Here is a 115,343-nt window from a genome sequence, read left to right as displayed (position 1 = left end):
TGGCAGTGCGGCATTTGCTAAGAGTCGTGCAGAGAAGCTTGGTCACGTGTCGTTATAAATGTATGGTAAATCAAAACGAAAAATAAGCAGAAGGAGGTAGATCAGATGACAGTACGGGATGTCCAAGATTTCTTCTCTGGTACGGATATCACTGAGGGGATGCTTCAAGAGCGTATTATCGCGATTTTTCGTGGGTTTACGGCCGAACAGGCCAATATGGCCGCAGAGGCACTTGTGGAAGGCGGCATTCGCTTTATGGAAGTAACGATGAATACAGCAGATGCTGCGGAAATCATTTCCCATTGGCGCGAACGATTTGCAGGGCGGGCTTATATCGGTGCAGGCACTGTTATTGATATTGCCTCTGCTCGTGAAGCCCTGACGTGCGGGGCACAGTTTCTGATCTCTCCGAACTTAGACGAGGAAGTAATCGCATATGCGGCGGAACGAGGCGTCGATGTATGGCCCGGGGTATTGACACCAACGGAGATCGTGCGCGCATGGAAGGCAGGTGCGAAGGCAGTCAAGCTGTTCCCGCTAGGATCACTTGGTCCAGAATATGTTCGGGAGGTTCGCGGTCCTCTTGGGCACATTCCGATTATTGCAACAGGCGGAATTGATATGCATACGTTAGCTTCATATGGTGCCGCTGGTGCTTCTGCATTCGGATTGGGCTCCAAGCTTCTTCCGAAGGATGATATCTTGTCGGGCAATTACGAAGCGCTGGCTGTAAATGCAAGTCAATTTGTTGATATGGTGCGCAAGCTCCCCTGCTCTCATTTACCGTCAACCAGAGAGCGATAGAGAATGATCGGGTGTGAGATTATAGGAATACGTTAATGATATACATACAGTTTACATCCAGCCGGTTCTGTGGGTATGGTGTGTAAAGAGAGGTGAATCATGTATGACAATGCTGTGGACATATGGAGTAGGTTCACTTGTTCTTGCTGGAAGTGCGGCAAGCGGTGCCTGGATGCTCGCTGTGAAGAGCCAGTCCCCGCGCCCGATTCCCATTCAGAAGGAACCGGATCGTCCCTTTGATCGAGTAGTGTTCCAAGGGACTGCGACACTGCAAGGCTGGTTCATCTGGGGCAAAGGGAATACACCTGCGAAGCGAGCTCCGGTTATCGTCATTTCTCACGGGTGGGGATCGAATCGAGCGCGTGTCATGAGGTACGCTGACCCGCTGGCAGATGCGGGTTTCAATGTATTGGTATATGATGTGACCAGCCATGGAGAGAGTGGAACTGTAAAGGCTCCTTCGGCGCTGTTGTTTCGTGATGATTTGCTGGCTGCGGTTCGATACGTGCGCCAACGGCCAGATGCAGACCCAGAGCGAATTGCAGTTCTCGGGCACTCTTTAGGGGGATTCGGTGCTGTTTTGGCGCTGGAGGAAGGACTGAATGTACAGGCGATTGTAACGGATTCCATGCCATCCCGTCCATTATCTTTAGTGGAGGCTGAGCTTCGTCGGCGCAAGCTGCCAGCATTCCCGCTTGCAGTGGTCATTCCGCGTATTTGGCTGTATCGTTCTCGCATTCCGGTTTCCGTTTATGACAGATTGGATGTCGCACAACTATTAGCGGCACACTATGAGCGCACGCAAGGGGATACTCCTGTCTACATGATTCATTCACGGCAGGATGGATTCATCCCTCCAACGGAATTGGAGCAGCTCATTGAGCGCTTGCCCTATAAGCAGCCGCATCTGATTGTCGATACGAACGGACATAGCTGCTCGGAGACGGATCCGCGTTTTTGGACGGAAGTAATCCCGTTCTTCAAGCGCCAATTGAAAATAAACGAAAGTTAGCAAGCTCATAAGCCCATCTTTGTCATCCAAGTTGCTTCTTGGCGCAGAGTGGGCTTCTTCGTTTTTCACTTTTAACAGATTCTATGTAACTTTTTTAATTTTTTTATAGGCAAATGCTCCATCTGTTCGCTACCTCTCGTCATATTCCTCATGTCTTCATCGCTATGATTTTCCGCAATACGATGCAATTCCCGGCTCTTGCTGCCGCAGCTTGTCGAGCACAACAGAAAGGCAGCGAATTCTCACTCGCTTCTAGAGTGCTATAACTAGACAGTATTTGCGATAGCACTATGTTACGCTACCTAGCACACAAAGGCGGATCTGTTCCGCTGATGCGAAGGTGGTGAAGGCATGTACATTGATTCAGAGGTTCCATCCCGCTTGGAGCGGCAAAGGCGGGGCCAAGTGAGGAAATGGATTCGATTCCCAAAGTTCTCTATCTTCCGGCTGCTTATGCTCGGAAGTGTTTTGCTAGGAATAGTGGTCGGCTTTGCCTTATGGCCCACGGTTGAGGCTCGCTCCTCGATGATTGCCTTACATAGTCAAGCAGAAATGAGCCGATGGCTAAGCGAGCAATTTACACGAAGAGAAACGGTAATCTCGTTCCGATATGAAGGTGACACGAAGTCGTTAACCGAAATGGCCGGTCAATCTTTATCGGCTGCCCTATATTCGGATCCGTTCATTCGGTACAATGTCAGCAGATACTCTTATCAATGGAAGGGCAGCACAGATTCCGCTGTAGTCAATGTGTATGTAGACTATCGCGAAACGTACGAGCAGTCACAATATGTAAGGCAGCAAGCGAAAGAAATTGTGAGCCGAATTACGAATGCGGGACAATCCCCACATGTAAAAGTAAAAGTGATTCATGATTATATTGTCAGTCACGTTGCCTATGATGAAAGTATGACGAAATTCACCGCCTATGAGGCGTTAACCGAGGGTTCAACTGTATGTCAAGGATATGCACTGCTTATGCAGGCTATGCTTGAAGAGGCTAATATTCCTTCCAAGATCGTCGAAGGCAAGGCAGGCGGGCTGCTGCATGCATGGAACCTGATTGAACTGGATGGGCAGTGGTATCATGTGGATGCAACATGGGATGACCCACTCCCGGATCGCGGGAAGCTGGTGCGCTACACGTACTATATGCGTACAGATGCGGAAATGAGAACCGATCACGATTGGAACGAAAGTGCGGAGCTTCCGAAGGCTGATGTCCCATATGAGCGAGCGCTTGAGCAAATGCACCAAGGGACAGATCAAGGCATGCGTTCCTTTGTTAAAGAGCTGGAACGCGGCTGGAGTCCGGACGTGCTGCTTCCAGAACGGGAGGTCAAGAATGTAAGTGACCTTGTGGAACGCTATCAGTCTGCACAGAAGGTGAGGCGGGAACAGTTCCAGGTTCGTTATACAGGCAGCGAGCTTCAGCTTCGCGCTGATCTGCATGATATGATGGACAAGCTAGGGTTATCTACACCGTTCGAATATAGAGTATCTGTGTTGAATAACAGTGACGACCTTCTTGTTGATATTGAGCTCCAGAAATAAGAAGGGTGGAGTCGCAGCCGAGGTAAAGATTGTTTGATGTAGAATAATAAAAGGCCCTGTTCACACGTGACTAACGCGTGAAGCAGGGCCTTATTCTATGCAATGTAAATTATTTGTGATCAAACTTGCAGTCTTGAAGCGGGATCACCTTTGTACGATTCTTCCACTTATAGCCGAACCATACGATCAAGAAGAGCGGCAGACCAATGTAGGTCATTATCAGCCCTTTCCAATCGATTGCTTCCCCGAGGAAGGCTTGGTAGTTCTGACCCAGTACGACGAACATACATAGTAAGAAGGCAAAGATCGGTCCGAACGGGAAGAAGCGGGCACGATAAGGCAGTTCCTTCAAATCATGGCCTTGCTTGTTGAAGGCCCGACGGAATCGATAATGACTGACCGCAATACCGAGCCAAGCGATGAATCCACACATGCCAGATGCATTTAACAGCCATGTGTAGACAATTCCATCTCCGAAGAAACTGGCTAGAAACGCCATCATACCGATAATACTCGTCATAATCAAGGCATTGACAGGTACACCGCGCTTATTCAGCTTGCCCAGGAACTTAGGCGCTTTGCCTTCCTTCGCAAGTACCCAGAGCACGCGCGTTGATGCATACATGCCAGAGTTGCCCGCAGACAGCACAGAGGACAAGATAACTGCATTCATAACCGAAGCGGCGAATGCGAAACCGGCCTTCTCGAATACGAGCGTAAATGGGCTCGCATTGATGTTGTTTACTTCACTGGACAGCAAGCTTGGATGAGTATATGGAATAATCATTGCGATAATAAAGATCGCCAGGATATAGAATAGCAAAATGCGCCAGAATACTTGCCGAATGGCACGGGGCACACTCTCGCTTGGGTTCTCACTTTCGCCTGCGGCAACACCGACAAGCTCGGTTCCTTGGAAGGAGTATCCGGCAGCCATAAATACGCCAAGAATCGTAAAGAATCCGCCATGGAACGGTGCGTCGCCGATATGGAAGTTCTCGAATCCGATGCGTTCTCCGCCAATGATGCCGAATATCATCAATACGCCTGTAATTAGGAAGATAACAACTGTCGTTATTTTAATAATGGCGAACCAATATTCAGACTCTCCGTATCCTTTAACAGAGATATAATTTAACAGAAAGATGATGCTTAAGAACAGGAAGCTCCATAGGAAGGAGTTGCTGTTCGGGAACCAGTATTTAATGATCAATGTAGCTGCGACTAATTCAGAGGCGATTGTAATCGCCCAGTTGAACCAGAAGTTCCAGCCGAGCGCGAAGCCGAAGGCTGGGTCGACGAATCGTGAGGCGTATGTGCTGAATGAGCCGGAATCCGGCATGTATGTTGCAAGTTCGCCAAGGCTCGTCATTAAGAAATATACCATGATGCCGACTGCTGCATATGCGAGCAGCGCACCTCCGGGACCTGCTTGCGCTATAGCTCCGCCGCTGGCAAGAAATAAACCAGTACCGATTGAGCCGCCGAGCGCAATCATGGTGAGGTGGCGTGTTTTCAGGCTTCTGCGAAGCCCTTGCTCTTTCTGTTGCTGACTCAAGTCACTCACTCCTGTTCTAAATCTTAGTATTGCCGGAAAGGAGCGGAGAACATAAAAAAACCGCTGAAGCGTATACGTTCAAACGGTCTGACCGTCCCCATCATACCCTTCCTTAAAGATAGCGCATCATACGTAGACGGGTAATCTTCATATGACAGTGCCGTGCCTATTAGACAGCGACCCCAGCACGCGTACCGGAAGCGGATAACGCGAACTTCGGCGGTAGTTCCTTTTCATTCGAATCATCGGCTCTTCCTGCCTCCGCGAATGTACTCTTAACAACCGCAACCTCTACCTCATCGTGGAATAGGATGAGGATTTGTTGCACTATGAAGATGGCATAGCCATCATTGTTGCCTATATTCGCTAAGTATAAAGAAACTAGGTTGTAAGTTCAATGTTAAAAAGTAGAAATAGGCAGAAAGTATAAGTGCAAGTAGAGAGAGAGTTGTGTATGAAATCAAACATTTGAGCTGAAATATCCAAAAATATATTTAAAAAAGGAATTTTACTCCTTGCAAGCGGTTTCGCACATGGTATAAGATGGATGCAAAGAGAAAGCGAGTTGGGAAACTTCCGTATTAACCATCGACAGACACTGTAGGGAGGCATAGGAAATGAAGAAGGTTACTGTAGCATTGCTAGGGGCAGGTCAACGTGGTGAAATCTATACCGATTACGCAATTGGCCGCTCAACTGAAATGGTAGTTGTCGCTGTGGCGGATCCGAGTCCAGCTCGTCGTCAGCGCATTGCAGATAAGCACGGTATTCCGGCAGAACGCCAATTTTCTTCGTGGGAAGAGCTGTTCTCGCAGCCAAAGCTTGCTGACGCTGTATTTATTTGCACACAGGATAAGATGCATTATGAGCCTACTATGGCAGCATTGGGCGCAGGCTATCATGTTATGCTGGAAAAGCCAATGTCTCCTGAGCCAATAGAATGTATTAAGATGGGACAAGAAGCGAAGAAGAGAGGCCTCGTTTTCTCTATCTGTCACGTACTGCGTTATACGAACTTCTTCTCCACGCTAAAGCAGCTGCTGGAGGAAGGAAGAATCGGCCGCCTTATGTCCATTCAGCATAATGAAAATGTGGCGTACTGGCATCAGGCGCACAGTTTCGTCCGCGGGAATTGGAGCAATTCCGCAGAGTCCTCACCGATGATCCTGCAGAAGTCTTGTCATGATATGGACATCCTGCTGTGGCTGGCTGGTGCTGAATGTACCCATGTATCCTCCTTCGGTGCCTTGTCTCACTTTCGTTCGGAAGAGGCTCCAGAAGGCGCAACGAAACGCTGTCTGGATGGATGTGCTGTGGCTGATGAGTGCCCGTATTATGCGCCAAAGTGGTATTTGACAGATGATATCGGCTGGCCAACATCAGTAATTGCAGATGATATGAGTTATGAATCCCGCCTGCAGGCCTTAAAGGAAGGCCCGTACGGCCGCTGCGTCTACCATTGCAACAATGATGTGGTAGACCATCAAGTGGTGAATATGGAATTCGCGAATGAGGTAACCGCGGTATTCACGATGACGGCCTTCACGTATGACTCTGGCCGCACGTTGAAGTTGATGGGAACGACTGGTGAAATTCGCGCTCATATGGAAAAGAACGAAATTGAAATTATCCATTTTAAAAATGGTTTCAGAGAACTGCTCAGTCTGCAAGCGCCAGGCGGACATGTAGGCCACGGCGGCGGCGACCAAGGCCTTGTGAAGGACTTCCTAAAGCTGGTACAAGCAGGAGGTGCAATTCAGGGGCGCACATCGGCAGACATTTCGGTACAAAGCCATATGATGTCCTTCGCTGCGGAAAAGGCGCGCCTGGAGAAGCGTACCATTTCGATTGAAGAGTTCGTCCGCGAGCAATTGGCTGGCGAGGCGGAGCCTGCAATAAACTAATTCCATATACGAAAGTCAGAAGCTCTCCGTATTAATCGCGGAGAGCTTTTTCTATTTCAGGATTGTCTCGTATTTCGACCTTGACTAACCGATCGATTGCTTCATGAAGCGAGGGTAACGCGCCCAAGCGAGTGCGAGTGCGATAATTCCGATACCGAGCAGGATGATAGCATTCAGCCATACGTCCGGTACATGAGCACCATGCGAGATAATGCGCTTCAGTGCATCCTGCGCCCAATATTGAGGGAGCATGTGGCCGATCGTTTGCATGAACTTCGGCATCATCTCATGCGGGAACCAGAGTCCGCCGATCATGGCTCCGCCAAGCGCGATTAATTGTGTCATAGCAAGGCCTTGATTCTCTCCCTTTGCGATAAGGGAAATCAGAAGGCCGAGGCCAGTTACACAGATACCAAGCGCCGCAATGATAAGCCCAACTGCCAGCACATCACCAAGCCGCATGCCGTATACAAAATGCCCGAACGACAGCAGCACCGCGCTTTGGAAGAGTACGACGATAATATAAGGGACCCACATGCCGACTAAATAAGTCAAAGGTTTCATGGGTGTACTGCACAAACGCGCCGTCATTCCGCTTTCTTTATCGCGTATGAAGCGGCGCACCATTGAGATAATAATGAAGAATACGAACATAACGGTATAACCAGGAACCACTTGACTAATCATATCTACGGGAACAACATTCTCCATTTGCTCCTTAACGGTCATTGGGGGAGTAAAGATTTGCTTCATTTCCTCGCCCGTAATTCCTTTGCCTGCAAGCTGCTCCGCAGCGCTCGCCTGACGCTGCTCATCGACGATTCGCCCAAGCAGAGCCTTAATAGGAGCTGTTGATGTGTTGTCATTCTCATCGCGATAAAGCGTCAATTCAGCTAGAGTCTTGCCCGATTTCATGCTTGCTTCGAAGCCTTGCGGAATTAGAAGCAGTGAAGATTGCCTACCGTCACGGATGCTCGCGATTTGCTGATCAATCGTGCGTTCTGTATCTTCCTTCAGTTGAAAACCTTGCACCTTGGCTAACGATGCTACAATCGCTTTCGAAGCGGGGGACTGATCCTGATCGACATAATTTAACGTGATGCTGGAATTCCCCATATTCCCGAAAACAGAAGCAAACACAACAATAAAGATAATCGGCATCAGAATCAGCCAGAAAAATGTCCCCTTTTCCTTAAACAGCAATTGAATCTCCTTGCGAGTAAAGCTGGTAATCATTCGGTTTCTCCTCCTTGAAAGTTACACTCCTATACATGTTTCTCGGTCTGAGCTTCTATTAAGCATCCCGAAGGGACGTTCCCGTCAAATTCAAGAACACGGTCTCCAATGAAGGTTGAACGATTTCGAGACGAGTAACCTTTACATGATTCTCAAGACAATGTGCAGACACGCTGTTCATCGTCTTGAGTGTATCGTCGGTATCAATAATCCAGCCCTTTTCTTGGGCAGTCACTGTACCGGGAATCGAGTCGAAGGAAATCGCAGCTTGTTTATCCATTTCGACATATACGGAATTAGTTCCATACTGCGCAAGCAACTCATGCAGACCGCCTTGGGCGATAACAGAACCGTGATCGATGATGGCGAGTTCCTCGCAGAGTGCTTCGACTTCTTCCATATAGTGAGTCGAGTATATGATGGATACCCCTTCTTGCTTCAGCTTGCGGATCATTTCGAATATATGATTGCGCGATTGTGGGTCAATGCCGACAGTAGGTTCATCAAGAACAAGCAGCTTCGGACGGTGGAGGAGTGCAGCAGCGATATTCACGCGGCGCATCATACCACCAGAGAAGGTGCCAACGGCGTCCTTGGCGCGATCCAGAAGCCCGACCTGTGTCAAAACGGTTGAGATGCGTTCCTTCAACGGGCTTCCTTTTAAGCCATACATTTCTCCAAAAAACTTCAAATTATCGTACGCGCTGAGCTTCTCATACAAGGTGATGCCTTGGGGGACATAACCGATTATGTTCCGTACCTTTGCGGCTTCTTTGACTGCATCTATCCCAAATACATGCAAAGCGCCACTATTCGGCTGGAGAATGCCAGAGATGATCTTCATCGTTGTCGATTTGCCGGCGCCGTTGGGGCCGAGTAGGCCGAAGCAAATTCCCGGACGGACTTGAAATGAAATATTGTTCAATGCAGTGTGGCTGCCATACTTTTTGTGCAAGTTCGATACTTCAATTGCCAATGACATACAGGTTCCTCCTTAATTCAAGCGAGTTCCAAATTCCGATAGTTGAAAATCCCAGATTATTGGGAAATGAGTTCTTTTTTCATTAATGCAGAAGAGGCACTAATAAACAGAATAGTCATTATTAAGAATGCTGCTGCGATTATACCGATTTGATCTGCTGATAACACGGATAGTATGTTGAAAGTGACATTATCCCCAGAAACTTGGGCACGATCCAGCCGAGTTAACCAGAAGATGGAGTTACCCGTCAATCCGTAAACGATCCATAGAATAGGCGTTAATGGCTTCAAGCTGGAACGGGATACGATACTCGTTAGAATGCCGAACGCGCTCATAACGGGAATGGTCAGCATGATGATGCCGTACCAAATCATAGATTCCTTCAGAAATACGCCATACATGGCTAAGCTCAAAGTCCCTTTTACGAGCAGTGCGTAGATAACGAACAACTGCATAGCGAGCCAAGCCATTACATAGAACGTGAAAGACATGAATGAACTGACAAACCACTTGGATAGGATCAGTGTGCTTCTCGAATAAGGAAGCGTCAGCCACCAGCCGATGGTTCCGTTTTTCCATTCCCGCTTTACAAGCCCGTATCCCAGCACGAATGTCATATAAGGGAACCCGATGGTGATGATCAGAATGCTATTCGGTTCAAAATGCTTGGCGTTCATAGTGATAAACACGAATAAAAGGATGATTCCAATCGCCCAGTATACAAGCGCCCATTTATTATTGTTGGATTTTGCTTTATGACTGCGGCGCTTAAGCTCATCTTTGGCCAAGAAAAACATTGCACGTAAATCCATTTCTATTCTCCTTCCTTGTGACGATACAAATTGCGGTACAGCGATTCCATCGAGCCATGTTCGCTGCGCAGTGTTTCAACGTCGCCCTGAAGCAGTACTTGGCCGTTATCTATGAATACGACATAATCGAATATCCCTTCTGTCTCGTGAATCTCATGGGTACTAATAAGAACGGTCTGATCGCGTACGGTCAAATTGTCGATAATCGATGCAATGATCCGCTCGCGGGACAGTAGATCGATGCCGGAGAACGGTTCATCCAAGATGAGCAACGGAACATGGCGTGCCATGCAAATGGTTAGCATTAACCTTGCCTCTTGCCCGCGTGACATGCCCTGCGTTGGCATATCCTGATCCAGCTTCATGAAGGCGACAAGCGCATCGGCCCGCTCCCGTTCAAAATTCGGAAGAAGGTTCTCGGCCCAATCCAAAGCGCGCTTCACGGTATGCCCCTCGAACCAGCGGGCACGATCGGGCAAATAGGAGATATCACGGTTCGTCTGCCACCCAGGCGTACGTCCAAGAACTTCCAGTTTGCCTTGATCCGGCTGTATGAGTCCGGTAATCATGCGGAATAGAGTGGACTTGCCCGCTCCATTCGCTCCCAAAATACCGATAACCTTGCCTGCCGGTATTTCAAGCGAGAAATTGTGCAGGGCCAGCTTCCTTCCGTAGCGCTTCGTAATATGTTCGGTCCGTATTGCAATGGACTGACTCATCCTTCTTGTCCTCCCTTATGCGTTAATAGGTGCTGAATATCGTCCAATGTAAATCCAATGCTGTACATTTTCGATAAAAACTCTTGTATCGCTTCTTCAGCTAAAGAAGTGCGTATGCTTGCAACTGCCTCAGCATTCGACGTAATAAATGTACCTTGTCCCCGGCGCGTCTCCGTCAATTGATCCCGTTCGAGTTCTTGGTAGGCGCGCATGACGGTGTTCGGTGTAATCTTCAGAGCTTGTGCAAGCTCTCGGACAGAAGGAATTTTCTCACCCAATGCGATTTCCCCTTTCGCGATGGAGCTTCGGATTTGATTAAGTACTTGTTCGTATAGTGGTTTGCTTAAGTCCAACGTGAATCGCATTCCGCCAACAATCACGTCATTCAATGAGCTCCCTCCTTCGGTGTATCACTTGTATGTAGTGTATTATATCACTTGATACACTTAATACAATAGGCAAATGAAAAAAGTGTTAAAAAAATCACGTGAGCCTGGAAATTGGGGCATTTAAACAGTATGGTGATCAGGAATGTGCCGATAGAATTGAATAAATAAAAAAAAGAGCAGCTTTCCAGTGCTTGCACACGGATTGCTGCCCTATGGCCTTATCAATTTATTTAGACGACTGATTGTCTTGTCCGCGCAGACGAGCCATCTGCTGCCATACGGTGCCGACTGCCTCTTCGCCGGAGCGAATGCGCTCGATTGCCATGCGTGCTTGCAGGGCAACCTCGAACTCGTTATCCTGTGCGGCCTGCTCAAGTGCTGCCAGCGCACGCTCATCGCCGGCTTCATAGAGGAAGCGGGCTGCGCGCCAGCGGACGAGTTTATTTTTATCCTGCAATGCTATAATCATCGGCTCGATTGCGATTGGATCGCCGATATCAGATAGCGTATCTCCAGCTGTGCGTCGAACGCTTACAGATGTATCCTGAAGCGCTTCGATAAGGAGCGGCATGCATTCGTCGGTTTTGATTTCTCCTAAGTATACTACAGCGAGACGACGGATCTGGCTTTGCTCGTCATGAAGAGCCTTCGCAATAGGTTCTAGTCTCTCCGGTGTCGGTTCCATCCGATCCAAGGCCGCATACCGCATGCGCCAATCCGGATTGTTCAGATGCTGCTTCAATTCTTCATCCGACCATTCTCGGCGTTCCTCAATGAATGGCTCATCCGTACGACCCTTCGCAATGGCTTGCTTTACAAGGGAGGCCACTCGTTCTTCGGTATAGGCGGCCTCAAGCTCCTGTTCAACTTCACGAGCGATATCGGCAAGCTCTCCGTAACGGATGCCGTAGTCGCTAAGCTTGCGTTCTTTAATAAGGGTAGCGCTCGCAACTTCGGTTACTGCTCGTACGAAGCGATCGGACAGACCTACGCGTTCTTCTTGTCCATTGGCTTGAACCCGAATTTGCATCGGAATGCTGCGGAAGTATTGAACGTACACTTGTGCTTCCCCGAAGGATGTCCAGGAAGCCAGATCGTTCTCTTGCGTGCTATCCGCTTGGGATTGTCCGAACAGGCCGCGCACCTCTTCAAGGATGCGAGCCCAGTCGGCATTCGGAAAACGGTCAAGTGCGATAAAATCGGCAGTATGGAATACGCTCTTTACGCCCTCGATATCAAGCAAGCTGGCGATAATCGGAGGAGCGGAGCGTCGGTTATCTTCTGAATAGGTACGTCGAATGCCGGCAGGCAGTGTTTCGTCCAAGTGCAGCTTCATAGAATTCGGACTTGGAGTCGGTTCAATTGTGATTAAGTTCATTGACATGCACCTCCGTTGGCGTGTGGTTTGCTTCTATTGTATCGTATCGGAGTGTGAGGAACAATGAAGAGGGATAAGCTTGTTAGTGTCAACATGCCAGTACTGGTGCAGAGAAAGCAAAATGGCATTTTTCAATAAATAGTGGTTGGAGCTAATCATTTAGGGCAATACATAGTCTTCATCACTCGACCAACAGATAATAACGTGCATAGGATGGAAGGATGTCGTCAGGAAGTGAGCAGCTTAACATATCGGCATGAGAAGAAGGGCTTCTGCTGTAAATTTGGTGCTGCAGAAAGGTTCTGGTATGCTAAAGGGAGGATGCGGTTTGATCGACATTTGCTCCAATTGCAAGGGAACAGAATAGCCCTTGTCATTCGATCCGAACTATTCGCAAATGAGGTGGTGCTTATGAAGCGCTATTACGTCAACATGGACGATGTGACAACGGTTAAAGCATGGAATCAATTTCGGCGTTGGCAAGCTGAGCGCAAGGATAGATTAAAGACGAAGGACTATTCCTATGTCGTACCGAATGTAGAGCCGGACATAGCATTTTTGAACGCCAATCAAACAGAGACAACGATTACGTGGATCGGTCATTCGACCTTCCTGCTGCAAATAGGCGGCTTGAATATTGTAACGGATCCAATCTGGGCCACAAGAATGGCGACGCAAGCCAGACTTGCTCCGCCGGGCATTCCGATTGAAAAAATGCCTCCTGTGGACGTCGTTATTATTTCACACTCTCACTACGATCATCTGCATATAAAGTCATTACGGAAATTGACAGGGCCTCAAACTAAGGTGATTGTACCGGATGGTCTGCTTGGGAAGATGAATCGCAAAGGCTTTTCCAATGTACATGAGCTGGCATGGTGGGAGCATCTTACAATCGCAGAACGGGTGAAAATTACGTTCGTGCCGGCACAGCACTGGACACGGCGGACATTGACGGATATGAATCGCTCTCATTGGGGCGGGTACGTTTTGGAGCATGTATCGAGGGATGCAAAGGCGACGAAACGAAGTACAACTAAAGGTGCTTCAGAACCTTCAGTTTCTTCATGCAGGAAATCGAGTGACGCCCTTCCGTATAAAGAGGAACAGGGTGCCGCATATGAAACAATATATTTTGCGGGCGATAGTGGATATTTTCGCGGGTTTGAGCTAATTGGCGAGCGTTTCCGCATTGATGTCGCCTTGTTGCCTATCGGAGCCTATGAACCGGAATGGTTCATGTCACAGCAGCATGTCTCGCCAGAAGAAGCGCTGCAAGCTTTCGAGGATGTAAAGGCGGCAAAGATGATCCCGATGCATTATGGGGCCTTTAAGTTAGCTGACGATACGCCGAAGGAGGCGCTGGATCGGCTGGAAGCAGAACGGGTGAAACGGGGGATTGCTCAAGAGCGTGTATGCGTATTAGCGCATGGCGAGATATGGAACTTCGCAGAAGCGTTCGGACAATCCGTATCTGCACCATCCTCGTCTTCACGCGTGCGAATGGAATCGCAGTAAGACCACGCTTCGCGGCAGTATGCCTCCTGCGTTAATTGGTACGAATTCGTTATAACTGCGCGCAGTATTTTAAACAGACCAATACAAGCAGTTATATAAATGAATAAACTAGAAAAGGGAATCCTCTTTTGCAGAGGCTTCCCTTTTGTATTAGCGCTGACGCTTTTTATACTTGCAGTGATACCATTCTCATGTTCGATACTTGCTATCAACGGCGCTTGCTTACACGGCTGCTCAATTTTGACAGCTTTTTATTGTTCTGCACATATTGACGGGCAAGCTGGGCATTTTCTGAGCGGTGCATGTATGCGATTTCCCGCTGGAGCTTATGATAGCCGCGCAGCCTGCTTGCATCAAGCTCGCCGGTATCGATAGCTCCTCGTACGGCACAGCCGGGCTCGCGCTCATGCTTGCAATCGCTGAATTTGCATTGTGCAGCAAGGCTTTCGATATCCTCAAAGGTGTGCGACAAGCCCTCACTATCGATAGCCGTCATAGCTACTTCTCTCATGCCCGGCGTGTCAATGAGCCATGCGCCGTTGTGCAAACGCAGAAGCTCACGATGCGTTGTGGTGTGGCGGCCGCGGTCATCGTCTGCACGCGCTGCTTGCGTCAACATTTGCTCGGTGCCCGTCAACGCGTTGGCAAGTGTGGATTTGCCGACACCGGAAGAGCCAACCAACACGACAGTCATGCCTGGGGCAATGCGTGCGCGAAGATCATCCATGCCCTCGCCAGTCATAGCAGAGACGCAGAACACATCGACGCCGGGAACGGCCTGCATCGCTTGTGCCTCGAAGAGCTCAGGGTCGTCCGCCTCGTCGGCTTTCGTCAGCACGACAGCAGGCATGGCGCCACTGTCCCATGCTAGAGTGGCATAACGCTCCAAGCGCCGCGGCTCGAAGTCGCGAGACATGGAGGTAACGAGCAGGGCGAGGTCTGCGTTCGCCGCAACGATCTGCGTATCGCGTCTGCCCCCGGCTACCTTGCGTCCGAACATGCTGCGGCGAGGCAGTACGCCTACAATCGTTGCGCGTCCTTCTGCATGCCGAGGCGCCACTGCGACCCAATCGCCGACGGTCGGCCAATCGCTAAGTGTTTCCATTCCGGCACGTACCTGTCCAGACAGCTCTGCAAGCCATTCTCCATCGGTGCCAATAACGCGATAGAGATGCTTATGCGCCAGCGCAACGCGTGCGGGCACGAGCTGTCCTGCAAAACGGCGTGCAGCAGACTCTGAAAGCTCATTCAGCCAAGACTCCCACGTGTTGTTCCAAGCTTCATCGAAACCAAGATCACGCAGATCCTTGATTGTGCCATGAAATCCATCTTCGATATCGAGTGTGCTGCTCTCTAGCAGAGGCTCTTGCTGTGAGCAAGTATCTACTATGAGTTGTGTATCCAGTGTGTTGTCATTAGGTTTTATTGTTTCCAATCTGAATTCTCCCTTGTATGCGGCATTTAGCCGCTTCATAGTGAACTTGGTTGTACCTGCGAATGAACGACATTGCGGCATGGTCAAGTTCGGGAGAGACAGACGTTTCAAGCGACTCTAGCGTCGTCATGTATTGGGCTCAATCCATTGCATCATGCGCTAGGCGCTGAAATGTTCCTCCCGAACGTTATATACAATGCTTTTTACCATCTAACATCCCTCGCTTTCTTTTTTTAGAGGTAGTTCAAAAAGCCCGCTTTTAATCACGAAGCTGTACAGGAAGGAGATCTCTACGTCGAATCTTGCATTCACTCTCGAAGTCCAGTGCTCATGTAGTCTTGCCTACACTCCGCGCTTCCTTCTTCGAGTTCAAGCAACCTTCTTGGTGCTGAAAACCGATCTTTTTGAACATTCATTTGAAGAGGTAGTTCAAAAAGCCCGCTTCTAACCACGAAGCCCTTGTGAACCTCTGTAGGAATGGGGCATCCCCGACATCCGTTTGGAAATAGGGACACCTTCATTTTGATAAAGATGGAAATAGTATATACATAAAATACAAAAATGGCTATGTCTAACTCTACAAAGATCATGGTAAAAATGTTCAATCGTCGCATTATATTAATCCTTGTGCTATAATATCAGTTTGAAACCATTAATAGGCAAAGGACGGGAATGCCATGATTAGTACAACCGGCGTTACGCTCCGCTACGGGAAACGAGCGCTGTTCGAGGACGTGAACATTAAGTTTACGCCAGGGAACTGCTACGGCTTGATCGGCGCGAACGGTGCGGGCAAATCGACATTTCTTAAAATATTGTCTGGTGAAGTTGAACAGACAAATGGTCAAGTCAACATTACTCCTGGAGACCGTCTATCGGTCTTGAAGCAGGATCATTATGCATATGACGAGTTCAAGGTGCTCGATACGGTCATTATGGGCCATGAGCGTCTGTACTCGATTATGAAAGAGAAGGATGCCCTCTATGCGAAGGCAGACTTCACGGAAGAAGACGGCATGCGCGCAGGCGAACTGGAAGGCGAATTCGCTGAGCTCGACGGCTGGGAAGCGGAAGCGAACGCAGGCGAAATGCTTATCGGTCTCGGAATCCCTAGAGATTTCCATGATAAGCAGATGTCTGAGCTTGACGGCAACCAGAAGGTACGCGTATTGCTCGCACAAGCATTGTTCGGCAACCCGAACATCTTGCTGCTCGATGAGCCTACCAACCACTTGGATCTCGAATCGATCAACTGGCTCGAGAATTTCTTGATGGATTATGAAGGCACTGTTATCGTCGTATCTCACGATCGTCACTTCCTGAACAAGGTATGTACGCACATTGCAGATATCGACTTCGGTAAAATTCAGTTGTACTCTGGTAACTATGACTTCTGGTACCAGTCCAGCCAATTAGCGCAAACGATGATGCGTGATCAGAACAAGAAGAAGGAAGAGAAGATCAAGGAACTTCAGGCCTTCATTCAGCGCTTCAGCGCGAACGCATCCAAGTCGAAGCAGGCGACTGCACGTAAGAAGATGCTCGATAAAATTACGCTTGACGACATTCGTCCGTCGAACCGTAAATATCCATTCATCAACTTCAAGCCTGAGCGCGAAGCCGGCAAGCAATTGCTGACAATCGAAGGCTTGACGAAGACAGTGGAAGGCGAAAAAGTATTCGACAATCTTCACCTTGTTGTAAATAAAGGCGACAAGATCGCACTCGTAGGTCCAAACGGATTGGCGAAGACAACTTTGTTCCAGGTTCTCATGGGTGAGATTGAACCGGATGCAGGGACATTCAGCTGGGGCGTTACGACGACACAAGCTTACTTCCCGAAAGACAACTCCGCTTACTTCGATGGCGTTGAGGATTCCTTGGTTGACTGGCTCCGCCAATACTCCAAGGATCAAGACGAGACGTTCCTTCGCGGCTTCTTGGGCCGCATGCTCTTCTCTGGGGAAGAAGCATTGAAGAAAGCAAGCGTATTGTCCGGGGGCGAGAAGGTTCGCTGCATGCTCTCTAAGATGATGATGAGCGGCGCGAACGTGCTGCTGCTCGATGAACCGACGAACCACTTGGATCTCGAGTCCATTACAGCGCTCAACAACGGCTTAACTGACTTCGACGGCACAATGCTGTTCACGTCCCATGACCATCAGTTCATCGAGACGATTGCGAACCGCATTATCGAGATTACGCCGAACGGCATCATCGACCGTGTATGCACGTACGACGAATATCTTGAAAATGAAGAAGTGAAAGAACTGCGCAAGAAGCTGTATCCAGTAGAAAGCAAATAAGCGCAAAATAGATGAGAGGAAGTTCAAATAGCCGGGAGGCTGTTTGAACTTCTTTTTTTAGCAGTTCATGAACAACATACGAAAACCCGTGAGATCTACCGCATATAGTACGGCAATCTCACGGGCTTTTTCAATATAGTGCTACTTTGCTACCTGAATATCAAGAGTTTTTACGCCAAGAATGTCATCAAGCTGAGTCTCCATTTGCTTCTTCATAATCGTACTGCTCTTGATTGATCAAAACGGGCTTACATCTTTTGCTGGGCAGCAGCATCATCAAACTTAACTACCTTCATCACTTTATTTCCGTCTTTCGTCATGCCGTTAACCATGCCGGACTTCACTTCTATATTGATGCCAAGCTCTTGAAGCTGAGCTTTTACTTGTTCTTCGGTAAGCGTCCCCGCTTTCATTTGGTCAAGAATGGATTTCACTTTTCCCTTGGTTGCTTCATCAAGGGTATCCATCTTCGATTTATCCATCTTTACTTGGAAGTAATGACCCTTGCTGAAATCCACATCCATGTCGATGCCAAGCTCTTGCAGTTGGGATTTTACTTGTTCATTCGTAAGGGCTCCTGTTCTCATTTGCTCAAGAATTGCCTTCACCTTTTCTTTCGCAGCTTCGTCAAGGTTATCGAGTTTTGCTGCGCTTACCATTACGCCATGAGTTGCTTTGCTGAAATCCACATCCATGTCGATGCCGAGCTCTTGCAGTTGAGCTTTCACTTGTTCTTTCGTAAGGGAACCGGCTTGAGCTTGCTCAAGAATCGCTTTTACCTTTTCTTTGGTGGCGTCATCGAGATTAACAGAATTCACTTTGCCTAATTTAAACTTGATGCCGTCATGATCTCCTTTGATACCAAACTCCACATCGACGCCAAGCTCTTGCAGATGAGCTTTCGCTTGCTCTTTCGTAAGCGTTCCCTTCTGCATTTGCTCGAAAATCGCTTTTACTTTTTCTTTAGAAGTTTCATCAAGATTACTTGTTGCCTTTACCTTAATAGCAGTTGCTGCCAGTTGCCCTTGTCCGATAGATTGTGCTGGAACCTCAGCCGCGAATGCAGATCCCAAAGAGGCGAAGGTAAGTACAGCACCTAAAGCAGTTGTAGTTAATGTTTTTTTCATTGTCGTCAATCTCCTTTGCAGTCGTATTTTTGTTGACAGCCTCATTGTATGGCTTGTATCTGGAGTTATGATGAAGCTCGTGTAGAGTTTCAGTGGGGATTTCATGCGCGTCTTCATATAAACTTCAGATTCCGCAGCTATACTGGTTTACGAGGTGAGATGGCAATGAATGATCGAATTCTAGTAATCGAGGATGATCAAGAGATTCGGGAACTCATCAAACAATTTTTGATGACTCAACAATATGGTGTTGAAGTTGCATGTGATGGAATAGAGGGCATGAAGCAATTTAATAAGCAAGCCTTCGATTTAATTTTATTGGATGTCATGATGCCCAATTTAAACGGATTTGAGGTAGCCACGATGATTCGAAGCGAGTCCAATGTTCCGATCATCTTGCTGACGGCATTAGAGGAAGAACAGGATCAATTGAAGGGGTTCGATCTCGGGATCGACGATTATATTACGAAGCCTTTTTCTTTTCACGTATTGATACGGAGAGTTGAGGCCGTGCTGAGAAGAAGCAAGGATCAAGGAACGAATAATGGCTTGGTATTCAAGGAGGTTCGAGTAGATTGCGACGCCTATAAAGTGTTTGTGAATGAGGTAGATATCCCTTTAACGACCAAAGAATTTGAAATCGTGCAGCTGCTGGTTCAAAACGAGAAAAAAGTACTCACCCGAGAAAGCATTGTCGAGAAGGTATGGGGCTTTGATTATTACGGAGAGACGCGCGTTATCGATACGCATATTAAAAATATTAGAAAGAAATTAGACATACCCTACATTAAAACGGTAAAGGGGATCGGCTATAAAATTGATGAGTAAATGGTTGGACATGCTGAAGATGAAGCGCATCACTCATAAGCTTTTTGTGATTACCTCGCTCATTTTGTTATCCTTTGCCGTCCTGATTTATGTATCGTTGTACTTTTTTCTGCCAACCTTTTACGAGCAGTACAAGACGGATCAGCTAAAGACTGGGATCGAAGAAATCATAACGAAATCGAAGGAGCATGATTTGCAGTATGGCGTGCTGCTTCTTGATACTTTTTCCAAAAAAAATAATGCAAACGTCTATCTTCAAAATAAAGAGGGAGCCATCATATACTCGCCATATTTTCCTTCGATTCATAAAGCTTATCCGCTATCGGCGCTATCGGCGGAAATAAGAGCTGGAACGGCCAAGACGTCTATAAGTACAAATTCCTATAATGTCAACGTTCCTATTCAATATCGGGATATGTCTGCCACGCTTGTCGTATCAGCTACCTTTCAGCCGATTGATGAGGCTTCGCAGGTGCTGGCTCTTTTCCTCCCTTATATGAGTATTATCGTGATCGTGATTGGCATAGGGAGCGCTTATTTGTACTCCAGGTTTATTACCAAGCCGCTGCTTTACATTAATCAGGGCGCGCGGAAGATGGCGAAATTGGATTTTAGCGAACAAATCGAGGTTCGTTCCTCGGATGAATTGGGGGAGCTGTCCAATAGCTTAAATGAAATGTCCGTTAATTTGCAGCAATCGATGCTGGATTTGCAAACTGCGAATCGGCAGCTAAAAAGCGATATAGAAAAAGAAAGGGAGGCAGAAACGAAACGAAGAGAGTTTTTCGCGATTGCAGCACACGAGTTGAAGACACCGCTAACCGTGATGAAGGGGTATTTGGAAGGGATGATTTATCATATCGGCCCTTATCAGGATCGCGATCAATATTTGCGTAAAAATCACCAAATTATTGAGGAAATGGAGAAGCTGGTGCGCGAGATTTTAAGTATGTCGAGGCTGGAGCGACATACGTTCAAGCTGCAGCCGGAAGAAGTAAATCTTTCGCAGCTTATGGATACCGTTACTGAAAACCTTGAATTTTTTGCCGGTCAACGGGATATTCAGCTTCTGAAGCAGATCGATTCAAATATCATGATCCATACTGATCGCATTCTGTTGGAAAAGGCGTGCAAAAATATTATTCATAACGCGATTATGTACTCGCCGCAGGGAGAAAAAGTATTCATTCGACTAACTCGGAATTTACAGCGGAGCTGCCTCCAATTTCAAGTCGTTAATACGGGAGTGAGCATAAAAGAGGAGGATCTGCAGCATATTTTCGAACCTTTCTTTCGCATCGAAAAATCACGAAACCGCAATACAGGAGGAAGCGGTCTAGGGTTATATATTGTAAAGCAGATTTTTGATGCTCTTGGCATCTCATTCTCTATGCACAATATCGGACAAGGGGTTCTATTTGAAGCTGTGATTCCGTTATCGGAACAAGGGATCACTAGTTAGAGACGGGAACGCAACCGTAGCTAAATGAATGCCATTTCATGACGAGCGTTGGGTCGATTGATGGTCAGACATGCCCATGATCGGCCTTTTTCTTATTATAAGGTCACAAAGTTTTCACGGCGCTAACGTTATAGCGGATGAATTGTCTGCAAAAGTAAGGTAATCTAGTAGAACAGCAATCATATGTAAGTTAGCTCTTATTCTGTACTCGACTGAATCTACTTCTACATCGATGGGAGCTGGAAAGATGGAATTCAGAGTAAAGGACTTATTTCAAATCGAAACATTAAAGCAAGCATTCGTGGTTAGCGGCAAGCAAGGAATGCACAACCCGATTCGGGGCGTTACCATCATTGAGGCGCCGGATATTGCGGAATGGATTAGCGGAGGAGAATTGCTGTTAAGCAGCCTGTACCCGCTGCAATCATATGATGACTGCGAACAGCAAGCTTTCATGGCTCAATTGTCTGAAAAGAATGTAAGCGCTTTAGTGATTAAAACCGGTCGGTTCGTGCATGATATCCCGTCAGGCATCATCGAAGCGTCGGATAGATACCATATTCCCGTCATTCAAATTCCGAAGCAGGTTCCTTACCGCGAAATTATGTATCCGGTCATGGAATCACTGTTCAACAGTCAAGTGGTCAAGCTCAAATATTTCAAGGAGGTTCATGATCGCTTCATTGCGCTGACGCTGGCGAATAAAGGCTCGGACAATATGATTGCCTCCTTAACGAAGCTCATCGGGAATCCGGTTACGTTGTATGACCGGAACTTCGGGACGATAGCGGCGACCGATCCGCGGTTGGCGGCGTTTGTAGTGCTGGAACAGGAGGAGAACGACGATAACGTTCGAATCGATACCGAATTTTCTTGTTTCAGGCAGCGCGTGAATTATCCGGACTGGAATGGAAGCACCGCCCATCAACTCGTGATCCCGGTTGAGACAGTCAATCATATTAAAGTGCATCTGGTTATCCATGAGACATGCAAACAGGTGGAGGCGCTAGACTTCATCGCGATAGAGAATGCGGCCACCTCCTTGTCGCTTGAGCTTATTAAGCAATATGCGGTCGCCGAGGTGGAAATGAAATTCAAGGACGACTTAATCGACGATTTGCTGCACGCGAAGTTTGAATCGCTGCAGAGTGTATATCAACGGGCTAATGTAATCGGCTGGAATCTAAGCAAGGCGCACATTGTCGTACTGTTTCGCCTGCAGAGTCCGGATCATGGCCGTATAAATGATGCGGAACGATACGGTCTTCATAATCCGAATCAACGCATGCTGTACGAGCTCATTCAGCAGCGGCTGCCGGAAGGAATCATACGGAGCCGAAGCGATCAGCTAGTCGTACTGTGGAGCGCGGATAGTGAGCAGGGGGATAAAACAGCTTGTATCCGTTCGATAAAGGAAGCGGTTCGCGATATTCAACAGATCTTCTGTAAGCGCGTTCAGCAAATAGAGGTGCAGGTCGGAATCGGAAGCGCGGCGGCGGATCTTTTGGAGCTGCCGCGGAGCTACAAGGAGGCACAGGATGCATTGCACCTCGGCACGATGATGAACGGCAGATCCGCCATTGCGGCTTTTTCGGATTTGGGAATTTATCGCTTGCTTTGTCAAATCGAAGATGCCGGAGAACTGGCGAAGTTCATTCCGCCATCGCTGCATAAATTGCTTGCTTACAAGCAGCCGAACCGCAACGATTTAATTAAAACGCTGCAAACGTTTTTGCAGCACCATCAAAACGCGGCCAAGACGGCCGAGGAATTGTTCTGTCATTATAAGACGGTGACGTATCGCATGGAGCGCATCAAGGAAATTACCGGCATGGACATGGACGATCCGGATGAGATGCTGTCCGTGCAGGTCGGGTTGAAGATTCTTGTGCTGTTGGAGGACAAACCGCTGGCGCCCCATATCGCAATCGGATAATCGGATAACAATCGAATTATGTTTTGAGCTCTCAGACTTAGTCTCATGAATGCAAAGTACGTTCATGAGACTAAGTCTGTTTTTTTATAGGCTCCTCTTGTTCCTCGCTTATCCAAAATGGATAAAAAGACACCCCGTTTTTTATCGAGTTGCCTCGATGTTATTCATTTTTAAAGCGTTTACAATCAAGGTGAAAGCACAAACGGCCTTGGCAGCAAGTACATAAGGCCGCTGAAAGAACGCTCTTTATTGCACCGCGGATAGGCGGACGCGTGCGCCGTTTATCTCGCTTGGGTCATGCACACACATCTTGCAGAAAGGACAGATACGACTATGGATCATATCCAAACGGAAACCGTTCGTCTTGTCGAGTGGCTGAGCCAATTCGGCAACGACCCGAATGGAGGCGTTTCCCGCCTGCTGTATTCCAAGGAGTGGACGGCTGCGCAAAAAGCATTGGAGCAATGCATGAAAGAGGAAGGATTCATTACGTATTATGACGAGATCGGCAACTTGTACGGGCGGCTGGAAGGCAGCCTGTATCCGGAAGAAACGATAATGAGCGGATCTCATGTAGATACGGTGCGCAACGGTGGGAAATACGACGGGCAATATGGCATCATAGGGGCTTTGCTGGCTATGAAGACATTAAAGCAGAAGCACGGGCAACCGCTTCGCAACTTGGAAGTGGTCTCATTTGCGGAAGAGGAAGGCAGCCGTTTCCCCTTTACGTTCTGGGGAAGCAAAAATCTTGCGGGCACAGCAAACAAGGAGGATGTTCAGAATATAGCCGACTTCCAAGGCGTTCGCTTTGTTGAAGCGATGGAGCAAGCGGGTTTTCAATTCCCCGATAGCAAGACGGAAAAGCGCAGCGATATTCAGGCCTTCGTGGAGCTGCATATTGAACAAGGCAGCGTGCTGGAGCATGAAGGCTTGCCGGTCGGCGTCGTTCACAGCATCGTCGGCCAGCGGCGCTTCACGATTGAGCTCTCAGGGGAAGCCAATCATGCGGGAACTACGCCGATGGGATATCGCAAAGATGCCGTGCATGCGGCGGGACGCATGATTCAACAAATTCTGGATCTTGCCCAAGCCCACGGCGATCCGTTAGTGACGACGGTTGGCAAGATCGAAGTAAAGCCGAACGTGGTCAATGTCGTACCGGGCAGCGCGCTGTTCACTTTGGATATCCGTCATACGGACAAGTCAGCATTGGTTCGATTCAGCGATGAGGTTACTGAATTGATGGAGCGCACCGCCAGAGCAATCGGAGTCGAGCTTAAGATCGAGATGTGGATGGATGAGGATCCCGTTCCGATGGATCCCCGAATTCTCGATGTACTGGAGCGGCAATGCGAGAAGCATGGCATCCCGTTCAAGCTGATGCACAGCGGGGCTGGACACGATTCCCAAATTATGGCGAAATTTGTACCGACAGCGATGCTGTTCGTCCCGAGCCGCAAAGGGATCAGTCACAATCCGGCCGAGTATACCAGCCCTGAGCATCTGGCAGCCGGCGTTCAAGCCTTGACCCATGCGCTGTATGAGCTGGCATACGAGGCATAAGAACATCGTGAGCCGGACAAGCAGGCAGACATACAACTAGGTACGCTGAGGAGAGTGAAATTGTGAGGGACACGGGCCAACAGGAAAAGTGGGAGTATTGGAAAAAGGTCATCGTGATGCTTTGTCTCGGATGGACGGTCATTTGGATATACCGCACCATCTTGAATCCAATTCTTCCCGAAATACAACGAGATTTGAATGTGACGTCAGATGCAAGCATGGGTCTCATCTTCAGTGTGTTTTTCTTCGCATATACAATGATGCAAATTCCGTCGGGTTTGCTGGCGGATAAGTTCGGACGAAAGACGATAATTATTCCGGGGTTCATTCTATTCACGTTAGGCGCAATTCTCGTCGGGTTCTCCAGTTCACTCATGTTCATCTTAGTGGCGAGCTTTATTACGGGATTGGGGCAAGGAACCTACTACGGGCCAGCCTATTCGATATCTTCGGAGACGATCCCGAAGGAGAAGCGGGGTGTCTCCACCGCGATTATTAACAGCGGTTCTGCCATCGGCATGGCGATTGGCCTGATCGGCTCCAGCTTTCTCGTAAAGGATGCCGGATGGAATTGGCGGGTGCTTCTCTTCATTACGGCAGGATTGGCATTTCTATTAATGCTGGTATTTGCCAAGAACATTAAAAAAAGCACTGCACCATCCAATGCAGCAGCCAACGCGCAGGGCGATACGCAAGATAAGGCGACATTGAAACGTTTGCTTGCCAATCCGAAGATGATTGCTTCTTATGTGCTATATTTTGCAACCTGCTACGGCTATTACATGATCGTGACCTGGCTTCCCTCTTATTTGCAGGAGGAGCGGGGCTTCCACGGAACCGCGATCGGCTTTGCGGCTGCCTTGGTCGCATTCAGCGCCGTGCCTGGCGCGCTGCTCTTCAGTCGGCTGTCCGACAAATTCATGCATAAGAAGATTACGTTCATTATTCTATTGGAGCTGCTGGCTGCGGTCATGCTGTACTTGACGGTTTCCGTTAGCACGAATACGCTGCTGATCGTTTGCCTCATTTTGTACGGTTTCTTCGGGAAGCTGGCGGTCGAGCCGCTCTTAATCTCGTATGTGGCGGATATTGCGCCGAAGCAGGGAGTCGGGGCAACATTCGGTTTCTTCAACTTCTTCGGTATGATGTCTTCGGTTGTGGCTCCGTTCGTCACGGGACTCATATCGGACGCAACGGGCAGTAAAGTATTGGGCTTCTATCTGGCCACGGTCGTCATTGTCATCGGCTCGACGGTTATGGTGCTGGCGAATTTGAAGAAGGAGCCGCAAGCAACCAAGGGCGAGGAACATAAGCAGTCTGCATGATGTTAGGATACGTATTTATTGCTTTTCCCTCTGCAAGCGAATTCAATTTCTAAAGGAGCGTGTATACCATGGGTTACCCACAAGATTTGTTAGCGAGTCGTTCGATTATTAAACGAGGCAATTTTGCACTGATCCCGCCGGAAGGCTTGGTCAAAAATGTCGTGCCGGGCTTTGAACAGTGTGATCTTACGATACTGGCTTCACCACGATTGGGCGCCAAATTCGTCGATTATGTGGTGACGATGCATGAAGGCGGCAAAAACGTGCAGGGTTTCGGCGAAGCCGGCGTCGAAACGTTCGTGTACTGCATGGAAGGACGCGTAAAAGCTTCGGCGGATAAGCTGTCCTTCTCACTGCAAGAAGGCGGCTACCTGTACTGTCCTCCGGGAGTGAAGCTGTATTTGGAAAATGAACAGGTGCAAGATACGAAATTGTTCTTGTACAAGCAAAAATATGTCCCGCTCGATGGAAGCGAGCATGCTCCGTGGGTCGTATCCGGAAATGTGCATGAACTTGAAGCGATGGATTACGACAATATGACAAACGTCAAGCTGAAGGATTTGCTGCCGACAGATCTGGCATTTGACATGAACTTTCATATTTTATCGTTCGAACCGGGCGGCTGCCATCCGTTCGTCGAGACGCATTACCAGGAACACGGAGCCATTATGCTGTCCGGCGAAGGCATCTACAATCTGGACAATGAATGGATTCCGATCAAAAAGGGCGATTACCTGTACATGGGGCCTTACGTCCCCCAAGCGACTTACGCAGTAGGCAGAGAGCCTTTCGCTTATTTGTATTCGAAAGACTGCAACCGTGACGCTTCCTTGTAAGTGGTCAGGCGCTTTTTGAACCATAAATGGTATGCAAGAGATAGAACAGAAATAGAACATACGGTTGAACGGCAATACGGATTAAGATAATGAACCGTCTTCCGCTGCTGGTGCAGCAATGCGTAAGCTGATTGATGGCAGCGGGAGGAAGGCGGAATAATTGCAGAGAGGTGCTGACATGAAAGTAACCAAGCAGAACCTGCATCAGCTTATATGTACGAAGTTGACCCGTGCCGGCCTGTCCGCAAGCCATGCGGACGTGGTGGCGGACGTGCTTGTTCATGCCGATGTTCGCGGCGTCCATTCCCATGGCGCGATGCGGGTCGAATACTATGCGGAACGCATTTCCAAAGGCGGTACGAATGTAAGTCCGAACTTTACGTTTGAAAAGACAGGCCCATGTTCTGCCGTATTAGACGGGGATAACGGGGCCGGGCATGTTGCAGCGAGGCAAGCAATGGAGCATGCGGTGAACATGGCCAAGGAGAACGGAGTCGCCGTGGTCGGCGTGAGACGAATTGGACATAGCGGCGCCTTGTCCTACTATGTGCAGCAAGCGGCTCGCGAGGGGCTTATCGGCATCTCAGTGTGCCAATCCGATCCGATGGTTGTTCCTTATGGCGGAGCTGAGGCTTATTACGGCACGAATCCGATTGCTTTTGCTGCTCCGGGCGAAGGAAATACGCTCATTACCTTTGATATGGCGACGACCGTACAGGCTTGGGGGAAAATTTTGCACGCTCGTTCGAAGCACGAGGCGATTCCCGATACATGGGCGGTCGATAATCAAGGCGTGAAGACGAACGATCCATTTCAAGTGCATGCGCTCCTGCCGATCGCAGGGCCAAAGGGATACGGCCTTATGATGATGGTAGATGTGCTGTCAGGCATTCTGCTCGGCCTGCCGTTCGGCAATCGCGTCAGCTCGATGTATCACGATTTGACCGAAGGCAGAAATCTGGGCCAACTCCATATCGTGCTTGATCCGTCCTTCTTTACCAATTTGGAGGAATTTCGCCGCAACATCACGCAGACGATGCGCGACCTGAACAGCATTCAGCCTGCACCGGGCTTCGAAAAGGTACTGTATCCGGGGCAAAATTACGATTTGATCGAGCAGGAGAACGAGGCGAACGGAATCGAGATTGTAGACGAAGTCTACGAGTATCTCGTATCGGACGTTATTCATTACAACAAGTATGATCATAAAGATCCGTTTGCCACGTAAACCAATCCGTTATTCAATGACGATTCTGATGAACATTCGAACTCGCTGAACTCGCATTAGTAACTGTAGCAACTGTACTTGCAATCGTGCCAACATTACGGACAACCAGAGGTGAATCAAGATGCTGCATACGATCATTAAGCCGAATTCATATCAAGATTCCGTCAATTTGATGCTCTTGACGAATCATATATCAGCATTAGAGGGCGTAGTCCAAGCCTCGATCATGATGGGGACGCCAGCCAACAAGGATATCATGGGCAATTCCGGACTCTATACGGATGAACTGGAGAAGGCGGGAGCCAACGATATGTGCATTGTCATTGATGCAGAGGCGAACGGGAATGTGGACGATATGCTCGCCGCCGTTGACCGCTTTTTAAGCGATCAATCTGTGAGCGGCAGCCAGTCTTCCACGTTGAGCGTTCGCTCATGGGAACGCGCTTTGAAGGAGAATCCGGGCGCCAATCTGGCGATGATCTCGGTACCGGGACAGTACGCGGCCGAAGAGGCGGACAAAGCGCTTGAACTTGGTCTGCATGCATTCATTTTCAGCGACAATGTGCCGATCGAAGCAGAATTGAATTTGAAGCGCAAGGCGCATGAAAAAGGCTTGCTCGTCATGGGGCCGGATTGCGGTACCGGGATTATATCCGGCGTTCCGCTCGCATTCGCGAATTGCGTAAAGGGAGGCAATATCGGCATCGTCGGCGCATCGGGCACCGGCATTCAAGAAGTATCGACATTGATCGATCGCATGGGCGGCGGCATCAGCCACGCGATCGGCACAGGCGGGCGCGATCTCTCGGAGGGGATTGGCGCGATTACGATGCTGGATGGCATTCACGGATTGGAGCATAGCGACCAAACCGACGTCATTGTCGTCATCTCCAAGCCGCCGGCGAAGGAGGTGCGCGATCGGGTCGTTCACCAGCTGCAGGGGATCTCAAAGCCGGTAGTTGCCCTATTCCTGGGAGAAAAGCCTTCCGCGCATGAAGGTAATATGTATCAAGCATACACGTTGGAGGAAGCGGCGAGGATCGCGATTGATTTGGGGAAAGGCAACCCGGTGCTGCCTCTGTACAGTGTGCCGCTTGAAGTGCCGGAGACGGAATTGCAATCGGATCAAACCTCGATTCAAGGCTTATATGCCGGAGGCACTTTGGCTGCGGAGGCGGCCATGCTCATTGCGGATGCGCTTCAGTTGCAGGATGGACTTATCCACGAAGCGGGTTATGTGCTTCGCTCGAACGGCCATGCCATTGTCGATCTGGGGGATGACATGTACACCCAAGGCAAGCCGCATCCGATGATCGACCCGGCCACGCGAATTCAACATATCGAGAAGGCTGCGGCCGATCCCGCTACAGCCGTCATTTTATTCGATGTCGTGCTCGGCTACGGCGGACATGACGACATGGCAGGAGTGCTGGCGCCTGCAATCGAGAAAGCTTCGTCCAAGGCGAAGGCGGAAGGGCGCAACATTTATTTTGTAGCTGCATTATGTGGGACTTCGCAGGATCCGCAGTCATATGCGGAACAGAAGCGCAGATTCGAGCAGGCGGGCGTGCTCGTGAAAGAGAGCAACAATCAAGCAGTGCGCACGGTGCTAGCGATGATGAATCTTAGCCTTGAAGATGTACCGAAATCATATCGTCCGGCAGCTACGGTCTCTGCCGACAACTGTGAATCTTCCTCATTCGTTCAGCAACTGCTTAACGGAAAGCCATCCATTATTAACGTAGGACTGTCCAAGTTCGCGGAAGCCATTGCGGCGAGCGGCAGCGGCGCCACGGTGGTGCAGTACGACTGGCGTCCGGTTGCGGGCGGCAGCGCCAAGATGCAGCATATCTTGAAGCAATTGAATCAATACCGATTTAACGGGCGAATAAGATTGGTTCATGCATAAGCGATGACCAGTGAAATGCGCGAACTAGTGAATGGGAACTAACAAGCGGTCTGTATTGCAATTGCCAAGACTTTATGGATCCTGCAGAACAAACAACTGGGAGGAAATTCGCATGAATTATAACACCATTGATGAAGCCAATCAGGCGGTTATTGATAAAATCTCCGGCGGTACGCCGTTCCTCGTCGATGTCGTGGCGGCCCATACCGTTATTCCAGAGCTGAAAGGCAAGACGCTGCTCCATGCGGGACCGCCGATCGTTTATGCGGACATGACAGGCCCCATGCAGGGCTCTTGCGTAGGCGCCGTGCTATTCGAAGGCTGGGCGAAGGAGGAAGCGGAGGCCCGTACGATGCTGGAGCAGGGCGAGATCCGCTTCATTCCGTGTCACCATGTGAAAGCCGTAGGGCCGATGGGCGGCATCACGTCAGGCAATATGCCGGTATTCGTCGTGCAGAACCGCACCGAAGGCAATGAGGCCTACTGTATTATGAATGAGGGAATCGGCAAGGTGCTTCGCTTCGGCGCTTATTCGGAGGAAGTGATTGCTCGCTTGACTTGGATGAAGGATGTGCTGGGTCCGACGCTGTCGCGTGCGCTTAAAGCAACCAAGGGCGGGCTGAATCTGAATGTCATGATCGCGAAGGCCATAACGATGGGTGACGAGTTCCACCAGCGCAATATCGCGGCTTCGCTTGTCTTCTTGAAGGAGATAAGCCCTTATATCGTCAATCTCGACATGGAAAAACGGGAGATACAGAGCGTCATCAAGTTTTTGGCGGACACCGACCAATTCTTCTTGAACATCATGATGGCAGCGGCCAAGGCAGTCATGGACGGCGCCCGCACAATTGAAGCAGGCACGGTCGTTACAGCGATGTGCCGGAACGGCAAAGAATTCGGCATTCGCATAAGCGGCATGGGCGATGAATGGTTTACTGCGCCCGTCAATACGCCGCAAGGGCTGTTCTTCACGGGATACTCGCAGGATGATGCCAACCCGGATATCGGCGACAGTGCAATTACGGAAACATTCGGCGTAGGCGGGATGGCGATGATTGCTGCACCGGGCGTTACGCGGTTCGTCGGCGCTGGTGGATTCCAGGATGCCTTGGCGACAAGCAATGAGATGATCGAGATCTCCATCGATCAGAACCCGAATTTTACCGTTCCGACATGGAACTTCCGCGGCATCTGTCTCGGCATTGACGCCCGAAAAGTCGTCGAAACCGGAATTACGCCAGTTATTAATACCGGCATCGCCCATAAGGAGCCGGGAGTCGGGCAGATCGGAGCAGGCACGGTTCGTCCGCCAGTCGAGTGCTTCGAGAAGGCGCTTGAAGCGTATGCGGCCAGACTTGGACTTCTATAGCGCGCCGTTGTATACGTCTTGCCTTAGGGGAGAGGAGATTCATGCGGAACTGCCGGCGCTCCTTTCCCAGAGGCGGCTTGGCTTTGTTCACAGCGTTTTCGAAAACGGCATCAATTTGGCGATAGGAGAGGGTGAGGAACTCGTCTTTATCGGGACGACGAAGAACGGCAGATTACCGTTCGGCATCCATATGGGAGTGGAACGCGTAAGAAGGCTGCGCTGCTCTGTTCGCTGTGGCGATCCCGTGATTGCCTCAACGCCGGATATGCTGCTATTCCGGCATCCATCTCGTCCACTCGTTCTAGACTTGTCTCAGGCAGAACCCTTTCAATATCATATCGAACAAGAACATTACCGCAGTTATCGTAATTTGATTCATATCGACACGATGCTGCATGCATGCCGGGCATGGGGCGTATCAACCGGGCTTGGCGTGGAGTGGGACCGATTTCTTGCGGAGGATTATTACCCAGATGAGCCGCAATCGATCACGTTACGGCATATGGAACAATTGATGATCAGCTTGGTATGCGGCGAAGTTCAGGCGATTGCAGAACATTTGCGCTTTTTCCTTGGCCGCGGACAAGGACTGACGCCAGCGGGAGACGATTGTCTGGTCGGCATACTGGCCGTTCAGGCATTGACGCAAGCTTTTCACCCTGCGTTATTGAGCATTTTGCATCATATTATAGAAAGAGAAGAGATTACGACGGATGTGAGTAAGGCTTATTTGCGACATGCGCTGCGCGGGCGCTTTAGTGACAAGGTGGTTAAGGTGCTGAACGCGATGATGATGGAGGATGCCCTTTATTTTCAAGCCAAGCTTGTACAATTGCTGCATTCCGGACATAGCTCCGGGATCGATACAGCATTCGGAATCGCTAATGCCATTATGGCACTAAGGAGGTATGAGCATGTCAGAACGAGTTGTGATCGCATTGGGAGGCAACGCCATTTTGCGGCCTCATCAAGAAGCGACCTATGAGAATCAACTTGAAAATGTGCGCAGAAGCAGCGAGATCATCGCCGATATCGTGCAGCAAGGCTACGAGGTGATCGTTACGCATGGCAACGGTCCGCAGGTCGGTTTGATTTTGCAACAGAATGAGGAGGCAAAGGATGTCGTTTCTCCCTTCCCATTGGACGTATGCAATGCAAAGTCTCAAGGGATGATCGGATACATGCTTGATCAATGCTTAAAAAATGAACTTCGCAAGCGCGGCTTAACGCAGCATGTTGTTAGCGTGCTGACGCAAACGCAAGTGTCTCCAGAAGATGAAGCGTTCCGGCATCCGACGAAGCCGATCGGCACCTTCTATAGTGAGGAGGATGCCAAGCGCATGATGCGGGAGAAGGGCTGGAACATGATGGAGGATGCAGGTCGAGGGTGGCGGCGCGTCGTTCCCTCGCCGCAGCCGCAATCCATTATGGAAGCGGAGACGATCATGAAGCTGGCCGCAGACGGCAACATTGTCATTGCATCCGGCGGTGGCGGCATTCCGGTTGTGCAGGCAGCGGATGGAACGATTTCCGGCGTCGAGGCGGTCGTGGACAAGGATCGCAGCGGCCTCAAGCTTGCTCATGAAGCGAGTGCCGATATTTTCATGATGGTAACCGATGTGAATCATGTTTTTATCCATTACGGCATGCCGGAGCAGCGGGCACTAAATCATATCAGCACGGCGGAAGCGAAGCAATATGTCCGGGAGGGCCATTTTTCCGCAGGCAGCATGGGACCAAAGATGGAGGCAGCCGTCGCATTCGCCGACCAAGGGAAGCATGCTATCATTTGTTCCCTTCAGGAAGCGGCCTTGGCTCTCCAGGGAACGTCGGGAACGCATATTTCCTAATCCTAAGTTGGCGCTAAAGAGAGGATTGCATCAGACGGTTATCAATTCTGTTGCAGTTGCATTGAAGAAATAGCACCAGCATTTCTCTCGTTAGAGGGACGCTGGTGCTATTGTATGTAGGTATGTCATTCATATTATTCAACGAGCTCTTTACCTTTCGTTTCCGTACCGAGCCAAAGTACGGCAATCGCACCAATCAGAATGGTGACGAAGAACAACCAGAAGATCGCGCTGACGGCGACTTGGCGTGCAACCATCATGCCGACGAGGTAAGGGGCGACGATGCCTCCGACTCTGCCGAAGGATGCAGCAAGACCAACGCCGGTTGAACGCACCTTAGTTGGATACAGTTCAGGTGTATACGCGTACATGCCTCCCCATGCGCCGAGGTTGAAGAACGACAGGCAAATTCCGGCTGCGATCAACATTCCTTCCGTTGTCGCGCTGCCGAACCAGGCGGCGCTTGCCGCAGTTAATACTAAATAGACGACAAGGACGAACTTGCGCCCGAACTTCTCGATGAAGTAAGCCGCGGTAAAATATCCGGGCAACTGGGCAAGCGTCATGATGAGAACGTATTCGAAGCTTTTGACCAAGCTGAAGCCCTTCAGCACCATGACAGAGGGGAGCCACAGAAACATGCCGTAATAGGAAAAAACTACGGTAAACCATAATACCCATAGCATGATCGTGGAGCGGCGGTGCGAACCGGACCATACCGATACGAAGCGGTCGCGGAAGGACAGCTTTTGCTGCTTACTGCGATTGGCCTGTTCGGTGAAGCGCGGTGGATCTTGGATGGCTTTCCGCAAGTACAGTGCGTATAGTGCTGGGGCTGCGCAGATGAGAAATGCAGCTTGCCAGCCATAGGTAGGGATGACGAAATAAGCAATCAATGCAGAAGCGATCCAGCCAGCCGCCCAGAAGCTTTCCAGCAGAACGACGGCACGACCGCGCTCCTTCGCGGGAACGGATTCAGAGACGAGTGTGGAAGCGACAGGTAATTCACCGCCGAGGCCCGCTCCGGCGATGAAGCGTAATATGCACAGCATCGTGAAGCTCGTTGCAGCCGCGGATAGCCCGCTGGCAATTGAAAAGATGACCAGCGTCCAGAGCAGTACAGATTTTCGGCCATACTTGTCTGCCAATGACCCGGCCAGCAAGGCTCCTACTGCCATGCCGACCGAGTTCATGCTTGTAAATAGTCCCGTCTGCTGCGGGGTTAAGCTCCATTCGGCTGCCAGTGCAGCCGCGATAAAGGAAATGATGCCGATATCCATCGCGTCGAACATCCAGCTCAGTCCGGCACTCATCAGCAGCTTGCGCTGCTTCGGCTTATCCAACGTTTTCACCGTATTCATTTCATTATCTGCCTCCACTTGATATGAGTTTGGATATGAGTTTGTTCAAAAGATCACAAGCGAACTCTAGAACATCCTTTAATGAGGTGCCACTTTCTCTCTCGTGTGACACCATTCACAGTATGGACTTTATCATAACAAATAAAGCTAATTTTGGTCATAAAATTTATCGAAAACTAGGTAAGTTAGTCTGATAGCGAGCTTCAGCCTAATCAAAAAAGCGACGACCCCAATTTAATCGAAGGCCATCGCTTGTCATTTACTATTTAACTTGCTGATTAGTCGAAGTTTGGCGCGGCGTACCCGTAAGCCCGACAACTTCGTCGTACGCATCAAATATAGCTCGCGCGATTGGCGCTGCGCTATAAGCCCCGTAATTGCCCTCCGGAACAACGACTGCGACAGCTAAGGTCGGATTTTGCGCGGGAGCGTACGCAATGAACACTCCATTTTCTACTCTGATGCCTTTTGCGACTTCCTGTTCGGATGTTCCCGTTTTCCGATAATAGTCATAATTGAACCCTTCAAATCCCTGTACCTTCACTCGGCTCATGCCAAGCTCAATCAAGTCCCAATAGGCTTTATCGAACTTTGCTTCGTTCAGCATCTCCGGCTTAAACTCTTTTACTACCTTTCCGTCCGGATCCGTAATTTTGCTGACGAACTGCGGCTTCATTCGCTTGCCATGCGAAGCCAGCGTAGCCGCATACTGGGCGAGCTGAAGCGTTGTATACTTGCCCTGCTGGCCGAACGAAGCGTATGCAAGAGCGGATTGCGCGCTGGCGCGCTCGGCTTCGCTCATGTAGTCCTTTAGGCCGGCTATCTCTCCAGGCAGTCCGCTGCCGGTCTTTACACCAAGTCCGAACATTTCCATATATTTGTCCCATGTCTTCAGTCCGTTCACATCCGTTCGGGAATATAAACGTTTGCCGATCATATCGATCATAAAGGCATTGGAGGAGAATTCCAGCGCTTTTGCGGCATCGATGCGACCATGCGACTTGTTGTTCGCATTCCGGATTTTCCTTTTTTCGAGTCCGATTTCGGCATAGCCGATGTCAGGATAATCATCGTACACGCTGAACAGCTTTTCCTTCAAACCGATAAGGACGGACAACGGCTTGATTGTAGAGCCAAGATACACGATGGAGTTCGGGTGCTTGTTCATTTCTTTTTCCTCGTATGGGCCGTAGGCTGCTTTAATCGTGCCGTTGTTCATAAAGGATTTATTTTTTTCGTAATCCTCAACGCTGATGGAGCCGTTCTTCCAGACATTGCTGTCATAATCCGGCATGCTGGCCATAGCGACGATATTGCCCGTCTTTACTTCCATGGCGACGGCATAGCCCGTACGTGCGTTAGGGGCTCGCTCCACGGAATTGGAGGAGTTGCGTATTTTCTGCAGCGTATTCATAATCGCGTCTTCGGTCTTCATCTGAATGCTTTTGTGAATGGTTAGGTGAAGATTGTTGCCGCGCTCGGGCTTTGTCAATTCCATTGGGCCCATAATTCGTCCTGTTACGTTAACCGGGAACTTTTTGAGTCCGTTTTTGCCGCGGAGCTCTTCCTGGAACATGAACTCAAGCCCGTCGACGCCGACATCCTCATAATCAAGGTATTTGAGTTCCTCGAGCAGGGAATTTCTATTTTCGTATATCTCCTTATAATAATCGTAAGACTCTCGGACACCTCTGAACTTTTTCAGATAGCCGATCGTTTGCACCGCGACTGTATCCTGATCATAGTTTCTGACGCTGTCTTCCCTAATCTCAAGATCCTTATATTCGGACTTATGCTCCAAAAAGTAAGCAATATCCTTCGGAGATAGATCCGTTTTGATCAAGCGGGGGACATGTACGGGATTTACATTGGCATTCAAATCCATACGCTTTACGATATCCTCGACAGATTGTTTTTCCTCTCCCGTTTTGGTATTACTTTTAAATCTTTCGACGAGCTTTTCAGCGAGCTCCTTGGCTTCCGCTATATTTTCTTTCTTCTTGTAATTTTTGTTCACGTTAAAGTAAAGAGATTGTCTCGATGTGGAATAAGCGATCTTATGATTGCCAGCATCATAGATGGTGCCGCGAATCGGTGCGATAGCTGTAGTCCGGTAGCCCAATGAAGTTTCTTTTTGCTTGAGGGCGGGACCATCTACGAATTGCAGTAACGCCAAGCGTATAATAAGTATGGCAAATAAGGCGAATGTAAGAAAGAAAAATCCAGTCAACCGGACAGAAAACTTGCGTTCATTTTCTGATTTCTGTTTGTTTGCGTGCGTTTCATTCGATAGATTCAAAACACTAATTTCCTTTCTGCATCTGCGTATCTTGTTCCGTTTACCTAGTTCGTCATTTATTTTGTCCAAGTGAACCTAATCCTTTGTTTGTTAATGATCATATATTCATATATACAACAAGAATATAATTATTGTCCAAATTAATATTCAATATGAGAAAAAGCAGACTTATACGTCTATTAGATGCAGCAGCGATTGCGATGGTTTCTTGTAATAATTTACAAATTGATGTAACTGTTCAGCGGCTTCGCTTAGTGTTCGACTTTTCATTTTGAATCGACTGGAGTAAGATAATCCTAACATCATCATGATACGGACAAGTTCCAATACGTTGCAGGAATGCGAAGGAGGAGCCATGCTTCAGAAATTCGGTTTTTCACAATATGAAAGCAAGGTATATGAGGCGCTGGTGGCAGGAGATGGCCCAATGGATGCTACAAGTGTAGTGAAATATTCGGGTGTGCCAAAGGCGAAAATATATGAGGTGCTGTCGCGCCTTATCGATAAAGGCTTAATTTCGGATTCCATATCAGAAAAGAAAAAGACATATTTAGCGCTGCCGCTTCAGGTTGTCATCGACAAGCTGTCCAAGGAATTTGAGCAGAGCATTGAGCAACTGAAGCTGATGAATGAACGCAAAATCGTCACGGACAATCAAGTGTGGAGCTTGAAGTCCGAAGCCTCGATTGCGGCGTACTGCCAGCATATCCTCGAAGAGGCGGCAGACACGATTATCGTCTCGATGTGGAGCGATGAATTCAGAAAATATGTGCCTCTGCTCGAACAGCGGGAGCGGGATGGTGTACGCGTAGAGGCTTTTGTAATGGGGAAGAACGTGCCGCAGGCACAAGTATCGAAGCTGCATACGTTATCGCCCACGGAAGAGCATCATACGCTGGAACGATACATGCTGGTCGCAGCCGACTCTTCGCAAATTATGTTCGCGGGGATGGAGCAGGGGGAATGGCAGGCCATGCGCACCGGGGCGCAGCCGTTCGTTAAATTCTTCATTGAGTTCTTTTACCATGATGTTGCATTGGCGAAAATTTCGCAAAAATATAATGCAGAGCTACTAGCGGACGAAGAAATGAAATCCTTGCTTATGCGGCTGCGCTATTAAAGAGGATTAAACTGTTGCATGAAGAGCATCAAGTGAAAGGAAGTAAGAAGCAGGCCTCCGAAGAGGTCTGCTTTTTATTCATCCTATGGAACTGATGATTACTTATTGAGATTAAATTGTGCCTAAGAGTTTCATCATGCGATAGAGAATAGAAGCCACTTGCGCGCGAGTGGAGCTTTGATCGGGAGCGAAAGTGTTGTTAGACATGCCATTGATCAATCCTTTATTTACCGCATACGCTACCGCGGCTTGAGCATCCGCCGAAATCCGATCTTTATCCTTGAAGTTTAATTGCACTTTCTCGCCTTGCAGATCGACTTTCATGGCATTGACCATCAATACGACCATTTCTTCGCGGCCCAGGATATCATTTGCCCCTGCCATCGCGACGTAATGACTCCATTCCTTCTCTTGGCCAAGAATACGATCCAAGTGCGCCACGAATTCTGCGCGCGTTATCGTATCGTTCGGAACGAATTTGGATTCGCTTTTTCCGTTGGTTACGTGTTGAGCCGCGATAACTTCGATTTCATGTTTTGCCCAATGGGTTTGAATATCGTCGAACGAAATTTGAACCTCCATCAATTCGAAGGAACCGAGTGTTGACGTCGTAAGTTGAATGTTCCCCGGCTGATGCGCGGCATTGTATCCTACATATCCCCATTTCCCGCTTCCGTCTTGCTGGTATACGCCTACTTTTTGCAAATCGATTACTTTGTTGGACGGCTTAAGGCCGATTTCAATCGGATGGCTCAATTTTCCTTTATCGTTGCCGATCGTTACGATCTTCGATACGATGGTTGTTTGATTTACCGACAGGATCTTCACTTCACCATTGTCAGGATCTTTTACCGATAAGATTAATTTAAAACCTTTTTCACCAATAAAATCAGCCAATGCATCCGCAGGTACTCTGATAGTGAATCCATTGCCGGTAAGGGTTAACCCTTTGCCGGATGCCAGTAGTTTGTCGGCCGTTGCTTTGTCGAAGATTGCATCTACACTGTTGTAGTCGTTGAAGCCAATATCGGTAAGGTCCAGCGTGACGTCGGCCGCTTTTGAATCTTTCAACTGGGCGATCAAGGCCTCAGTCGATACGCTTATCGTTGCGAAAGTCATACCCTTATCGTTTTTCTTCATATAGAGCGTGCCCGCTTTTGCTTTCTTACCCGATGGTGCAGGAGTCGATGGTGAGCTTGGTGTGGAAGTCGATGGCGAGCTTGGAGAAGTCGGTGTTCCTGGATTCGTTGTGCTAGAATCCTTGGTTACGGTGACTGACACCTCGTAAGATTTGCCTTTATAAGATACAGTGATTGTCGTTTTCCCTGCTCCAACGGCTGTCACCTTGCCGGTATTGCTTACTGTAACAATGTTCGTACCAGGTACGCTATACTTTGCATCCTTTGTAACGTCTTTCTTACTTTTATCGCTATATGCCGCGGAGACTGTAAGTTGAGCATCCTTCCCAACTTTAAGAGCCACGCTGTCCGGCGATACCGAAATCGACGTTAATTTGACTGGGGTTGTCGTTTCTTCTGTGACAGTAACAGGTGCCTCGTAGGTTTTGCCTTCGTAAGATACGGTTACTGTCGTTTCACCTTTTCCTATGGCTGCCACCTTTCCGGTGTCGCTTACCGTAGCAATGGCTGAATGAGCTACACTATAATCAGCATCGTTTGTAACGTCTTTCTTGCTTCCGTCGCTATACACCGCGTTAACCGTAAGCTGAGCATCCTTCCCAACTTTTAGAGCCACGCTGTTCGGCGATACCGAAATGGACGTTAATACAGGATCGACTGGAGTTGTAGTGACGGTAACGGGTACCGAAGCCGATTTCCCTCCATAAGATACCGTTATCGATGTGCTGCCTTCACCTACCGCCGTTACTTTACCATAGACAACGTCTATGACACTCAGATCGTAATCGGTATAGATGGCCCCATACGTAACGTCACTAACGCTTACCGGGAATGGCTTGCCGTCCGCATCAATATATTGAGCCGTTACTATAAGATCCGCAGTGGAACCGACGCCTAAGGTTAAAGCCTCTGGCTGTACTTTAATTCCGCTTAACACGGGATCTGCGCTAGTAATCGTAACGACTTTCTCCGCATGATTAGCCGCCGCATCATCTACGATCAATTTCAGCTTATTTATTCCGGTTGTTAAACCGTTTAACGTGATTCCGAAGTTTCCATTTTGATCAAGCGTTACCGGTTGCGAAGAAATCAAGTTGTCGTTACTGTCCGATAGTTCGTATTTCATGTGCAAGTTGTCGTTAATGTTGTAATCCAAGTTCAATTCTTTTTCAACGACGGGTCCGAATTTCACGTAAGAATCGTCGATCGAACCGGAGAACTGCAAATTCGAACCCGTGACATTCAGACTGTCGGACGAAACGATTTTAGGCGTGCTCGTCTTGATATATACCGGAAGAAATCCCCTTGCTACGACCGCCGTTTGGGTGGAGTTTAGCGTTGTAATCTGCATGGCATAGACGCTTTCCGGAGCCAACGCGCTCAGGGTTGATCCCGATTGTCCCCACGGATGATATTTACCGGTAAAGTTTAACGTTTTTGCTCCCGTTGTCGTGCTGCCGGTGTTCAAAATCCATCCGATAGAACCGTCTCCGTAAGGTCCGCCAGTTAGATCGTTTAGATCATAAAGTTCAATGTACGTAGCTGCTTGCCTATCGTAGAATTCATATCTCACAGTCGTGCTGTCCAGCTTGCCATCCCCGTTTGGAGAGATATGGTTGCTGTCGATCGTATAGGTCTTCAATCCCGTAGGTGGGGTGAAATTCGCCGCGAAGGGAAGAATTAGATTTGTCGTTCCGTTTGTAATCTTCACGTAACCCAGCATTTCGTTACCGGTTGTTCCAGTCCCTTTCGGAACGTTTAGCGTCACGGTTAAATTTTGTTCATCTGTTAACGTAAAGCTGGACTTGTCGACCGTTACGTTCGAACTCGCTAACGTGCCTGTTGCCGCTTTTGTCGTTTGGACGGATACCGTATAGTCGCTTGGGCTTCCCGTTACGTTTTTGACTAGAATAGACCGCGTTACCGTTGTTGGATTATTCGCATTCGGAAACACGTTGCCGAAGGTGATCGTGCCTTTGATATTGTCATAGGTCTTATTTGAAAAGGTGGTCGGTTCCGATTCATACGCGAGCGCTTCGGTCGTCGCTGCTTTAAGCGGCTGAATACGTCCCGGACCTTGAGCGAATACGTCGTTTTTGGTTACGTCCAGTTGCTTAGCCGTATTCGAAATCGCGACTTTGATATCGAACGGAGTCCAATCCGGATGCTGCGATTTAAGCAAAGCTGCAACCGCTGCTACGTGTGGAGCCGCCATACTCGTTCCTGTAAAACGGTCGTAGGATTCGGTATAGTCAGGCTGAGGCTGTCCTTGATCGGCATAATCTTTGCCATAGGCAGGAATCGATGACATGATGTTGGTTCCTGGAGCGGAGACGTCCGGTTTAATATCAAAGACCGGATTGGCAGGCCCGCGCGAACTGGAATTATTGATATCGTCGCCTAAAGTCGAACCGGTAGTGAATTCTCCGAAGGTAACGGTTCCTGTGTCGTTCGCAAGAGCCTTTCGCAGCGCGTTTCCGTCTGTGTAGGACATATCAAACGTTGGGATGGACGCGAAGGAATCTCCTACAAGGACCCCCGCTGGCCCTGGAGTATTCGTTCCGCTCGAAGAGTTGTGAACAATAACCGCTACGGCACCTGCGCTTTTTGCTGCTGCGATTTTATCCACGAAGGCAATATCTCCGCGGGCAACGAGAGCGACTTTGCCGTTCACATTCAGACCTGTGTAATCCGTCGTTTGGCCTACGCCAGGGATTGCAACAACATCATACGTTCCCGTCAAAATATTTTTCGGTTCTGTGCCGAATCTCCATGCCATCAAATTCATGATATATGGTGTGCTGGTTCCCGCTTTTTCTAGAGTTACGGAAGCCTTTCCAGCCATCGTTTTTTCCGGAACAGTAGAGTTGCCTACCGATATCGCAAAAGCTGCCGTGCCTGGACTGCCGATGGTCCCTCTATTTGGACCTGAGTTACCCGTAGAAACAACTGCTACCGTGCCCGCTAGAACCGCATTGTTGATGGCGATTGCGTCAGAAGCAACTTGGCTATTGTTAGGTCCGCCCAAAGATAGATTAATAATGTCCATTTGCTCGGCTACGGCTTTATCGATACCCGCAATAACTCCTGAATTCGAGCCGCTCCCGTACGCGCCCAGCACGCGATAGGCATACAATTCAATCGAAGGGGCAAGCCCCTTTATACCAAAAGGGTTCTTGCCTTGAGCAGCAATAGTCCCGGCAACATGGGTTCCATGTTGGGTATTAAAAGGTTCTCCAGTAGTAGGGTGCACCCACGGTCTATTATCAGGGTGATCCAGCGGTGTTGTTTCATACGGATCGTCATCCGCTCTAGCGCGAGCGTATCCCGTCTCAGAACCATCTACTACTTGCGTAATAAAGTTATGTCCGCCTTTATAAACGTCTTTTAATTCCGGATGATAATAATCGATTCCGGTGTCAATAACGCCTACTTTAACTCCTTGGCCTGTATAGCCTAAGGCCCATACGGCTGGAACTTCAAGGAATGGATTACTTGTGTTCATCATTGGATGAACTTCACTATCCGGCAGCTTTGAGGACTCTATCCCTAGAGCGTGGACTTCCACGTCAGGCTCTACCATTTGTACACCGTTCAGCTTAAGCAACTGTTCCACTTGACTTGCTTTTGCCTTAAGAGAGACTCCATTAAATGCATAATTGTATGTAAAGCCTACGCTAGCTTTGATTTTGTTGCTGCTTAATTGGCTAACAAAGCTTTGTTGCTGTTTAGCGATTTTTTGTTTCGTGTTCTGTTCTGAGGCTGCAGTAAATGATTTGCCCTCAAGCATACTCATACCCTTCGCTAGAGCTACCGGGGCTTCGGATAATTGGACGATAACTGAAATTTCCTTGTCGTCGGTAAGGTTTTGTAAATCGGGATGCAGTACTGGCTCTTGACCTTCTGTAAATGTATTCTGATCAACAATCTGCTGCATTTTTGCGCGCACTTCAGGACTCAGTGCCTGTCCCGTCAATTCTGTGTGTGAATCAAATGCGTATGCGGAAATCGGAAACAGTAGGGAAAATAGCGTCAATACGGCTACTAGCAAATGGCTTACAAATAAACGTAGATTCTTCAACCGGCTTTACACTCCTCTTCTATAAATTATAGATAGCACTTACTAGGTTTTTTACACCTCCTTACATATTCTGAAAATGATGGCGGTACAACTAAGAATATATGATACATATTGTATCGTGTCAACGCTTTCATGTTAACGAAATGTAACTAAATTTAAATTTCGTAAAATTAAAAGTAAAAAACGACACTCTATACCAATTTTCGGAGTAGAGTGTCGTTTTTTGGGCTTATTGCCTGCATTGAATATAAATTCGCTTCCAATTAACCAGGTGGTTAACCAAATATAAACGCGTGGAATTTGCATCATATCGGCTGCCTTCGGCTTGCTTCATTTATTCAGCTGCAGCAGCTGTAGTTGCCTTAACTTGGGAAGAACGAGTCAGAGAGAACATGGCACTACCCAGCGCCAGCAGGACGAACAGGCAGCCAACCCATGCATTATTGGCTACTGAGCTCTGTTCAATGACAAGACCGCCCACGACAGAACCGCTTGCAATACCAAGATGAAGTACTGATGAGTTCAGGCTAAGCTGAATGTCAGCCGTATCGGGAGCAGACTGCATGAGATAGCTTTGCTGCGCCGGGGATAATGCCCAACTGAGCGCACTCCAGATCACCATAGCGATCAAGAAGACGTAGAACGATACTTGTGCCGTTAGCGGCAGGACAAACATAATCACCGCGAAGCTCGATACAATAAGCAGAATGGAACGTTTTGTTCCCCACTTATCCGCCAGCAAGCCGCCAAGTCCTCCGCCAGATACGGCTGCCAAGCCGAACAAGAAGTACACGATGCTGGTCATGCCTGGGCTAAGCTGGAACGTCTTCTGTAAATAAGGAGTCAAGTATGCATAGAGAGTCAAATGCCCTGTCAGCATCAAGTACGAAATGAGATGGCCGCTAACTAGCTTCGCACTTTTCAGAGATGCAAGCTGGGTGCGCAAAGTCGTAACCCCGGAAGGAGGTACCTTCGATAAGAAGGCGTAAATCCCGATGATCGCAATTGCCGTTAATCCCACAACAAGCAGGAACGGTGCTCGCCATCCGTACGCATTCCCGATAACCATGCCAATAGGAACCCCTAAGACAAGTGAACCGCTGATGCCCATGTAGATTACGCCAATGGCGCGTCCTTTATATTCCGGTTGGACGAGCTTCGAGGCAATTGTGATCGACAACACGACAAGCAGCGAGCCGCTGGATGCAGACAAGGCTCTGGCCGCGAGCAATGTTGCATAATTCGAGCTGAACGCTACGATAAGATTCGAGATCAGGAAAATGAACAAAAAGACAATATACAATTTTTTGCGCTCAAATTTGGCCGTGAGATTCATTAATATAGGCGCCGATACAGCAAAAGCAATCGAGAAGATTGTAATCAGCTGCCCGGCTGCACTGACGGAAATGTTCAAATCCGAGGCAATCTGATCGAGGATTCCTCCAATAATGAGTTCTACCGTACCGACCACGAATGCCGCTACTGCTAAAATATATACACGAAAATTCAAAAGAGACATTCCTTTCTGTTTTGAATAAAAAGTTACTACTATTATAGTAACCTTATTGATTGTATGCAACAGAAAAGTATTCCTGCGTGTCCAATCTGTTGTGCTCTATAAGACGCGAACAAGCCGGTCCAAGATGAAGCATCCTGGCCGGCTTGCTTATTTGCAGCATCGATTGCATTCATTACGATGTCCTGGTTGAACGAAAGGCGTACTGGAAGGCATTCAGCAGCTTGGCGAATGCGCGCTTGCGGATTTGTCCGTAGGTTACGGCGCTGATTGGGGGATCGAATCGGAAATTGTATACCTTCGTATCCGTCATGCGGGCTTCCTTCATATATCGCTCGCGGATAAGCAGTTGCTCGTCCGGCTCCAATTCGTGCACGATGGATTCAATCAATTCGCAAAACGCCAGACATTCGCTTGCTTTATCTGTATTATAGACCGCTACAGCGGCAGTTGGGTCGCCGACCCGGTTGGTCGCGCCATTTTCTCTCGCTTCATAATTCGTTGTAATGCGCGCTTCGCGAACTGTGAACCTCATCACTTTACACATTCTGTATTTGGCAAATACCTCATCAATTCGTGCTTTTGCTTGCTTCACATCCATCGCTTCATGCTCTGGCATGTCCAAGAACCCCATCATCATTAGGCAAGGCCTCCTTCGTTTCCATTCATACTCGAGGTTGTGTACTTCCTATTTATCTATTGGGTCCAGCATCGAAATGGAACACCGTGGGCAGGTATTCCCATTATACCACAAAAACAGGAACATGTGTTCTTATAAATAATTAAAAACAAATCAAAAAGAAACTATAAAACGAGTTTAAAGCAAACGCATGTTCGCCGTTTTATACTATTAACGTGGACATCGTGAACAGAAAGGATGCTGCATTAATTGTTTTCAAGCAAGCAGTATGACGCTCAACTCAGATGTCCGACTAGCAAATTAGCAATAAAAACTTTAGCAATTTTCCCAGTAGATGAAGGGAGGTGATGTGAATTGATTGTATATCGCGACATCGTAGAACGATGGCTCTTGCCCATGGGGAAGGCATTGAACATGCCGATTGTTCCCTTGGACGGCCTAAGGGCGGATCAGACGGAACCGCTTATCGCGTATGACGTGGCTGAGCCCTACATTGATTGCTCGCCGCATCATGCGGAGTCAGAGGGGATGATCGAGAAGGTCATCGAAATGGAGTGGCTTCTTCTCATTTGCTCCAAAGAACGCATGGATATGGCGGAACGCTGCCGAGATTTGCTCGGCTGGCAGTGGACGGAAGGGTTGGAGTGCTTGACGACAATCCCAGCCGTGCAGGTGCATATTGGGCCCGCGCAGTGGAAGACGGAGCCGACTGCCGGACTAGGTCTCCACATTAGGCTCCGAATGAAGGATCGCTTTGAGCGAACCATTACGTTCATTGAAAAAGTGGAATTACAACGAAACGAAAAGAAGGAGTGATTGTTCATGTCTATTCAAGATGTGCAAGTAACGATTGATTTACAAAAGCCTACAGGTCGGTTGTCCTTCGGAATGCCGCTTATTATCGGGAAAAAGACCGGAGGTTCTGCCTATAAAGAATATGGGGATCTAAAGGCAGTCAAGGATGATTTCGCGGATACGACGGTGGAATACAAAATGGCGGAGGCGCTCTTTGGACAAGGTGACCGCTCACCGGCTCGCATTGCGATTACAGCTTGTGATGAGAATGAAGAACCGGTAGTTCGCCTTCGTTCTGTATTCGATAACGGCTGGTACTATCTGCTCTCCTCCGATAACAGTGAAGCTGTAGTTGAGGCATTGGCCGCAGAAATAGAGAAGGAAGATTACCGTCTGTTCTTTACCCGTGCTGCTGATAAGACAAAGCTTCAAGCGCTGAAGTCCAAGGCCTATACGCGAACGGTCGTGTTCTATCACACGGATGCCGCGGTATACCCAGAAGCTGCGCTCGTAGGTTCGGTTGGTTCCGCTGAAGTTGGCTCTGTGACGTGGAAGTTCAAGAAGTGCACAGGAATCGAGGCGATGAAGGTAACGGCTGGCGAGTTGATGGAAATCCACGACAGCGGCGCGATTACGTACGTGAACAAGCAGGGTGAGGCCCGCACTTCGGAAGGCAAGACGCTGTCCGGTGAGTATATCGACGTCATTATGGCGCGTGATTATGTGCGTGCCCGCATGGAAATGCAAATTCAGAATTTGCTTAATCAATCGAGCAAAATTCCGTACACGGATGCAGGAATTGTCCAAATCGAGAGTGCGGTCATTAATGTGCTGTTGGAATCTTCCCGTATGGGCATCATCGCGACAGACGACAGCGGCGAGCCGTTGTTCGGTACGTCCTTCTTGCAGCGCAATGAGGTGAATCCAACCGATCGCGCGAATCGCGAATACCGCGGCGGCTCGTTCTGGTTCGAGATCGCGGGCGCGGTGCATCAGGTGAAGGTGAACGGTGTTATCCGCTTTTAGTGGATCACTTTCCATCACGAAGCATGACGCTTCGATTTCTTGCAACCTTCTTGGTGCTAAAAGTGATTTGTTTATCACAAAACATTTTCTATTAAAGGATGGTGCTTATCTATGAGTATCGGTATTTATGATGCAAAGCAAGTTTCTGTAACAATCAACAACGGTTACCTTACGGGATTCGGCGAAAATACATTCGTTTCCTGTGAAAAGGACGAGGAGCAGACGGTTGCGCATGTTGGTGCGCGCGGCGAGGTAGCGATTGCCCATAAGAACAATCCGCTCGGAACAATTAAGTTGACATTGATGTCGACGTCGCCTCAGCTTCCGCTCCTGTATCGTCTTGCACGCGAGAAGAAGTTGTTCCAAATTTGGGTGAAGTCCAACAATCAACCAAATGAAACGATCGGCGGTACGCAGGCTGTTGTGAAAAAGGTTCCGGCGGCTACGTACGGCTCGGAGCTTGAGGATCGTGAATTTGAAATCCAAGTGCTCGACTATACGCATCGAACAGAATAGTGAATTTTAATTTTCAATAAAAAAGGATTCGGAAAGGGTGGCTACTTGTGAGCAAGCAAAAGACAGTAACGATCGAAACTGAGGAATATGTGCTGCAGCATCCGGGCGCGCGGGCGCTCATGCGATTGTATGATGCAGCATTGAAGGCAGACGGGGGGTGGAAGCTGGAAGCGTCGATGGACTTTTTCCTCCAACATGTCATCGTGTCTCCGCGCCTAAGCTGGGAAGGTCTTGAAGAGAAGACCGATCTGATGACGCCGCTCTGGCTCGAGTGTGCGCGCTTCTTGGGCATGGTCGATACACCCTTGGAATCCGAATCATCCGACGTATAAGCAATCCATCTCCCGCAATCCGCTCCGGCAATTGTTCTGGCGTGTCGTCCTGAACAGCCGGGGCGGCATTACGTATGCAGAAGCGAGCGGCATGAGCATTGAGGAATTGTGCGAAGCCGCCGCCGCTGTGGAATGGATGTACGGGAAAGGAGGGAGTTAACCCAATGGATGATCGGATCTCCAAAAATATTCACCGCGAACTGCGCACAATGAACGGGAAGCTCGATGAGATGGGCGTTGTCTCCCGCATATTGACGGACAGCATTAAGGAACAAACTGCGGAGATGAAGCGAAAAGCAAGACAGAAGACGCCGAAGATAGGGGGGCTCGCTGTAGCTTCGGCCTCTTCCTCTGCTTCCGCTTCTGCAGAAAGCAATTTTTCTGCCAAAATGAGCACGATGATCACTGCCTTGCAAAGACAAGTGATGTCTTTAAGTGTAACGAATTCACCTACCGTTTCGGTAACGACGAATGTGGATGCATCACTTTCCGGCGAGGTTAAGATTGAGAACACGAATGAGCTTGCTGTGTCCATCGCTCAGCAGTTGTCCTCTTCGCTGTCGCAGCAGATGTCGGCAACCCTTGCTTCCGTGCAGTCCCAGAGCATATCTGCCTTGGTGCAGGTCAGCACCACGGTAAATGGCAAGTCGGGGAAGAAAGAAGAGAACAAATCGAAGTCCTTGCTGGATTGGCTGCAGTCTGGTTTCAATTTTGTGTACCAATTGAATGATGAGGTCACGAAGATTAGGGATGCGAAAGAGAATACGAAGCTTGTAAAAGAATTCCTCCAGAAAGAAAAAAATGAGAAGAGTGGAGATTCTTCGAAGTGCTGCTGTACTGGAGATTCTGGCGGTACCGGCAGTGGGGAAGGAAGCGACGTTTCAACTGCGGACGAAACTTCCGAGAAGAAGAAGGATAAACGGAAAAAGAAAAGAGGAACAAACAGAAGATTAAGTCAAGCGAAGTATGGCAAAAGACGTGCGAATAAAACGATAAGCAGATCAAAAAGTAAGAACTTTGAAAGACCGACATATAAGAAGAAAAATGATTTCAGAGAACTGGGGAGGGCATCTCAAGGCCAGAATAGAGCCGTTGGAAATTCCCCGCATAAGAATCTTGGACAAGCCGCGAATGCAGGAAATGGAGGAAAAGGATCTCCCGCTGCGGGATCATCTGCAGGACAGCAGCTGTCAGCGTCCCCGGCACTTAACCCTCAACAGGATCTTAGCAAGGCTGTCTCAGGAACAGGTACGCAAGGGCAAGGTACTCCACAGAACAATCCGCAAACAAGCGGCAGTAAATCCGGATCAGCACCTGGGAAGAACGCTGGCGGCGGATTGTTGGGTAAAGCAAAAAAGTATCGTAAATGGGGGATACTTGGGGCGGCAGTCGGGAGCGTATCGATGAGATTGTTCGGAGGGGGAGAGAAAGCGGAGGAAGAGGGGAACTCAGATTCCACTACTGTCCAGACATCGGCTGTTATTCAATCGACGGCTGAAACCGTTCAAACCGTTCAATCTATGTCCGAAGCAGCTAAGGCAGCCTCGACTGCTTCCAACGCGAGTAAGGTAGCCTCTGCAACGAAAAAGGTTGGCTGGCTAGGAAAGTTGTTAAAAGGCGCTCGTACAGTAAGCAAGGCAACAAGATTTTTGAGATGGAATCCTGTTGGATTTCTGGGCGGACTAGCAGTAGATGCTGGCCTATGGGCAGCAGAGAAGTTTTTACTCCCCAAGGACGAAGAGAACCAAGACAACGAGAACATTGAGGATGACAAGAAGAAAACTTCTGTCATGGTGAGATCCAACATATTTGCAAAGAACCGTGTGCTAGCTGCTTCTACATCTTCAACTTCACATCCGTTTTCTGGATCACGTGGAAGTTTCGGGCCGGCACCAGATTCAGACCCATCCGGAACAATGACATTGACTTCCTCTGCATCAAATGACCAAACGCTAAATATGCCTGGGACTAGCCCAGCAGCAAGCGGCAGTATGGAAGTCAGCGCGAACAGCAATGTCACGATGAACTTGAATGTGAACGGCTACATTGATAACCGCATGATAGAAGAGATTAAACGGATCGCGCGCGAGCAATACGATGCTTCTTTCCGAGCGTTCCAGCGGAGCATTGAAGACAAGCTGCCGAAACCGAAGCCATTCCCGAGGCCGCAGGTGGCGGAAGGAGGAATGATGTCCTATTAATACGCGAAAAAGCAAATTAGGCGGAGTAGAACTGTTCGTCATCTCGGAGGAACCGGAATATTCGGTGCAGGTGAGCAGTCACAATGTGGAGAAGGGCGGCACCATTACGGATCACATCCAGAGGGATACAGCAAGTCTGCATCTGGAAGGGTTGCTGATCGGGCCGCAGGCAGCCAATTTCAAGCAGCGTTTGGTGAAGGCAATGAATGAGGGCAAGCTGCTGCAATATACAGGCCGCAATATGATGCTGAACTGTGTTATCACCAGCTTGCGCACCTCCCATGACAGCTCGATTGCCAATGGCATGTCCTTCACGATGTCATTGAAGCAGGTCAACATCGTCAAACCAGCGTATAGCAAGCTGCCACCAAAGAAAAAGGCGGCCGTGAAGCCGAAGAGTCGTTCCGGCAAGCGGAATACATCCTATCGTCCGAAGCCGGAATCGCATACAGTACGCAACGGGCAATCCGTAAAAGATATTGCAACTTATTATAGTGTTAGTGAAACGATCATTCGGGCAGTCAACCAGCTTGTCATTCCAGGGGTGCCATTGATGCCAGGGATGTCTATTATGCTTAGTGCTGCCCAGAAGACGAAGAAAAAGACCTTTGTATCAGGCGGTGGCGGCAGGCAATATATACAGGATCGGTAAGGCTAGGAAGCTTCAGAAAGGAGGAGAAGGATGGCGATCATCGGGATCGACAAAGATCTTGTTCCTTACTCATTTGATATGGATTTGGGCGATCGAACCTATACGTTCGAAGTGCGCTACAACTCCACCCATGATTATTTTACGGTGGATTTATCGGAAGGGGATACTCCGTTGGCGCTTGGCGTAAAGCTGGTCTGGGGAGTGCCGCTGTTCGTCAGTATGGAGACGCGGGAGTTCCCGCTCGAGCTCATCGTCCCTTATGGGGATAATCCGGAAGAACAGATTACGTGGGATACGCTTGGAAGGTCTGTTCATCTGCACTTGGGGGATGACGATGGAATACTTATTTAATCGCGTTTGTGAAATTTTAATTGGCGGCTATCGATTCAACTACGGTGATCTGACGATGAACGTTCACGTGGATTTTGATGATAACCATGAACCAAATGAATCCACCGTGGAGCTGTATAACTTGTCCAAGCATACGCTGGCGAACATTCGCACGGGGATGCGAGTCATTGTAAATGCGGGGTACGGCAAGGATCTAGGCACTGTCCTTCAGGGCAACATTGTTGAGGTGCGAACGAAACGGGAACAGATGGATCGGGTAACGACGATTCAAGTGAAGGATGATTTGACGGTGTCCGTATACGAGATGGCACATACGTATCGGCCGGGCACGAAGGCTAGTGAGATTATTCATGATTTGCTAAGTCGGGTGCAAATTCCGCATGGAGCTGTGCAGCTCGGTTCTAATCATTCTTATATGAAGGGATTCGTTGTGAAAGGCGATCCAGTTGCGTCGATACGCCGGGCAGCTCGTGACTGCAACACAGAGGTATTTACACGGCAAGGCAAGCTGTATTTCAAACCGCTTGCAGGTGCCGGATTAGAGGTAACTGGTATTGTTCGCTTATCCGCAGACAGCGGGTTAATTGACAGCCCGCAATCATATGAAGAGGACAAGGTTAAAGGTGTTCGCGTGACGTCACTCTTGAATTATCGGTTGTATGCAGATGCGCAGCTTCGATTAGTTAGTGAGGATTTTGACGGCGTGTATCGAGTGAAGCGGGGCAAGCATATCATTTCGATGGATCAATTCGTGACGGAAGTGGATTTAGTCAAAATTTAGTTTCGAGGTTCCAGTTGATATAGGACTAGCGAATAAAAAGCGACGAGGAGGTGACGCTATGGGCGCGAATCGAGCAGTTAGTGCGCTGGAAGCCTGGATGGATCATAAAATGTCGGGAACGGCAGGGGCACAGCTAGGCACGATTGTAAGCATGGGAACGGGGACGGCTGATGTGGAGCTGGAAGGCGAGACCGGCCTTATTCGTTATCAATTGCCGATTATAGAGCAGGCAGCAGACATCGTAATCGAAAGCGGGAGCCGCGTACTGGTTGTATTTACAGAGGCTAATAAGGGGGGCGGCGTCATTGTCGGAAAGGTGGCTGGAGGATGAGGACTTGGGCGCTTCATGATGGAGATCTTCAACTATCAGATGGACAAATTGCTTGGATCGATGGGCGTGAGGAACTGGCGCAAGCGGTTCGCATCCGATTAGGTACTCGCTTGGGCGAGTATTTTTTTGCGCCGGATATGGGGCTGGATCAGGAGCGAATGGTAGGCAAGCAGGCAGATGAGGATACCATTCGCGAGGCAATTATGCGCAGCCTTATGGATGAATCACGCATTCAATCGGTCGAGGATATTGAAGTGACGTTAGACAAGCATTCGCGTACGGCTCAAGTACGCCTAGTCATGACGAGCTCTGAAGGAGAGGAGGTTGAGCTTATCTATGCTGACGGCAGCGGGATTGAAGCGTAAAACCTATCACGAAATTTATGAGGAAATGGTGGAGGATCTGGGCAAGCAGCTCGGACAGGACATCAATACATCGGAAACATCGCCGCTTGGCATGATGATGCAGCTCTTTGCATGGCATTTGTCTGTGCTGTGGGAGGATGTCGAGCAGGTATACCACGAGTCGTACATTCAATATGCAACAGGAGTTCAGTTGGATGCCCTGGCCGTATTTTATGGGCTGCGCCGCAAGCTGGAACAGGCGGCCTACGGGGAAATCAAGCTGACAGGCATTCCGAAGTATACCGTTCCAGCAGGACTACAGGTTGGTACCAAATCAGGCGTGTGGTTCATGACGGCGGATGATTGCGTACTGGACGATTCAGGCAATGGAGAAGTTGCTGTTGTAGCAATTGTGCCGGGCATTATCGGCAATGTGCCTGCTGGCTCCATTACGGAAATGCTCACTTCTGTGAAGGAGATTACGAGTATTACAAATCCGGCCAGTATGGCAGAGGGACGTGAGCGGGAAAATGACGTCGAATTCCGCGACCGATTGCGCGCCGCGCGTGATGGCAGCCATGCCGCAACCGTGGATGCAATTGTATCCGCTCTGCTGCAAATTCCAGACGTGAAATCAGCGGCTGTACGCGTGAATGATACGATGCAGACGAACGACGAAGGCATTCCAGCAAAGTCGATTCGTACGTATGTGTATGGGGGTCAGGATGAGCGGATCGCGCAGACGATTTTTGAGAAAAAAGCAGCGGGTATTGGAACAGACGGAACGAAAACCGTAAAGGTGCGCGATGTCAGCGGCGGTGAGCATGATGTGCGCTTCAGCCGCATGAAGCTGCTCGATGCTCATATTGAGGCCGAAGTAAAGGCAACATCGAGTTTTTCTTCTCGTGGGAAGGAGGAAATCGTCACGGCGATTGCACAGTATATTGGCGGCGTTGGCGCGGATCAGCAGGATTATACGGGGCTTCCGCAAGGCTCACGCATCGTGTACAGTCGTTTGCTGGCAGCCATTCAGAATGTGGCTGGCGTCGAGGAAGTTATTGAGCTGAAGGTGAAGCTCGGCGATGGCGAATTCGTCAGCGGAAACGTGAGCATTCCGCTGTATGAAGTGGCAAGAGTGGCGCCTGAACGGATAAAGGTGGCGGTGAGCTATGTTTAAGCTGCCAGAGGTAATGGAGCTGCTGCCGGATGTCATTGTGAAGGAAGGCAGCCGCTTCGCTCAGCTTGTAAACGTATGGTTGAAGCAAATGAATGAGCTAAGCAGTACGATCCAGCGAATATCGGAATGGAGAAGCATCGAACAGGCAGAAGGTGCCGCGCTGGATGAAATCGGCGGCAATTTGGGACAAGCGCGCGGTCAAGCGACCGACGAGGTGTATCGTTTGCTCCTGCGCTCTAAGCTCGCTCGCATGAATTCAAGCGGCAGCTTGGATTCTGTCATCGAGGTGCTCGCCCTAGCTCTTCAAGCAGCACCGGACGAGTTCCGCATCGCGGAGCAGTACGATGACCCGATTCAACCGGAGCCCGCAGCGATTCAGGTTACGGAAGTGCCTTATGAGAAGTTGAATGGGGTCGGACTAAGTCCATCGCAATTCGTTTCACTCGTTGAGAGTCTCGTCGCGGCTGGCGTCCGCGTGACGCAGGTCGGCCTGACCGGTTCGTTCGAGCTGGCCTCTGCCTATGATGCGCTTGAACAATCCGAGCATGGCCTTGCCGATGAGGCGATGACCGAAGGCGGTACGCTGGGTGATTTTTATGTGCCGGGGAATGACTATACGTTGCCCGTGTAGAGTGATAGTTCGATAGAGTAGATGGATGATTGCATTTTGTTCTTCTTTATTCTAAATATACTTTCCCCAATTATTCGTATGGGACAGAACGAACGAATATGTATATATGCCTGGTTCTACTCTATCTGTTGAATTTTAAAGATAAGGCTGAGCATGTTAATGTTCGTAACTTAGTAGGGATCACAATGATTGATAAATGAGGTGACGATACATGGCGTTTGAAAAAGAGCTTCCAGAATGGAAGGAAAAAGGGGTCAAGCCCCCGCAAAGTAAGCTGGACGAAGGCTGGAAGGTACAGGACAAGCCTCCCGCGGCGTGGCTAAACTGGCAGATGAATAGCACATATGAGGCGTTAAGTGAAATACAGGAGAAAGCAGCAGAGAAAACAGACGTAGCAAATGCATTGAATGATGCAAGAGAATATACCGATAAGAAAGTCAAAGACATCGATCTATCAAAAATAACGCCGGAATCAATCGGAGCTGCGAAACAGACGGATCTTAATGCACATGTCCAGGACACAACGAAGCACGTTACAATACCAGAACGAAATACATGGAATGCCAAGGAAACGCCTGAGGGGGCACAAGCGAAGGCTAATGCTGCTGAGACGAATGCAAAGAATGCCAGCCTCCCGCGTACTGGCGGTACAATTTCGGGCAATCTCGCCGTGACTAATGCACTCACGGTGGCAGGCCGAAATGTCATGTCGGAACTTGATTCGGTAAAGCAATCTGGAAATAGTGCCAAGCAAGGTGCGGTGGACGCCATTATTTCCAAGAACGTATCTGCGTCCATCAACGATGAATGGCCAACATTGCATAGCAAAATAAGGCAAATAAAATCAGGGATTCTTGATGCAAGTGCAACAATGTATGCAAATACGGCACAAAGTCAAACCACGTCATACACCGTACACACAGTTGAAGCAGCTTCAAAGGCGTTTGTTTCTTCAACAACAAGGTGGAGCGGTTCCATTGGGTATGGTGGAAATGGTCGTGTTTATTTAGTATTAAAGGATGCATACGGTAATGAGGCAACCATAGTTGGGGTGGGACACGATAGAAGTGGAACCCCGATGCCCTTTACACAGGCTGGACTTGTATTAAATAAAAAAACAAGAACCTTAATATGGACTTGTTACACTGGTGGTACATCCAGTGATCCAACATTAGTAACATCAGAAAGAACTATACCGGATAATATCAATCTTGACACAAGGATATTTATAATTCACGAGGCTGTAGGCGGGCAATATTGGGGTACCGTTTACTCATTCGACCATACAGATATACAAATCGAAGGATAGATATAAGTAAGGTTCAAGATTTTATCCTATTTACAAATTAAGGACGGGGAATGATTTCCTCTGCTTACTTTCAGCGCCATGCCGTATAGATGGCGCTTTTATTATGCCCTCGGGATTCCGGGGGCTATTTAATCTAAGGAGGAATTAGTGTGGAAAGATGGGATGTTATTTTTAAATCCGGTATAGCCGCAAGCGGCGGGTTAGCTTCATATCTATTCGGTGGTTGGCCTTTATTGCTGCAGGTGTTATTAATCATGACTATTGCCGACTTCGTTACTGGCGTTATGGCGGCGGGTACGGAAGGTAAGCTGCGCAGCGGTCGTGGACTTGTAGGTATTTCTAGAAAGGTATTCATTTTTGTAATTATATCGATCGCGCATCAGGTGGATGTTGTGCTTGGAGGGCAGCATCTACTAAGGGATGCGACGGTCTTTTTTTATATGGCGAACGAATTGCTGTCGATCATTGAAAATGGCGGACGCCTAGGCGTGCCGCTGCCGCCGGTTATTAAGCAGGCGGTGGAAGTGTTGAAGGGAAAAGGGGGAATTCATGATGAGCATCGACATTAAGCAGCGCTTACTTCCAGATGGAAGAGGGAATAAGCCGAACCTTGCCATGAAGCCGATGTATCTTACCGTGCACAACACGGACAATACGGATGCCGGAGCGACAGCGGAAGCGCATTCGAGGTATTTGCTGAATGGCAGCGGAGGTGCGAAGAAGAGCTGGCATTACACGGTGGACGATAAGGGTGTTTATCAACATTTGCGAGATAATGAGCAGGGATGGCATGCAGGGGATGGGACAGGCCCTGGGAATGCCTTGTCCATTGGAGTAGAGGTGTGCATGTACGCAGGAATCGACGAGCAGGTTGCATGGCGCAATGCAGCTGAACTGCTGGCCACGCTGTCAATCCGGCACAGCATTGCGCCTGAGCGCATCGTGCCGCACCGCCATTGGAGCGGGAAGGCTTGTCCATCCCGACTGCTGCCGCATTGGCAGCAATTTATAGAGATGGTGGCGCAGGCAAAAGAAGCAATGTCAGGTGCCCCCAGTGAAACGAAGCCGCCAACGAATTCGGCTTCAGATCCGAATTCTGAACAGCAACTGCGTGCTGAGCGGGTAAAGGTCATTTGGGAAGGCGCAATGGGAGAGAACTCGCAAGGCTTCTTGATTGACAACAAGGTCTACGTCCCGGTACGCGAGGTTGCGGAACACAGCGGACTGCGCGTGCAATGGGAAGCGGCGAAGAGGCAGGTTGTCGTTCATGCAAACGCAAGCAGCAAATAGAATGAGGCGACTGGCATGAGCTTAGCCTCTAATGTCGGATCAGCCCAGATTAGAGAAGATCTTGCCTCGTGCTCCTGTTTTGTATCCGGTCCATCCAACATATTTTCGGTTAAAGCTATTGCTATAAAAGCCTGTCCATGCTCTAGCCTGCCAGAAAAGAATACTTTTCCATCTAACTGCACATTCTAACATAATGTGACATTGTTGCTCGTGAACAACTTTCCTTAATAGGTACAACTTTTCTTGCCGGTTCCAACAGGTTGTTGCCGGTTCAATTGTTGTAAAAAGAGGCAACACTGTTTCTATAGACCCACACGGGATCGTTGAGGTAAGATAGGATTCCGGGTTGGAACGGCATATTCCAAAATATGCCTCGGAATAAGGAGTCAGGGAGGGGTCAGCGTGAGCGCGGACATATATGCAGATATGAAACAAGGGGAAAAAGGTGCATGGATTAGCATTGCTGCCTATATCGCCTTATCCGCATTCAAGCTAGCTATTGGCTTATTCTACCAATCGAAGGCAATGCAAGCAGATGGATGGAACAACTTAACGGATATCGTCGCCTCGCTTGCCGTTCTTATCGGACTGCGCATTTCGCAGAAGCCGCCGGATCGCGACCATCCCTATGGTCACCTGCGGGCGGAGACAATCGCTGCCTTAATTGCATCTTTTATTATGGCGACTGTCGGAATTCAAGTGATCCTATCCACAGTACAATCCTTGTTCAATGGCGAATCCACAACGCCGAACCCACTCACGGGATGGGTGGCGCTAAGCTGCGCGATCGTCATGTACGTAGTGTATTTATATAACAAGCGGCTGGCCGAGCGTATTCGCAATCAAGCGCTTATGGCGGCAGCACAGGACAACCGTTCCGATGCGTTTGTAAGTATTGGCGCAGCCGTTGGTATTTTTGGCGCTCAGCTAGGTCTTAGCTGGCTCGATCCGCTTGCCGCATTAACGGTTGGCTTCATTATATGCAAAACAGCATGGGACATCTTCCGGGATGCAACCCATACATTGACGGATGGGTTTGATGAGGCGCAGCTTGAACGTCTGCGCAAGACGGTGGAAAGCACGGAAGGCGTACGCATGATTAAGGAAGTGAAGGCCCGCCTTCATGGAAGCTTAGTGCTCGTTGATGTTGTTGTGCAGGTTGATCCGAAGCTAAGTCTGATTGAGGGGCACCATATTTGCGATGACATAGAGCATCGAATGAAGCGAAAGCACAATATTACCCATGTACATGTGCATGTGGAGCCTATGGATGCTGAATCGAGTAGCTCAGCACAGCAGCAATTGGTGTAAAACAAATGATAGAAAACAAAAAAACGTGTTCAAGAGTGGCGATATGGTCGTCCTCAAGGGCACGTTTTTTTGTGTTTTCTTTTATAAAAAAAGAGAGAAGGGCAGCGGGTTTCAAGCATTGGTGATGCAGCACTAGTATAAGTATTATCTAAATATTGTAAAAAGTTTTGCTATTACTGGAAATAGTTAGGTAAATAGTCCTATTAAAAGGTTACAATTTTGTCTTTTTTAAGAGAATAGACCGATAGTAAGCGGCAAAGAAGACTCTATATAATTATGGCGTAGGGGAAATGGGATGTCATTACAAATATAGAATTTAAAATTAAAAATAGAAACAATTGACATCTTGTTCATATGAACATCGACTCAACATTCGGTTCGCGATTACAGTAATGACCAACAACTTAGAGGAGGATTTTCCTATGAAGAAGAAATTACTGTTAGGCGTAATGATGTTCACAATGGCAGGTCAAATGATAGTGCCGTCACTGCAAGCTGCGCCTGCAAGCAATGCGGTGCAGGCCGCATCTACAGCAAGCTCTAATCAGAATAAAGGAGAGATTGTGCAATCTGTTAATTTGAGAACGAAGCCGAGCACTTCATCCTCAATCATACGATTGGTGAAGACAGGCGAATCCGTTACGATTTTGGACAAGCCCAACAGCAGTTGGTACAAGGTGAAGGATGCTAAAGGCAACACGGGGTATGTAAGCTCTCAGAGCAAATATATACGAGTAGGAAATGCTTCATCCGGCTCGAATAGCCCGGGAAATTCGAATAGCAGCAATGATTCCTCATCGACCTCCCCCAGCAAGTCTGGAGAGATTGTGCAATCTGTTAATTTGAGAACGAAGCCGAGCACTTCATCCTCAATCATACGATTGGTGAAGACGGGCGAATCCGTTACGATTTTGGACAAGCCCAACAGCAGTTGGTACAAGGTGAAGGATACCAAAGGCAACACGGGGTATGTAAGCTCTCAGAGCAAATATATACGAGTTGGGAATGCTTCATCCGGCCCGAATAGCCCGGGAAATTCAAACAGCAGCAATGATTCTTCATCGTCCTCCTCCAGCAAGTCTGAGAAGATGGACAAAGTGGAGAACGTAGCGAAGAAATACATGGGCACTCCTTATGAATTCGGTTCCGATCGGAACTCTACCAAAACATTCGATTGCTCCGATTTTGTACGTCATGTTTATAAGGAAGCGCTAGGCATCGTACTGCCTGCAGATTCTCGCAAGCAGGGCGCTTATATTCAGGATCAAGGCGGCGTGAAAAAGAGCATAAGCCAGTTGGAACGCGGGGATTTGCTGTTCTTTATGACTTATAAGGGATCGAGCGCGTCCAGTTATAAAAATGTAGATAAATCAAAAGAGCGAATTACGCATGTTGGCATGTACTTGGGCAATGGCAAAATCATTCATACGTACTCGAAAGATTCCGGTGGCGTTCGAGTTGACGATATTCGCAATACGAGCTGGGAATATCGATTCCTGTTTGGTGGAAGTGTAGTGAAATAGAAAGCACTCATCGCTGAAAATAGTGCTGAACGCATCGAAAAGGGCTATCCATCATGCAGCGAGGCTGCATGATGGATAGCCCTTTCTTTTGCCTAGGAATAAGCATCTAATCAACATACTCACGCATGTACACTGTACTCATCCATATGTTGTGGAACATGTAAGTTCCTCATTATTGATATTTGGGAGGCCCTTGCTGCTCATCGATCTTCGGCCTTGTACGATACTTCTTTGTCTTCGCCATGGCAACTGCGATCCATGAGCTAAGCAAACTTAATGGAAGCAGCAGGGCGGTTGTGGTGTAGCGTATGGTATTATCCTGATACAGCACGTAAGCAATGACAAGCACCATAAGCGGCGCATAATCTACATATCGAACCATTCGATGTCTGATGCCTAGGCGATTCTCAACGATACCGAAGCAGAAAAACCCGGCAACAATAATGGCAGCGAACAGGAATGTGCCGCTAATCCAGCCGAGAGCTCTCATGAGAAGAGCAAGCGTAATTAGGGCGTATCCGATGAAGCCTACTCCAGTAAACAACATGTTGCATCAACTCCTTGGCTAAGATCCTAATCGTAGATGATTACGTCAGCAATTGCAACACGGTACGGGCACAGGCCTTTGGATCCGTCATTGCAAGAGCGCCAAGCTGCCGCTTCTCGCGCAGCCTGTCATAGTGATGCTGCAATTCGTTGAACCAACGTGTAATGGTCTCGGGCGATTCAATTTTTTCACCCATGCCATGCTCTGTGAAATATTCGCAGTTCTCTTCTTCTTGTCCAGGTATCGGATCATAGAAGAGCATCGGGATGCCCTTCATCATTCCTTCTGTACAAGTCATTCCCCCAGGTTTCGTTACCAATAAATCGGAAGCATCCATTAGACGCGATACTTCTTGCGTATAGCCGAATATATGTATGTTCGGATGCTGGAACAGTGGATCCTGCTCCATACGTGCGATCGCCTTCTGATTGCTCCCCATGCAGAACAGAAGTTGAATGTGATCGCGCCAGGTCGTCATGTATTGGAGCAGCTCCTCATTCAGTGACAATCCCCAGCCGCCGCCCATTACCATCACAGTTGGGAGTGGACGCAATCCGAGCTCATGCTGCGCTTCCGATTGCGGACAGCGCTCCCAAAACTTCGGGTGAACGGGAATGCCAGTGACGACGATGCGGCTATCATCAATTCCGCGTTCCAGCAGCTTGCCACGTACTTCTGGAGCGGAAACGAGGTATTTCGTAACTTCTGGGTTAATCCATGTGCCGTGCGCATCGTAATCCGTAATCAATGTATATAAAGGAAGATGAAGTCCGGAACGCTTCAAGCGCGATACGATGATATTCGGAAACGGATGGGTACACACAATCGCATCAGGGCGCAATTGTTCGAGCACGTGAGAAGCTTGTGTGTAGAAAATGCGATGCAGTGCGAGCTGCGTGACACGGTTCAGCGATTTTTTATACTTTTTTCGATACAAGAGTCCAACTAGCTTTGGCTGCGTGCTTACCGTCTTGCGATAAGCAGCGAAGATCAGCGGGCCGACCGTCGGATTCAGGAATTTGCCCAGCTCAAGGACGCGGGTTTGCACATCGGGCTCCAATTGCCGCATTCCATCCGACAAGGCATAGGCCGCTTGCGTATGGCCTGTACCGAATCCTTCCGAGAGAAGGATAATTCTCTTTTTTCGCATGTTCTCACCCACAATCATTATAACCGGAATCGTGAAAGGAAGCATCAGCCAAATACGACGAAACTAGGCGGTCATTTTCCTTCAGTTTAGTTGAATTTCAAGGGCAGGTATGATATGGTTCAAATAACGGCATATGACTATAATCTTTAATTGGTCATTCAGTCAAATGTGTTCCAGGAGAAAGGAGGCGGGGGATATGACCATTGACCGCCGAAAACAAATCGTAGAAGCGGCAGCGCAATCCTTTGCTTTGTTCGGGTACAAAGCGACAACGATGGATCAAGTAGCGAAGATTGCCAAGGTAGGCAAGGGGACGATTTACACGTTCTTTACGAATAAAGAAGAGCTGTTCGATGAGATTTTACAGCAGCTCATTCACGAGATGAAGGAGATCGCGGATCGGGAAATTGCCGAGGACAGACCGTTTATTGATAAACTGTACCGCGTACTGGATCGCGTACTTGATTATCGAAGCCGCCACGAGCTGGCAATGAAGCTGTCTCAAGAACTGCGCGACTTCGGTACCCCAATGGCGAAGGAAGCGCTCGCCAAGATGGAGCAAGAATTGCTTGAATACATAGAGCGTGAAGTTCGCGTCGCTATGGAGCGTGGTGAGGTGAAGCAAGGCGACCCGAAGGTAGTCAGCTTTGTCATGCTGCAATTGTATAAGGCGCTTACGACCGAATGGAACAAGCTGAATGAGCCGCTCGATAAGGAAGCCATCAAATCTTATTTTCGCCTTCACTTTATGGAAGGCTTAACGATACGGGAGACTTAGTAAGCGAGGACGATACAGATAGAGCAACACCCTTCTAGCAGATTGAAATGAAGCAGACTGCGGAAGGGTGTTTTTTCATATTTGTGATTTATTTTTTAATTACGACCATCTGAGCCTTTTCTAGGATTTCAGATAAAGCCGCTATGTTATGCTTCGGATCCTTGCTGAAATGAGCAACCGTCAAGCCAAGCTTGTCTGCATTCAGCTTCTCCCACGCTGCATCATCCAACAGTACAATCGTTTTGGCAAATCCTCGCGATTCTCCAATCACAATATCACCGCCGTATTGGCCAGCTAACTTCACGCTCTTCAGCTCTGCCACTGTTTTACTCGTCTTCGCAAAAATAACTGCTTGATCACCTGTCACTTCAGGCAATTTGGAAATGATTTCGGTTGTATCTTTATCCTTCACTTGCTGAAGCAGTCCATCATTGAACAAGCCCTGCGCGGTTGACTTGCTGATGGCAATGACGCGGTCATCCGCCTGTTTTGCATCATACTTCAACACAAAATCCTCAGTCTTTGTGACATCATTCTTCGTGTTTTCAAGCGCTTTCTTGATTTGCTCCTCCGAGCCATACATAATCAGTCCGTTTGCCTTCGTTCCAAATAGACTGCATCCTGTTGCCATAACAAGTACAAGCATCATCGTTGCCAATATTCCAAGTTTCTTTTTCATTCGATGCACCTCAATTGCCAGTAGTAATGATTACATCGTTAACGATACAGGAGGGCAGATATCGTTGCCATTGGTTTAGATGACAGCACTCTTTCAATCTCGTAAGAAATAGGACTATAGTATCAAAATGGCTTCCTCTGACAAGAAGTTATCCGCATAAGATAATAATTTTTCTCCATTTTACCGTTATAGTAGATATGTACTTTTTTGTTCCTATGGGACTACTCATACGAGCAGAACGGGAAGGGAGAAGATAAGGTGTACCCATCAAGAAAAAAATCGACATGGCTCAGCCTAACGCTTGTATTGGCGCTGCTCATTGGCATGCTGCCGCTGCAAGGCATCGCAAATGCGGAAGATACGATTACAGGTATTGCTTTTGAATCAAATGTATCCCCTGTATACGTCACGGTAGAGGGATCCTCCGTGCAGCTGAAGGTGCTGGGCACAGTCAGCGGCAAGACTGACAAGAAGGATGTTACAAGCTTGGCTACATGGACCACATCGAATCCAAGTGCGGTTAAGGTGGATGCAGGTTGGGTGAGTGGTGTAGGCAAGGGCACTTCAGAAATTACAGTTAAGTACCAAGGATATACGTTGAAGAAAACGGTTGTATCTGAATATTTATTTGATCAATTGGTTGTTAAAGTAGGAGACACTTCTCAAGAAGTTGGGAATGAAGTGTCAGCTAAGCTTGGAGATAAGCTCACTTGGAAAGTATTCGCCCTCGACAAGTCGACGAGTACGAATAATGATGTCACGTCGGAGGCTTCCTGGACTTCCTCCAGTACGGATGTTGCTGACGTGAATAAAGGTGTAATCACACTGAAGTCTAAAGGGAAGACGGACATTACCATCAAGCATAAAGGCTTGAGCAAAAAAATCGAGCTGAAGGTCGAACAGCCTTATGACAAGCTGGAACTGTCGCCGGAGAAGCTGATTGAATTTGAATATGGCGCGGCGTCCCAAACGGTAACAGCTAAGGCGAAGACAACAGATGGAAAGCTTGAAGATGTAACTGATAAGGCGGATTGGACAACGAGCGATGCGAATATCGCTGAAGTGAAAAACGGGGTCGTCAAGCCAATTAATGTGGGAACGGCAACCGTAACCGCTAGCTACTTGGGCTCCTCGCAGTCCATTACAGTAGTCGTGCGCGCTTCTTACCAAGCAATGCGCATTACACCGGATCAGAAGCAGCATGTTATGCTTGGGGATGGAACGCTTCAAGTGCAAACCTTCGTGCTTAACTCTGCGGACAATCAGCAGGAAGTGACAGACCTTGCGGAATGGACTTCCAGCAACCTGATGGCTGCAACTGTAGATCACGGCAAGGTGTATGCGAAGAGTGAGGGCACAGCAACGATAACTGCTTCTTACAAAGGCTTGACTAAATCCGTTGAAATTACGGTATATCCAACGATTGAGAAGCTAAAGTGGACAGAAGAAGATAAGGATGCGAAGCCAGGCGATAATCGCAAGCAGAACTTGATCTTGGAAGATGTGAAGCCTATGCCTAAAATCAGCGGTGTTGCTCTGAGCGGCAATACGCTGGATGTATCGGAATTGGTGCACTGGACGTCCTCGAATGAAAGTGTTGTCTCCATTAAGGACGGCAAAATGAAGGCAGTAGCAGCGGGAACGGCTACTCTGACTGCGAATGTTCGCAATCAATCACTTCTATTAGAAGTAACCGTTCAGCGCAAGGCGCTCCTATTGCAGGCAAACAACACGGATGTTAGCGTCGTGACCGGCCGCGAGCAGCCATTGCCTGAAGTGAATGTCATTTATGCAGATGGAACAGAAGAGAATGTAACGACTCAAGTAAAATGGGAGTCAAGTTCTCCAAATCTGCTCGTTCGCGACGGGAAGATGAAGGGGCTTATTGCTGGGCGTGTAACGCTGACAGGTACGTTCTCGAATGTGAAACTGTCAATTAAGGTGACAGTTGAAGAGGAAATCGTGAAGTACGCTATCGTACCTTCCGAGGTTCGCACGAACGTGAATAAGTCCCAATCTGTTAAGGTGACAGGGACATATAGAAATGGCAAGACAATTGCTCTTGGTTCACGCATTAAGTGGACGGTTGAGAATGAAAAGGTAGCGACCGTGCGCGGCGCTACAGTGAAGGGTGTAGCGATCGGCAGCACGAAGCTGGTCGGAGAGTATCAAGGCAGAAAGCTCGAAGTGGTCGTACATGTTAAGCCTCGCTTGCTGAAGCTTGAGTCGAATCCGACGAGTGTAAAGCTGGGCATCGGTCAGTCTGCTTCGTGGAAGGTGCAAGCGATTTATGATACGGGTGAAGTTGTGGATGTGACTTCTTCCGTGACATTCGTTCCTTCCAACTTGAAGATCAAAGCAGCAAGAGGTACGGTACAGGCCGCTGCCAAGGGCAGTGCAACCCTGAAGTTTACCTTCGATGGAAAGAGTACTTCGATGCGTGTAAGTGCGAAATAATCAACTTTCGTGGAATATGGTGAACGATAGCCTGTAAAAAGGGACTGCTGGGGCAGTCCCTTTTTTGATATAAATGTTCAGATGATCCGCAATAGGGTTACACGCTAAGCACTTGCACCTTCTGGGGCAGCTGCACTGAATAGCTTCATCTTGATTGTAATCATGGCAAATGCGAGCAGAGAGAATCCGATTCCGCACCAGATAAGCTGATGCATGCCGAGCTGGGAAATCATGAAGCCTGCAACTGCGGTACCAATTGTAATCCCCAAGTTAGAGAAGGATACGAATAGACTATTGCCGAATTCAGGTGCTTCCTTGGCTTCTGACGTCAACCAGGTTTGGCTGACAATCAGCCCTCCAGAATGCACGGTTCCCCAAATGAATATCATCCCAATCATAAGAGACAGATAGGTTCCTGCATAATAGACAAGCAAATACACGAACGAATACAGAAGAGGGAACAGCAAAATCGTTTTTGTTGTATTCTTTTGCAGTAAGGTTCCGAACAGAAAATTTCCGATTATCATGACAAGTCCGAATACCATAAGCATAACACTGATGAGTGAGCCGTTCATCCGAGTAATCTGGCTCGTATACTCGGCAAAATAACTATACACGGAGAACATAGCTGCGAAGATAAAGATAACGGCTGCAATGTTAAGCCAAAGTCCTGGCTTGCGCAAAATGCCAAGCTGCTTGCCGTAAGACATTTTCTCCTTGACTGGCATCGATGGCAGCCAAATGAGCAAACCAATCAATGCGATAGCATTCACCACTGCTCCAAATAAGAAAGAGGCCGATAACGAAATGCGCTCCGCTAAATAGGATGTAATTGGCACTCCGAATGCAAATCCTACAGTGATCCCAGCAAATACGCGTACGACTGCCTTGCCGCTTTGTTCCGGGGGAACCAGGCTTGCAGCAGCTACGAGCGCAATGGAGAAGAATACAGGATGGAACAAAGCAGGCAATATCCGAAAGAGCAGCATAATCTCAAAATGCGAGGTGAAAGCATAGACGATATTAGACAGCACGAACATGGAAATTGCCGTGAGCAGAACGCTCTTACGATTAAATCGGGAAGCAATCAAGGTTAGGAACGGGCCGCTGATGGCTACAATCAGTGCAAATAAACTTACGAGCCATCCAGCTTCAGAAGCGGTGATCTGAAATTTCTGTGAAATTTGAGGCAGCACGCCTACAATACCCATTTCCGTCGTAATAATGCCAAATACTCCAAGTGACAGGATAAGAAGCAGTAAAGGGTTTGTTTTACTCATTTTCAAGGTGACTCCATTTCATCTCATAATGATTCAAGCATGTTCAATCTAATCCTAATAAATAAATATCTATATATGTAGATTTGAAGATACAAAAAAAGAAGAACTTCCTCCTTTCCTATAAATGATGGGTAACATACTCGGCGTATTCTCGTATTGTTTGTTCATTACGGCGATAGTACGTCCATTTGCCGACTCGTTCAGACTCCAATAATCCAGCCTGCTGCATGGAGAGCAGATAGCTTGAGATGACCGATTGCGCAAGCCCTGTTTTTTTCTGAATATCGCCAACGCATACGCCTGTAGCAAAAGAAATTCCATACTGAATATATTTCTCTTCGTCGAAATGCTCCTCTGGGTGCTTTAACCACTGTAAAATATTGAGGCGTGTATCATTGGATAATGCTTTGCAAATGAGTAAAGGATCCATACGCTTTATTATATCTATATTTATAGATTTGTAAATATGACAAATGACTGTGCGGTACTGTCCATATGAATGTTCCATAAATTATATGAATATGCGATACAATGAATATAAATACATATAAACTCGTTCAACCTATACTTTTTTTAAGAAGAAATTGGATTATGTGTGTCGAAAAATGCAAAAAAAGAACAAGAATTTATAAACATTTATAATGATTTATGCACGGGGTGGGAATAGGTTCTATTGGCTCTATACAAAGAAATTACCGACTATTATATCTTATCAAGGGCATAAAAATATTGAATTGCCATCAAGTTGGCACGATGTTAAAATAATGAATCAATACAAATGAATAATTATGAATTCATCATGTGGACGTGTGAAATGTTGTCGAATCTATGTAGCGTATGTCGATCACTTTATTATAGAAAGGTTGCTTCGTATGAAACTGAACGGATTACCTCCCAAGCAAGGATTATATGATCCAAGGTATGAAAAAGATGCGTGCGGTATGGGCTTTATCGCTCATATTAAAGGGGAAAAGTCTCACGATATTGTACGTCAGGCGCTGCAGATGCTGGTAAATATGGAGCATCGCGGCGGTCAGGGAAGCGAGCCGAATACAGGGGATGGAGCAGGGATCATGCTGCAAATCCCGCATCGTTTCTTTGTCAGAGAGATGGAACAGCAAGGAATTGCACTTCCTGATGCAGGTCTATATGGCGTAGGCATGCTGTTCCTGACACAAAATGAGCGCGTGCGTGAAGCGCATGAAGCTCGTCTTCGCCGCATTGTTGAGGAGGAGGGGCAGACCTTGCTCGGGTTCCGCACCGTTCCGACGAATGGAGAGGGCCTTGGTCAATCAGCGAAAGCCGTCCAGCCTTATGTACGCCAGATGTTCATTGCACGGAGCGAATATATCGAGAATGAGCTTGCCTTTGAGCGTAAACTGTATATGATTCGCAAGCGGGCAGAGCAGGAAATTCGGTATACTAGCGAAGAAGAAGCGGGTACGTTCTATATTTCGAGTATGTCGTGCCGGAAAGTCGTATACAAAGGAATGCTGACGACCGAGCAAGTCGGTCAATTTTATCTCGATTTGCAGCATGACTCGCTCGAATCAGCAATAGCACTTATTCATTCGCGCTTCAGCACAAATACATTTCCGAGCTGGGAGCGTGCACATCCGTATCGTTATATGATCCACAACGGTGAGATTAACACGCTGCGCGGCAACGTGAACTGGATGCATGCCCGCCAGACACTGTTCGCATCTGATGTTTTCGGCGCTGATTTGGAGAAGGTGAAACCGGTCATCAATGATGATGGCTCGGATACAGGCATGTTCGACAACACCTTTGAATTTCTGTATTTAGCGGGCCGCCCGTTGTCGCATGTTGCAATGATGATGGTGCCGGAGCCATGGAACAACCATGACAGCATGGATCCTGCGAAGAGAGCTTTTTATGAATACCACAGCTGTCTCATGGAGCCTTGGGATGGTCCTGCCGCCATGGCGTTCACGGACGGCGTGCAAATTGTCGCCACCTTGGATCGGAACGGATTGCGCCCATCCCGTTATTATGTGACGAAGGACAATATGATCGTGCTCAGTTCAGAAGCGGGCGTGCTAGATATTCCACCTGAGCAGATCGCATATAAGGATCGGCTGCGCCCGGGACGGATGCTTGTCGTTGATACGGAGAAGGGCTGCATCATTTCGGATGAGGAAGTGAAGGCGCAGATTGCGGAAGAGAACCCGTATCAGTCCTGGCTCGATGAGCATTTAGTAGGGCTTGAAGATTTGCCGGATGCACCGGAAGTACCGGAGCCGAAGCATGAAAATGTGCAGCAACGCCAGCAGGCGTTCGGCTATACGTACGAGGAGCTGCGCAAAATTATCGAGCCTATGGCGGCTACAGGTGTAGAGCCGCTGGGATCAATGGGGTACGATGCGCCGCTGGCTGTTCTATCCGAACGCCCGCAGCGGCTGTACAACTATTTCAAGCAATTATTCGCCCAAGTTACGAATCCGCCTATCGACGCCATTCGGGAAGAAATCGTGACCGCGACGAGCACGACGATTGGACCTGAACGCAATCTTCTACTTCCCGAGCCGGAGAGCTGCCGACAAATTAAGTTGGATTCGCCGGTGCTTTCAAATGAGGATTTCGCTAAGCTGCGCCACATTCGACGGCCGGGATTCAAATCGATTACGATACCGATTCTATTCACGGCATCTGAGGGAGCGGCAGGTCTTGAAGCTGCCTTGAAGACGATGTGCGAGGCTGCTGATCGGGTCATCGGCAAGGGACATAACTTGATTATCTTATCTGACCGCGGCGTAGAGGAAGAACAGGCTGCAATCCCGGCGCTGCTCGCGGTATCATGCCTTCACCATCATCTAATTCGTCAAGGCACGCGTACGAAGGTAAGTCTGCTGCTGGAATCGGGCGAGCCGCGCGAGGTTCATCATTATGCGCTGCTGCTCGGCTATGGCGTCAGTGTGGTGAACCCGTACGTTGTATTCGAAACGCTCGATGATATGATTCGCCAAGGCATATTGCATGGCATTACCCATGAGAAGGCTGTTAAGAACTATATGAAGGCGGCGACCAAGGGCGTCGTGAAAATACTATCAAAAATGGGTATATCCACAGTACAGTCGTACCGTGGCGCTCAAATATTTGAAGCCATCGGATTGAAGCAGGACTTTGTCGATCAATACTTTACATGGACGCCGTCTCGAATTGGCGGCATTGGATTGGAGGAAGTCGCGCAGGAGGCGTTGTCTCATCATTATCGTGGCTTTTCCGCACAGCCGGGAAGAGACGCAGAGCTTGATTCCGGGGGCGAATATCAATGGCGCAATGACGGGGAAGAACATCTGTTCAATCCGCAAACGATTCATACGCTCCAGCATGCGGTGCGCACGAACGATTATCGACTGTTCAAGAAGTATTCCAAGCTCGTGCAGGGCGAATACAATAGCAGCCGCACGCTTCGCTCCTTATTCGTCTTAAAACCCATAGGGCCAGCGGTTCCGCTTGAAGAAGTAGAATCCGTGGACTCGATTGTAAAGCGATTCAAGACGGGAGCGATGTCGTTCGGCTCGATTTCGAAAGAAGCGCATGAGAGCTTGGCAATAGCGATGAACCGCATCGGCGGCAAGTCGAATTCCGGTGAAGGCGGAGAGAACCCGGCTCGCTATGTGAAGGATGCGAACGGCGATTCTAGACGGAGCGCAATTAAGCAGGTTGCTTCCGGTCGCTTCGGTGTAACATCAGACTATCTTATCAATGCGGATGAGATCCAAATTAAGATGGCGCAGGGAGCGAAGCCGGGAGAAGGCGGACAGTTGCCTGGGCGCAAGGTATATCCGTGGGTCGCTGAAGTACGCGGCTCAACACCTGGGGTGGGACTGATTTCGCCGCCACCGCACCATGATATTTACTCAATCGAGGATTTGGCAGAACTGATCTATGATTTGAAGAATGCGAATCCACGTGCGCGCATCAACGTGAAGCTCGTCTCGGAAGTCGGTGTCGGAACCATTGCCGCCGGTGTTGCCAAGGGACGTGCAGATGTAATCCTCGTCAGTGGTTATGATGGAGGCACGGGGGCTTCTCCGCAAGGCTCGATCCGCCATGCAGGTCTGCCGTGGGAGCTTGGATTGGCGGAGACGCATCAGACGCTGATCCTGAACAATTTGCGTGACCGCATTGTCTTAGAGACGGACGGGAAGATGATGACAGGACGCGATCTAGCCATCGCCGCCCTGCTCGGTGCAGAGGAATATGGTTTCTCCACAGCGCCGCTTGTAGCCGTCGGCTGTATCATGATGCGGGTGTGCCAGCTTGATACATGTCCTGTCGGTGTGGCAACACAGAATCCAGAACTGCGCAAAAACTTCACAGGCGATCCACAGCATGTTGTAAATTTAATGCGGTTCATTGCGGAAGAGCTTCGCGAATGGATGGCGGAGCTTGGGTTCCGCACGCTGAATGACATGATCGGACGTACAGAATGCTTGGATATGAAGAATGCGATTGACCACTGGAAGGCGAAGCATCTCGATCTGTCTTCGTTGCTGCATCAGCCGGAGATGCCGGAAGGCTCCTCGCGTATTCAAGTTCGCGAACAGAATCATGGCCTAGAAGAGACGCTGGACATGAAGACTCTCGTTCCTGCAGCTCGAGCAGCGCTGGAAGCGGGAACGCCTGTTGAGGGAACCTACCCGATAAGCAACGTAAACCGTGCAACGGGGACGATTTTGGGCGGTGAAGTAACGAGACGATATGGAGCGGCAGGATTGCCGGAGGATACGATTCGCTATACGTTTATTGGGTCAGCTGGACAGAGCTTCGGCGCATTTGTTCCACGCGGCATCACGTTAACGGTTGAAGGCGACAGCAATGATTATGTTGGGAAAGGGCTCTCAGGCGGTAAAATTATCGTGAAGCCGTCTGCAATTGCAACCTTCGCGGCAGAAGAAAATGTCATTATCGGCAACACGGCATTCTATGGAGCTACTGGCGGTGAGGCTTACATCCGGGGCATAGCAGGCGAACGCTTCGCCGTCCGCAATTCAGGCGTACATGTGGTCGTTGAAGGCGTAGGCGATCACGGCTGTGAATACATGACCGGAGGCCGTGTAGTCGTACTCGGCAAGACAGGCCGCAACTTCGCAGCAGGGATGTCGGGAGGCATTGCTTACGTATGGGATGAGGATCAGACATTCGTGAACCGCTGCAACTTGGAAATGGTGCTGTTGGAACCGCTCGAAGGAGCAGAGGCGCATCAGGTTCATGAGATGATTGAACGTCATGTGCAAGCGACAGGCAGCGCAATTGGCGGCCGCATCTTGCAGCAATGGGATAATGGAACGCGCGGGCGCTTCGTCCGTGTTATTCCGAAGGACTATAAACGAATGATGCAGCAAATTGCAAAGGTCGAGGCACAAGGCATGACCGGAGAAGCGGCGCTGCTTGCGGCATTTGAAGCGAACATGCGTGATTTGTCACGTGCTAGCGGAAACTAAATTATGGTATGATAGCTATGGTCTGCAGCTTGGAATATCCGGGCTCAGGCCATGGCTTTTTTTGCTTTGTACAACTTCTACTGAAATTGTTGGTGATACAATGAAGCTTTCGCCTAAAGGAGCGTTCCGGAATTATACGCGGGAGATGAATGTTTTTATTTGGGCTAGCATGATTAACTCAACAGGCGGCGCATTGATGTGGCCGCTCACGACGCTATTTGTTCACACGCAGTTAAATCGTTCCTTGGCTGATGCAGGGTTCGTCATTCTCATGCAAATGCTTGGTGGAGTATTTGGACAGTTCCTTGGCGGCGGATTGTACTATCGGGTTGGGGTTCGGCGCTTGCTTGTATGGGCGCTTGCGATTACCTCTGTTTTGCAGTGCTCGCTTGTATTCACGGCATATGCGAGCTGGTGGGGCTATGTTATTACAATGGGAGTCATTGGGCTTACGAATTCCGTATCGATGCCTGCGATCCAATCGTTCATTGGCTTCCGCTGGTCTGACCGGCGGGATGAATTGTTCAATGTCATCTATGTCGCGAACAACATCGGAGTTGCACTGGGGACTGCACTCAGCGGTGTACTGGCTGATATCTCATTTAATTTGACCTTCCTGCTGAACGGGGTCACGTCAGCTGGCTTTGCGTTCTTCTTCTACCGTTTCTTGCAGGGAATGAAGGAAGAAAGGGATGTAACTGCGGACGAGAAGACAAGCGGTGTGCCGGATCAGTTGGATATAATTTCAGCGGCAGATGCAAGCAGCAGACCACAGCCGGCAGCAGGGGTTCTTCCGGAGCAGACGATATGGAATAAACTCGCTGCTTACCGCATATATTTGTTCATGTCCTTGGGGGCTATGTTCATTTGGCTTGCGAACTCATTGTGGGGAAGCGGCATTGCACCGCATATAGCTGATCAAGGTATGGGATTCTCCATGTACAGCTTGCTGTGGACGCTGAATGGCGTACTCATTTTTGCGGCACAGCCGATTACAACATGGATGAAGCGCACAGTGGCGAAGCGGATTACGGATCAGCTGACTTGGAGCGGCATCTTCTATGGCGCAGCTTACATTATCATCTGGATTATACCGAATTATGCCGGCTTCGTGCTCGGCATGGCGCTCGCAACCCTCGGAGAAATGCTTGTATCTCCTGCTGTTCCAGCATTCCTGTCAGCCAGGGCTGGGCGTGAAGCGCCATTTTATATGGGGGTTGCAGGCGGAATCAGCTCTATTGGAAGAATGATAGGGCCATACTTGCTAGGCGTTACCTACGATCAGAGCGGACTTATTGGCGTAGCCATCATTTCCATGGTCATTGCTATTTTATCGGTCATTAGTTTCATCATCCATGCATGGCTTCAGAAGCAGGATACCAAGCAAACAGGGAGCGAAATGTACTCGTCGACAGAGTCAATATCGTAAACCCTTATATCGACAAAAATAGAACCAGCATATTTAAACTAACGCTCCAATATCCGACAGCATCCCTTAGCAATCTGGACTATAATGATCCATAATATGCGAAGACATGCCAGCTTGCATCATAATAGAAGTGAGGGACCGTGAATGATGGAGAAGGTGGAGAAAGAGAAGCTGGACTGTATAAAGAGATGTGAGGATGCTCCAGCCACGGCAGTTGATAAGATGGTGCTTGATGTGATGGACGTGTTGAAGCAACTGGGTATTAACGAGACTGTCTGGTTTCAAGAGGTGAGGAGGCTGCAGTCTTGATCTCTTCATATAGAATCGAACAAGCAATGCAAAATGCAAACATGGAAGAATAGAAATATAGAAATGAAAAACATCCTCCTGGAACCCTGAGCGTTCTAGGGGGATGTTTTGGGTTGTATGACAGCTAGCCTGCGCTAGGAATGTTCGATTGTAATAGGATGGTCTGAACTCGCTATCTCATCGCCCTCTCGGCGCGGACAAAGGCAATGAACCGACGCGCTTCATCATCTGTAAGTTCTCTTCCATCGATCGTAAGCCGGAATTTTTGGAGCAGCGCATCATCCGATAATTCCAAGGAATCTGCAAACTCCCGTACACGAGGTGTCAGTGTCAGGTCAGGAACAGCTATGCGACCAACCAAAAAATCTATAGACACTTCGAACAAATCAGCTAATGTAGTCAAGGTTTCAAAATCAGGCTTTCTGCGATTTTTTTCATAATGAGAGAGCGCGGCCCGAGTAATCCCCAGCTTTTCTGCTAATTCCTCCTGCGTCCATCCCTTCTGCTCGCGTAAATCCGATATTCGATTTCCCGTATTCATGCTAATGGAGCCCCCTTCTAATTCCGCGATGCTAACTTGGATGAAACAAAATGTCACATAGACACAAAAATAATCCGAATTATGAGTTGACATGATACGAAATGTATCGTAAGTTTAGAATGGAGTTTTGATACAAAATGTATCTTTTTCCGTAGGGAGTTATGACAAAGTGTATCAATCATGCAATTTGTAGTCAATTCCTTATATTTCAACTTACATACTGATTAGAACAAAAAATCTGAAAATGGAAGCATTGTTTCCTCGAAACAAAACGAAGCGATCAGACTTTAAAAATAATCACCAAATCGTCACAATGACATCCGTTCTCATATTTTACTATATCTCGGAGTATTGCGCACTTATGAAATTAGTCCTAGATCCGAATCGGAGGAATAATTTTTTGATTGATATATACTGCCATTTGCTGCCCCGAGTAGACGATGGATCAAGACATGATGCAGAGGCACTCGACTTGACCACAATGTAGCAGGCATCGGATGCGCACATGTACATCGCAGAGGCTTTGAATGGAAGCAGGATTATGAGCTGCTATAGAAATCGTATGGTTCATCATTTGTTCAAGAGATGCAAGAAAATGCGGTGCGCCTCATTCATGATGAACCGATAACCCCAGTGCCAACGGTGTAGCCCTGTAAAGCGATGAACAGCAGACTACGAGGAGGATGGAACAATGGAGCTGGATATGAAGCATATACTTCGTACATTGTGGAAGAGAAAGATATTCATTATGGCGGTTGCGCTTATTGCGGTTCTTGCATCAGCCTATTACAGCTATGCCATTCTCGTTCCGCAGTACGAAGCGTCGACCAAATTGATCGTGAACAAGACACGCATCGTTGAAGGGGAGAGCAACCTCAACATTAACGATCTGAATGCGAATATACAGCTCATCCAAACCTATAAAGAATTGATACGTACAGACTGGATTACACAGGATGTGCTGAAACTTCACCCAGAATTTAAGCTAACCCCTCATGAACTGCTTGCCAAAATCAAGGTTTCCTCCATGAACAACACGCAAGTGATGACGATTTCCGTAACCGATCCTTCCTACAGTCAGGCAGCTGATTTGGTGAATGCCATCACGAACATATTTGTTAAGAAAATCCCGAACTTATATCAAATTGATAATGTAACCCTGCTTACGGCAGCAGATCGCAATTTGCATCCCGCACCCGTTGAGCCGAATCGGCTCTTGAACTTGATCATTGCCGGAGTGGCAGCCTTAGTAGTGAGCATCGGAGGGGCATTTGTTCTCCAGCATTTTGATGACAGGATTCTAGAAGAAGAAGATGTCGAAATTGCCGTTGGTGCACATGTGCTCGCAATCATCCCGTACATTCGCAGACAAGACGTAAGACGGCGTTCCTCTAAAGCATCATCGAAAAATGAAGTTTCACCTTCGAAGGGAGGAGAAGTATATGCGGCGACTCAGCGATAGCTATGCAATGATCACAGCCCGCAACGCTTTATCTCCGGTTACCGAATCCTTCCGGGCATTATGCACCAACTTGCAATTTATACAGGGCGACAGTGGTGTATGGACGCCTCATGTCATTGCAGTCACCTCAGCTTATCCAGGGGAAGGAAAGACAATAACGGCAGTAAATCTGGCAGTCGCTTATGCTCAGGAAGGGAAGCGTGTGCTGTTGATCGAGGGCGATATACGCAAGCAGAGCTTTAAGGGCATATTCGGTCATGAAGGCGGAAGCGGTCTCGTGCAGGCTATTCATGCTGATGAAGCTCCCGTCGATGCAGCCTATGCATCTGCCATTGAAAATCTTTTTGTCATCCCTGCAGGTTATATGCCAGGAATCCCGAGTGCGGATTTGTTTGCCTCCAAGCGGTTTGAAGGTTTTGTTCAACTGGCAAGAGAGCAATATGACATCGTCATTATGGATACACCGCCTGTGCTGGTTGTGAATGATGCGAAGCAGATTGCACTGCGATGCGATGGGGTGCTGCTTGTAGCCCAGTCTGGACGAACAAGGCGGAAATGGCTGCAGCAGGCACAATTTCAACTGGAGCGAGTCAATGCGAACTTATTAGGTACAGTGCTGAATCGCTATAAAGGCAGACAAGAAGCGGGCTTGCAGGCTTATTCCGGTATGAAGCGCTAATCGTGTTTATGCTTGTTGCTTATGTAAGCCTTAAGTTAGGCGCATGAGCACAGATAATGATTTGATAGGTGATGTCTCCTATACCTCTATCATCGGAGATACTCGGCCATGCTGTGGGCTAGGCAGCCTTAGACGTTCATCGTCAAGGGTGTGGCGTGAGGAAGGGTTAGATGCCCTATCTAGTTATGTATTTAAAAGTATTAGAGTTATACCGTGCCATGGTGCCGTCTACTTGCGAATGAAGCGAATGTTGGGCACGGTATAGCTGTTACTTTTAAGAGTGTAGGAAAGGAAGAAGGCCAATTGGACAATAACATCAGAAAAATGTCAGCATTGATGAGCATGGATATTTTGCTGACGGGTGTGAGTGTACTGTGGGGGTTTGCGTTACATTGCGGATTTGTATGGACGAACGAGTTGGTCAGGCAATGCCTGAGTTTTGCCCTGCTCGCAATGGCTGTATCGATTATAAGTTTGCATTCTTTTAAGCTTTACCGAAGGGTATGGGTATATGCGAGCATCCAGGAACTGGTCAGCATATTAAAAGCAGTAAGCTGCACGACCATCGTTTCTGTTCTGCTCTGGAACTTGGTATGGGCTCCTGTCCTGCCGCTTTCCTTTGTTATTACTATATTTGAGACGATGCTGCTGACAGTAGGAGGGACAAGATTTGCCCTGCGTATGCTGCGCAAATACCCTTTTGCGGTTGGGCGACGCAGTTCAGTTGCAGTTACGCAGCGTGCGCTTATTGTTGGTGCGGGAAGCTGCGGAAGTGTAATCGCTAGCGAAATGCTGAACCGCCCCGATGAGCACATCGTGCCTGTGGCTTTTGTAGATGACGACGCAGCCAAGCACCGTTATAAAGTGCACGGTGTATCGATAATGGGGAATCGTCACGCCATTCCTGAGCTGGTACGTTCCCTCAGCGTGGACAGCATTATCATTGCAGCTCCCTCTGCGCCAAGACGAGATATTAAGGACATTATCGATATTTGCAAGCAGACTAAGGCGAGATTGCGAACGGTTCCAAGCATCCATGATCTGATACAGGGCAAGGTTACATTGAATGAAATTCGAGATGTGGGGGTAGAGGATTTACTTGGCAGAGAGCCTGTCCGGAAAAATTTAGATGAAATTGCATCCTATCTGCATAATCGAACGGTGCTGATTACAGGTGCAGGAGGGTCGATTGGTGCGGAACTGTGCCGCCAGGCTGCATCGCTCGCACCGAATCGCCTTATTCTGCTCGGTCATGGAGAGAACAGCATCTATCAAATTGAAATGGAGCTGCGCCATAATTATCCGACACTTCTTATTGAGACGATTATTGCGGATATCCAAGACAGAGACAAGATTGAATCGGTATTTGCGTATTACCGTCCTAATGTTGTTTTTCATGCGGCTGCCCACAAGCATGTTCCGCTAATGGAGCGGAATCCTGCCGAGGCAGTAAAAAACAATGTATTTGGCACCAAAAATGTTGCCGAATGCGCAGATTGCTATGATGTTGACTATTTCATGCTGATCTCGACTGACAAGGCTGTCAATCCGACAAGCGTGATGGGAGCGACGAAGCGGGTTGCAGAAATGATTGTGCAGAGCATGAGCGTAACGAGCAAAACGGTATTTACTTCAGTTCGGTTAGGAAATGTGCTTGGCAGCAGGGGGAGTGTCATCCCTCGTTTTAAACAGCAAATTATGGCGGGAGGGCCGGTAACGGTCACGCATCCGGAAATGATCCGATATTTCATGACGATACCCGAAGCCGTTCAATTGGTGATCCAAGCGGGTTCCTTAGCAAAAGGCGGGGAAGTGTTCATTCTGGACATGGGGAAGCCGACGAAAATCGCGGAGCTGGCTAAGGATTTGATTCGTCTTTCCGGGCTCGAGCCGGATGTGGATATTTCAATCGAATACACCGGAATCCGTCCCGGTGAGAAGCTGTATGAAGAGCTTCTTACGGCTGAAGAAGGACTGACCTCTACGAAGCATGATCGCATCTTTATTGGCCGTCCAGCCATCCATTCAAGAGTGATGCTGGAAGCGAACCTGTCAAGGCTGTCTCTTGTACTGACAGATGAAGCAGACCATATCCGCTCTGTGCTGAAGCAGCTTGTTCCCTCTTATGTGCAGTGCATTCCCATCGAGTCTGCGGCTCATCCATCCAATCCATCAGATGAGGAAAAATACGAAGAGATTCCATGGTCGGAAGGGCAGCTTACGCTTGTTTAGCGATGAGCTTGCCGCATGCTGCCGGCTGTAAGCAGGATTAGAAGCAAAACTAAGGAGCTTAAAATCATGGCAGACGGTCATTCTGTGGCTTGGCCACGCAGCAAGGAACAGCAGCATACAGGGCAACGACCAGAGCACTGCATAGAGCAGCAAATCGATCAACCAACAAAGTGGCGCACTGATCACTGCACAGAACAACGAGCAGATCAAGCGGATTACCGTACGGATCACTGCATAGTGCAGCAAACAGAGTCACGTGCCGGTGCATCTCTGGCCCGCTTATTTTCTTGGACGCTAATCGGCAATGTCGTGTATGCAGCATGTCAATGGGCGATGCTTGTTGTGCTGGCGAAGTTCGGGAGTCCAGAGGATGTCGGCATATTTTCGCTTGCTTTAGCTTTGACTGCACCTGTATATTTACTGACAAATTTCCAGCTTCGCGGTATTCTAGCGACTCGAACCAAACCCAATAAGCGTGAGACGGATCCCGGGTCAAGAAGGAAGCTGGAGGAACTAGGTACGGGAACATACGTAGGTTTCCGAATCGTATCCTCTTGTACTGCATTATTGATATCTTTGCTTCTTGCAGTCTGCGGCGGGTACAGCGGGCAAGTATGTAAGGCAATCGTACTCGTTACCTGCGCGAAAACAATCGAAGCCATATGCGATATCGTCTATGGCTGGTGGCAGCAGCACGAGAAGATGCGATGGAGCGCAACATCCTTGCTTTTGCGCGGCGTTTTCTCATTCGTGGTATTTGGCGCGATATACGTATGGATAGGACAGTTAATCCCAGCACTTGTTGGTTACGCCGTTGTCTGGCTGCTCGTTCTGCTGCTGCACGATCTGCCAAGAGCGAAACGCATTGAAGGATTCGGTATCAGCTGGAAAACAGCGGAATGGGGCAGTCTGCTGCGCTATTGTTGGCCAATGGGGGCTGTTATGATGATCGTATCGTTGCAGTCGAACGTACCTCGTTACTTCATTTCACATGTATACGGCAATGAAGAATTGGGCTATTTCTCGGCATTAATGTACGTGATGGTAGCGGGAACGACGATAATTAGCGCCATTGGACAGAGCGCCAGCCCCCGTATAGCTCAGTTGTATGCTTCTGGAGACAAGAAGGGGCTCATTTACCTGCTTCAGCGCATGATTTGGCTGATAGGGGGTGGATCATTCCTGCTGCTGCTGGCCGTTATCCTTGCAGGCAAACCTCTTTTGACGCTCCTGTATAACGCTTCATATGCAGCCTATCAAGACATGTTCGTGTGGATTACCGTTGCTTCAAGCATCGGCTATGCAGCTTCCTTATACGGCTTTGCCTTAACGGCTGCGCGCAAGTTCTGGAGCCAGTTCATGGTAAGCCTAGTTGTGTTGGGCGTACTGCTTGCCTATACGTGGCTCTCGATAATCTTTGAAGGCGGGACAATCCATGCTGCGTACGCACTGGTATGTGCCAACATTGTACAGTTTATAGGAAGTGCATGGCTGCTGCGCAAATCGATTCGCGAGTGCGAATTCATGAAGCAGCTAGGGGTATGATGGTTATGAGTGTGCGAAAAATGTTTGTTGCTGTCCTTATCGGATGCTGTTTAGCGGCCTTGGCTGCTGGAGCACTCCTGATCGTGGGCTTTAAGCAGGAGCCTGTGCTTTGTCACATTGTCTTCATGGTCGCATTGAATCTTCTATTTGGCATCATGTACGTACATAAGGCCCGTATACGTTCGCCCTTCACGGATATTGTCATTGTCATGCTGCTGTTTTTCACACTATATGCGGTCGCGTATCCGCTCGATGATTTGCTCGGTTCGATACAGGATATCTCGGAAGAACAATTGCTGGATAACCTGCAAATCTTCTCTTTAGCAAACTTATGCCTCGTTGCGGGGATGTTTATTGCCGGATGCTTTATGAACTCACCGCGTCGCAATAATGAAACAATCCAACCAGAGAACGCTTTATCTCTTGAGGCAGGTCTAACTTATCCATTTTTGTTTTGGCCGGCGCTGATTGTGTTGTTCATCGGAGCTTGTATCATGATATTTGATTTCAGCCGTTTAGGGGGATGGAGCGTAATCGGCATCTCGAATCGGATGAATAACTTTCAAGCGCAGCGTCAGTTGGAAGGCTTGTCACTTCCTTGGAAATCAATCATGTCAAGCGCGATGCTTATGCTTGCTCTTAGTATTCGGGGAAAATGGCAGTTCCGCTTTTTTCTAATCCTGATGTTTTCGTTTTCGCTGTTTTATTTTATGGGATTGGGTAGCCGAAGCATCATCTTGTCGACCTTCCTGCCAAGTTTAGGTGTGCTGATCGCGAAGGGTTTTATCCCGTTAAACCGCCGCTTGAACCTGCTGTTTTTTATTACGCTGCTTCTCTTGCTCTCTCCTCTTTTCTCTGCCGTTCGTTTAAGTCTGATGGAGGATATCCCGCTAAGTGCATTGCCCGCTAAATATTGGTCTTTTTCCGCAGGGGAAACGGGCTCCTCCTTTCAAGTAACGATGGATATTACGGCAACGAACACATATCCAGAAGCCGATGCAACCTATACGACCGCCGTCGCCTATGTGCTTCCAGCTGCGGTCTATAAGGCTGCATTTGGGCATGCCAAGCCTAAAAATTTGGGCGACTGGTATGTTTGGTATTTCTATCCTTACATCTATGGCGAAGGGGGAGGACGGGGATTTTCCCCAGTTGCGCAAGCATGGATGAATGGACAGTATTCAGGAGTGATGATTGTATTTTTTATCATTGGATTTTTGACGATGAGAATGACGAGGGGCCGCTTGCTGCAATACGTTTGCTTGCCGCTCGTTATTTTGTTTCAGCGCAGTTCATTCCATGCGGTCATGTCTGAGCTGTTATTCAACTTAGCCTTCATCGGCTGCATTATGCTGCTGGCCGCCATCATGCGGAGTCAGCACATTCGCAGGCAGCCAGCACACAGTCGGATGCCGAAAATCATGGTTTAGCTATGACATAGCTTCTTCAGTGTCTGCAGTTCTGTCGTCTAATTCCAAATATGAAAAGCAGTGTCAAATGCTCGAACAAGGGGAATTCATTTATGAATCCATCATCGAATCAACAAGCACGCAAACGGGACTCTGCTTGTAAGCCTCGAGTGATGTATTTCATTACTTCGATGGCAGGAGGCGGTGCTGAGAAGGCCGTCGCTTCCTTATTGCAATGCCATAATTCTGAACAATTCGAGCTTCATTTGCTTGTCAACCGCTTCGAAGGTCCGTACAGTGAACGAATTCCAGCGCATGTGAAGGTGACAGAGCTGGGGGTGCGGAGACTCAAGCATGCTCTTCCTGCTCTCATTCGCTGCCTGTGCGAAATTCGTCCTGATGTTGTTGTATCTCACATGTGGGAGAACAATGTACTGACGATGGCGGCGAATCGCTTCTTGCGCAATTCGTTTGCCGCGATATTGTGTGAGCATAGCGCGATTAGCCGCAAGCGGCGAATCGGGGCGAATCTGCTACGCCGCTGGGCGTACAGCAGGGCTGATGCGGTAATTGGCTGTTCGCAGCATATGGGCGATGAGATTGTTACACTGCTGCAGGTGCCTGTCCATCGGGTGCATGTCATTCCGAATGCAGTGATTGATGAATCTTTTTATAAAAGATTACAGGAACCGAATCCCCACTTATGGATGCACACGCGGGAAGAGGGAGAGCGAGTTCCCGTTGTAGTAGGGGCTGGGAGATTGGTGCCGGAAAAGCGGTTCGATCTGCTTCTGCATGCTATCGCTCGAATAAATGAACGGCAAGCAATTCGCGCGGTCATTATTGGGGAAGGCCATCTGCGCAATGAATTGGAATCTCTTCGTTCTGCGCTTGGACTCGATCATGCGGTCGACTTCCCTGGCTTTACAAAAAATCCTCTGCCGTATATGGCACATGCGGATGTATTCGTACAGACTTCAGATGTGGAGGGGCTTCCGACTGCATTAATCGAGGCGGTGGCTTGCGGCACGCCGGTTGTCGCTACGAATACAGTTGCAGGAACAGCAGAGGTGCTGGATGGAATCGAAGCGGCAGCCCTCATCCCTTGCGGCGATGTAGAGGCGATTATGCAGGCTATTGTTATGCAGCTTCAAGCTCAAGCAATCGATAATCACACAAAGGGGAAGAGACGGCATGCGGCGGCGGAGTGTCCGGTTGCAATGAAGCGATATGTATCGGATCAAGTCACGGAGCAATATTCGAAGCTAATAATGGATATATTGGCGCAGCGGGGCAGGCTGGATTGCATTCAATCTCGCTTTCAATCTCGCACAGCGCCAGATGGAAGGGAGAACAAGCGTGAAATTAGTGTTCGCATATGATGTTGTGGTTGAGCAGGATATTCATGCCAATCGAGTGTATCATAATTATTTTGATTATACGGTCTGGAAGCGTTACTTGAATGTATTCGATGAAGTGACGGTCGCGACACGCGTGAAGCAGCTTGGAGATAAGGAGAAGCCAGCGAATACGAAGCTGTCCAGCGGGGAGCGAGTGATGTTCCAAGCCGTTCCTAACTTAAGTAATCCCATCGCTCAGTTTCAAAATCGAGCACTTGCCAGACACGCCCTCGAGGAGTGTCTGCTGGCGTCAGATGCGCTGATTGCCCGATTGCCTAGTGAGACGGGAGCCGTAGCGATTCAACTGGCAAAGCGTCTGGGCAAGCCGTGGGCAGTCGAAGTGGTGGGCCATGCATGGGATGCATTATGGAACTATGGAACATGGCAGGGCAAAGTGTATGCACCAATTATGACGTGGCGAACGAAGCAACTGGTGAAGCGTGCTCCGTTCGCCCTTTATGTTACGGAACATTTTCTGCAATCCCATTATCCATGCAGGGGGCGCACTACCCATTGCTCGAATGTGGAGATTCCGATTCCGGCTGTCGAGCAGGTTGCGAAGCAATTCACGGCAGGCTCTAAGGATGTCGTTCGTATTGGGCTGGTAGGCTCCATGGCGACGAGGTACAAAGGAATTCATATGGCGCTCCATGCGCTAGCCTCGCTTAAGGATGAGCTGCGCTTTGAATTCCGCATCTTGGGAGAGGGCGACCCAGTGCCTTGGAAGGCGTTGTGTGAACAGTTGGGCATCATCGACCGCGTTCACTTTTATTCGCCGCTGCCTAGCGGAACGGCCGTATTTGAATGGTTGGATGCGCTTGATATGTATATGCAGCCAAGCTTGCAGGAAGGGCTGCCTAGAGCCTTAATCGAGGCAATGAGCCGTGGGCTTCCCGCCATCGGATCGACCGCGGGTGGGATTCCGGAGCTGCTGCCGGAAAAGTGGATCTTTCCAGCGGGGGATGTGAGCGCACTCGCTAGTCGTTTGCGTCGAATGATACGCGAGACTGGAGAGCGTTCTGAAGCAGCAAGAGTAAATTATGAGACTGCGCAGCGATATGCGAAGGAAGCATTGGATCAGAGACGCAGCGACTTTTGGCAGGAGTTTCGAGATTATGCCTTGTCTGGGGTCGATCATTCCGTTATAAGGTTGGTGTAAAGATGACGGTAATTATAACGGGAGCAGCTGGATTTATTGGTTCGCATGTTGCTCGCCGCTGTATGGAGCAAGGGATTCGAGTCGTCGGTGTCGATCAAGTGAATGATTACTATGATCCCGCACTGAAGGAAGCAAGAATCGCCTTATGCGAGCAGGCTGGCGGCGAATTTGAACTGCATCGATTCGGAATCGAGGAGGAAGGCAGGCTTCGCGCGTTGATGGAAGAGGTTCGTCCTGGTGTCGTCGTCCACCTGGCTGCCCAAGCGGGTGTACGGTATAGTCTGCTCAATCCTCGCGCCTATGTTGATTCGAATCTCGTAGGATTCGTAAATGTATTGGAAGCTTGCAGGCATGTATCTGTGCAGCATTTGCTGTATGCATCCTCCAGTTCGGTATACGGTGCAAATAAGAAAATTCCGTTTGATGTGGCCGACCAGACTGATGAGCCGGTCAGCTTGTATGCCGCTACCAAGAAATCGAATGAGCTCATGGCCTATGCGTATAGCCATCTATTCAACATTCCAAGCACGGGGCTGCGATTTTTTACCGTATACGGTCCTTGGGGCAGGCCGGATATGGCATACTACTCCTTTGCGGAACGCATCTCGCAGGGATTGCCGATTCAAGTGTTCAACTATGGCGAGATGCAGCGGGACTTTACGTACATTGACGACATCGTTGGAGGAATCATGAAGCTGTTGAATCGTGCGCCAGCTCGAGAAGGTGAGACGCCTCCGCATCGGGTATACAACATTGGCAATAATCAGCCGGTCTCGCTCATGCGCTTCATCGAGGTGCTGGAACAGTATTTAGGAAAGAAGGCGGTCATTGAGATGCTCCCGATGCAGCCGGGTGATGTTCCTGCCACATACGCGGATATTTCGGCATTGGAGCGAGAGATTGGATATCGCCCTCATACACCGATTGAGGTCGGCTTGAAGCACTTTGTGGATTGGTATGTATCCTATCATCGGAAGGAAGACGCCATATGCTGAAAACAGCCAAGTCCGATGTAAGGGGACGCCAATCCAACACAAGAAAGCCAAGAATTTTACTATCGGTTACGATTGCAGCGAGTGTCAGCTTTTTCGAGGGGCATATTCATGCGTTGATTCATCAAGGCTATGATGTTGCAGTTATATGTGATGATCGGCCTAGTGACGCCCTGCTTGAAGGAGCGGAATATATTCGCGTGCCAATGAAGCGGGAAATCTCGTTACTGTCCGATCTTGCCAGCCTGTTCCATGCAGTCCGGGCAATTCGGCGCTGGAAGCCTGACCTCATCAATACCGGCACGCCGAAGGCCGGACTGATTATGGGGCTGGCTGCTTGGATATGCAGAGTGCCCCATCGCATCTATACATGCCATGGCTTGCGGCTGGAGACGCTTCAAGGTTGGAAGAGAATTATGCTGACCTGGTCGGAGCGGATTTCTGGAAGAGCAGCGCATCAAGTGATTTCGGTTAGCGGCAGCTTGCGCCAGCGATTAATTGCGCTTGGCCTTGCTTCTGCCGATAAGGTGAAGGTGCTGCATCACGGCAGCTGCAAGGGGGTAGACGCTTCAAAGTTCGAGCCTTCGGAAGAGCTGCAAGCTGAAGCAGCGGTTATCCGTCAGCAGTTGAACATCCCTGTGGAGGCCGAGATTATCGGATTTGTGGGCAGACAAACCAGGGATAAAGGCTTGGATCTGTTAGTCGAGGCGTTCTTGCGTGTTCAAGCGCAGTTTCCTCATTTGTATTTATTAATTCTTGGAAATGAAGAAGAAGGCGATCCAATTATGGATCATACAAAGCGTGCAATCGCTCGAGAACCTCGCATTATTTCAGGAGGGTATCAGGAGCGGCTTGCACCTTTTTTTTCGCTGATGACGATGCTCGTTCTCCCTTCTTATCGTGAGGGCTTTGGGAACGTTGTGCTGGAGGCAGGTGCAGCAGGGATTCCGGTCATTGCTTCTGATGTTACGGGTTTGAAAGACGCTGTTGTAAATGGGGTAACCGGCAGTCTCGTACCGGCTGGCGATGTAGAACGAATTGCGGATCAGATACGAGAATTTATACTTTTTCCGCTGATAAGACAGTACATGGGTTCTGTGGCAAGGAAGCGTGTGAAGGAGCATTACAATCCTGCAGATATTATTGCGGCACACGAGGCGTTCTATAGAAGCATGCTTCAATCTACTGCACGGGGAATCAGGCAGAGGGAACTTCCTGCGGAGAGGAAAGGGGAGACGTTGGGATGAAGACGCTGGTAACAGGCGGTGCGGGATTTATCGGGTCACATGTTGTGGAGCGTCTGCTTCAAGCTGGCCATCAGGTCGTCGTTGTTGATAACGGAACGAGCGGGTACTTCGAGAGTATTTCTAGTCATGTACGCTGCTATGAGCTGAATATTGCTTCTGATGAGATGCGAATTTTGTTTGAACGGGAGCGCCCGGAGGCGGTATTCCATTTGGCTGCCCAGAGTGATGTTCAATGCTCGATTCATCAGCCAATTGCAGATGCCAATACGAACATTATCGGCTCAATCAGGCTGATGGAGATGTGCGGCCAATATGGTGTGCGAAAATTCATTTATTCCTCCTCAGCAGCGATATATGGAGAGCCGCAGCATTTGCCCATTCAGGAGCAGCATCCGATTATGCCGCTGTCGCCATACGGATTATCAAAGTATGTCCCGGAACAGTATTTGCGGGTATTGGCAGAACAGTACGGCTATCAATATGTGATTCTGCGTTATGCGAATGTATACGGCGCAAGGCAAATGTCCAAGGGCGAGGGCGGTGTCATATCGATTTTTACCGATCGAGCTGCACGGAATCAAGCGGTCACAATCTATGGAGATGGCAGTCAAACTCGTGATTTTATTCATGTGGACGACGTTGCTGGCGCCAACATTGCTGCACTGGAGACGGATGACAATCTGATCCTCAATATTAGCACCTCACAGCCGACCTCTATTCATGAGCTGTATCGATTGATTCAGCGGATGTGCAACGGTCAAGAGCCGAGGTTCGCTCCTAAAAGAAGCGGGGATATCGATCATAGCTACTTATGTAATACAGAAGCTATGCAGCGGTTGAATTGGCGGCCGCAAGTAAGCTTGTTAGCTGGATTGGAGCGTACGCTTCAATATACGCAAGAAAAACTGGGCGTGGGCAGTTTGCAAAGCGGATCAGATATACCTATGGGCGGGATATTCCCAACTGCATCAGCCATTACTGTATAGCAACGGAGGAGTAAGCAATGCGAATTCGAAAGGCGATAATTCCCGCAGCAGGTCTTGGAACACGGTTCTTGCCCGCCACCAAGGCGCAGCCTAAAGAGATGATGCCTATTGTAGATAAGCCGACGATTCAATATATCGTTGAAGAGGCTACGGCGGCTGGAATCGAAGACATCTTAATTATTAGCGGACGCGGCAAACGCGCCATCGAGGATCACTTCGATAAGACATACGAGCTTGAAGATAATTTAGCTTCCAAGGGAAAGCTGCGAGCACTGGAACAGATCCAAGCGATATCGGAATTAGCTCATATCCACTATATTCGCCAAAAAGAACCACGGGGGCTTGGACATGCGATCTATTGCGCCCGATCCTTCATTGGCAATGAACCATTTGCGGTATTGCTGGGCGATGATATTGTGCAGTCGAGCATTCCGTGTACGAAGCAGTTAATCGAGGTGTATGACCAATTCCAATCGCCTGTTGTTGGCGTTCAATGGGTCGCGGATGCGGATGTCCATAAGTACGGAATTGTTGAGCCGTCGGGGGCATTATTAGGGCCGCATGTCTTGCAGGCGAAGTCCTTCATTGAAAAGCCTGCGCTGCAGGATTCTCCATCTAATTTTGCGATGATGGGGCGTTATATTTTGACCCCGGAAATCTTCGATATTCTCGCTACACAGTCTCCTGGGGCAGGTGGAGAAATTCAGCTGACGGATGCGATTCGGCGATTGCATGATTCACAGACCGTGCTCGCTTATGAATTTGAAGGCATTCGTTATGATATTGGAGATAAATTGGGCTTCTTGCAAGCGACGATTGATTTTGCTTTGCAGCGTCCAGACTTGCAAGCGAGCATATACGCTTATTTGCATCACATCGTCGAGCGTTATGAATGGCTGAAGGAAGTTGGCTCGGAGAAGGGTAAGGAGGTTGTCACGAGATGAATGGACGTTCTATTGCCGTTGTGGGTACGGGGTATGTTGGGCTTGTGTCGGGGGTGTGCTTCGCTCATGTCGGTCATCGTGTCGTGTGCTGCGATATTGATGAGCAGAAGATTGCCATGCTGCAGCGAGGGGAAATTCCTATTTATGAGCCGGGTCTCGATGGGCTCGTCAGGGAGACCGTCGAGGCGGGGAGATTGAGCTTTACATTCAATACTCAGGAAGCGATCCTACAGGCGGATGTCATCTTTATCGCTGTAGGCACCCCGATGAGCGACAGTGGAGAAGCTGACTTAACCTATGTCCGAGATGCTGCTGCCATGATTGCCCGTTATAGCCGCGGCTACAAAATCATCGTCACCAAAAGCACAGTCCCTGTTGGCACGGGGCGCATGTTAGCCGATCTCATTCGACATCAGGCCGCTGCTGATTTTACATTCGATGTTGTTTCGAACCCCGAATTTTTGCGAGAAGGCTCGGCGGTTCATGATTGCTTGAACATGGAAAGGGCGATTATTGGCTCGGACAGCGATTGCGCTTCCCGCATGATCGAGAGCCTGCATGAGCCTTTCGGGACCATTGTGCTGCGCACGTCACTGGAAAGTGCAGAGATGATCAAGTATGCTTCCAACGCCTTTTTGGCGATGAAGATCTCTTACATTAATTCAATCGCGAACTTATGCGAGAAGATGGGCGCCGATGTTCAAGAAGTAGCGCATGGAATGGGATTAGATAGTCGAATCGGCGGTAAATTCCTACAGGCCGGAATCGGATATGGAGGCTCCTGCTTCCCGAAGGATACCTATGCGCTGCGGTATATGGCGAAGCATGCGGAATGCGAATTCCCGATTCTTCATGCGGTAATTGAAACCAATGAGAAGCAGCGTTTGCGAGTGGTGGAGCGGCTGAAGCATGAACTGGGAATGCTGAGAGGCAAACATATCTGTGTGCTCGGATTAGCATTCAAGCCGAATACAAATGACATGCGTGAAGCTCCGTCCTTAACCATTATTCCACTCCTGGAGCGGCAGGGAGCGATTGTTCATACATACGACCCGATTGCCGAGCAGGAGGCGAGGCTGCATCTTGGCGATTCACCGCACTATCATCGCGATGTGTACGCGGCTGTCACGAACTGTGACGCAGCAATCATAGTGACAGAATGGGATGAAATTAAACAAGCCGATCTGGAAATGATACGTGCGCTCATGAAATATCCGCTTGTCGTCGATGGCCGCAATTGTATGAATCCATTAAAGATGGAGGAGCATGGGTTTCAGTACTTTGCAATCGGCAGACCCGCTGTTAGCTGGGGAGAAATGATCAGGCACGAAGTCGTCATTTAATCAAGCAGCAATCGGTAAAATTCAAAAAGGAAGGTGATTATGATATGGGGATGCCTATTTACCTTTCTTCCCCCTCTTTAAGCGGTTACGAAATGCAGTGGATCGGCCAAATGATGCACAGCCAAGGTATCCTTCCCTTTAGTGAAACTGTCCGCCTGTTCGAGCAGGAAATTGCGCATCTTACCGGGACACGAGCTGGTGTCGCTGTGAATTCGGGCACGGCAGCCATTCATCTCGCGCTAAGATTAATCGGAGTTACGCCTGGGGATGAGGTGTTCTGCTCGTCGCTTACGTTCGTAGCCAGTGCGAATCCGATCAGATACTTAGGGGCTACCCCTGTGTTCATTGATTCAGAGCCTGCGACGTGGAATATGTCTCCGATCGCGCTTGAGCGCGCCTTGCTAGAGGCAGAAGCTGAAGGGCGGCTGCCGAAAGCTGTCATTGTTGTCAACTTGTATGGACAGAGTGCGGATTATGAACCAATCGTCAAGCTGTGCTCACAGTATGGGGTTCCCATCATTGAAGATGCGGCAGAATCGCTAGGAGCCACTTATTTAAATGCTCCGAGCGGGTCATTCGGCCAATTTGCCGCCTTGTCATTCAACTGCAACAAAATGATTACGACAGCTGGCGGCGGTATGCTCGTATCAGATGACATCGAGGCACTGCAAAAGGCAAGATTCTATGCATCGCAAGCCAAGGATCGTGCGCCCCACTATCAGCATAGTGAGATGGGCTACAACTACCAGATGAGCAGCCTTGCCGCCGCTATGGGCCGATCTCAGGTTCCGTTCTTGCAGCAATTCATTCAGAAGCGGCGGGCGATTTATCACCGTTATCAGCAAGCATTTGACTCCGCAGCAGGGATCTCAATGATGCCGGAGCATGCAAAGGGTTGGTCAACGCATTGGCTAACAGCGCTTACCATTGATGCAAATACAGGGATCACAGCTGCTGATGTCGTGAAGCAATTATCTGAGCAACAGATTGAATCACGGGTCGTATGGAAGCCGCTCCATCTGCAGCCGTTGTTCGCGGATTGCCGCTATTATCCCCATCAAGAAGATGAATCTGTGTCCGAACGTCTATTCGTAGAGGGGGTTTGTCTGCCTTCCGGAGCAGACTTGCTTGAAGCTGATCAGCAGCGTGTAATTGAGGCTGTCGTTCACATTCTGCAGGGTAATTATGCTGAACTCAAATCCTAGCGAAGAAACCATTCGCACCGTACAGAGGAGAAGAAATATTCATGAAGCGATTACTGGATATTGTGGCTTCACTGATTCTTATTACCTTACTATGCCCTGTCATGCTCATCGTTGCTATGTTGGTAAAGACGAAGCTGGGCTCGCCCGTACTATTTAAGCAGCAGCGGCCAGGGCTGAATATGCAGCCCTTTCATTTATGGAAGTTCCGCACGATGACAGATGCTAGAGACAGCAATGGAGAGCTGCTTCCAGACGCTCAGCGATTGACGCCTTTCGGATTGTGGCTGCGCAAGACAAGTCTTGATGAGCTTCCGCAATTATGTAATGTGCTGCGTGGGGAGATGAGCCTGATTGGTCCCCGTCCATTGCTTATGAAATACAATCCGTATTACGCGGATTGGGAGAAAAAGAGATTTCTCGTTCGTCCAGGGATAACAGGACTTGCTCAGGTGTCTGGGCGAAACTATTTGCCGTTCCAAGAAAGGTTCCAATTGGATGTGCAGTATGTAGAGCACTGGAGCATCTGGCTGGATATCATTATTCTGTTGAAGACAATCCGAATTGTGCTGTTGAGAAAGGATGTCGCGGTTTGCACGAGCTCGGCAGAGCCGGATCTGGATGTGGAACGCAAAATAAGCGGATAGTCGCTGAAAGGGGGATTCGCATTGGAAGATAGATTGAAAAAGAGGCTTATTATTTTTGGAAGCATTGGGGTATCAGTTCAATGCTTGCGCTGGCTGATGGCAAGGGAGGATGTACATATTATAGGTGTTGTGTGCAGCCGTGCCCCGATGTCCGCATGGCGCGCAGCCATCGGAGACGAGGATATGCAGCAAGTGGCGCCGACACTTGGCATTCCACTGCTGACATTGGACGATATACTGCGTCTCGAAGCCGATATCGGTCTTAGTGTTCGATTTCATGAGCTGCTGCGCAGCGAGCATATTGCAAGATTCCGATATGGCGTCGTGAACTTACACGGAGCTCCCCTTCCCGAAATGCGCGGAGCTATGTGTAACATCATGGCTATTCTAGAGAATCGGCAGCAGTTCGGTACGAGCTTACATTGGATGGACGATGGCATTGACTCTGGCAACATTATTGATGTGCGGAGGTTTCCGATCGAGCCGCACCATACGGCATATGATTTGTTTTGCCGAGCCAATGAATTGGGTCTAGAGCTGATCAGGCAATGGCTGCCCTCAATTGTGGAGGGGACAGCTCCTTCTTGTCCTCAGACCGAAGTAGCGAAGGAACTGGGGATCAGTGTCAAGACATATTACAAGAATCAGATTCAGAACTATAAAGAAATTAAGCAAGGGGCAAATCCGAATGAGCTATGGAACACGGTTCGTGCTTTCCATTTCCCAGGCCATACCCCTGCCTACATAAAAACACCATATGGCGATGTCACCTTGCAGGTTGCGAGCGGGAGCGACAACTAATTTTGGAAATGGCGTAGCTTCTTCGAATTTTTGAATCGGCTTATTGCATGATAACGAAGGGAATGAACGGTCATGAATGTACGTTGCTATGATCTCTCTCAAGCAGACGAATGGAATCAAATCATACGTCAGATGCCTTGTGCAGATGTGTATTATTTAGCGGACTATCTGAGAATCTATGAATATAATGGCGATGGGAAGGCGATTCTATTCGTCTATGAAGACGATGATGGAATGATATGCTATCCGTATCTCATGAGGACCATTACAGAATTGCCGTGGCTGCAGGCGCAAGGATGGGATAACCCACTCTACGATATTTCGACAGCTTATGGTTATGGAGGTCCACTATGCAATGCCACAGAGCCCCAGAAGCGAGCACGATTATTTCAAGCCTTTGATCAAGAGTTCGAGAGATGCTGCCGAGAACAGCATATTATTACGGAATTCGTTCGATTCCATCCGCTGCTGGAAGGGTGGAACGATTATACATCCGTATCCCCGCAGTGGATTCGCAATACGATATGCATGGATCTAACACAACCGGAAGAGGAGCGTATTGCAGCTTATACGAAGGGAAATCGCAATCGCATCAGACATGCGCTCAGAAAGGGATTTACCGTCACAACAGCAGGAGAGGAAGGTCTGGAAAAATTCATAAGTCTGTACAAGGCTACAATGGATAAGAAGCAAGCCCTGTCCTACTATTATTTCAATGATGATTTTTTCTATAATACCGTACGTTATTTGCAAGGAAACTATACCTTGATGGAAGTTCGCGATGAAGAGGGCGTTGTTGCGTCGAGTCTATTTTTATACAAGGGAGACTATGCCCACTATCATCTCATGGGATCTGATCGCGACAAGCTGCGGGACTCGCCAGTCAATCTGCTCATTCATGAAGCTGCTGCATGGGCGGCTGCCCAAGGCTGCAAGAAGCTTCATTTAGGCGGCGGTTATACGGGCAATGACGGGCTGTTTCGATTTAAGCAAAATTTTAACGCGCGAAGCAGTACCGATTTTTATATTGGTCGAAGAATTATAAACCACGAAATCTATGATGCATTACTTCGCATGCTCCCCAGTTCAGTCCCCGAGGATTATTTTCCTGCATACCGACATCCTTCACTGAAGAGCATGCTTCCTTCGTACAGCATACGGAGCATTGGGTAACTACTTGTGAAAGGCTAATCAACTAATTCCATTTGGCTTACTCGTGCATACGATAGAGGAAGCATAAACTCTATTTCAAATTAATAGAGAATCCAGATGCTTAGAAGAAGGGGTGTGCAATGCAGAGGACATCAACGCGCATTTGGAAGTGGAGGTTTGCGCTCATAGCATGCATGCTAGTATTCTCGTCATTCTTTGTGCTGGGCAGCGCCCAGACGACGAGTGTATTGGCAGCTGCTAATCCAACGCCGCAAACACCAAAGGCGCAAGGCGTTAGTGTGAAGAAGTTCGGTGCAGTCGGTGACGGAGTAAAGGATGATACAGAGGCATTAGTTAATGCGAGTAAGCTGACAGGGTCGATTTACTTCCCGACGGGCACGTATGTGTTGAAGAGCAGCTTAAGCTTCGGTGAGAATACAACCCTTGTATTTGGTGAAAATGCCCGCATACTGACCAGCACAGGAGTTATTCTTCGCGTAGATGGCTCGCTCAAAGCAGGCTTATACCAAATATTCAGCGGTACAGGAACCGCAGTCGGCCAGGCTAAAAATGTGAAACATGTATATCCAGAGTGGTTTGGGGCAAAAGGCGATGCTGTTGCAGACGACCGTCCTTCCATTCAAGCGGCAGTTAATTTCGCCGGCCAGTTGTCAAAGGGAGGGACCGTGATCTTTTCGGAAGGACGTTACTACATCCTCGGAACGATGACGGCCCCCAAGAAGAATTTTGTATGGTTGAATGGAAACGTATCCTTGTCCGGGAAAGGCATCGTTAAGGTTGCTAATCAAATCGGGACGTATAAGAGTATTTTTGAATATACGGCTCCGGTCAGCAATATTTCCGTAACGAGTCTCACGATTGATTCGAATAGTGCGAACAATCCGCGAACTGGTACTCCTGATTATGCGACGGATGCACGAATCGAAGTTCAGATGACAACAGGGAAAATGGTAAAAATTGACTCTATCACGATAAAAAACAGCCTTGCTGTCCAATCATTAATGTTGAATGCGGTATCCAATGTAACGGTTACGAATAGTTCCTTCTTGCAGATGGGGGCGAATACCAATCTGTTCTTTGATACTTCCGCGATTTATATTGTCGGAGACAATTCTACGGTTGCGAATAACCAGTTTGAAGCAACTGGGTCTGGGGCGAACACGGCGATCGAAGTTCATGGTACTACGAAGACGGTAAAGGGCAATGTAATAAAGAAGTATCGAACGGGAATATTGTATGCAACAGAAACGAATCCCAATGAAGAGAATCGAGATTCATTGCTTACAAACAATCAAATGCTGGATACGATATTCGGCATGAGCTTATGGGCAGTGAACGGCAATATTTCGAACTTAACAATTGAGAACAACTATATCCGCGTGCACGCCGCAGGCGGAGGAAACTACGTCCCGGATGAACAGGCATCAGGCGTTCAGTTTTATAATCCGAGCACATATAAATGGAGTAACATCGTCATACGAAGCAATACAATTGATTTCGTAAATCCCGGCAACGGTTACATGACAACGAATCAGCATGCTGCGGGCATTGACTTAGCCTTGTACGGAAGCGGGACGAATGTAGATGGTCTCCTCATCGCAAATAACTTTATTCGCAACGCTTATGCGAACGGCATATCATGGAGCATACTCGGGCCTCAATCTGGTGTGATTGTGGAGCGCAATACAATTGTGAATCCTGGTTCCTTATATAATGGCAATTCTGGCTATAGTTCTGGCATTGCATTGTATGGCAATCGTTCCTTCATTTCCTGCTATGTACGCAACAATTCCATTTCAGATGATCGAATACCGGCGAAAATGTATACCGGATTGCTGTTATACAGTCCAGGAACGTACGACAATGCGGCAACACAGCTGTATTGGCAAAATAACTCGATTGTTTCCAACTCTCCTCTTCTTAGCGGCAAAACGATGGTCGCGCAGGGCAATACACCGATCATACAGACTACGCCGTTCTAATTCCAATGTTCACAGCTCCATTCTTCATGATCAGATCGCAGGCCCGCCATAATATGCAAGGAGCCGCTTCAGTGGCTCCTTATTGCTCTGGAATGGGGTGTGTTCATGAAAGTCAGTCAGACAGCTTTATCTGAAGTGCTTTTAATAGAACCGACAGTGTTTGAAGACGAACGAGGCTTCTTTATGGAAAGCTACCATGCCGATAAGTGGAGGCAGCTAGGCGTAGATTATTCGTTTGTGCAGGATAACCACTCCTTGTCCGTAAGAGCGGGCACACTTCGCGGCTTGCACTATCAATTGGAGCCGTATGCGCAAACGAAGCTGGTGCGAGTCGTTGCGGGGGCTATCTATGATGTCGCAGTGGATATTCGCCAAGGCTCACCAACTTTCGGACAGTGGGTTGGCGTCATCTTAAGTGCGTCCAATCATCGTCAGCTCCTTATACCTCAAGGCTTCGCACACGGATTCTGTACCCTTGTTCCGAACACCGAAGTGCTGTACAAGGTGGACGCTCCTTATCATGCGGCATCCGACCGAGGCATAGCATGGAATGATCCTGCAATCCATATTGCCTGGCCTGTAAATGAGCCCATCTTGTCTGAGAAGGATGGCAAGCATCCGTTATTGAACGACGCTAAGCTCCCTAGCGGGTTATCAGCCTTGCATGCTCGCGATAAAGGTGGTGCTGCCGAATGAACAAGGAAGATATGAAGGTGCTGGTTACAGGAGCGGGCGGACAGTTCGGGATGGAAATGTTGATCGTGCTGCATCGCCAAGGCATTCCAGCAGTCGGTTATGGACACGGTGACATGGATGTAACGGATGAAGAACAAGTGATGAAGGTGATGGAAACAGTTCGCCCGACTCATGTTATTCACGCCGGTGCATATACGAAGGTGGATATGGCCGAGTCCGATCCCGATCAGGCATATCGCGTGAATGCCTTTGGTACGCGCAATGTGGCTGTAGCGGCCAGCCGTATCGGGGCCGCACTAGTATATATCAGTACAGACTACGTGTTCGATGGAAAAAGTGATAGCCCGTACAACGAATTCCATCCTGTTCGACCAATCAATGTATATGGGCGTTCGAAGTGGGAAGGCGAGCGATTCGTACGGAATCACCATTCAGCCGCTTTTATTATACGCACCTCTTGGGTATTCGGCATTTACGGAGACAACTTTGTCAAGGCGATTATAAGGAAGGCAAGTACGGAACAGGTGCTGCAAGTTGTCCATGACCAGGTGGGGGCGCCAACATATGCGCTTGATTTGGCGGAGAAGATTGTTGAACTGCTCTTCACTAGCAAATATGGAACCTATCACATTACGAACAGTGGAAGCTGCTCATGGCATGAATTTGCCGCTGCGATTATTAAGGAGGCAGGGCTGAATGCTGTCGTACGTGCGGTGCCAACCTCCGAGTTCCCGCGACCTGCCCGCAGACCAAAATATTCGGTGCTGGAGCCGCTAGCATTGAGACTGAATGGATTTTCTCCTCTTAGGCATTGGAATGAGGGGTTACGGCATTTTTTGCAGAAGGATACCCAACCTGAGCAGTAAGTAAAGTATGGAATTGCCCAAGGGGACACATTGAATATAGCTGGAAAGATGGTTGGAAGGGGCTAGGCTGATGCAGATAAATAAACGGCTGCGAAGATGGCACAAGGTAGTTCTTATCTTGCTTGGAATATTGATTTTAGTTGCTGCAGCATTCCTTCTTATCATATGGCATATGTTGAAGGGAGCGGCCGATGCCATGTATGAGCCGCTTCCAAACAAGATGGAAGGGAACCTGCCGAAGCAGCAGTCCTTCTCTTTCATCACACCTATTGTAGAGAAGAAGAATCAGGCAGTGACGGCGCCGACAGATCATCGTCAGCCGAATTTAGCGGAACAGCCCCCCTTTACACTGCTTCTGATTGGTACGGATGAGCGGCCAGGAGACAAGGGAAGATCAGACTCACTGGCTCTCGTTCTCGTTCAGCCGCGCAGCGGGACGCTGTCTTTGCTTAGTATTCCTCGTGATACAAGGACGGAAATTGTAGGCCATCATACCGTTGATAAAATCAATCACGCTTACGCATTTGGCGGGGTGCCCATGACAGTGGCAACGGTGGAACAGCTCATGAAGGTGCCTGTGCATTATTATGTAAAGACAAATATGAACGGCTTTGCATCGATGATTGATTTGCTGGGCGGCATCGAAGTGGAGAACAGTCACCCTTTTATAGAAGATGGAATATCTATCCCACAGGGGAAGGTAACATTGAAAGGGAAGGAAGCGCTGGTCTATGTTCGGATGCGCAAGCAGGATCCAAATGGCGATTTTGGCCGTATGCAACGGCAGCGGCAGGTGCTGCAAGCGCTGCTTAGCAAATCCGCTCAACTCGGATCGGCTTCCCGGTGGATGGATTTGCTCGAACAGTTGAAGGATAATTTTCGTACGAATTTGCAATTTGACGATTGGCAGGAGTTGATGGTGCATTACAGGCCGCAATTGCAGCAAGTTGAACAGCACGTGCTGCAGGGGGAAGGCAGGATGATAAACGGAATTTACTTTTTTATCCCTAAGGAGGCTCAATTGAAGAAATTGGCTGAATCGTTACGCAATCAATTAGGGAGTTGAGCATATGATTACATAAGGCAATACTGCAGATGCTACACTGAACATACATCGATTCCAGCGTGTAGCTTCCATTTATCCCCCTGTTTCTATGGGTGAATTCATTAGTTCTCTATCAGTAACCGGCCCTTCAGGGGCTGGATTTTGCCTCCGTTAACTCCTTCTCCTCTATATATTGAAGAGAAGCAAGCGGTTATCCCGCTTGCTTCTCGCCTTCTTTATGTTCAGATACTTTGGCCGCTTCCTGTTGACTTCCTTTACTGTCCTTCTTATTGGCACCACCTCCGGAAGAACGTTCCATAAGGCTTGTTCCGTTTAACATCCCGCCTTCCTCGATTAATAACACTTCGGATAGACAATTGCCGCATACTTGCCCAGTCGAGGCAATTACCAACTTACCGTTGGCGTGGATATCGCCAACTACGCTGCCTGCAACGACAATGTGACTAGCGGTAAGCGTAGAGTGCGCCTCTCCATGCTCTCCAATCGTTATTGTTCCGCTGCAGGTTACTTCTCCCGTGAACTTGCCGTCGATTCGGATGTTCGCCTCGCAGCGAATCACACCTTCCAATTGAGTCCCATGCGCAATAAATGTGTCACTGTGCTTCGGTTGTGTTGAGCGACGGAGCATGCTCATGCTTGCATAACCTCCTTGATTTAAATCAAAATGAGAAGCTAGGTTTGATGCATCGGATATGTTTCGGCACGAGTGCTGAGAGACGTTAATGGTTCCGTTGAACGTCGGGTGCGAATAAGTGGAGAGGGGAGTAATTTTTTCGAATTTGCATTCTCATTCAGAGCGTTGCGTACGTAGGGGAAGGGATCGATTGGCTCACCGCGCTGAACGATTTGAAAATGTAGATGTGGCCCTGTGCTCCGCCCGGTATTCCCGAGCTTGGCAATCGCATCTCCTTTGGCCACTGTGTCGTTCACATCAACCAAAATAGACTGCAGATGCATATACCAGGTGTCCAGTTGATTAACATGGCGGATAATGATGTAGTTACCGCGTGCCGGCTGGAATCCAGCTTCGATGACTTTGCCGTCAGCTGCGGCATAGACGGGGTCGCCCAGCTCGCCGCCGATGTCGAGTCCCGCATGGAATGCGGCTCGGCCATGTATAGGATCTTGGCGGTAGCCGAAATTTGAAGTAATGCGGCGTGACTTCGTCGGCCAGATGGACGGCGTCCCCGCGATTGTCGTCTGCCTGTTCTTCGCTTGCATGAGGGTAGTCGGAACAGAGCGCTGCATCGTATTCAGCATTTCACTAATCTGCTGCAAGTCGATGCGCGAACGGTTCGCCAGTTGTAAAATCTGATCGGTGTTGGCTTCGATGTCTTCGCCGCCAACCTGATTGCGTTCATTCCACGCAGGAGCCTGGGCAGGGACGGACAACATGGCCGAGTTCCTCTGTTCGCCAGGAGGTGCAATATAGCCTTCAACGAACTGCTGCAGTTGCTTCTCCAGGGCACTCATTTGTTCAAGCTGATCTTTGACGGATTCGGCTTGAGTGGACAAGCGAATGACTTCATTTTTCAGAAGACGAATGGCCTCATCCTTATCCTTAACCGTGACATCCAAGGCCATAGTCTGCGTCGTTACTTGCCCCTGAAGCTCTTGAATTTGTGCAGTAGATTTCCATTGCATAGCCATAAAGAGTCCAGTTATCGACATGATTGCTGCAATCGGGACGGAGACAACAAGCATCTTCGATACATTGACCTGCTTCACTGCCTGATCTGCATCACGAATGACAAGCAGTGTCATCGATCCATTCCACCAATGCCGTTTCATCCTATCACCTCGACTTAAGTTGCGTCTTCAAAGCACATACCCCGAAATGGGAACCCATGGATTGTTCACCATTCATAGGTTTGGTAAGAAAGTTGTCTATTGAACTCTATTCAATGATTCCTCAAAACATACCTTTTTTCGGGGGTGTGGCACTCATTCTCTTCCTTCGTTTGAAGCCGAATTTAAAGAGGAAGTAGACCCTTGCTGTTGATTGCGATAGCTTCCAGACTGCAGATAGAGTGTGACAGAACGTTGTCCGCCAGCGGTATTTTCTACTTGCTTGGCAACATAACCTTCCCCAATAATGGTGGTTTTGCGATCAAGCAGTTGGCAGATTGTCAGCGCATCGCGCAGAGACTGTCCGGTTAGTGAAGGGAGAGGAATATCTTTCTCCTGGCTAGTCAGCAAATAGACAGGCTGCTGTTCATACCGTTCTTCGCCTTGCTGAGGGAATTGTTCAAGCACCTTTGTTCCTTTTCCAAGAATAACGGGCTGCAGACGCTTATCCTTTATTGCCTCTGCTGATTCTTTTACTGGCTTCAAAACATAATTGCCTACGATAGCCGTATTCTTCGCATCTACTTTGCTGCTGTTCTTTACTGAAGTTTTTGAAGCTCCTGCGTTCGAAGCGAGCAAATTTGGATCGGGCTTAATTCCCATATATTGAAGCGTACTGAGCATGATAGAACGGAAGGCTGGCATAGCTACCTGACCGCCTAATGTGAAATCGCCTCCAAGATCCGGCTCATCTACGACAATGGCTACAACAGCCTTCGGATTATCGGCAGGCGCGTAGCCAACGAATGAAATCAGCCAATTCCCTTTTTTGTAACCGCGTTTGGCTGGTTTTTGTGCAGTACCGGTTTTGCCGGCTACCCGATAACCGTCAATAATGGCTGGCTTGCCCGTACCTTTCAGAATAACCTGCTCTAAGCGTTCTGTGACTTCCTTCGCTGTTGCAGGGGTAACGACTTGGTGCTCTGAAGTTTCGGGAGAAGTGGGGGCTTCCTTCACAATACGCGTTTGCAACCATTTCCCGCCATTTGCAATGCTTGCATAAGCAGCAGCGAGCTGAATTGTATTTACGCGTACACCGCCTTGCCCGAATGTCGCGGTTGCCACCTCGGAGGGACGTTCGAAACGGATAAGCGGCGCTGCCTCTCCATTTAACTCAATCCCTGTTGGACGTGTGAATCCGAAGCGGTCGATATAGTTGAACAGCTTCTCCTTACCGAGCTTCTCTAGTCCGAGCTTGACGAAGGCGACGTTACTTGATTTCTCCAATCCCTGCTGATAGCTGATCGTTCCCCAGCCATCGCGCTTTACATCATGAATGATGTTGCCGGGAACCTTAATGAAGCCAGAGACAAACGTATCCTCTGGCCGGAATACACCTTCTTCAATTGCTGCGGCTAGCGTAACGATTTTGAATGTCGAACCAGGCTCGTATCCGAAATGCAAGGTGTTGTTCGTCAGCGCGCCAATATTGGGTATATTCCAGTACCGATTCGGATTGAAATCGGGCTTTGAGGACATAGCTAGCACTTCCATCGTGTGCGGATCCATGACGACAGCCATTGCCCTAGCAGGCTGCCATTGCTTCATGACGCGATTCATGGCCTCGTCAACGAAGCGCTGGATTTCAATATCGATCGTAAGGGTAACCGATTGCCCGTCAATAGGCGGGGTAATTGAACTGCTTGACAGTGCAATGGGGTTGCCGCGATTATCTCTAAGAAATGCGGCCTGACCGTTAACGCCTTGCAACTGGTTATCGAATTTGCCTTCTATGCCGGATACAGCTTGTCCTTCTTTATTAATATAACCAAGTACATGGGCTGCGAGTTGATTATAGGGGTAGTATCGTTTAGAGGATTTCAATAATCCAATCCCATAATCAGGAAAATGAAGCCAATCGCCGTAATCCAGCTCTTTCCCGAAAAGATTACGAAATTCATCGAGCTTCGAATAGTCCATGAGCCAGCCTTCCGTACGTACTTCGACCTGACGCTGCTTCGTTCGACTGATCAAATCATTAAGCTCCGGGACAGGCTTTCCTATTAATTGATGCAGTCCGTCAGCTACACGAACCTGCTGCTTCAATTTTTCGATTTCCTGTGGAAATACGACTAAGTTATAGGCAGAAGCTTCAAGGGCAAGCGGCTTGTGATTCCGATCATAAATCGTGCCTCGCTTGGCCAGAAGCACTTCGCTGCGTGCCCATGTCTTTACATTGTGCTCCATATAGAAATCATAGTTGATAACTTGAATCCAGAACGTGCGTATGATTAAGACGAGAAAGACAAATACCATGATCATACCTAGTGCAAGCACGCGCAATCGAATTCTGCGGTTCATGATCGAATGATCCTCCGTAGCTAGTGTTGGGGTGGTAATATTTACTGTACATGGAGCGCGGTGTTTGTACAAGAGTGAACGGAGGAAAAGCGCGGTGCAGTCTACGTCAACAACCTAACAATGGGTATTGCAATGAATTATGATATAAATAGAAGAGGTCACATTATGGAGGTTACACGCATTCATGATATGGATCGTCGTTATATTGCTTGTTTATTTATTCCAAATTGTGACGATTGTGCTCTCAGAATACAAGCATCCGTCTAAGGCGCTTGCCTGGCTCTTAATACTGTTTTGTTTCCCTTTAATTGGCTTCGTAATGTATTACTTCCTTGCACAGGAATATACAGCTCGAAGACGTGTGCGCAAGCATGAAACGTGGGGGGAATACGTCAATAGAAGCGAACTGCCTGAGATTAGCGTGATCCATCATGTTCAAGAATTGAACAATCCCGAAATGCTTCAGCATGAGCGCTTGTTTTCACTAATATCATCCCTGTCGGCAAGTCCGATAACAGGCTGCAATACGGCGGAGGTGCTAACGAATGGACAGGCTGCTTTCGAGTCTATGCTGGCAGCAATTCGTGGGGCAAAGCGTCATATACATATGGAATTTTATATTATACGGGATGACGCCATCGGCACGAAGTTCCAAGAGGCACTCATTGCCAAGGCGAAAGAAGGCGTCAAGGTTCGCATCATTGCGGACGGGGTGGGGAGCATCGAGCTGCGCCGCAAATATGTTCGCAAGCTTCAGCAAGCAGGCGTAGAATTCCATTGGTTCCTTCCTGTATGGGTATCCTTTTTCCGGCGCAGGCTCAATTATCGGAATCATCGTAAAATTGTCGTGATTGACGGGGCGATTGGTTTCGTTGGCGGAATTAATATCGGTGACGATTACTTGGGACTGAACCACAAGCTGGGATTTTGGCGAGATACGCATTTGTGTGTGGAAGGGGACGGAGTCTATGCGCTGCAGGCCGTATTTTTGCACGATTGGTCCTTTGTAAAGGAGCCTCCTTCTGATCGGAAGGATCTGTTTCCAGAGCATGTCTGCCAAGGCCGTGAGCAGGTGAAAATGATTTCGAGCGGGCCAGATGCAAGCTGGGATGCGATTCAAGAGTTGTTCTTCGGGGCAGTAAGCTCTGCAAGGGAACGGATATGGATCATTACCCCTTATTTTATCCCTGATACAAGCATACGACTTGCGCTCAAGACCGCAGCAGTGAGCGGCATCGATGTACGCATTATTATTCCTGGAAAATCGGATTCCCGCATCGTTGATTGGGGTTCATTATCCTACGTGGAGGAGCTTATGCAATCTGGGGTTCGGTTCTATCAATATCAGAAAGGCTTTGCCCATGCGAAGGCATTCATTATGGATAGAGCATTAGCTTCGGTTGGAACCGCTAATCTGGATATGCGCAGTTTCTTTAGTAACTTTGAGTTAAATGCGGTACTGTTCGACAAGCAGGCAATTGATCGCTTGGAACAGGATTTTTACCGTGACTTTGACGATAGCGTTGAAATTGATTATTCCAAATTTGTCCATCGATCTCGCGGGCAGCGGGCAGCCGAGGCATTGGCCCGGCTGCTATCTCCGCTTTTGTAGAGCAGCAATTTGATTCGATAGGGCAGCAAGGACGGGTTCAATGCGTTGTTTGGGCTCAAGCTGAATAAGATCGCCTGTTGTGTTCAGGCGATCAACGGCATTTAGCAAGTGGAAATCGCGCGGCTTCGGATCGAGCCTTACCTCCTCCCATGTCAGCGGCATGGAAACTGAGGCGTACCGTGTTGCGCGCGGGGTGTATGGCGCTGCGATTGTCCGTCCCTTGTCGTGCTGCATGTAATCAATATAGATGTTGGTGCCGCGATGTTTTTTGAACCGCTCAATTGTGAATAGTCCTGGATTCCGTTCGCATAAATAAGCAGCTACCACATGTCCAAGCTCTTTCAATTGGGTGAAGGTTGGTCCGTGTTCAATTGGAATCACAATTTGCACCCCAGTTGCGCCGGAAGTCTTGGGTACAGAGCGAAGTCCTAGCTGCGCCAGCATTTCGCCTACAAGCACAGCAGCCTCCATAATGCGGGGCTCTTCCTCAACGGAAGGATCGAGATCAATAATCCATTCCGATGGCAACGGATCATCTACCTTGTGCAAGGAGGGATGATATTCGATGCAAGCGAGATTTCCCAGCCAGAGCAGTGTGGCAATATCATTCAGCACTACATAGGAAATGCCCTCGGATAGAGCAGTGCGAACAAAGGGCGGAGTCGGTTCAGGTGCATTTTTTTGATAAAAGAACTTGCCGTTTACACCGTCCGGATAACGAATTGTAGTCAAAAACCTTCCTGAACAAGCAGGGAGCAAATAAGGGCTTAGCCGAATGAGTTCCTGCATAAAGCGCCCCTTCGTTATTCCCATTTCAGGGAACAGTATTTTATCTGGATTCGTGATGTTAACTTGATGTCCGCCGATATCCAATGTTGCAGAGGATGTATGTGCCCTACCGGTGTTCCCCCTCGATTTTCCCAATTTGTTCAGCCTCCTGATGATCGCGATAATGATAAGCTCCCCTTAGCTTCATTCACCGATTTACGAATAGGCAACACCTTTTAATGGCACGAAAGCAGGGGACATTGCTTTTTTATCGATTTACATGATTTGAGACAACAATCTGCCGTGGTTTGAACAATGCTCAGGATTCAAGCAATGGCAGTGTTAAAATGCGCGGGTGGCGCAGTAAGCCTGTATCCGTATATTCGAGCGCACCGATGAGACAGGGAATCGGATGGTGGTACCAGATAATGTGCTCCTTATATAGGGTGGAAGGGAGTCCTTGTGCGATAGGCTGGACGGCTGGATGCTTGTTGGCCCAAGCTGCGAGAAGCTGTCTGCGAACCTCGTCCAATCCAATTGAGGCTCTCCCCATATATTGTCCCTTTGCATCTGCCAAAATGATACTTGAGGGGCGATTATCTTTGCGTATATAGCCGATAGTCAGGGCTTCCAACTGGATATCCTTTTTTCTTTTCGTCCAATCCCGATGCTGTTTTCCCTCTATATATGGAGAGGCCAGTCGCTTGCTGACTACTCCCTCCCATTCATGCTCGTTTATCCATTTCCATAAAGCCTCTCCATCATGGAAGCAATCGGTTACGAAACAACGTTCTGCAGGAGGCTTAGGCAGATTGGCAAGCAACTGATAACGTTCAGAGTAGGGCAGTGCTCGAATGTTTTCGCCATTTAGCGCGAGTAAATCAAAGAGAACATAAATAGCTTGCAGTAATTGGCCGTTTCCCGCTGTTCTTGTTCGTTCCCGCTGAAGCGCAAGCGGAAAGGACGGACGCAGTGACTTCGGATCCAGAACAACGACTTCTCCATCCAATAGAACGGAAAGTTGATTCTTAATTGACCATTGAGTAAGCATCTCCGTAATTTCCGGATAGATGCTCGTTTTGTTCAGCAGCCGCTTCGAGTAAAGCTCCACCTTGCCTGCTGAACAAAATGCCAAAATGCGCACACCGTCCCATTTAAGCTGATGCGTCCAGTCACTTCCTGTAGGAATATAGGATGACAGCAGTGGAGACATAGGAGGTGAGGGTAGACGATAGACCTCAGAACGAAACTCTGCAGTGACATCGTACGAACTCTGCTTCTTCACTATGATTTCTCACCGTCAGCAGACTTCTTTGTACTTTTGCGCCGCTTTGTTGTTGGCTCCGTCCCCTCGCCGCTAGCTGCCTGCTTTGTAGGAACACGTGCTGCGGTGCTGCGTGCCTTGCGTCTACCGCGAGGAGCGTCATCAACAGTTGCAGTCTCTTCTGCTGCTGCAAGTCCACCGGATTGAACTGCTGTTTCTTCTGGAGCCGCGGCTGGCTTCCGTTTTGTTCTCCGCTTACGGGGCGCCGCTTCTTCCGCAGCTGTCTGGATATGACCTGTATCGGTGCTGATCGGTGCAGGAGATTTCATGGCGTCAATGCTTGCCTGCAGGGCGGCCATTAAATCAACGACATTGGCTGTAGGCTGGGCCGCTGGGGCGGTGCGAACTTCCTCTCCTGCAATTTTTTGCCCGATGCGCTCCAGTAATCGCTCCCGATATTCATCGGTATATTTTTCAGGCTCGAAAGCGGTTGAAAGCTGGCTAATGAGGAGCTTGGCCATTTCGAGCTCCTTCGGATTAACCTTTACCTGCTCAGGGACATTCGGAACTTGGGAAGAAGACCGAATTTCATCGGGATAGAACATGGTTTCCATAACGAGGCAATTGTTTAGTACTCGGATCGCTGCAAGACTGCTTTTGGCCCGAAGGGTCACCTTGGCGATTCCGATTTTCCCCGTCTCATTAAGCGCTTCTCTAAGGAGCTGGTATGCATTCGCCCCTGCTTGATCAGGGGAGAGGTAGTAGGTTTTTTGATAATACACAGGGTCAATTTCCTGCAAGTCCACGAAATCAATAATGGATATCGCACGATTGGCTTCTTCTTGAAGCTGTTCCAACTCCTCTTTGTCGAACAGCACATATCTTCCTTTCTCATACTCGTATCCCTTGATGATTTCGTCCCAGGCTACTTCTTTGTCGCAGACCGGACACGTTCGGACGTAGGATAACGGACTACCGCATTCCTTATGAATCATCCGCATGGATATATCCTTATCCTCGGTAGCTGTATGCATTTTGACCGGGACGTGTACAAGCCCGAAGCTTATGGCGCCTTTCCATACCGTATGCATGCTCTGCCTCCTTTGCATCGTGTTCCATGATGTTCGATTGTAGGTATGACATATGGATGATGAATTTCTGATCTCAGTATGTGACAGATGCATAAGCGTTACCCATTGTGTGTCATGCATGAAATAGGAAGAATTGAGCCATCTTAACAGAAGGCAGCTGCTTGGCTAGTGTGCCGCCTGAGGCATGGAATGTGAAGGAGGATGGAGCATGATGATGGATGCCAACCGTGCAAAGCAAATATTGGAGATGAAGGATACAGTGCCCGTTCGTTTGGATGGGGAGCAATCTGTATGGATTGAAAGCGTGGATGTGGCCAACAGTATGGCTACGGTGCAGGTCGGTACGAATCCCTTGAATACACAAACCGTATCTGTAGATCGTTTAGTTGAGGAAAAGAAACACTAGCGTTCTTTGAATACAATAAATGGACAATCGTTCGAGGATGATGGAGGCGCCTGCGGCAGCAGGTGTCTTTTTCTATATAACAGCATAACAGCGTGAATGATTGATGCCTTCGATCCAACTGCAATGAGCGTGCACGATAATCGCATAGGCTGCCAAAAGGCGGTTCGCGGTTGGAGATAAGAAATTTATGATATAATGATAACTTAGTTACTACATGTATCGTGATGGAGGCTCTATATGAATCAAATTGCGGAATTCGCCTTCCGTTCAAGCAGTGAAGCAGATACGGAACGGCTTGCTTCCCGGCTGGCTGAACGGTTCACTGCGGGGACTGTTATCGCACTTGATGGGGACTTGGGTGCAGGCAAGACGAGGTTCTCACAGGCTGTAGCGAAGGCACTGGGCATTACGGAAGTCGTCAACAGCCCGACCTTTACAATTATTAAGGAATACGAAGGCGGAAAATTGCCTCTATATCATATGGATGTGTATCGGATATCAATGGCGGAGGCAGATGAGCTTGGCCTAGATGAATATTTCTATGGCGAGGGTGTATCATTGGTGGAATGGTCAAGCATAATTACCCCGATTTTACCGCCGCAGCATTTGCACTTGTTCATTCAGTCAGAAGGGGAGCAAGAGCGTATCATTCGATTGACCGCGTACGGTGAACCGTATGTATCATGGGTGAATGAATTGAAACGGATGGGAGTATAAATCATGGCAGTACAACATGAGCAGGACAAGGTGTTAGCGTTAGACACATCTACTTCATCTATGGCTCTAGCGCTTCTTCATGGTCAACAAACAGCAGCTCACATGGAGTCTCAAGCGGAGCGAAATCACTCTTTGAAACTGGTGCCGGCAATCCAATCCATGCTGCAAGAGCGAGGCTGGAACAATTGCGATGTGTCTCTACTTGCTGTTGGGATCGGTCCAGGTTCTTATACAGGGGTGCGGATTTCCGTTACAGCGGCTAAGACGATCGCTTGGGCGTGGGGCAAGCCTGTTGTAGGCGTATCAAGCTTACATGCGCTAGCGCTTAGCGGATTGGAGACGGCACGTGAACATTTTTCTTCGAGGAGTACATTGAATATCGGTCAAGACTGGGTGTACCCGTTAATAGATGCTCGGAGAGGGCAAGTATATACGGCTCGTTTTGGAACAGGAACAACGACAGGCGCTGTCGAAGTAGAACCAGGAGCAGGAGCTTTTGGACAAGCTTCGAAGAAGGATGCGCAGCTCGGCTATCGCGTGCATGAGGATGGCATTCGATTATTTAGCCAAGTTGCAGAAGAGGTAACTCATGCACTTGGATCAGAAAATGCCGAAACGGCTGATATTCCCGAACGCGTATGGTTTGTTGGAGAAATTGAGCCTCATATGGAACGTATTGCTGCGCTGCAGCAACAATTCGGAGATCGCATCCAGGCGTTGTCTTGCACAATGAAGGCGCATTGGATTGGCCGAATCGGGTTGGAGGCATTTCATCAAGGGCAATTCGGTGATACACACCGATTGGAGCCGAACTACACGCAATTGACGGAGGCGGAAGCGAAGCTGCTTGCGAAAGAGCAGGCGGCAGCCAAGGCTATACAACAATTGTAAAGGAGCGTACTTCGAATGGGACAAGCTGAGGAACAGAAGGAAGGATCCTTCTCGTCGACACAACACGCTGGTCAGAAGGAGTCTGGTCATGTTCACATGACTCAGCCAGAACAAGCTCAAGATGTTCAATTTCGCCGGATGACGCTTGATGATATTTCAGGTGTGCTTGCTGTTGAGCATGCTTCATTTACGCTGCCATGGACGCAGGATGCCTTTCGTAATGAGATGACGAATAATTTATTTGCCAAATACATTGTGATGACCACAGGCGAGCGCATCATTGGCTACGCAGGTATGTGGACGGTATTAGATGAAGCACATATTACAAATATTGCAGTGCATCCGGATTATCGCGGACAGCGGCTTGGCGAGCGTTTGCTTCAAGAGCTCGTCCAACTGGCGCATTCGCTTGGCATGCTGCGTATGACGCTTGAGGTTCGCGTCTCGAACCATGTCGCCCAGCGATTGTACGCTAAATTCGGCTTTACTTCGCAAGGCGTGCGCAAAGGCTATTATTCCGATAACCAAGAAGACGCTCTTATTATGTGGTCAGACTTGGATCCTACAGCGCCTTATGCAAAATACTAAGGCGCTAACTGATTAAAGCAGGTGAAATCATTGACGATACAATCTAATAAAGAATCTTGCATGATTATGTCTATCGAAACGAGTTGCGACGAAACGTCGGTTGCTATCGTTCGCGATGGTCGAGAAGTGCTGTCCAATATGGTATCCAGTCAAATTGACGTTCATCGCCGCTTCGGTGGGGTCGTCCCCGAGATTGCTTCCCGTAAGCATGTCGAGACGATAACTGTCATGCTGGAGCAGGCTGTTCAGGAAGCAGGCATTACCATGGAGGATGTGGACGCTATAGCTGTAACACAAGGTCCAGGTTTAGTCGGTTCACTGCTTGTAGGCGTTGTTGCCGCTAAGTCGCTGTCGATGGCGCTGGATATTCCTCTTATTGGCACTCACCATATTGCGGGGCATATTTATGCGAATCGGCTGGTAGAAGAGCTTGAATACCCGTGTATGGCTCTCGTTGTATCCGGTGGTCATACTGAACTTGTGCTTTTGCAGGAAGAGGGCAAGTTCCAGGTGATCGGACGTACTAGAGATGATGCAGTAGGCGAGGCTTATGACAAGGTAGCGCGGGCCGTCGGGTTCCCTTACCCGGGAGGCCCGCATATCGACCGCTTGGCTGTCGAATCAACGGAAGAGGTGGAAATGCCGCGTGCATGGCTGGATCCTGAATCATATGATTTCAGCTTCAGCGGGTTGAAATCTGCGGTATTGAATGCAGTCAATCAGGCCAAGATGAAGGGTGATCAACCGAATTATGCTGGAATTGCTCGAGGGTTCCAGCTATCTGTCATCGATGTACTGATTGAAAAAGCCATGCGAGCCGTAAAGCAATACGGTGCGAAGCAGCTTCTGCTGTGCGGCGGGGTGGCCGCCAATCGCGGCTTGCGGGCTGCATTGACAGAGCGCTGCGCTGATGAAGGGATTCCATTGCTGATCCCGCCTTTCGAATATTGTACGGACAATGCGGCAATGATTGGAGCTGCTGCATATTTGAAGTGGAAGAATGGTCAATCGACGCCGCTTGATTTTAAGGCAGAGCCATCGTTCTCATTAGAAGCATGGTCTGTGTAAAGGGGATGTCCCGTATCCATGTGTGAAGATAATTTAGGTATTGACGATTTGAAGCGAGGGCAATATAATAGTCAACAAACCTAAATCCTTCCATGGAATGGGAAATACGGTAAAACGCTAAGATCAGGAGCAGTAAGGAATATGCTGGCCTATAGAGAGCTGCGGGAATGGTGCGACGCGGCGGCAGCAAGCCTGAACTCGCCTGTGAGCGGATCGGCGGAATGGAGTACGCGGATACGGCTGCCCCCGTCATAGGGCGTGCGTGGCGATAGGATTGAGACGTTATGTTCTGATTCTGAATCGTCATGTGCATGAAGCGGATGAAGCTTCATCTTTCGCGAGGATGGAGTTCATCAACTAGAGTGGTACCACGGCAGATCACCTGTCGTCTCTAATGAGACGGCAGGTTTTTTTATTTTCACAGTGATAATGAATAAAGAATGCTACAACAAGATATTAATGATTTACACACGACGAACAGGAGTAGTAGGACTCGAACGGTCTCACAGCAAGCTGCGGGGAGATGCGACGCAGTGGCGGTAAGGTCTGAACTCGCCTGGGAGTGGAACAGCTGAACGAACATGATGGCATGAAGGGCTATAGAACGTCTTCATTTCATGTATCGATAGGCTGTTACGGTGCCTGCCGTTATTAGGATTTGAGAGGAAGGGCTTCATAAGGCAGGCGATTAATCGCTTCATGCACTTATGTCCTTCAATCGGAGTGGTACCGCGGCATATAACCTGTCGTCTCCAAGTAACGGAGATGGCAGGTTTTTTCGTGTTCTAAAAGCCGTTTCAGGCTTGTTCTTTGCAGCACAGGTCGAGAAAAGAAATATACGCTCAGAAAACTGATTTCAAAGCTTCAACAAAATAAGGAGGAATTATCTATGTCCATGAACAACGAGAAGATGATCCGAATTTTTGATACTACCCTGCGGGATGGAGAACAGGCGCCGGGTGCAGCCTTAACGTTGGAGCAGAAGCTTGAGCTTGCAGGACGACTGGCTGCATTGGGAGTGGATGTCATAGAACCTGGATTTCCCATCTCCAGTCCAGGTGAATTTGAGGCAGTGCAACGTATTTCTAGAATGTTCCCTGAGGTTGAAATCTGTGGATTTGCACGTGCAGTCGAGGGGGATATCGATGCTGCTGTTCATGCAACAGAAGATGCGGCGAAGAGACGCATCCATCTCTTCCTTTCTGCTTCAGATATTCATTTACAGTATCAACTGCGCAAGTCCCGTGCAGAAGTGAAGCAAATGGCCCGGGAAATGGTGGCCTATACCAAGCAATTTGTAGATCGGGTAGAATTCACGGCTATGGATGCGACACGTGCCGATTCCGATTATGTAATTGAGCTAGTAGAAACAGCTATTGAGGAAGGGGCTACGATTATTAATTTGCCGGATACGGTCGGCTATGCGCTGCCCGAGGAGTATGGAGCATTGTTCCGCAAAGTAAGACAGGGGGCGCGTGGAGCAGACGGGGTTCAATTCAGCGCCCATTGCCACAATGACCTTGGTCTGGCGGTTGCGAATAGTATTGCCGCTATACAAGCTGGAGCAACCCAAATCGAGGTGACGGTTAACGGGGTTGGAGAGCGAACTGGAAATTGCGCGCTGGAAGAGCTTGTAATGGCGCTGAATACGCGAAATGATGCGCTGCGAGTGGGCACACAAATTCGACCAGAGCATTTGTACGAGACGTCCCGTATGGTCAGCCGGATGATGCATTTCCCAATTGCCTTCAATAAGCCAATTGTGGGCCGCAATGCCTTCCAGCATGAGTCCGGCATCCATCAGGATGGTTTGCTTAAGAACCGCAGCACTTACGAGATCATGGATCCCGTTCAACTGGGAATTCCGCATCATATGATAATTCTCGGTAAGCATTCAGGGCGCCATGCACTTAAGCATAAAGCTGCTCAATACGGAGTCACACTTGATGCAAGTCAATTAGATGATGTATATGCCAGCTTTAAGCGGATGGCGGATCAGCAAAAGGTTGTAACCGATGAACAACTGCTGCACTGTATCGGAGAAACGTTGAATGAACAGCTTGAGGCTGTTGAACTGCTTGATGTTCAAGTTATTGCAGGAAGCTCGCGCAGCCGTGTAGCATCTGTTGTCATCAAGGAGCAGGAGACTGGATTGGAACGCACTTATGCTGGTGTCGGAAGCGGACCTATTGAAGCGGTAATACGTGCAATTGCACAGTCCTTCTCCGAGCTTATTGAATTTGAGGACTTGGAGCTTCATTCTTTGTCTTCAGGGGAAAATGCTGCTGGTGAGGCAATCGTGACGGTATCTTGCAACGATTTTCGCTATCAGGGAAGTGCGATGCATCAAGATATCGTAATGGCAGCGGCTCAGGCCTATGTGGCTGCGTGCAACCAAGCTGTTCGAGGTCAGCTCTACGAGCAAAATTCTGCTGTTAAGGTGGGGGCTGTTGGGGTTTCGTAATCTGAGTGTGGACAAAGTTATCCACATATTCCGTTGAAAATGTGGATAAAACGTTTTCTTCCTTACAGGACTAAGGATCTAATTTTGGTGAAAAAAAGGATAACTTCCCTGATGGAATACACTGGAATTGTGGATAATGTGGATAAAACAGTGGATAATGTTGGTTTACAAAATAAAAACATTGATATACCAACGAAAATTGAGCAGAATATGAAAAAGTGATTGTTGTTTCATAAAAATATTGTTGTGTATAAACTGTGGTTTAATAACGAATGCTGATGCTGATTTATATACTCATGAAAATAATATTGAGCTAGATGAACCTGTACGAAAATGCTAATAATGGACAGAGGAAAAATATGTCTGTTGTTATTCGTGGTTCGGTGCTGAGGAGGTACTCATCGCCGAACCTATTCGTTTTATAAATATGAGTAGAGAAATTGGACGAATTGTTTTTTTGCTGTAGGAGGGATCGGTATGAGTAAGCTCAAAGGGAGTGCGCAATCCGTACAGGACAAGCTTTCTGCAATGGGGCTGCCTAATCTGGTTATAGAGCTGCCTGACAGTACACGAACTGCAGAAGAAGCCGCGAATACAATCGGTTGCGAATTATCACAGATTGCAAAGTCGATAATTTTTCGGAGAAAAGAAGCAAATCTTCCCTTGCTCGTCGTGGCAAGCGGAGTAAATCGCGTAAATGAAAAGAGGATCGGCCATTTGCTAAACGAAAAGCTTGGCAAAGCTGATGCGGATTTCGTCCGAGAACATACAGGATTTATTATTGGAGGTGTGCCGCCAATTACTCATAAGGATCCCATTGTTACAATAATTGATGAGGATTTAATGCAAGTTGAGGTGATATGGGCCGCGGCAGGCCATCCCCAAGCTGTGTTCCAGTTAACACCCGCGGAGCTAGTGGAAATGACAAATGGGAAGGTAGCTCGGATCACCTAATTCGTATAACTACGTTGTACGGGCCTTTTGGTGATGGATGAAAAAAAGGGATTCCCGGTTGGGAACCCCTCCATCCTGCTGTATGACGGTCATGGGCTCATGCTTCCATAAGAAGCTCCCATTCCGCGTATACTTCATCAAGAGCCGCCTTGGTTGCATCTAACTGCTCCTGAATGGACTGGACACGTACGTAATCATTAAATACATCGGGCTCAGTTAGCTCCAGTTCACGGGCAGCTATCTCTGCTTCCAACTCTGCAATTTGCTTCTCGATTTGCTCCAACTTCCGTTGGCGCGCACGTTCTTCACGCTTCGACTGCTTGTCTGCTTCATAAGCGGCTGATCCCGTAGGAGCTGTTTCTAGCTTGCTATCTACAGTGCCGCTTTGGAATGAGGCAGGTCTGCTTGGCTGTACAGATTTTGAGGAGAGCAGTTCTTTATCTTCTTCCAACTGTTGCTTCTTCTCTACATAGTCGTCATAATTTCCTAGGAAATGACACGTTCCTTCTGCACTCATTTCGACGATCCGCTCAGCCATTTTGTTCAAGAAATAGCGATCATGGGATATGAAGAGCAGCGTCCCTTCATAGTCAATGAGTGCAGATTCGAGAACCTCTTTGCTGAATAAATCCAAGTGGTTGGTCGGCTCATCGAGAATAAGGACATTTGCTTGCAGGAGCATTAGCTTGGCAAGTGCAACTCTAGCCTTTTCTCCTCCGCTTAGAGATGCGACTTTCTTCTGTACATCATCTCCGCTAAATAAGAAGCTTCCGAGAACCGTTCGAATGCGAACTTCCTCCATATGCGGATAAGCAGACCATACTTCTTCTAGCACTGTCATATTCGGGTTCAAATTCGTCTGTTCCTGATCATAGTAACCAATTGAAACATTTGTACCCCAGTTGATTTGTCCTGCTAAAAGATCATGTTTGCCGGTCAAAGCTTTCAGCAGTGTGGACTTGCCAATTCCGTTAGGTCCTATAAGTGCAACCATTTCCCCGCGCTTCAATTCGAAGCCGACATTACGGAATAATGGCGGGTTATTTCCATAGGATGCGGCAGCTCCATCCACTTTAAGTACATCTTTGCCGCTCTGTCGCACGATCTCGAAGCTAAAGCTTGCACGC

97 protein-coding genes, 1 riboswitch and 2 other annotated features (2 of these 100 only partly in view) are annotated in these 115,343 nt (G+C 48.6%); of the genes, 70 read left to right on the top strand and 27 right to left on the bottom strand.

The genetic code is table 11. From position 1 onward, the window contains the following. The 4 genes from NO352_RS18670 to NO352_RS18655 all read left to right on the top strand — a co-directional run. A protein-coding gene (locus NO352_RS18670; protein ID WP_289356472.1) for an ROK family protein crosses the window boundary here: on the top strand, positions 1-58 show its 3' portion. Its footprint begins 917 nt before the window's first position; 58 of the gene's 975 nt are visible here — the last part of the coding sequence; the start codon falls outside the window, past its left edge; it ends in the stop codon at positions 56-58. A gap of 47 nt (positions 59-105) precedes the next feature. Continuing rightward, positions 106-804, top strand: coding sequence for a bifunctional 4-hydroxy-2-oxoglutarate aldolase/2-dehydro-3-deoxy-phosphogluconate aldolase (locus tag NO352_RS18665; RefSeq protein ID WP_289356447.1), 699 nt, complete (start codon positions 106-108; stop codon positions 802-804). Between the two features lie 103 nt (positions 805-907). Beyond that, positions 908-1,816: an alpha/beta hydrolase gene (locus NO352_RS18660; RefSeq protein WP_268622005.1), complete on the top strand. Its 909-nt coding sequence runs from the start codon at positions 908-910 to the stop codon at positions 1,814-1,816. A gap of 351 nt (positions 1,817-2,167) precedes the next feature. After that, entirely contained in the window at positions 2,168-3,370 is a 1,203-nt protein-coding gene (locus NO352_RS18655; protein WP_289356446.1) for a transglutaminase domain-containing protein, read from the top strand. A 109-nt stretch (positions 3,371-3,479) separates the two neighbouring features. On the opposite strand, the gene NO352_RS18650 is transcribed toward NO352_RS18655, so the two are convergent. Continuing rightward, on the bottom strand, positions 3,480-4,928 hold the full coding sequence (locus tag NO352_RS18650) for an amino acid permease (protein WP_289356445.1): 1,449 nt from the start codon (positions 4,926-4,928) through the stop codon (positions 3,480-3,482). A gap of 111 nt (positions 4,929-5,039) precedes the next feature. Further along, positions 5,040-5,230: riboswitch (Lysine riboswitch) on the bottom strand. Positions 5,231-5,545: 315 nt separating this feature from the next. On the opposite strand from NO352_RS18650, the gene NO352_RS18645 reads away from it, so the two are divergent. Then, positions 5,546-6,832, top strand: coding sequence for a Gfo/Idh/MocA family protein (locus NO352_RS18645; protein WP_289356444.1), 1,287 nt, complete (start codon positions 5,546-5,548; stop codon positions 6,830-6,832). An 84-nt stretch (positions 6,833-6,916) separates the two neighbouring features. Here NO352_RS18645 and NO352_RS18640 read toward each other — a convergent pair whose 3' ends face one another. The 6 genes from NO352_RS18640 to NO352_RS18615 all read right to left on the bottom strand — a co-directional run bounded on the left by NO352_RS18640 (position 6,917) and on the right by NO352_RS18615 (position 12,348). After that, positions 6,917-8,068, bottom strand: a complete 1,152-nt coding sequence (locus tag NO352_RS18640; RefSeq protein WP_289356443.1) for an ABC transporter permease — start codon at positions 8,066-8,068, stop codon at positions 6,917-6,919. Positions 8,069-8,126: 58 nt separating this feature from the next. After that, positions 8,127-9,050, bottom strand: coding sequence for an ABC transporter ATP-binding protein (locus NO352_RS18635; protein ID WP_289356442.1), 924 nt, complete (start codon positions 9,048-9,050; stop codon positions 8,127-8,129). A gap of 56 nt (positions 9,051-9,106) precedes the next feature. Next, positions 9,107-9,862 carry an ABC transporter permease subunit gene (locus NO352_RS18630; RefSeq protein WP_289356440.1) on the bottom strand — a complete coding sequence of 252 codons (756 nt, stop codon included), beginning with the start codon at positions 9,860-9,862 and terminating at the stop codon, positions 9,107-9,109. A 2-nt stretch (positions 9,863-9,864) separates the two neighbouring features. Beyond that, positions 9,865-10,581, bottom strand: a complete 717-nt coding sequence (locus NO352_RS18625; RefSeq protein WP_289356439.1) for an ABC transporter ATP-binding protein — start codon at positions 10,579-10,581, stop codon at positions 9,865-9,867. Then, positions 10,578-10,970 (bottom strand): GntR family transcriptional regulator, encoded by a 393-nt coding sequence (locus NO352_RS18620; RefSeq protein WP_005544063.1) that lies wholly within the window; start codon positions 10,968-10,970, stop codon positions 10,578-10,580. Before NO352_RS18620 ends, NO352_RS18625 begins: the two co-directional genes overlap by 4 nt. A gap of 226 nt (positions 10,971-11,196) precedes the next feature. Then, positions 11,197-12,348 carry a virulence factor gene (locus tag NO352_RS18615; protein WP_289356437.1) on the bottom strand — a complete coding sequence of 384 codons (1,152 nt, stop codon included), beginning with the start codon at positions 12,346-12,348 and terminating at the stop codon, positions 11,197-11,199. A gap of 411 nt (positions 12,349-12,759) precedes the next feature. Between NO352_RS18615 and NO352_RS18610 the strand changes: the two genes are divergently transcribed. Continuing rightward, the gene (locus NO352_RS18610; protein WP_268599461.1) at positions 12,760-13,866 is read left to right on the top strand and encodes an MBL fold metallo-hydrolase; all 1,107 of its coding nucleotides are present in this window, start codon (positions 12,760-12,762) and stop codon (positions 13,864-13,866) included. A 208-nt stretch (positions 13,867-14,074) separates the two neighbouring features. Here NO352_RS18610 and rsgA read toward each other — a convergent pair whose 3' ends face one another. Then, complete coding sequence (rsgA, locus tag NO352_RS18605; RefSeq protein ID WP_289356436.1) at positions 14,075-15,301, bottom strand: ribosome small subunit-dependent GTPase A; 1,227 nt, start codon at positions 15,299-15,301, stop codon at positions 14,075-14,077. Between the two features lie 677 nt (positions 15,302-15,978). On the opposite strand from rsgA, the gene NO352_RS18600 reads away from it, so the two are divergent. Further along, the gene (locus NO352_RS18600) at positions 15,979-17,607 is read left to right on the top strand and encodes an ABC-F family ATP-binding cassette domain-containing protein (RefSeq protein ID WP_163975179.1); all 1,629 of its coding nucleotides are present in this window, start codon (positions 15,979-15,981) and stop codon (positions 17,605-17,607) included. Between the two features lie 248 nt (positions 17,608-17,855). On the opposite strand, the gene NO352_RS18595 is transcribed toward NO352_RS18600, so the two are convergent. Then, positions 17,856-18,734 carry a hypothetical protein gene (locus NO352_RS18595; protein WP_289356435.1) on the bottom strand — a complete coding sequence of 293 codons (879 nt, stop codon included), beginning with the start codon at positions 18,732-18,734 and terminating at the stop codon, positions 17,856-17,858. A gap of 165 nt (positions 18,735-18,899) precedes the next feature. Here NO352_RS18595 and NO352_RS18590 point away from each other — a divergent pair, with 165 nt between their 5' ends. The 11 genes from NO352_RS18590 (at position 18,900) to arcC (ending at position 33,046) form a co-directional block, all read left to right on the top strand. After that, positions 18,900-19,562, top strand: a complete 663-nt coding sequence (locus NO352_RS18590) for a response regulator transcription factor (protein ID WP_005544056.1) — start codon at positions 18,900-18,902, stop codon at positions 19,560-19,562. Next, complete coding sequence (locus NO352_RS18585) at positions 19,555-21,024, top strand: sensor histidine kinase (protein WP_289356471.1); 1,470 nt, start codon at positions 19,555-19,557, stop codon at positions 21,022-21,024. The genes NO352_RS18590 and NO352_RS18585 overlap by 8 nt, the downstream gene beginning before the upstream one ends. Positions 21,025-21,271: 247 nt before the next feature. Beyond that, positions 21,272-22,960, top strand: a complete 1,689-nt coding sequence (locus tag NO352_RS18580) for a PucR family transcriptional regulator (RefSeq protein WP_289356434.1) — start codon at positions 21,272-21,274, stop codon at positions 22,958-22,960. Between the two features lie 333 nt (positions 22,961-23,293). Next, positions 23,294-24,526, top strand: a complete 1,233-nt coding sequence (gene allC / locus NO352_RS18575; protein ID WP_005544053.1) for an allantoate deiminase — start codon at positions 23,294-23,296, stop codon at positions 24,524-24,526. A 62-nt stretch (positions 24,527-24,588) separates the two neighbouring features. Then, entirely contained in the window at positions 24,589-25,851 is a 1,263-nt protein-coding gene (locus NO352_RS18570) for an MFS transporter (protein ID WP_289356431.1), read from the top strand. A 68-nt stretch (positions 25,852-25,919) separates the two neighbouring features. After that, complete coding sequence (gene allE / locus NO352_RS18565; protein ID WP_289356429.1) at positions 25,920-26,687, top strand: (S)-ureidoglycine aminohydrolase; 768 nt, start codon at positions 25,920-25,922, stop codon at positions 26,685-26,687. A gap of 178 nt (positions 26,688-26,865) precedes the next feature. Next, entirely contained in the window at positions 26,866-27,915 is a 1,050-nt protein-coding gene (gene allD / locus NO352_RS18560) for an ureidoglycolate dehydrogenase (protein WP_040735478.1), read from the top strand. 121 nt (positions 27,916-28,036) lie between these two features. Further along, positions 28,037-29,824 carry an acyl-CoA synthetase FdrA gene (gene fdrA / locus NO352_RS18555; RefSeq protein WP_289356428.1) on the top strand — a complete coding sequence of 596 codons (1,788 nt, stop codon included), beginning with the start codon at positions 28,037-28,039 and terminating at the stop codon, positions 29,822-29,824. Between the two features lie 112 nt (positions 29,825-29,936). Then, positions 29,937-31,196, top strand: coding sequence for a YlbE family protein (locus NO352_RS18550; protein WP_005544048.1), 1,260 nt, complete (start codon positions 29,937-29,939; stop codon positions 31,194-31,196). Next, entirely contained in the window at positions 31,171-32,181 is a 1,011-nt protein-coding gene (locus tag NO352_RS18545; RefSeq protein ID WP_289356427.1) for an oxamate carbamoyltransferase subunit AllH family protein, read from the top strand. Before NO352_RS18550 ends, NO352_RS18545 begins: the two co-directional genes overlap by 26 nt. Continuing rightward, complete coding sequence (gene arcC, locus NO352_RS18540; RefSeq protein WP_289356426.1) at positions 32,111-33,046, top strand: carbamate kinase; 936 nt, start codon at positions 32,111-32,113, stop codon at positions 33,044-33,046. Before NO352_RS18545 ends, arcC begins: the two co-directional genes overlap by 71 nt. 134 nt (positions 33,047-33,180) lie before the next feature. Here arcC and NO352_RS18535 read toward each other — a convergent pair whose 3' ends face one another. Both NO352_RS18535 and NO352_RS18530 read right to left on the bottom strand, forming a co-directional pair. After that, a complete protein-coding gene (locus NO352_RS18535) occupies positions 33,181-34,407 on the bottom strand; it encodes an MFS transporter (protein ID WP_005544045.1) in 1,227 nt (408 codons plus the stop codon). A gap of 262 nt (positions 34,408-34,669) precedes the next feature. Then, complete coding sequence (locus NO352_RS18530; RefSeq protein ID WP_289356423.1) at positions 34,670-36,706, bottom strand: peptidoglycan D,D-transpeptidase FtsI family protein; 2,037 nt, start codon at positions 36,704-36,706, stop codon at positions 34,670-34,672. Positions 36,707-37,061: 355 nt separating this feature from the next. Here NO352_RS18530 and NO352_RS18525 point away from each other — a divergent pair, with 355 nt between their 5' ends. Next, positions 37,062-37,826 carry a TrmB family transcriptional regulator gene (locus NO352_RS18525; RefSeq protein WP_005544044.1) on the top strand — a complete coding sequence of 255 codons (765 nt, stop codon included), beginning with the start codon at positions 37,062-37,064 and terminating at the stop codon, positions 37,824-37,826. Positions 37,827-37,937: 111 nt separating this feature from the next. Here NO352_RS18525 and NO352_RS18520 read toward each other — a convergent pair whose 3' ends face one another. The 3 genes from NO352_RS18520 to NO352_RS18510 form a co-directional block, all read right to left on the bottom strand. After that, a complete protein-coding gene (locus NO352_RS18520; protein WP_289356422.1) occupies positions 37,938-43,046 on the bottom strand; it encodes a S8 family serine peptidase in 5,109 nt (1,702 codons plus the stop codon). 334 nt (positions 43,047-43,380) lie between these two features. Beyond that, positions 43,381-44,565, bottom strand: a complete 1,185-nt coding sequence (locus NO352_RS18515; protein WP_268599453.1) for an MFS transporter — start codon at positions 44,563-44,565, stop codon at positions 43,381-43,383. A gap of 172 nt (positions 44,566-44,737) precedes the next feature. Next, the gene (locus NO352_RS18510; RefSeq protein WP_268622990.1) at positions 44,738-45,202 is read right to left on the bottom strand and encodes an ArpU family phage packaging/lysis transcriptional regulator; all 465 of its coding nucleotides are present in this window, start codon (positions 45,200-45,202) and stop codon (positions 44,738-44,740) included. A gap of 354 nt (positions 45,203-45,556) precedes the next feature. Between NO352_RS18510 and NO352_RS18505 the strand changes: the two genes are divergently transcribed. From NO352_RS18505 to NO352_RS18420, 18 genes are all read left to right on the top strand, one after another. Continuing rightward, complete coding sequence (locus NO352_RS18505) at positions 45,557-46,018, top strand: hypothetical protein (protein ID WP_005544040.1); 462 nt, start codon at positions 45,557-45,559, stop codon at positions 46,016-46,018. A 6-nt stretch (positions 46,019-46,024) separates the two neighbouring features. Next, complete coding sequence (locus NO352_RS18500) at positions 46,025-47,023, top strand: DUF3383 family protein (protein WP_005544039.1); 999 nt, start codon at positions 46,025-46,027, stop codon at positions 47,021-47,023. Between the two features lie 111 nt (positions 47,024-47,134). Further along, complete coding sequence (locus NO352_RS18495) at positions 47,135-47,539, top strand: phage structural protein (RefSeq protein ID WP_163975139.1); 405 nt, start codon at positions 47,135-47,137, stop codon at positions 47,537-47,539. A gap of 47 nt (positions 47,540-47,586) precedes the next feature. After that, a complete protein-coding gene (locus tag NO352_RS18490) occupies positions 47,587-47,871 on the top strand; it encodes a hypothetical protein (RefSeq protein WP_005542653.1) in 285 nt (94 codons plus the stop codon). Beyond that, positions 47,813-48,031, top strand: coding sequence for a hypothetical protein (locus NO352_RS18485; RefSeq protein WP_157266525.1), 219 nt, complete (start codon positions 47,813-47,815; stop codon positions 48,029-48,031). Before NO352_RS18490 ends, NO352_RS18485 begins: the two co-directional genes overlap by 59 nt. Positions 48,032-48,035: 4 nt before the next feature. Continuing rightward, the gene (locus NO352_RS18480; RefSeq protein ID WP_289356415.1) at positions 48,036-50,072 is read left to right on the top strand and encodes a hypothetical protein; all 2,037 of its coding nucleotides are present in this window, start codon (positions 48,036-48,038) and stop codon (positions 50,070-50,072) included. Then, entirely contained in the window at positions 50,068-50,724 is a 657-nt protein-coding gene (locus NO352_RS18475) for a LysM peptidoglycan-binding domain-containing protein (RefSeq protein WP_353961272.1), read from the top strand. The genes NO352_RS18480 and NO352_RS18475 overlap by 5 nt, the downstream gene beginning before the upstream one ends. A 30-nt stretch (positions 50,725-50,754) precedes the next feature. After that, positions 50,755-51,075: a phage baseplate plug family protein gene (locus NO352_RS18470; RefSeq protein ID WP_005542640.1), complete on the top strand. Its 321-nt coding sequence runs from the start codon at positions 50,755-50,757 to the stop codon at positions 51,073-51,075. Beyond that, the gene (locus NO352_RS18465) at positions 51,059-51,856 is read left to right on the top strand and encodes a phage protein (RefSeq protein WP_289356412.1); all 798 of its coding nucleotides are present in this window, start codon (positions 51,059-51,061) and stop codon (positions 51,854-51,856) included. The genes NO352_RS18470 and NO352_RS18465 overlap by 17 nt, the downstream gene beginning before the upstream one ends. Before the next feature lie 58 nt (positions 51,857-51,914). Next, positions 51,915-52,187, top strand: coding sequence for a hypothetical protein (locus tag NO352_RS18460; RefSeq protein WP_163975131.1), 273 nt, complete (start codon positions 51,915-51,917; stop codon positions 52,185-52,187). Further along, a complete protein-coding gene (locus NO352_RS18455; RefSeq protein WP_197268721.1) occupies positions 52,184-52,552 on the top strand; it encodes a contractile injection system sheath initiator in 369 nt (122 codons plus the stop codon). Before NO352_RS18460 ends, NO352_RS18455 begins: the two co-directional genes overlap by 4 nt. Next, on the top strand, positions 52,524-53,708 hold the full coding sequence (locus NO352_RS18450) for a baseplate J/gp47 family protein (protein WP_289356410.1): 1,185 nt from the start codon (positions 52,524-52,526) through the stop codon (positions 53,706-53,708). Before NO352_RS18455 ends, NO352_RS18450 begins: the two co-directional genes overlap by 29 nt. Next, complete coding sequence (locus NO352_RS18445; RefSeq protein ID WP_289356409.1) at positions 53,701-54,339, top strand: hypothetical protein; 639 nt, start codon at positions 53,701-53,703, stop codon at positions 54,337-54,339. The genes NO352_RS18450 and NO352_RS18445 overlap by 8 nt, the downstream gene beginning before the upstream one ends. A gap of 211 nt (positions 54,340-54,550) precedes the next feature. After that, a complete protein-coding gene (locus NO352_RS18440) occupies positions 54,551-55,648 on the top strand; it encodes a hypothetical protein (protein ID WP_289356407.1) in 1,098 nt (365 codons plus the stop codon). A 149-nt stretch (positions 55,649-55,797) separates the two neighbouring features. Beyond that, positions 55,798-56,217, top strand: a complete 420-nt coding sequence (locus NO352_RS18435) for a phage holin family protein (RefSeq protein ID WP_289356406.1) — start codon at positions 55,798-55,800, stop codon at positions 56,215-56,217. Further along, positions 56,201-56,938 (top strand): N-acetylmuramoyl-L-alanine amidase, encoded by a 738-nt coding sequence (locus NO352_RS18430; protein ID WP_289356470.1) that lies wholly within the window; start codon positions 56,201-56,203, stop codon positions 56,936-56,938. The genes NO352_RS18435 and NO352_RS18430 overlap by 17 nt, the downstream gene beginning before the upstream one ends. Before the next feature lie 402 nt (positions 56,939-57,340). After that, positions 57,341-58,249: a cation diffusion facilitator family transporter gene (locus NO352_RS18425; protein ID WP_289356404.1), complete on the top strand. Its 909-nt coding sequence runs from the start codon at positions 57,341-57,343 to the stop codon at positions 58,247-58,249. Between the two features lie 422 nt (positions 58,250-58,671). Continuing rightward, positions 58,672-59,772: a C40 family peptidase gene (locus NO352_RS18420; protein ID WP_268599962.1), complete on the top strand. Its 1,101-nt coding sequence runs from the start codon at positions 58,672-58,674 to the stop codon at positions 59,770-59,772. Between the two features lie 172 nt (positions 59,773-59,944). On the opposite strand, the gene NO352_RS18415 is transcribed toward NO352_RS18420, so the two are convergent. Both NO352_RS18415 and NO352_RS18410 read right to left on the bottom strand, forming a co-directional pair. Continuing rightward, a complete protein-coding gene (locus tag NO352_RS18415) occupies positions 59,945-60,319 on the bottom strand; it encodes a permease (protein WP_268599963.1) in 375 nt (124 codons plus the stop codon). A gap of 40 nt (positions 60,320-60,359) precedes the next feature. Then, on the bottom strand, positions 60,360-61,469 hold the full coding sequence (locus tag NO352_RS18410; RefSeq protein WP_268599964.1) for an MGDG synthase family glycosyltransferase: 1,110 nt from the start codon (positions 61,467-61,469) through the stop codon (positions 60,360-60,362). Positions 61,470-61,665: 196 nt separating this feature from the next. Between NO352_RS18410 and NO352_RS18405 the strand changes: the two genes are divergently transcribed. Further along, positions 61,666-62,247 carry a TetR/AcrR family transcriptional regulator gene (locus tag NO352_RS18405; protein WP_005542617.1) on the top strand — a complete coding sequence of 194 codons (582 nt, stop codon included), beginning with the start codon at positions 61,666-61,668 and terminating at the stop codon, positions 62,245-62,247. Between the two features lie 88 nt (positions 62,248-62,335). Here NO352_RS18405 and NO352_RS18400 read toward each other — a convergent pair whose 3' ends face one another. After that, positions 62,336-62,926, bottom strand: a complete 591-nt coding sequence (locus NO352_RS18400) for a lipoprotein BA_5634 family protein (RefSeq protein ID WP_268599965.1) — start codon at positions 62,924-62,926, stop codon at positions 62,336-62,338. Positions 62,927-63,184: 258 nt separating this feature from the next. On the opposite strand from NO352_RS18400, the gene NO352_RS18395 reads away from it, so the two are divergent. After that, positions 63,185-65,383, top strand: a complete 2,199-nt coding sequence (locus tag NO352_RS18395) for an Ig-like domain-containing protein (protein ID WP_268599966.1) — start codon at positions 63,185-63,187, stop codon at positions 65,381-65,383. 104 nt (positions 65,384-65,487) lie between these two features. Here NO352_RS18395 and NO352_RS18390 read toward each other — a convergent pair whose 3' ends face one another. Beyond that, on the bottom strand, positions 65,488-66,663 hold the full coding sequence (locus NO352_RS18390) for an MFS transporter (RefSeq protein WP_268599967.1): 1,176 nt from the start codon (positions 66,661-66,663) through the stop codon (positions 65,488-65,490). A gap of 118 nt (positions 66,664-66,781) precedes the next feature. After that, positions 66,782-67,093, bottom strand: coding sequence for an ArsR/SmtB family transcription factor (locus tag NO352_RS18385; RefSeq protein WP_040734812.1), 312 nt, complete (start codon positions 67,091-67,093; stop codon positions 66,782-66,784). A 442-nt stretch (positions 67,094-67,535) separates the two neighbouring features. Here NO352_RS18385 and gltB point away from each other — a divergent pair, with 442 nt between their 5' ends. The 3 genes from gltB to NO352_RS18370 all read left to right on the top strand — a co-directional run bounded on the left by gltB (position 67,536) and on the right by NO352_RS18370 (position 73,872). Continuing rightward, positions 67,536-72,134, top strand: coding sequence for a glutamate synthase large subunit (gene gltB, locus NO352_RS18380; RefSeq protein WP_289356398.1), 4,599 nt, complete (start codon positions 67,536-67,538; stop codon positions 72,132-72,134). A gap of 145 nt (positions 72,135-72,279) precedes the next feature. Beyond that, positions 72,280-73,563: an MFS transporter gene (locus NO352_RS18375; RefSeq protein WP_289356397.1), complete on the top strand. Its 1,284-nt coding sequence runs from the start codon at positions 72,280-72,282 to the stop codon at positions 73,561-73,563. 144 nt (positions 73,564-73,707) lie between these two features. Then, positions 73,708-73,872 carry a hypothetical protein gene (locus tag NO352_RS18370; RefSeq protein WP_163975108.1) on the top strand — a complete coding sequence of 55 codons (165 nt, stop codon included), beginning with the start codon at positions 73,708-73,710 and terminating at the stop codon, positions 73,870-73,872. Positions 73,873-74,044: 172 nt separating this feature from the next. On the opposite strand, the gene NO352_RS18365 is transcribed toward NO352_RS18370, so the two are convergent. Next, a complete protein-coding gene (locus NO352_RS18365; protein ID WP_163975106.1) occupies positions 74,045-74,413 on the bottom strand; it encodes a helix-turn-helix domain-containing protein in 369 nt (122 codons plus the stop codon). 691 nt (positions 74,414-75,104) lie between these two features. Between NO352_RS18365 and NO352_RS18360 the strand changes: the two genes are divergently transcribed. The 20 genes from NO352_RS18360 (at position 75,105) to NO352_RS18265 (ending at position 98,244) form a co-directional block, all read left to right on the top strand. Continuing rightward, the gene (locus tag NO352_RS18360) at positions 75,105-75,875 is read left to right on the top strand and encodes a YveK family protein (RefSeq protein ID WP_268599971.1); all 771 of its coding nucleotides are present in this window, start codon (positions 75,105-75,107) and stop codon (positions 75,873-75,875) included. Continuing rightward, a complete protein-coding gene (locus NO352_RS18355) occupies positions 75,856-76,554 on the top strand; it encodes a CpsD/CapB family tyrosine-protein kinase (RefSeq protein ID WP_005542605.1) in 699 nt (232 codons plus the stop codon). Before NO352_RS18360 ends, NO352_RS18355 begins: the two co-directional genes overlap by 20 nt. 303 nt (positions 76,555-76,857) lie before the next feature. Further along, positions 76,858-78,786 (top strand): polysaccharide biosynthesis protein, encoded by a 1,929-nt coding sequence (locus tag NO352_RS18350; protein WP_289356393.1) that lies wholly within the window; start codon positions 76,858-76,860, stop codon positions 78,784-78,786. A 66-nt stretch (positions 78,787-78,852) separates the two neighbouring features. Next, on the top strand, positions 78,853-80,331 hold the full coding sequence (locus NO352_RS18345) for a lipopolysaccharide biosynthesis protein (RefSeq protein ID WP_289356392.1): 1,479 nt from the start codon (positions 78,853-78,855) through the stop codon (positions 80,329-80,331). Between the two features lie 5 nt (positions 80,332-80,336). After that, complete coding sequence (gene wzy / locus NO352_RS18340; RefSeq protein WP_289356391.1) at positions 80,337-81,761, top strand: O-antigen polysaccharide polymerase Wzy; 1,425 nt, start codon at positions 80,337-80,339, stop codon at positions 81,759-81,761. Between the two features lie 92 nt (positions 81,762-81,853). Next, the gene (locus NO352_RS18335; RefSeq protein WP_289356389.1) at positions 81,854-83,122 is read left to right on the top strand and encodes a glycosyltransferase; all 1,269 of its coding nucleotides are present in this window, start codon (positions 81,854-81,856) and stop codon (positions 83,120-83,122) included. Then, positions 83,100-84,299, top strand: a complete 1,200-nt coding sequence (locus NO352_RS18330) for a glycosyltransferase family 4 protein (protein WP_289356388.1) — start codon at positions 83,100-83,102, stop codon at positions 84,297-84,299. Before NO352_RS18335 ends, NO352_RS18330 begins: the two co-directional genes overlap by 23 nt. Before the next feature lie 2 nt (positions 84,300-84,301). Continuing rightward, a complete protein-coding gene (locus NO352_RS18325) occupies positions 84,302-85,294 on the top strand; it encodes an NAD-dependent epimerase (RefSeq protein ID WP_005542592.1) in 993 nt (330 codons plus the stop codon). Further along, entirely contained in the window at positions 85,288-86,538 is a 1,251-nt protein-coding gene (locus tag NO352_RS18320; RefSeq protein WP_289356386.1) for a glycosyltransferase family 4 protein, read from the top strand. The genes NO352_RS18325 and NO352_RS18320 overlap by 7 nt, the downstream gene beginning before the upstream one ends. Continuing rightward, the gene (locus NO352_RS18315) at positions 86,535-87,524 is read left to right on the top strand and encodes an NAD-dependent epimerase/dehydratase family protein (protein WP_005542590.1); all 990 of its coding nucleotides are present in this window, start codon (positions 86,535-86,537) and stop codon (positions 87,522-87,524) included. The genes NO352_RS18320 and NO352_RS18315 overlap by 4 nt, the downstream gene beginning before the upstream one ends. 17 nt (positions 87,525-87,541) lie before the next feature. Continuing rightward, positions 87,542-88,468, top strand: a complete 927-nt coding sequence (galU, locus tag NO352_RS18310) for a UTP--glucose-1-phosphate uridylyltransferase GalU (RefSeq protein ID WP_289356385.1) — start codon at positions 87,542-87,544, stop codon at positions 88,466-88,468. Continuing rightward, a complete protein-coding gene (locus NO352_RS18305; RefSeq protein WP_289356384.1) occupies positions 88,465-89,811 on the top strand; it encodes a UDP-glucose dehydrogenase family protein in 1,347 nt (448 codons plus the stop codon). The genes galU and NO352_RS18305 overlap by 4 nt, the downstream gene beginning before the upstream one ends. Positions 89,812-89,855: 44 nt before the next feature. Further along, positions 89,856-91,016, top strand: coding sequence for a DegT/DnrJ/EryC1/StrS family aminotransferase (locus tag NO352_RS18300; RefSeq protein ID WP_289356383.1), 1,161 nt, complete (start codon positions 89,856-89,858; stop codon positions 91,014-91,016). Positions 91,017-91,057: 41 nt separating this feature from the next. Further along, positions 91,058-91,660 (top strand): sugar transferase, encoded by a 603-nt coding sequence (locus NO352_RS18295; RefSeq protein WP_005542585.1) that lies wholly within the window; start codon positions 91,058-91,060, stop codon positions 91,658-91,660. 21 nt (positions 91,661-91,681) lie between these two features. Then, on the top strand, positions 91,682-92,461 hold the full coding sequence (locus tag NO352_RS18290; protein ID WP_005542584.1) for a formyl transferase: 780 nt from the start codon (positions 91,682-91,684) through the stop codon (positions 92,459-92,461). A 72-nt stretch (positions 92,462-92,533) separates the two neighbouring features. Continuing rightward, positions 92,534-93,634 (top strand): lipid II:glycine glycyltransferase FemX, encoded by a 1,101-nt coding sequence (locus tag NO352_RS18285; RefSeq protein WP_005542582.1) that lies wholly within the window; start codon positions 92,534-92,536, stop codon positions 93,632-93,634. Positions 93,635-93,753: 119 nt separating this feature from the next. Then, positions 93,754-95,616 carry a glycosyl hydrolase family 28-related protein gene (locus NO352_RS18280; RefSeq protein WP_289356381.1) on the top strand — a complete coding sequence of 621 codons (1,863 nt, stop codon included), beginning with the start codon at positions 93,754-93,756 and terminating at the stop codon, positions 95,614-95,616. 105 nt (positions 95,617-95,721) lie between these two features. Beyond that, on the top strand, positions 95,722-96,312 hold the full coding sequence (gene rfbC / locus NO352_RS18275) for a dTDP-4-dehydrorhamnose 3,5-epimerase (protein ID WP_040734809.1): 591 nt from the start codon (positions 95,722-95,724) through the stop codon (positions 96,310-96,312). After that, positions 96,309-97,178, top strand: coding sequence for a dTDP-4-dehydrorhamnose reductase (gene rfbD / locus NO352_RS18270; protein WP_005542576.1), 870 nt, complete (start codon positions 96,309-96,311; stop codon positions 97,176-97,178). Before rfbC ends, rfbD begins: the two co-directional genes overlap by 4 nt. A gap of 70 nt (positions 97,179-97,248) precedes the next feature. Further along, positions 97,249-98,244: an LCP family glycopolymer transferase gene (locus tag NO352_RS18265; protein WP_268622051.1), complete on the top strand. Its 996-nt coding sequence runs from the start codon at positions 97,249-97,251 to the stop codon at positions 98,242-98,244. Positions 98,245-98,434: 190 nt separating this feature from the next. On the opposite strand, the gene NO352_RS18260 is transcribed toward NO352_RS18265, so the two are convergent. The 3 genes from NO352_RS18260 to NO352_RS18250 all read right to left on the bottom strand — a co-directional run bounded on the left by NO352_RS18260 (position 98,435) and on the right by NO352_RS18250 (position 102,393). Then, positions 98,435-98,878, bottom strand: a complete 444-nt coding sequence (locus NO352_RS18260; protein WP_005542573.1) for a bactofilin family protein — start codon at positions 98,876-98,878, stop codon at positions 98,435-98,437. Positions 98,879-98,916: 38 nt separating this feature from the next. Continuing rightward, on the bottom strand, positions 98,917-100,035 hold the full coding sequence (locus NO352_RS18255; RefSeq protein WP_289356378.1) for a M23 family metallopeptidase: 1,119 nt from the start codon (positions 100,033-100,035) through the stop codon (positions 98,917-98,919). 153 nt (positions 100,036-100,188) lie between these two features. Next, the gene (locus tag NO352_RS18250) at positions 100,189-102,393 is read right to left on the bottom strand and encodes a penicillin-binding transpeptidase domain-containing protein (RefSeq protein ID WP_289356377.1); all 2,205 of its coding nucleotides are present in this window, start codon (positions 102,391-102,393) and stop codon (positions 100,189-100,191) included. A gap of 184 nt (positions 102,394-102,577) precedes the next feature. Here NO352_RS18250 and cls point away from each other — a divergent pair, with 184 nt between their 5' ends. After that, entirely contained in the window at positions 102,578-104,005 is a 1,428-nt protein-coding gene (cls, locus tag NO352_RS18245) for a cardiolipin synthase (protein ID WP_005542566.1), read from the top strand. On the opposite strand, the gene ligD is transcribed toward cls, so the two are convergent. From ligD to ku, 3 genes are all read right to left on the bottom strand, one after another. Beyond that, positions 103,988-104,929, bottom strand: a complete 942-nt coding sequence (gene ligD / locus NO352_RS18240; protein WP_005542564.1) for a non-homologous end-joining DNA ligase — start codon at positions 104,927-104,929, stop codon at positions 103,988-103,990. The two genes, cls and ligD, sit on opposite strands and share 18 nt — an antisense overlap. Positions 104,930-105,092: 163 nt before the next feature. Continuing rightward, on the bottom strand, positions 105,093-106,058 hold the full coding sequence (locus NO352_RS18235) for an ATP-dependent DNA ligase (protein WP_005542562.1): 966 nt from the start codon (positions 106,056-106,058) through the stop codon (positions 105,093-105,095). Then, positions 106,058-107,128, bottom strand: coding sequence for a non-homologous end joining protein Ku (gene ku, locus NO352_RS18230; RefSeq protein ID WP_005542560.1), 1,071 nt, complete (start codon positions 107,126-107,128; stop codon positions 106,058-106,060). The genes NO352_RS18235 and ku overlap by 1 nt, the downstream gene beginning before the upstream one ends. A 214-nt stretch (positions 107,129-107,342) precedes the next feature. Between ku and NO352_RS18225 the strand changes: the two genes are divergently transcribed. The 7 genes from NO352_RS18225 to NO352_RS18195 all read left to right on the top strand — a co-directional run bounded on the left by NO352_RS18225 (position 107,343) and on the right by NO352_RS18195 (position 114,216). Next, a complete protein-coding gene (locus NO352_RS18225) occupies positions 107,343-107,534 on the top strand; it encodes an H-type small acid-soluble spore protein (protein WP_040735038.1) in 192 nt (63 codons plus the stop codon). Between the two features lie 237 nt (positions 107,535-107,771). Further along, entirely contained in the window at positions 107,772-108,251 is a 480-nt protein-coding gene (gene tsaE / locus NO352_RS18220; protein ID WP_005542556.1) for a tRNA (adenosine(37)-N6)-threonylcarbamoyltransferase complex ATPase subunit type 1 TsaE, read from the top strand. A 3-nt stretch (positions 108,252-108,254) separates the two neighbouring features. After that, positions 108,255-109,142, top strand: a complete 888-nt coding sequence (gene tsaB / locus NO352_RS18215; RefSeq protein WP_289356376.1) for a tRNA (adenosine(37)-N6)-threonylcarbamoyltransferase complex dimerization subunit type 1 TsaB — start codon at positions 108,255-108,257, stop codon at positions 109,140-109,142. Between the two features lie 96 nt (positions 109,143-109,238). After that, positions 109,239-109,730 (top strand): ribosomal protein S18-alanine N-acetyltransferase, encoded by a 492-nt coding sequence (rimI, locus tag NO352_RS18210; protein WP_040735036.1) that lies wholly within the window; start codon positions 109,239-109,241, stop codon positions 109,728-109,730. A gap of 66 nt (positions 109,731-109,796) precedes the next feature. Next, the gene (gene tsaD / locus NO352_RS18205; protein WP_289356468.1) at positions 109,797-110,798 is read left to right on the top strand and encodes a tRNA (adenosine(37)-N6)-threonylcarbamoyltransferase complex transferase subunit TsaD; all 1,002 of its coding nucleotides are present in this window, start codon (positions 109,797-109,799) and stop codon (positions 110,796-110,798) included. 110 nt (positions 110,799-110,908) lie between these two features. After that, positions 110,909-111,194, top strand: a binding site (T-box leader). Between the two features lie 68 nt (positions 111,195-111,262). Then, positions 111,263-111,555, top strand: a binding site (T-box leader). Positions 111,556-111,687: 132 nt separating this feature from the next. Beyond that, entirely contained in the window at positions 111,688-113,262 is a 1,575-nt protein-coding gene (locus NO352_RS18200; protein WP_289356375.1) for a 2-isopropylmalate synthase, read from the top strand. 477 nt (positions 113,263-113,739) lie between these two features. Then, positions 113,740-114,216 (top strand): YbaK/EbsC family protein, encoded by a 477-nt coding sequence (locus NO352_RS18195; RefSeq protein ID WP_289356374.1) that lies wholly within the window; start codon positions 113,740-113,742, stop codon positions 114,214-114,216. A gap of 97 nt (positions 114,217-114,313) precedes the next feature. Here the strand turns inward: NO352_RS18195 and NO352_RS18190 are convergent, their stop codons facing one another. Further along, positions 114,314-115,343 carry the 3' portion of an ABC-F family ATP-binding cassette domain-containing protein gene (locus NO352_RS18190; RefSeq protein WP_005542544.1) on the bottom strand. 941 nt of this gene lie beyond the right edge of the window, so only the last 1,030 of its 1,971 coding nucleotides appear in the window; the start codon falls outside the window, past its right edge; its stop codon occupies positions 114,314-114,316.

The sequence above is a fragment of the Paenibacillus sp. S-12 genome (assembly GCF_030363895.1).
GTDB lineage: Bacteria > Bacillota > Bacilli > Paenibacillales > Paenibacillaceae > Paenibacillus_B > Paenibacillus_B alvei.
Note: the sequence above shows the minus strand (reverse complement) of the source record. Positions and strands in the feature narration are given on the sequence as shown.

Excerpts from the sequence above, each read along its gene's own strand:
- NO352_RS18665 (WP_289356447.1), top strand. The coding sequence starts at position 106 with ATGACAGTACGGGATGTCCAAGATTTCTTCTCTGGTACGGATATCACT.
- NO352_RS18660 (WP_268622005.1), top strand. The coding sequence starts at position 908 with ATGACAATGCTGTGGACATATGGAGTAGGTTCACTTGTTCTTGCTGGA.
- NO352_RS18655 (WP_289356446.1), top strand. The coding sequence starts at position 2,168 with ATGTACATTGATTCAGAGGTTCCATCCCGCTTGGAGCGGCAAAGGCGG.
- NO352_RS18645 (WP_289356444.1), top strand. The coding sequence starts at position 5,546 with ATGAAGAAGGTTACTGTAGCATTGCTAGGGGCAGGTCAACGTGGTGAA.
- NO352_RS18640 (WP_289356443.1), bottom strand. The coding sequence starts at position 8,068 with ATGATTACCAGCTTTACTCGCAAGGAGATTCAATTGCTGTTTAAGGAA.
- NO352_RS18635 (WP_289356442.1), bottom strand. The coding sequence starts at position 9,050 with ATGTCATTGGCAATTGAAGTATCGAACTTGCACAAAAAGTATGGCAGC.
- NO352_RS18630 (WP_289356440.1), bottom strand. The coding sequence starts at position 9,862 with ATGGATTTACGTGCAATGTTTTTCTTGGCCAAAGATGAGCTTAAGCGC.
- NO352_RS18625 (WP_289356439.1), bottom strand. The coding sequence starts at position 10,581 with ATGAGTCAGTCCATTGCAATACGGACCGAACATATTACGAAGCGCTAC.
- NO352_RS18615 (WP_289356437.1), bottom strand. The coding sequence starts at position 12,348 with ATGAACTTAATCACAATTGAACCGACTCCAAGTCCGAATTCTATGAAG.
- NO352_RS18610 (WP_268599461.1), top strand. The coding sequence starts at position 12,760 with ATGAAGCGCTATTACGTCAACATGGACGATGTGACAACGGTTAAAGCA.
- NO352_RS18600 (WP_163975179.1), top strand. The coding sequence starts at position 15,979 with ATGATTAGTACAACCGGCGTTACGCTCCGCTACGGGAAACGAGCGCTG.
- NO352_RS18595 (WP_289356435.1), bottom strand. The coding sequence starts at position 18,734 with ATGAAAAAAACATTAACTACAACTGCTTTAGGTGCTGTACTTACCTTC.
- NO352_RS18590 (WP_005544056.1), top strand. The coding sequence starts at position 18,900 with ATGAATGATCGAATTCTAGTAATCGAGGATGATCAAGAGATTCGGGAA.
- NO352_RS18585 (WP_289356471.1), top strand. The coding sequence starts at position 19,555 with ATGAGTAAATGGTTGGACATGCTGAAGATGAAGCGCATCACTCATAAG.
- NO352_RS18580 (WP_289356434.1), top strand. The coding sequence starts at position 21,272 with ATGGAATTCAGAGTAAAGGACTTATTTCAAATCGAAACATTAAAGCAA.
- allC (WP_005544053.1), top strand. The coding sequence starts at position 23,294 with ATGGATCATATCCAAACGGAAACCGTTCGTCTTGTCGAGTGGCTGAGC.
- allE (WP_289356429.1), top strand. The coding sequence starts at position 25,920 with ATGGGTTACCCACAAGATTTGTTAGCGAGTCGTTCGATTATTAAACGA.
- allD (WP_040735478.1), top strand. The coding sequence starts at position 26,866 with ATGAAAGTAACCAAGCAGAACCTGCATCAGCTTATATGTACGAAGTTG.
- fdrA (WP_289356428.1), top strand. The coding sequence starts at position 28,037 with ATGCTGCATACGATCATTAAGCCGAATTCATATCAAGATTCCGTCAAT.
- NO352_RS18550 (WP_005544048.1), top strand. The coding sequence starts at position 29,937 with ATGAATTATAACACCATTGATGAAGCCAATCAGGCGGTTATTGATAAA.
- NO352_RS18545 (WP_289356427.1), top strand. The coding sequence starts at position 31,171 with ATGCGGCCAGACTTGGACTTCTATAGCGCGCCGTTGTATACGTCTTGC.
- arcC (WP_289356426.1), top strand. The coding sequence starts at position 32,111 with ATGTCAGAACGAGTTGTGATCGCATTGGGAGGCAACGCCATTTTGCGG.
- NO352_RS18535 (WP_005544045.1), bottom strand. The coding sequence starts at position 34,407 with ATGAATACGGTGAAAACGTTGGATAAGCCGAAGCAGCGCAAGCTGCTG.
- NO352_RS18525 (WP_005544044.1), top strand. The coding sequence starts at position 37,062 with ATGCTTCAGAAATTCGGTTTTTCACAATATGAAAGCAAGGTATATGAG.
- NO352_RS18515 (WP_268599453.1), bottom strand. The coding sequence starts at position 44,565 with ATGTCTCTTTTGAATTTTCGTGTATATATTTTAGCAGTAGCGGCATTC.
- NO352_RS18510 (WP_268622990.1), bottom strand. The coding sequence starts at position 45,202 with ATGATGATGGGGTTCTTGGACATGCCAGAGCATGAAGCGATGGATGTG.
- NO352_RS18500 (WP_005544039.1), top strand. The coding sequence starts at position 46,025 with ATGTCTATTCAAGATGTGCAAGTAACGATTGATTTACAAAAGCCTACA.
- NO352_RS18495 (WP_163975139.1), top strand. The coding sequence starts at position 47,135 with ATGAGTATCGGTATTTATGATGCAAAGCAAGTTTCTGTAACAATCAAC.
- NO352_RS18480 (WP_289356415.1), top strand. The coding sequence starts at position 48,036 with ATGGATGATCGGATCTCCAAAAATATTCACCGCGAACTGCGCACAATG.
- NO352_RS18470 (WP_005542640.1), top strand. The coding sequence starts at position 50,755 with ATGGCGATCATCGGGATCGACAAAGATCTTGTTCCTTACTCATTTGAT.
- NO352_RS18465 (WP_289356412.1), top strand. The coding sequence starts at position 51,059 with ATGGAATACTTATTTAATCGCGTTTGTGAAATTTTAATTGGCGGCTAT.
- NO352_RS18460 (WP_163975131.1), top strand. The coding sequence starts at position 51,915 with ATGGGCGCGAATCGAGCAGTTAGTGCGCTGGAAGCCTGGATGGATCAT.
- NO352_RS18455 (WP_197268721.1), top strand. The coding sequence starts at position 52,184 with ATGAGGACTTGGGCGCTTCATGATGGAGATCTTCAACTATCAGATGGA.
- NO352_RS18450 (WP_289356410.1), top strand. The coding sequence starts at position 52,524 with ATGCTGACGGCAGCGGGATTGAAGCGTAAAACCTATCACGAAATTTAT.
- NO352_RS18445 (WP_289356409.1), top strand. The coding sequence starts at position 53,701 with ATGTTTAAGCTGCCAGAGGTAATGGAGCTGCTGCCGGATGTCATTGTG.
- NO352_RS18440 (WP_289356407.1), top strand. The coding sequence starts at position 54,551 with ATGGCGTTTGAAAAAGAGCTTCCAGAATGGAAGGAAAAAGGGGTCAAG.
- NO352_RS18430 (WP_289356470.1), top strand. The coding sequence starts at position 56,201 with ATGAGCATCGACATTAAGCAGCGCTTACTTCCAGATGGAAGAGGGAAT.
- NO352_RS18420 (WP_268599962.1), top strand. The coding sequence starts at position 58,672 with ATGAAGAAGAAATTACTGTTAGGCGTAATGATGTTCACAATGGCAGGT.
- NO352_RS18415 (WP_268599963.1), bottom strand. The coding sequence starts at position 60,319 with ATGTTGTTTACTGGAGTAGGCTTCATCGGATACGCCCTAATTACGCTT.
- NO352_RS18410 (WP_268599964.1), bottom strand. The coding sequence starts at position 61,469 with ATGCGAAAAAAGAGAATTATCCTTCTCTCGGAAGGATTCGGTACAGGC.
- NO352_RS18405 (WP_005542617.1), top strand. The coding sequence starts at position 61,666 with ATGACCATTGACCGCCGAAAACAAATCGTAGAAGCGGCAGCGCAATCC.
- NO352_RS18400 (WP_268599965.1), bottom strand. The coding sequence starts at position 62,926 with ATGAAAAAGAAACTTGGAATATTGGCAACGATGATGCTTGTACTTGTT.
- NO352_RS18390 (WP_268599967.1), bottom strand. The coding sequence starts at position 66,663 with ATGAGTAAAACAAACCCTTTACTGCTTCTTATCCTGTCACTTGGAGTA.
- NO352_RS18385 (WP_040734812.1), bottom strand. The coding sequence starts at position 67,093 with ATGGATCCTTTACTCATTTGCAAAGCATTATCCAATGATACACGCCTC.
- gltB (WP_289356398.1), top strand. The coding sequence starts at position 67,536 with ATGAAACTGAACGGATTACCTCCCAAGCAAGGATTATATGATCCAAGG.
- NO352_RS18375 (WP_289356397.1), top strand. The coding sequence starts at position 72,280 with ATGAATGTTTTTATTTGGGCTAGCATGATTAACTCAACAGGCGGCGCA.
- NO352_RS18370 (WP_163975108.1), top strand. The coding sequence starts at position 73,708 with ATGATGGAGAAGGTGGAGAAAGAGAAGCTGGACTGTATAAAGAGATGT.
- NO352_RS18365 (WP_163975106.1), bottom strand. The coding sequence starts at position 74,413 with ATGAATACGGGAAATCGAATATCGGATTTACGCGAGCAGAAGGGATGG.
- NO352_RS18360 (WP_268599971.1), top strand. The coding sequence starts at position 75,105 with ATGGAGCTGGATATGAAGCATATACTTCGTACATTGTGGAAGAGAAAG.
- NO352_RS18355 (WP_005542605.1), top strand. The coding sequence starts at position 75,856 with ATGCGGCGACTCAGCGATAGCTATGCAATGATCACAGCCCGCAACGCT.
- NO352_RS18345 (WP_289356392.1), top strand. The coding sequence starts at position 78,853 with ATGGCAGACGGTCATTCTGTGGCTTGGCCACGCAGCAAGGAACAGCAG.
- wzy (WP_289356391.1), top strand. The coding sequence starts at position 80,337 with ATGAGTGTGCGAAAAATGTTTGTTGCTGTCCTTATCGGATGCTGTTTA.
- NO352_RS18335 (WP_289356389.1), top strand. The coding sequence starts at position 81,854 with ATGAATCCATCATCGAATCAACAAGCACGCAAACGGGACTCTGCTTGT.
- NO352_RS18325 (WP_005542592.1), top strand. The coding sequence starts at position 84,302 with ATGACGGTAATTATAACGGGAGCAGCTGGATTTATTGGTTCGCATGTT.
- NO352_RS18320 (WP_289356386.1), top strand. The coding sequence starts at position 85,288 with ATGCTGAAAACAGCCAAGTCCGATGTAAGGGGACGCCAATCCAACACA.
- NO352_RS18315 (WP_005542590.1), top strand. The coding sequence starts at position 86,535 with ATGAAGACGCTGGTAACAGGCGGTGCGGGATTTATCGGGTCACATGTT.
- galU (WP_289356385.1), top strand. The coding sequence starts at position 87,542 with ATGCGAATTCGAAAGGCGATAATTCCCGCAGCAGGTCTTGGAACACGG.
- NO352_RS18305 (WP_289356384.1), top strand. The coding sequence starts at position 88,465 with ATGAATGGACGTTCTATTGCCGTTGTGGGTACGGGGTATGTTGGGCTT.
- NO352_RS18300 (WP_289356383.1), top strand. The coding sequence starts at position 89,856 with ATGGGGATGCCTATTTACCTTTCTTCCCCCTCTTTAAGCGGTTACGAA.
- NO352_RS18295 (WP_005542585.1), top strand. The coding sequence starts at position 91,058 with ATGAAGCGATTACTGGATATTGTGGCTTCACTGATTCTTATTACCTTA.
- NO352_RS18285 (WP_005542582.1), top strand. The coding sequence starts at position 92,534 with ATGAATGTACGTTGCTATGATCTCTCTCAAGCAGACGAATGGAATCAA.
- NO352_RS18280 (WP_289356381.1), top strand. The coding sequence starts at position 93,754 with ATGCAGAGGACATCAACGCGCATTTGGAAGTGGAGGTTTGCGCTCATA.
- rfbC (WP_040734809.1), top strand. The coding sequence starts at position 95,722 with ATGAAAGTCAGTCAGACAGCTTTATCTGAAGTGCTTTTAATAGAACCG.
- rfbD (WP_005542576.1), top strand. The coding sequence starts at position 96,309 with ATGAACAAGGAAGATATGAAGGTGCTGGTTACAGGAGCGGGCGGACAG.
- NO352_RS18265 (WP_268622051.1), top strand. The coding sequence starts at position 97,249 with ATGCAGATAAATAAACGGCTGCGAAGATGGCACAAGGTAGTTCTTATC.
- NO352_RS18260 (WP_005542573.1), bottom strand. The coding sequence starts at position 98,878 with ATGAGCATGCTCCGTCGCTCAACACAACCGAAGCACAGTGACACATTT.
- NO352_RS18255 (WP_289356378.1), bottom strand. The coding sequence starts at position 100,035 with ATGAAACGGCATTGGTGGAATGGATCGATGACACTGCTTGTCATTCGT.
- NO352_RS18250 (WP_289356377.1), bottom strand. The coding sequence starts at position 102,393 with ATGAACCGCAGAATTCGATTGCGCGTGCTTGCACTAGGTATGATCATG.
- cls (WP_005542566.1), top strand. The coding sequence starts at position 102,578 with ATGATATGGATCGTCGTTATATTGCTTGTTTATTTATTCCAAATTGTG.
- ku (WP_005542560.1), bottom strand. The coding sequence starts at position 107,128 with ATGCATACGGTATGGAAAGGCGCCATAAGCTTCGGGCTTGTACACGTC.
- NO352_RS18225 (WP_040735038.1), top strand. The coding sequence starts at position 107,343 with ATGGATGCCAACCGTGCAAAGCAAATATTGGAGATGAAGGATACAGTG.
- tsaE (WP_005542556.1), top strand. The coding sequence starts at position 107,772 with ATGAATCAAATTGCGGAATTCGCCTTCCGTTCAAGCAGTGAAGCAGAT.
- tsaB (WP_289356376.1), top strand. The coding sequence starts at position 108,255 with ATGGCAGTACAACATGAGCAGGACAAGGTGTTAGCGTTAGACACATCT.
- rimI (WP_040735036.1), top strand. The coding sequence starts at position 109,239 with ATGACTCAGCCAGAACAAGCTCAAGATGTTCAATTTCGCCGGATGACG.
- tsaD (WP_289356468.1), top strand. The coding sequence starts at position 109,797 with ATGTCTATCGAAACGAGTTGCGACGAAACGTCGGTTGCTATCGTTCGC.
- NO352_RS18200 (WP_289356375.1), top strand. The coding sequence starts at position 111,688 with ATGTCCATGAACAACGAGAAGATGATCCGAATTTTTGATACTACCCTG.
- NO352_RS18195 (WP_289356374.1), top strand. The coding sequence starts at position 113,740 with ATGAGTAAGCTCAAAGGGAGTGCGCAATCCGTACAGGACAAGCTTTCT.